General features: G+C 68.7%; 102 protein-coding genes and 3 pseudogenes (1 of these 105 running past the window's edge). 55 read left to right on the top strand and 50 right to left on the bottom strand.

All coding sequences use genetic code 11. The annotated features are described in order from the left end of the window. From KUTG_RS12535 to KUTG_RS12515, 5 genes are all read left to right on the top strand, one after another. A protein-coding gene (locus KUTG_RS12535) for a hypothetical protein (protein WP_157494505.1) crosses the window boundary here: on the top strand, window positions 1–337 show its final stretch. The gene continues 962 nt to the left of window position 1, outside the view; the window shows 337 of its 1,299 coding nt (coding positions 963–1,299); the start codon falls outside the window, past its left edge; it ends in the stop codon at window positions 335–337. Further along, entirely contained in the window at window positions 330–2,291 is a 1,962-nt protein-coding gene (locus tag KUTG_RS12530) for an AAA family ATPase (RefSeq protein WP_043716931.1), read from the top strand. The genes KUTG_RS12535 and KUTG_RS12530 overlap by 8 nt, the downstream gene beginning before the upstream one ends. 239 nt (window positions 2,292–2,530) lie before the next feature. Beyond that, on the top strand, window positions 2,531–2,851 hold the full coding sequence (locus KUTG_RS61130) for an FHA domain-containing protein (protein ID WP_198047129.1): 321 nt from the start codon (window positions 2,531–2,533) through the stop codon (window positions 2,849–2,851). A gap of 12 nt (window positions 2,852–2,863) precedes the next feature. Then, complete coding sequence (locus KUTG_RS12520) at window positions 2,864–4,033, top strand: hypothetical protein (protein ID WP_043716928.1); 1,170 nt, start codon at window positions 2,864–2,866, stop codon at window positions 4,031–4,033. Continuing rightward, complete coding sequence (locus KUTG_RS12515) at window positions 4,030–4,689, top strand: 4Fe-4S single cluster domain-containing protein (RefSeq protein ID WP_043716926.1); 660 nt, start codon at window positions 4,030–4,032, stop codon at window positions 4,687–4,689. Before KUTG_RS12520 ends, KUTG_RS12515 begins: the two co-directional genes overlap by 4 nt. A 33-nt stretch (window positions 4,690–4,722) precedes the next feature. Here the strand turns inward: KUTG_RS12515 and KUTG_RS12510 are convergent, their stop codons facing one another. Beyond that, a complete protein-coding gene (locus tag KUTG_RS12510) occupies window positions 4,723–4,929 on the bottom strand; it encodes a hypothetical protein (protein WP_043716924.1) in 207 nt (68 codons plus the stop codon). Continuing rightward, window positions 4,913–5,389 (bottom strand): LuxR family transcriptional regulator, encoded by a 477-nt coding sequence (locus tag KUTG_RS12505; protein WP_043716923.1) that lies wholly within the window; start codon window positions 5,387–5,389, stop codon window positions 4,913–4,915. The genes KUTG_RS12510 and KUTG_RS12505 overlap by 17 nt, the downstream gene beginning before the upstream one ends. 206 nt (window positions 5,390–5,595) lie before the next feature. Here KUTG_RS12505 and KUTG_RS12500 point away from each other — a divergent pair, with 206 nt between their 5' ends. The 13 genes from KUTG_RS12500 to KUTG_RS12445 all read left to right on the top strand — a co-directional run bounded on the left by KUTG_RS12500 (window position 5,596) and on the right by KUTG_RS12445 (window position 21,039). Continuing rightward, window positions 5,596–6,519, top strand: coding sequence for a hypothetical protein (locus KUTG_RS12500; protein ID WP_157494504.1), 924 nt, complete (start codon window positions 5,596–5,598; stop codon window positions 6,517–6,519). Between the two features lie 127 nt (window positions 6,520–6,646). Further along, entirely contained in the window at window positions 6,647–8,545 is a 1,899-nt protein-coding gene (locus KUTG_RS63455; protein ID WP_043716922.1) for a tetratricopeptide repeat protein, read from the top strand. Then, on the top strand, window positions 8,427–9,356 hold the full coding sequence (locus KUTG_RS12490) for a CHAT domain-containing protein (protein ID WP_232241450.1): 930 nt from the start codon (window positions 8,427–8,429) through the stop codon (window positions 9,354–9,356). The genes KUTG_RS63455 and KUTG_RS12490 overlap by 119 nt, the downstream gene beginning before the upstream one ends. A gap of 28 nt (window positions 9,357–9,384) precedes the next feature. Continuing rightward, window positions 9,385–10,842 (top strand): hypothetical protein, encoded by a 1,458-nt coding sequence (locus tag KUTG_RS12485; RefSeq protein WP_043716918.1) that lies wholly within the window; start codon window positions 9,385–9,387, stop codon window positions 10,840–10,842. Between the two features lie 55 nt (window positions 10,843–10,897). Then, entirely contained in the window at window positions 10,898–13,795 is a 2,898-nt protein-coding gene (locus KUTG_RS12480) for an ATP-binding protein (RefSeq protein ID WP_043716917.1), read from the top strand. A gap of 111 nt (window positions 13,796–13,906) precedes the next feature. Beyond that, window positions 13,907–16,267 carry a caspase family protein gene (locus KUTG_RS12475; RefSeq protein WP_043716916.1) on the top strand — a complete coding sequence of 787 codons (2,361 nt, stop codon included), beginning with the start codon at window positions 13,907–13,909 and terminating at the stop codon, window positions 16,265–16,267. 62 nt (window positions 16,268–16,329) lie between these two features. Next, window positions 16,330–16,560, top strand: coding sequence for a hypothetical protein (locus KUTG_RS12470; protein ID WP_043716915.1), 231 nt, complete (start codon window positions 16,330–16,332; stop codon window positions 16,558–16,560). A gap of 331 nt (window positions 16,561–16,891) precedes the next feature. After that, window positions 16,892–17,656, top strand: a complete 765-nt coding sequence (locus KUTG_RS63450; RefSeq protein ID WP_232241571.1) for a hypothetical protein — start codon at window positions 16,892–16,894, stop codon at window positions 17,654–17,656. 26 nt (window positions 17,657–17,682) lie between these two features. Further along, the gene (locus tag KUTG_RS12460) at window positions 17,683–17,937 is read left to right on the top strand and encodes an FIG domain-containing protein (RefSeq protein ID WP_369794456.1); all 255 of its coding nucleotides are present in this window, start codon (window positions 17,683–17,685) and stop codon (window positions 17,935–17,937) included. Between the two features lie 323 nt (window positions 17,938–18,260). After that, on the top strand, window positions 18,261–18,512 hold the full coding sequence (locus tag KUTG_RS66130) for a Chromate resistance protein ChrB (RefSeq protein ID WP_369794638.1): 252 nt from the start codon (window positions 18,261–18,263) through the stop codon (window positions 18,510–18,512). Between the two features lie 204 nt (window positions 18,513–18,716). Further along, window positions 18,717–19,307, top strand: a complete 591-nt coding sequence (locus tag KUTG_RS12450; protein WP_157494500.1) for a hypothetical protein — start codon at window positions 18,717–18,719, stop codon at window positions 19,305–19,307. A 9-nt stretch (window positions 19,308–19,316) separates the two neighbouring features. Further along, complete coding sequence (locus tag KUTG_RS58375) at window positions 19,317–19,676, top strand: hypothetical protein (RefSeq protein ID WP_157494499.1); 360 nt, start codon at window positions 19,317–19,319, stop codon at window positions 19,674–19,676. A gap of 277 nt (window positions 19,677–19,953) precedes the next feature. Further along, entirely contained in the window at window positions 19,954–21,039 is a 1,086-nt protein-coding gene (locus KUTG_RS12445) for an esterase/lipase family protein (RefSeq protein WP_052394388.1), read from the top strand. A gap of 180 nt (window positions 21,040–21,219) precedes the next feature. Here KUTG_RS12445 and KUTG_RS12440 read toward each other — a convergent pair whose 3' ends face one another. From KUTG_RS12440 to KUTG_RS12400, 9 genes are all read right to left on the bottom strand, one after another. Further along, the gene (locus KUTG_RS12440) at window positions 21,220–21,480 is read right to left on the bottom strand and encodes a hypothetical protein (protein WP_043716909.1); all 261 of its coding nucleotides are present in this window, start codon (window positions 21,478–21,480) and stop codon (window positions 21,220–21,222) included. Between the two features lie 271 nt (window positions 21,481–21,751). Continuing rightward, entirely contained in the window at window positions 21,752–22,948 is a 1,197-nt protein-coding gene (locus KUTG_RS12435; protein ID WP_043716908.1) for a DUF3322 domain-containing protein, read from the bottom strand. After that, window positions 22,948–26,340: an ATP-binding protein gene (locus KUTG_RS12430; protein ID WP_043716907.1), complete on the bottom strand. Its 3,393-nt coding sequence runs from the start codon at window positions 26,338–26,340 to the stop codon at window positions 22,948–22,950. Before KUTG_RS12430 ends, KUTG_RS12435 begins: the two co-directional genes overlap by 1 nt. Beyond that, window positions 26,340–26,939, bottom strand: a complete 600-nt coding sequence (locus tag KUTG_RS12425) for a DUF4194 domain-containing protein (RefSeq protein WP_198047128.1) — start codon at window positions 26,937–26,939, stop codon at window positions 26,340–26,342. Before KUTG_RS12425 ends, KUTG_RS12430 begins: the two co-directional genes overlap by 1 nt. A gap of 10 nt (window positions 26,940–26,949) precedes the next feature. Next, window positions 26,950–28,413 (bottom strand): DUF3375 domain-containing protein, encoded by a 1,464-nt coding sequence (locus KUTG_RS12420; RefSeq protein ID WP_043716904.1) that lies wholly within the window; start codon window positions 28,411–28,413, stop codon window positions 26,950–26,952. A 59-nt stretch (window positions 28,414–28,472) separates the two neighbouring features. After that, window positions 28,473–29,780: a helicase-associated domain-containing protein gene (locus KUTG_RS12415; RefSeq protein WP_043716902.1), complete on the bottom strand. Its 1,308-nt coding sequence runs from the start codon at window positions 29,778–29,780 to the stop codon at window positions 28,473–28,475. Next, window positions 29,781–30,098 carry a calcium-binding protein gene (locus KUTG_RS12410; RefSeq protein ID WP_043716899.1) on the bottom strand — a complete coding sequence of 106 codons (318 nt, stop codon included), beginning with the start codon at window positions 30,096–30,098 and terminating at the stop codon, window positions 29,781–29,783. A gap of 393 nt (window positions 30,099–30,491) precedes the next feature. Next, the gene (locus tag KUTG_RS65180) at window positions 30,492–30,617 is read right to left on the bottom strand and encodes a hypothetical protein (RefSeq protein WP_255360869.1); all 126 of its coding nucleotides are present in this window, start codon (window positions 30,615–30,617) and stop codon (window positions 30,492–30,494) included. A 304-nt stretch (window positions 30,618–30,921) separates the two neighbouring features. Further along, entirely contained in the window at window positions 30,922–32,250 is a 1,329-nt protein-coding gene (locus KUTG_RS12400; protein ID WP_157494498.1) for an IS701 family transposase, read from the bottom strand. A 210-nt stretch (window positions 32,251–32,460) separates the two neighbouring features. Here KUTG_RS12400 and KUTG_RS61125 point away from each other — a divergent pair, with 210 nt between their 5' ends. The 3 genes from KUTG_RS61125 (at window position 32,461) to tal (ending at window position 35,059) form a co-directional block, all read left to right on the top strand. After that, entirely contained in the window at window positions 32,461–32,904 is a 444-nt protein-coding gene (locus KUTG_RS61125; protein WP_198047127.1) for a hypothetical protein, read from the top strand. 119 nt (window positions 32,905–33,023) lie between these two features. After that, window positions 33,024–33,920, top strand: coding sequence for an acyl-CoA desaturase (locus KUTG_RS12385; RefSeq protein ID WP_043716890.1), 897 nt, complete (start codon window positions 33,024–33,026; stop codon window positions 33,918–33,920). A 14-nt stretch (window positions 33,921–33,934) separates the two neighbouring features. Continuing rightward, window positions 33,935–35,059, top strand: a complete 1,125-nt coding sequence (tal, locus tag KUTG_RS12380) for a transaldolase (RefSeq protein ID WP_043716889.1) — start codon at window positions 33,935–33,937, stop codon at window positions 35,057–35,059. A 222-nt stretch (window positions 35,060–35,281) separates the two neighbouring features. Here the strand turns inward: tal and KUTG_RS12375 are convergent, their stop codons facing one another. Together KUTG_RS12375 and KUTG_RS58370 are read right to left on the bottom strand one after the other, a co-directional pair. Beyond that, window positions 35,282–35,530, bottom strand: a complete 249-nt coding sequence (locus tag KUTG_RS12375; protein WP_043716886.1) for a LapA family protein — start codon at window positions 35,528–35,530, stop codon at window positions 35,282–35,284. A 413-nt stretch (window positions 35,531–35,943) separates the two neighbouring features. After that, window positions 35,944–36,090, bottom strand: a complete 147-nt coding sequence (locus KUTG_RS58370) for a DUF6307 family protein (protein ID WP_157494497.1) — start codon at window positions 36,088–36,090, stop codon at window positions 35,944–35,946. Between the two features lie 325 nt (window positions 36,091–36,415). Here KUTG_RS58370 and KUTG_RS12370 point away from each other — a divergent pair, with 325 nt between their 5' ends. Further along, on the top strand, window positions 36,416–36,895 hold the full coding sequence (locus tag KUTG_RS12370; protein WP_043716885.1) for a DUF5994 family protein: 480 nt from the start codon (window positions 36,416–36,418) through the stop codon (window positions 36,893–36,895). Between the two features lie 101 nt (window positions 36,896–36,996). Here the strand turns inward: KUTG_RS12370 and KUTG_RS12365 are convergent, their stop codons facing one another. Then, window positions 36,997–37,902 (bottom strand): phosphotransferase enzyme family protein, encoded by a 906-nt coding sequence (locus KUTG_RS12365; protein WP_232240775.1) that lies wholly within the window; start codon window positions 37,900–37,902, stop codon window positions 36,997–36,999. A 562-nt stretch (window positions 37,903–38,464) separates the two neighbouring features. On the opposite strand from KUTG_RS12365, the gene KUTG_RS12360 reads away from it, so the two are divergent. Together KUTG_RS12360 and shbA are read left to right on the top strand one after the other, a co-directional pair. Continuing rightward, window positions 38,465–39,010: an ANTAR domain-containing protein gene (locus tag KUTG_RS12360; RefSeq protein WP_198047126.1), complete on the top strand. Its 546-nt coding sequence runs from the start codon at window positions 38,465–38,467 to the stop codon at window positions 39,008–39,010. 645 nt (window positions 39,011–39,655) lie between these two features. Continuing rightward, complete coding sequence (gene shbA, locus KUTG_RS12355) at window positions 39,656–40,261, top strand: RNA polymerase sigma factor ShbA (protein ID WP_369794455.1); 606 nt, start codon at window positions 39,656–39,658, stop codon at window positions 40,259–40,261. 304 nt (window positions 40,262–40,565) lie between these two features. Here the strand turns inward: shbA and KUTG_RS12350 are convergent, their stop codons facing one another. Beyond that, window positions 40,566–41,414 (bottom strand): hypothetical protein, encoded by an 849-nt coding sequence (locus KUTG_RS12350; RefSeq protein ID WP_157494495.1) that lies wholly within the window; start codon window positions 41,412–41,414, stop codon window positions 40,566–40,568. 564 nt (window positions 41,415–41,978) lie between these two features. After that, window positions 41,979–44,591, bottom strand: coding sequence for a magnesium-translocating P-type ATPase (mgtA, locus tag KUTG_RS12345; protein ID WP_043716881.1), 2,613 nt, complete (start codon window positions 44,589–44,591; stop codon window positions 41,979–41,981). A gap of 500 nt (window positions 44,592–45,091) precedes the next feature. On the opposite strand from mgtA (KUTG_RS12345), the gene KUTG_RS65175 reads away from it, so the two are divergent. The 3 genes from KUTG_RS65175 (at window position 45,092) to KUTG_RS12335 (ending at window position 49,323) form a co-directional block, all read left to right on the top strand. Beyond that, window positions 45,092–45,217: a hypothetical protein gene (locus tag KUTG_RS65175; RefSeq protein WP_255360868.1), complete on the top strand. Its 126-nt coding sequence runs from the start codon at window positions 45,092–45,094 to the stop codon at window positions 45,215–45,217. Between the two features lie 168 nt (window positions 45,218–45,385). Further along, window positions 45,386–48,136 (top strand): phosphoketolase, encoded by a 2,751-nt coding sequence (locus KUTG_RS12340; RefSeq protein ID WP_084579242.1) that lies wholly within the window; start codon window positions 45,386–45,388, stop codon window positions 48,134–48,136. Then, entirely contained in the window at window positions 48,133–49,323 is a 1,191-nt protein-coding gene (locus KUTG_RS12335) for an acetate/propionate family kinase (RefSeq protein WP_043716879.1), read from the top strand. The genes KUTG_RS12340 and KUTG_RS12335 overlap by 4 nt, the downstream gene beginning before the upstream one ends. An 81-nt stretch (window positions 49,324–49,404) precedes the next feature. Here KUTG_RS12335 and KUTG_RS12330 read toward each other — a convergent pair whose 3' ends face one another. From KUTG_RS12330 to KUTG_RS12275, 12 genes and pseudogenes are all read right to left on the bottom strand, one after another. Next, window positions 49,405–50,166 carry a GAF and ANTAR domain-containing protein gene (locus KUTG_RS12330; protein ID WP_198047125.1) on the bottom strand — a complete coding sequence of 254 codons (762 nt, stop codon included), beginning with the start codon at window positions 50,164–50,166 and terminating at the stop codon, window positions 49,405–49,407. A gap of 28 nt (window positions 50,167–50,194) precedes the next feature. Then, window positions 50,195–50,929 carry an ANTAR domain-containing protein gene (locus KUTG_RS12325; protein ID WP_043716877.1) on the bottom strand — a complete coding sequence of 245 codons (735 nt, stop codon included), beginning with the start codon at window positions 50,927–50,929 and terminating at the stop codon, window positions 50,195–50,197. Between the two features lie 87 nt (window positions 50,930–51,016). Next, window positions 51,017–51,409, bottom strand: a complete 393-nt coding sequence (locus KUTG_RS53325; protein ID WP_052394385.1) for an STAS domain-containing protein — start codon at window positions 51,407–51,409, stop codon at window positions 51,017–51,019. 255 nt (window positions 51,410–51,664) lie between these two features. Beyond that, complete coding sequence (locus KUTG_RS12315; protein ID WP_043716874.1) at window positions 51,665–52,423, bottom strand: GAF and ANTAR domain-containing protein; 759 nt, start codon at window positions 52,421–52,423, stop codon at window positions 51,665–51,667. Between the two features lie 28 nt (window positions 52,424–52,451). Beyond that, on the bottom strand, window positions 52,452–53,156 hold the full coding sequence (locus KUTG_RS12310; RefSeq protein WP_043716872.1) for a GAF and ANTAR domain-containing protein: 705 nt from the start codon (window positions 53,154–53,156) through the stop codon (window positions 52,452–52,454). 422 nt (window positions 53,157–53,578) lie between these two features. Further along, complete coding sequence (locus tag KUTG_RS12305) at window positions 53,579–53,848, bottom strand: hypothetical protein (RefSeq protein ID WP_157494492.1); 270 nt, start codon at window positions 53,846–53,848, stop codon at window positions 53,579–53,581. 66 nt (window positions 53,849–53,914) lie between these two features. Then, window positions 53,915–54,634 carry a universal stress protein gene (locus KUTG_RS12300; RefSeq protein ID WP_043716868.1) on the bottom strand — a complete coding sequence of 240 codons (720 nt, stop codon included), beginning with the start codon at window positions 54,632–54,634 and terminating at the stop codon, window positions 53,915–53,917. Between the two features lie 256 nt (window positions 54,635–54,890). Then, window positions 54,891–55,565, bottom strand: coding sequence for a BON domain-containing protein (locus KUTG_RS12295; protein ID WP_043716867.1), 675 nt, complete (start codon window positions 55,563–55,565; stop codon window positions 54,891–54,893). Between the two features lie 64 nt (window positions 55,566–55,629). Continuing rightward, window positions 55,630–56,118, bottom strand: coding sequence for a GNAT family N-acetyltransferase (locus tag KUTG_RS12290; protein WP_043716863.1), 489 nt, complete (start codon window positions 56,116–56,118; stop codon window positions 55,630–55,632). Next, window positions 56,115–56,747, bottom strand: coding sequence for a CBS domain-containing protein (locus tag KUTG_RS12285; protein ID WP_043716862.1), 633 nt, complete (start codon window positions 56,745–56,747; stop codon window positions 56,115–56,117). The genes KUTG_RS12290 and KUTG_RS12285 overlap by 4 nt, the downstream gene beginning before the upstream one ends. 343 nt (window positions 56,748–57,090) lie before the next feature. After that, entirely contained in the window at window positions 57,091–57,954 is an 864-nt protein-coding gene (locus KUTG_RS12280; protein WP_052394383.1) for a slipin family protein, read from the bottom strand. A gap of 37 nt (window positions 57,955–57,991) precedes the next feature. Next, window positions 57,992–58,559: pseudogene (locus KUTG_RS12275) on the bottom strand (response regulator). Between the two features lie 792 nt (window positions 58,560–59,351). Here KUTG_RS12275 and KUTG_RS61120 point away from each other — a divergent pair. Beyond that, on the top strand, window positions 59,352–59,636 hold the full coding sequence (locus KUTG_RS61120) for a hypothetical protein (RefSeq protein ID WP_198047124.1): 285 nt from the start codon (window positions 59,352–59,354) through the stop codon (window positions 59,634–59,636). Here the strand turns inward: KUTG_RS61120 and KUTG_RS12260 are convergent. From KUTG_RS12260 to KUTG_RS12245, 4 genes are all read right to left on the bottom strand, one after another. Continuing rightward, window positions 59,610–61,097: a glycoside hydrolase family 130 protein gene (locus tag KUTG_RS12260; RefSeq protein ID WP_198047123.1), complete on the bottom strand. Its 1,488-nt coding sequence runs from the start codon at window positions 61,095–61,097 to the stop codon at window positions 59,610–59,612. The genes KUTG_RS61120 and KUTG_RS12260 overlap by 27 nt on opposite strands. Next, window positions 61,094–62,110, bottom strand: coding sequence for a hypothetical protein (locus KUTG_RS12255; RefSeq protein ID WP_052394382.1), 1,017 nt, complete (start codon window positions 62,108–62,110; stop codon window positions 61,094–61,096). Before KUTG_RS12255 ends, KUTG_RS12260 begins: the two co-directional genes overlap by 4 nt. Beyond that, complete coding sequence (locus KUTG_RS12250; protein ID WP_043716858.1) at window positions 62,107–63,249, bottom strand: glycosyltransferase; 1,143 nt, start codon at window positions 63,247–63,249, stop codon at window positions 62,107–62,109. Before KUTG_RS12250 ends, KUTG_RS12255 begins: the two co-directional genes overlap by 4 nt. An 85-nt stretch (window positions 63,250–63,334) precedes the next feature. Continuing rightward, a complete protein-coding gene (locus tag KUTG_RS12245; RefSeq protein ID WP_232240774.1) occupies window positions 63,335–64,537 on the bottom strand; it encodes an NAD(P)-dependent alcohol dehydrogenase in 1,203 nt (400 codons plus the stop codon). Window positions 64,538–64,992: 455 nt separating this feature from the next. On the opposite strand from KUTG_RS12245, the gene KUTG_RS12240 reads away from it, so the two are divergent. From KUTG_RS12240 to KUTG_RS63445, 3 genes are all read left to right on the top strand, one after another. Further along, window positions 64,993–66,141: a carboxylate-amine ligase gene (locus tag KUTG_RS12240; protein ID WP_043716857.1), complete on the top strand. Its 1,149-nt coding sequence runs from the start codon at window positions 64,993–64,995 to the stop codon at window positions 66,139–66,141. A 467-nt stretch (window positions 66,142–66,608) separates the two neighbouring features. Then, window positions 66,609–67,364, top strand: coding sequence for a YhjD/YihY/BrkB family envelope integrity protein (locus KUTG_RS12235; RefSeq protein WP_052394381.1), 756 nt, complete (start codon window positions 66,609–66,611; stop codon window positions 67,362–67,364). Beyond that, the gene (locus KUTG_RS63445; RefSeq protein ID WP_369794454.1) at window positions 67,349–67,603 is read left to right on the top strand and encodes a hypothetical protein; all 255 of its coding nucleotides are present in this window, start codon (window positions 67,349–67,351) and stop codon (window positions 67,601–67,603) included. The genes KUTG_RS12235 and KUTG_RS63445 overlap by 16 nt, the downstream gene beginning before the upstream one ends. 986 nt (window positions 67,604–68,589) lie before the next feature. Here KUTG_RS63445 and KUTG_RS12230 read toward each other — a convergent pair. Further along, on the bottom strand, window positions 68,590–69,705 hold the full coding sequence (locus tag KUTG_RS12230) for an AI-2E family transporter (RefSeq protein ID WP_043729107.1): 1,116 nt from the start codon (window positions 69,703–69,705) through the stop codon (window positions 68,590–68,592). A gap of 948 nt (window positions 69,706–70,653) precedes the next feature. On the opposite strand from KUTG_RS12230, the gene KUTG_RS12225 reads away from it, so the two are divergent. Further along, window positions 70,654–71,781, top strand: coding sequence for a serine hydrolase domain-containing protein (locus KUTG_RS12225; RefSeq protein WP_198047121.1), 1,128 nt, complete (start codon window positions 70,654–70,656; stop codon window positions 71,779–71,781). Window positions 71,782–72,414: 633 nt separating this feature from the next. Then, window positions 72,415–73,065, top strand: coding sequence for an integrase core domain-containing protein (locus KUTG_RS63440; RefSeq protein ID WP_232240773.1), 651 nt, complete (start codon window positions 72,415–72,417; stop codon window positions 73,063–73,065). 319 nt (window positions 73,066–73,384) lie between these two features. Here the strand turns inward: KUTG_RS63440 and KUTG_RS12215 are convergent, their stop codons facing one another. From KUTG_RS12215 to KUTG_RS12200, 4 genes are all read right to left on the bottom strand, one after another. Further along, window positions 73,385–75,139, bottom strand: coding sequence for a sensor histidine kinase (locus KUTG_RS12215; RefSeq protein ID WP_052394379.1), 1,755 nt, complete (start codon window positions 75,137–75,139; stop codon window positions 73,385–73,387). Between the two features lie 122 nt (window positions 75,140–75,261). Further along, window positions 75,262–75,993: a GAF domain-containing protein gene (locus KUTG_RS12210; RefSeq protein ID WP_157494490.1), complete on the bottom strand. Its 732-nt coding sequence runs from the start codon at window positions 75,991–75,993 to the stop codon at window positions 75,262–75,264. A gap of 607 nt (window positions 75,994–76,600) precedes the next feature. After that, window positions 76,601–77,374: a GAF and ANTAR domain-containing protein gene (locus KUTG_RS12205; RefSeq protein ID WP_232240772.1), complete on the bottom strand. Its 774-nt coding sequence runs from the start codon at window positions 77,372–77,374 to the stop codon at window positions 76,601–76,603. Window positions 77,375–77,426: 52 nt separating this feature from the next. Further along, a complete protein-coding gene (locus tag KUTG_RS12200) occupies window positions 77,427–78,128 on the bottom strand; it encodes an ANTAR domain-containing protein (protein ID WP_043716852.1) in 702 nt (233 codons plus the stop codon). A gap of 530 nt (window positions 78,129–78,658) precedes the next feature. Here KUTG_RS12200 and mgtA (KUTG_RS12195) point away from each other — a divergent pair. The 8 genes from mgtA (KUTG_RS12195) (at window position 78,659) to KUTG_RS12160 (ending at window position 85,047) form a co-directional block, all read left to right on the top strand. Next, complete coding sequence (mgtA, locus tag KUTG_RS12195; RefSeq protein ID WP_084579230.1) at window positions 78,659–81,382, top strand: magnesium-translocating P-type ATPase; 2,724 nt, start codon at window positions 78,659–78,661, stop codon at window positions 81,380–81,382. A 97-nt stretch (window positions 81,383–81,479) separates the two neighbouring features. Continuing rightward, window positions 81,480–81,638 (top strand): hypothetical protein, encoded by a 159-nt coding sequence (locus tag KUTG_RS61115; RefSeq protein WP_198047924.1) that lies wholly within the window; start codon window positions 81,480–81,482, stop codon window positions 81,636–81,638. A 931-nt stretch (window positions 81,639–82,569) separates the two neighbouring features. Further along, window positions 82,570–83,049 carry an Asp23/Gls24 family envelope stress response protein gene (locus KUTG_RS12185; RefSeq protein WP_043716851.1) on the top strand — a complete coding sequence of 160 codons (480 nt, stop codon included), beginning with the start codon at window positions 82,570–82,572 and terminating at the stop codon, window positions 83,047–83,049. A gap of 69 nt (window positions 83,050–83,118) precedes the next feature. Beyond that, the gene (locus tag KUTG_RS12180; RefSeq protein ID WP_232240771.1) at window positions 83,119–83,355 is read left to right on the top strand and encodes an Asp23/Gls24 family envelope stress response protein; all 237 of its coding nucleotides are present in this window, start codon (window positions 83,119–83,121) and stop codon (window positions 83,353–83,355) included. Continuing rightward, complete coding sequence (locus KUTG_RS12175) at window positions 83,352–83,540, top strand: hypothetical protein (protein WP_043716848.1); 189 nt, start codon at window positions 83,352–83,354, stop codon at window positions 83,538–83,540. Before KUTG_RS12180 ends, KUTG_RS12175 begins: the two co-directional genes overlap by 4 nt. A gap of 17 nt (window positions 83,541–83,557) precedes the next feature. Continuing rightward, the gene (locus KUTG_RS12170) at window positions 83,558–83,932 is read left to right on the top strand and encodes an Asp23/Gls24 family envelope stress response protein (RefSeq protein ID WP_043716847.1); all 375 of its coding nucleotides are present in this window, start codon (window positions 83,558–83,560) and stop codon (window positions 83,930–83,932) included. A gap of 228 nt (window positions 83,933–84,160) precedes the next feature. Then, a complete protein-coding gene (locus KUTG_RS56230) occupies window positions 84,161–84,484 on the top strand; it encodes a DUF6286 domain-containing protein (RefSeq protein WP_232241447.1) in 324 nt (107 codons plus the stop codon). After that, entirely contained in the window at window positions 84,472–85,047 is a 576-nt protein-coding gene (locus tag KUTG_RS12160) for a hypothetical protein (protein WP_043716846.1), read from the top strand. Before KUTG_RS56230 ends, KUTG_RS12160 begins: the two co-directional genes overlap by 13 nt. Window positions 85,048–85,182: 135 nt before the next feature. Here the strand turns inward: KUTG_RS12160 and KUTG_RS12155 are convergent, their stop codons facing one another. The 3 genes from KUTG_RS12155 to KUTG_RS12145 all read right to left on the bottom strand — a co-directional run bounded on the left by KUTG_RS12155 (window position 85,183) and on the right by KUTG_RS12145 (window position 87,163). Continuing rightward, on the bottom strand, window positions 85,183–86,259 hold the full coding sequence (locus KUTG_RS12155; protein ID WP_232240770.1) for an SPFH domain-containing protein: 1,077 nt from the start codon (window positions 86,257–86,259) through the stop codon (window positions 85,183–85,185). A 95-nt stretch (window positions 86,260–86,354) separates the two neighbouring features. Next, window positions 86,355–86,579, bottom strand: a complete 225-nt coding sequence (locus tag KUTG_RS12150) for a hypothetical protein (RefSeq protein WP_043716844.1) — start codon at window positions 86,577–86,579, stop codon at window positions 86,355–86,357. 269 nt (window positions 86,580–86,848) lie between these two features. After that, window positions 86,849–87,163 (bottom strand): hypothetical protein, encoded by a 315-nt coding sequence (locus KUTG_RS12145; RefSeq protein ID WP_157494489.1) that lies wholly within the window; start codon window positions 87,161–87,163, stop codon window positions 86,849–86,851. 325 nt (window positions 87,164–87,488) lie between these two features. On the opposite strand from KUTG_RS12145, the gene KUTG_RS12140 reads away from it, so the two are divergent. The 5 genes and pseudogenes from KUTG_RS12140 to KUTG_RS12125 all read left to right on the top strand — a co-directional run bounded on the left by KUTG_RS12140 (window position 87,489) and on the right by KUTG_RS12125 (window position 90,399). After that, the gene (locus KUTG_RS12140; RefSeq protein WP_052394376.1) at window positions 87,489–88,139 is read left to right on the top strand and encodes a hypothetical protein; all 651 of its coding nucleotides are present in this window, start codon (window positions 87,489–87,491) and stop codon (window positions 88,137–88,139) included. 158 nt (window positions 88,140–88,297) lie between these two features. Further along, window positions 88,298–88,474, top strand: a pseudogene (locus KUTG_RS63435) (RNA polymerase subunit sigma); the annotation flags it as partial. A gap of 129 nt (window positions 88,475–88,603) precedes the next feature. Then, entirely contained in the window at window positions 88,604–89,212 is a 609-nt protein-coding gene (locus KUTG_RS63430) for a helix-turn-helix domain-containing protein (protein ID WP_232240769.1), read from the top strand. Between the two features lie 18 nt (window positions 89,213–89,230). Further along, the gene (locus KUTG_RS61105) at window positions 89,231–89,620 is read left to right on the top strand and encodes a transposase (protein ID WP_232241446.1); all 390 of its coding nucleotides are present in this window, start codon (window positions 89,231–89,233) and stop codon (window positions 89,618–89,620) included. A gap of 521 nt (window positions 89,621–90,141) precedes the next feature. Further along, window positions 90,142–90,399 carry a hypothetical protein gene (locus KUTG_RS12125; RefSeq protein ID WP_157494488.1) on the top strand — a complete coding sequence of 86 codons (258 nt, stop codon included), beginning with the start codon at window positions 90,142–90,144 and terminating at the stop codon, window positions 90,397–90,399. A 124-nt stretch (window positions 90,400–90,523) separates the two neighbouring features. Here the strand turns inward: KUTG_RS12125 and KUTG_RS12120 are convergent, their stop codons facing one another. The 3 genes from KUTG_RS12120 to KUTG_RS66125 all read right to left on the bottom strand — a co-directional run bounded on the left by KUTG_RS12120 (window position 90,524) and on the right by KUTG_RS66125 (window position 92,807). Then, on the bottom strand, window positions 90,524–90,808 hold the full coding sequence (locus tag KUTG_RS12120; protein ID WP_043716836.1) for a hypothetical protein: 285 nt from the start codon (window positions 90,806–90,808) through the stop codon (window positions 90,524–90,526). Window positions 90,809–91,138: 330 nt separating this feature from the next. Beyond that, a complete protein-coding gene (locus KUTG_RS12115; protein ID WP_198047120.1) occupies window positions 91,139–91,882 on the bottom strand; it encodes a class I SAM-dependent methyltransferase in 744 nt (247 codons plus the stop codon). A gap of 724 nt (window positions 91,883–92,606) precedes the next feature. Continuing rightward, on the bottom strand, window positions 92,607–92,807 hold the full coding sequence (locus KUTG_RS66125; RefSeq protein WP_084579226.1) for an HNH endonuclease: 201 nt from the start codon (window positions 92,805–92,807) through the stop codon (window positions 92,607–92,609). A 33-nt stretch (window positions 92,808–92,840) separates the two neighbouring features. Between KUTG_RS66125 and KUTG_RS63425 the strand changes: the two genes are divergently transcribed. The 3 genes from KUTG_RS63425 (at window position 92,841) to KUTG_RS12100 (ending at window position 96,072) form a co-directional block, all read left to right on the top strand. Then, on the top strand, window positions 92,841–93,908 hold the full coding sequence (locus KUTG_RS63425; protein ID WP_043716834.1) for an integrase core domain-containing protein: 1,068 nt from the start codon (window positions 92,841–92,843) through the stop codon (window positions 93,906–93,908). A gap of 188 nt (window positions 93,909–94,096) precedes the next feature. Further along, complete coding sequence (locus KUTG_RS12105; RefSeq protein WP_084579224.1) at window positions 94,097–95,425, top strand: IS701 family transposase; 1,329 nt, start codon at window positions 94,097–94,099, stop codon at window positions 95,423–95,425. Next, on the top strand, window positions 95,422–96,072 hold the full coding sequence (locus KUTG_RS12100) for a tyrosine-type recombinase/integrase (protein ID WP_084579222.1): 651 nt from the start codon (window positions 95,422–95,424) through the stop codon (window positions 96,070–96,072). Before KUTG_RS12105 ends, KUTG_RS12100 begins: the two co-directional genes overlap by 4 nt. 640 nt (window positions 96,073–96,712) lie before the next feature. Here KUTG_RS12100 and KUTG_RS12095 read toward each other — a convergent pair. Together KUTG_RS12095 and KUTG_RS12090 are read right to left on the bottom strand one after the other, a co-directional pair. Next, window positions 96,713–97,870, bottom strand: coding sequence for a DEAD/DEAH box helicase (locus KUTG_RS12095; RefSeq protein ID WP_043716830.1), 1,158 nt, complete (start codon window positions 97,868–97,870; stop codon window positions 96,713–96,715). Continuing rightward, on the bottom strand, window positions 97,867–98,703 hold the full coding sequence (locus tag KUTG_RS12090) for a CBS domain-containing protein (protein WP_043716829.1): 837 nt from the start codon (window positions 98,701–98,703) through the stop codon (window positions 97,867–97,869). The genes KUTG_RS12095 and KUTG_RS12090 overlap by 4 nt, the downstream gene beginning before the upstream one ends. 312 nt (window positions 98,704–99,015) lie before the next feature. Here KUTG_RS12090 and KUTG_RS12085 point away from each other — a divergent pair, with 312 nt between their 5' ends. Continuing rightward, window positions 99,016–99,423, top strand: a complete 408-nt coding sequence (locus KUTG_RS12085; protein WP_157494487.1) for a hypothetical protein — start codon at window positions 99,016–99,018, stop codon at window positions 99,421–99,423. Between the two features lie 18 nt (window positions 99,424–99,441). Beyond that, a complete protein-coding gene (locus KUTG_RS58355) occupies window positions 99,442–99,609 on the top strand; it encodes a hypothetical protein (protein WP_157494486.1) in 168 nt (55 codons plus the stop codon). A 109-nt stretch (window positions 99,610–99,718) separates the two neighbouring features. Here KUTG_RS58355 and KUTG_RS12080 read toward each other — a convergent pair whose 3' ends face one another. Further along, complete coding sequence (locus KUTG_RS12080; protein WP_198047119.1) at window positions 99,719–101,848, bottom strand: tetratricopeptide repeat protein; 2,130 nt, start codon at window positions 101,846–101,848, stop codon at window positions 99,719–99,721. A 74-nt stretch (window positions 101,849–101,922) separates the two neighbouring features. Then, entirely contained in the window at window positions 101,923–105,978 is a 4,056-nt protein-coding gene (locus KUTG_RS12075) for a hypothetical protein (RefSeq protein ID WP_043716827.1), read from the bottom strand. 179 nt (window positions 105,979–106,157) lie between these two features. Here KUTG_RS12075 and KUTG_RS12070 point away from each other — a divergent pair, with 179 nt between their 5' ends. Both KUTG_RS12070 and KUTG_RS12065 read left to right on the top strand, forming a co-directional pair. Next, the gene (locus KUTG_RS12070; RefSeq protein ID WP_157494485.1) at window positions 106,158–107,360 is read left to right on the top strand and encodes a hypothetical protein; all 1,203 of its coding nucleotides are present in this window, start codon (window positions 106,158–106,160) and stop codon (window positions 107,358–107,360) included. 249 nt (window positions 107,361–107,609) lie between these two features. Then, window positions 107,610–110,837 carry an NACHT domain-containing protein gene (locus tag KUTG_RS12065; RefSeq protein ID WP_052394373.1) on the top strand — a complete coding sequence of 1,076 codons (3,228 nt, stop codon included), beginning with the start codon at window positions 107,610–107,612 and terminating at the stop codon, window positions 110,835–110,837. Between the two features lie 277 nt (window positions 110,838–111,114). Here KUTG_RS12065 and KUTG_RS12060 read toward each other — a convergent pair. Further along, window positions 111,115–112,203: pseudogene (locus KUTG_RS12060) on the bottom strand (tyrosine-type recombinase/integrase); the annotation flags it as partial. 79 nt (window positions 112,204–112,282) lie between these two features. Here KUTG_RS12060 and KUTG_RS12055 point away from each other — a divergent pair. Together KUTG_RS12055 and KUTG_RS12050 are read left to right on the top strand one after the other, a co-directional pair. Further along, window positions 112,283–112,606: a transposase gene (locus KUTG_RS12055; RefSeq protein WP_043716801.1), complete on the top strand. Its 324-nt coding sequence runs from the start codon at window positions 112,283–112,285 to the stop codon at window positions 112,604–112,606. Next, window positions 112,606–113,520 carry an IS3 family transposase gene (locus KUTG_RS12050; protein ID WP_043716826.1) on the top strand — a complete coding sequence of 305 codons (915 nt, stop codon included), beginning with the start codon at window positions 112,606–112,608 and terminating at the stop codon, window positions 113,518–113,520. Before KUTG_RS12055 ends, KUTG_RS12050 begins: the two co-directional genes overlap by 1 nt. 36 nt (window positions 113,521–113,556) lie before the next feature. Here KUTG_RS12050 and KUTG_RS58350 read toward each other — a convergent pair whose 3' ends face one another. Together KUTG_RS58350 and KUTG_RS12045 are read right to left on the bottom strand one after the other, a co-directional pair. Next, window positions 113,557–113,778, bottom strand: coding sequence for a hypothetical protein (locus KUTG_RS58350; RefSeq protein ID WP_157494484.1), 222 nt, complete (start codon window positions 113,776–113,778; stop codon window positions 113,557–113,559). Window positions 113,779–114,733: 955 nt separating this feature from the next. After that, window positions 114,734–115,343 (bottom strand): CHAT domain-containing protein (locus KUTG_RS12045; protein ID WP_198047118.1); only part of this gene is annotated, 610 nt, incomplete at its 5' end.

Below are 115,343 nucleotides of genomic sequence, written 5' to 3'. Positions count from 1 at the left end.
CTACACGGTCGAGGAGACCTACCCGGCCGGCCAGCGCATCGGGATGCGGGTCAGCCGTGAGGAGTGGAACAAGGAGCACACCGCCGACGTGTGGGTGGACGGCGACACGGTCAGGACGCAGTTGGTCCGGGCGGTCCGGGTGGACAACGACGAGGCCCGGCACCATGAGCTGCGTCGTTGCGAGCACATCGTCGAAGACGTCAAGCGGGCGGCCGGCAAGATCGGCGGCACGGTGAGGGTGGAGACGCGGATCGAACCCGCTGCGGTGCCCGACAACCTGCCGAACCACGTGCGGTCGGGCACCACGAAGAGGCGGACGAGGAGCCGCGATGTCTGAGCGCAGCGAGAACCTGTCGAACTTTCCCGGATTCGTCGACGAGATCATCGGCACACTGGGCGTGCAATCGCAGTATGTGTTGCACGGCAACATCCGTGACCAGTTCCTGGTGCAGACCGGCGACCAGCGGCTGGAGATCCTGCCGCTGCGCGAGGCCCTGTGGGCCGGGCTGCGGCGGCAGGGCTTCGAGGCGCTGGTGTGTTACGACCCGGTCGACGGCCTGTCGGTCCATCCGCCGGAGGACGGCCGGGCGAAACAGGTCGTCGAAGCCTTGCTGGGGCATGGCGTGATCGGGCGGCGGCCGTCGCTGGATCGGCTACGCGGACACTTGGCCAAGTTGGTCGGCGCGCGCGAGCAGCCGGAGATGGAAGCGGCGCGGCCGGACTCCGCAAAGTCGCCGGCCGACAACCCCATCGGGGGCGGCGGGCCGTCGACAAGGATCGCCGTTGTCGTCGAGCACGCGTCGAGAATGATCCTCGTGCCCGGTCAGCTCCAGGACAGTGAGCTCGAGTTCTTCCTGTTCTGCCACCGGCTCGCGCTGACGGCGACGCCCTCCAAGGCGGGCGATCCGCAGGCGCCGCTGCGGTACAACCCGATCATCTGGCTGGTCGACGGGGAGCGGGACCTGCCGGCCTGGCTGACCGCGGGCGTGGACCAGATGCGGACCATCGGCATCGGTCTGCCGGGCCTGGCCGAGCGGCTGGCCATGGCCCGGCGGCTGATCGGCAGCTTCGCGCCGCCGCCGGCGAGCGCGGTGCCCCCGACCAGGGAACCGGCCGAGGAGCTGGCCAACCGCACCGAAGGCATGACGCTCGAAGCGATGATGCGGATCACCCGACTCGCGCGGGAACGCCGGCTGAGCCAGGACGAGATCGCCGACGCGGTCCGGATCTACACCCTCGGCGTGGACACGAATCCGTGGCGCAAGGCCAGCGTGCGCGCGCAGATCACCAAGGGCGAGAAGGTGATCGGCGACCGGGTCCGTGGGCAGAACAGGGCCGTCGTCAAGACTCTCGACATTCTCAAGCGGGCCGCGCTCGGGTTGTCCGGCGCGCAGGCGACCACGGCCGGCTCGCGGCCGCGCGGCGTGCTGTTCTTCGCCGGCCCGACCGGCGTCGGCAAGACCGAGCTGGCCAAGCAGGTTGCCGAGCTGCTCTTCGGCGACGCCAAGGCGTACCTGCGCTTCGACATGAGCGAGTTCGCCGCCCAGCACGCCGCCGACCGGCTGGTCGGTGCCCCGCCGGGCTACGTGGGCTTCGAAGCCGGTGGCGAGCTGACCGGCGCGGTGCGGCGCAAGCCGTTCCAGGTCGTGCTGTTCGACGAGATCGAGAAGGCGCACCCGCAGGTGCTGGACAAGTTCCTGCAGATCCTGGAGGACGGCCGGCTCACCGACGGCCAGGGCGTGACCACGCACTTCTCCGAATGCGTGCTGATCTTCACGTCCAATCTCGGCATTGTCGAGACGGATCCGCAGACGAACGAACGGCGGCAACTCATCCTGCCGGGCCTGCCGTACGAGGAGCTGGAGGCCAGGGTGAAGGCGGCCATCCGCGACCACTTCAACTTCGAGATCGGCCGGCCGGAGCTGCTCAACCGCCTGGGCGACAACATCGTCGTGTTCGACTTCATCGACAAGGACACGACGGCGGGGGAGATCTTCGCGTCGCAGCTGGGCAACATCTCCGCGACCGTGAAGGCGGCGCTCGGGGTCACGCTGCAGATCGGCGGCGCGGCCCTGCTGGGGCTCAGCGACGCCTGCACGGAGAATCTGGAGCACGGCGGCCGCGGCATCGGCAACATGCTGGAGAGCAACCTGATCAACCCGTTGTCCCGCAAGCTGTTCGAGGAGGACGTCAGCCCGGGCGACACCGCCGTGGTGACCGGATTCCGGCCCGCCGAGGGCGCCACCGCGCCGGCGTTGGACATCAGGATCGACCGTGGTGGTGGCCGGTGACTCGGCAGTGCCAGCTGGGCGGTGAGCTCGTCGGCGATGACGTGCTGTTCTGCGATGAGGACCTGTGTCCGACGTTTGAGTTGGCGGCCCCGTCCGGCGCGCCAAGGGAAACGCCGGCGTCGAGCGGCGGAGAGGCCGTCGAGCGTCGGCCGTGGGGCACCGACGTTTGCTGGCGGTGCGGCACATCCTCGCCGGGCACGGGCGCCACGAACTGCGCCAATGTCTCGTGTGGACGGTCGTTGACGGCGCCCGCGGTGCACATCCGCTTCGCCGACGGCGAGGTGGCACTCGACCGTGACGATCGGACCGAACTCGGCCGGCTCGGCCCCCACAGCCGCGTCTTCGTCAGCCGCGGCACGGTGTCGCGCCGCCACGCCGTTGTGGTCGTCAACGACGGCAGGGTCACCGTGCAGGCCCTGCCCACGCCGAACGGCACGTTCGTGAACGGCGACGAGATGGCCGCCGAATCCCACCGGCCGCTCCGCGACGGCGACCGCCTGCGGTTCGGGTCCGACGTCGAGGGCGAGGTCGCGCTGTACGCCCTCCAGCCCCGCTCCTGATGGGACCTCGGTGTGAGCATTCCTGACGAAAACTTCTTCCGCCGCCGGGCGCGCACGCAGCCGCGTGACGCCACCGGACTGCCGGCGTCGCTGGTCGATCCGCGCACGCCGGCGACGGTGCTCATCGCCGAGGCGGAGGCCCGCGGGGCTGCGGACGGGCGCCGCCACGAGCGGGACAGTTGGTCCTTCGGCGGCCCGGCGGACGAGGTGTCCGAGCGGTTCGACCCGAGCTACGTCGTGGGGCTGCGCTGGCGTTGCGAGGCTGCGGTCGACTCGGTGATCGAACGGCACGAGATGACGGAGTCGCGGACCGAGCACCTGCGTCGGGTGAGCGCCGAGGCGAGCGGATTCATGACGGCCGCGAGGTCGATGATGAACCGGCTCGCGGTGCGCGCGCACGAGGGCCGCGAGCCGCTCGACGGCGAAGCGGAGCCGGCCCAGCCCGACGAGGTGGACGACGAAGACCCGGTGTGGGAAGGCGAAACCACCACTCTGGCGCTGCGCTGGCGGCTGCTCGTGCTCGCCGGCCTGTTCGTGGTTGCGGTCTTCCTGATCCACTACGCGATGTCCGGTCTGCTCGCGGGGCGGACCAGCGAGGTGCTTGTCCTGGCGGTCAGCGTGGCCGCCGCCGCGATCCTGGTCACCGCCCCGCACCTGGCGGCCCTGTTACTGCGTGCCCGCCAGGCCACCGGCACCGAGCGTCGGCTCGCCGCGGCCGCGCTCGCGCTCGCCGTGGCGTGGCTGGTGCTGGTAGCGATCCTGGCCTTCGTGTGCGGTGCGGTGCTGGACGACCGGAGTCTGCAACAGCTGCACCTGACGTCGACGACGGTCGTGCTGATGTTCGTCGGGCTGCTGGTCGTGGTGGGGGTGATGGCTTTCATGCTCGGGCTCGCCCGCCGGCACCCGTTCCAGGAGGCCTACGCCCGGCAGCGGCAGCGGCGGGACGATGCCGAGGCGCTGAGGCAGGAGATGCTCGACCGCATCAGTCCTGAGCACGCCGAGCCGCGCGAGGACGGCGCGGTGGCGATGGAGGCGCACGTGCGGGCGGTGCGCGCCAGTTACGCCGCCGCCGAGGAGGCGTACTTCGCGGCCCTGATCAGCGCGGTCGCCGATCCCTCGTTCACGGAGGCGGTGCAGCACCGGCGTGGCCTGCGCCGGCCGGCTGCGGGAGCCCAGTCGTGAGCGGCGAGACACTGCGGATCGCCCGGGCGCTCTATCCCGTCACGGCGTTGGGCCCGGGCCGCCGGCTGGGCATCTGGACACAGGGGTGCCCGCTGGCGTGCAAGGGCTGCATGTCAAGGGACACATGGGATCCGGCCGGCGGTGAGGCTTTCGCCGTCGAGGACCTGGTCGAGCTCTGCCGCGACGCCATGGCGCAGGGGGCCGACGGCCTGACGGTGAGCGGCGGGGAACCGCTGCAACAGCCGGAGCCGCTGGGCGCGCTGCTGGTCGGTGTGGACGAGGCGCGCAAGGCCGCGGACCACGACTTCGACGTCATGGTCTACACCGGATACACCGAGGCGGAGCTGGACGATGCCCGGCTCCGGGCCGTGGCGCACTGCGACGTGCTGGTGGTCGGCCGGTTCGACGTGAGCCGGCCGACGTCGCTCATCTGGCGCGGCTCGGCCAACCAGCGGCTGCTGCCGCTGTCCGAGCTCGGCCGCCGCCGCTACGCCGACTACGTCGACCACACTCCCGAACGGCCGCCGATGCAGTTGCTGGCCGAGGGTGAGCGGTTTCGGGTCATCGGCGTGCCGAGAGCGGGTTCGCTCGGCGAATTCGAACGCGGGCTCCGGGATCGTGGATTTCGGATCGTCGACACGACCTGGCGGCCTTGATCGGCCGAACCCGCCGTGGCCTGCCGAAACGGTTCAGGAATCGCCCGAATCGTCGCGCAGCTCATCGATTGCGGCACGCACCGAATTGTCGAAATCGGTCGCCGTCGTCCCGCAGTTCTTGGCGGTCTCCCGCTGACGGGAAAGCTCGTCGTGCAGCAGCCGGAACAACCGGCCGCGACGGTCGCCGCCGGCCGCGGTGGTCGGCTCGTCGTCCGACGTGTGCTCAGCGTTCGGCGTCACGGTCGTCCCCTTCGCTGCGGCGGACGGCGTGCCGGGCCGGCGCGTCCGGGAGCAGGCCGCAGTGGCGTGCCCTGATCACCGCGGTCAGTCGGTCGGAAGTCCCGAGACGACGGTAGACCCGTTCGAGGTGTTTGCCCACGGTGCGCGGCGACAGATCCAGCCGGTGGGCGATGGCCCGGGCGGTGAGACCGGCGCCGAGCAGGCCCAACACCTCGCGCTGCCGGTCGGTGAGCACCGGTCCGGCGCCGTCCGGCGGCCCGGTGGGCCGGTCGCGGGCCACGTCGCGCAGTAGCCGGTCGCGGGTGTCGGTGTCGAGGCCGGCCGCGGTGAACGCGAGGGCGCACAGCAGCACGGGGTCGCCGGCGCACACCGCCATCAGCCGGTCGACGGTGGCTCGCACGTCGGCCGCGGGCAGTCGGTCGAGCACCTCGCCGGCTGCTCCGAACGGGTTGGTGTGCATGGCGCCCCTCGCGGTCGATGCGCGCTTTACGTGGTCCTACCGGCCAATTTAGGCGCGCGTTATGGGCGGCGCTCGGCCGCTGTAGGTAATCAGAAATCGTTATTTTTGATTCAGCTAATATTCCGGCCCCGATCTGCGACGTAGGGTCCGGGTGTGTGGGGTCGGACGACGCCGAACGGATTTTCGAGTAACGCGGGAGCGCCACCATGGCCGAGGGAGACATCCGTCGCGGAAAGGCGGCCGGAGTACGGGAACTGGCAGTTCAGGGGGTGCTCGCGGATCACGTGCGTGCGGTCGGCGACGACGAGCGGCGGCGGCTGCGGGCGGAGGCCTACGAGATCATTCACCCGATCGTGTTCTGTCAGTTCACCCGGAAGAGAGAACTGAAGCGAGGGCACACCTGGTGCGCGACCTCCCTGCGCCGGCTGGAGCCGCGCTGCCTGGATCGGTTCCACGACGACATGGACGCCGTGCTCGACGACATCTTCCGCAACGCCAAGGTGCCGATCCACAACCTGGAGGGCTGGGTGAGCCGGCGCGTGCCGGTGGCCACCATCGAGGGCTACCGGCGTCGGCGTGGTCAGCGTGGCGCGCTCCAGCGGCCCCGCGTGCCGGGCTGGCTCGCCGCCGCGCTCGGCCGCGACGCCTGGCTGCTCACGCTGGCGGTCGCGGTGCTCGACTTCGTGGGCAACGACATTCCGGCCGTGCCCGGCACGTGGCCGGTCGACGCGTGGGCCCAGCGCCGCACGGCGATGCTCGGCGCCGACCACCACGGCGACATCTCCCACGACATCGAGACGGTGCTCGCCGCCATGCGCACCCGACCCCGGTGGCACGAGTCCTATGTGGAGCGACCGCTGGCCGGCAAGCAGCCGCCGGTCGTCGCCCTGACCTCCGAGTCCACCGAGGACGATCCGGCGTCCCCGACCAGCGCGGACGATGACCTTTGGTGGAGCTGGCCGCCCTGGCAGTGGACGCCATCGAGCGGCGGGTGGCCGCCGGAGAGGACCCGCGGTCGGTCGTCGTCGACGTCGTTCGGACGGTCTTCGACCGGCCGATCGCCACCGCGCCCGGCGTCGACGACCGGGTCGCCGCCTGTCTCGCCGACAGCGCGGAGATCGACCGCCTGACCGCCGCCGTGCTCGACATCGTCGCCCCCGGCGGGCACGGCGAGTGAGTTGCTAGTCCGCACAGCAGGTCTCTGACGGACGGTCCGTCAGAGACAGGTGCAGGGGTCGGCGGAACGAGGGGACACCGATGGCGGACGACGAGGTGGTCAGGCGATGCCACGCCGGGATCCAGCGGGCCAGGGAAGGCCACATCGACGATGCCGAGATGGATCGGTTCGTCGTCGACGTCACCGCGATGGACCCTGACGACCCGCAGCGTGCCGGACTCGCGGCCACGATGGTGCACGGGATGACGGTCACCGGCACAACGTTGTCGCCCACCGTGCTCGGCCGTCTGTCCGACCTGCTGCCGCTCGCCGGCGAGAACCCGCCGTTCATGGGGGACTGGCCGAAGGCGCGCACGGTGGGGCGGTTTCTCGGCGCCATGGCGGCCAGCACGTCCAACTCGCTGGCCAAGCAGACGGCCGGGGCTCGGGAGTTGGAGGCCCTGCGGCATGAGCTCCGGGACGTGCCGGAGATGCAGCAGGTCCTGGAAATGGCCACAAGCATGCTGGAGATGCTCGTCGGGGTGCGCAGCGAGCACGGCGCCGACCGGGGTCAGGCCATCGAGCGCTTCAAGGTGTCGCTCGCGTCGATGAGGCACGTGCCGGGCGTCGAGGAGATGGTCGCACTGCTGTCGGACATGTCGGCGATCACGTCCGGCTCGTTGGATGATCCAGGCTTTCTGGACAAGCTGGACAAGCTGGAAGAACGTAGCCGCCACCTTCCACCGCAGTACTCGAACCTCACCGAGGCCATCCGCGAGTGGCGGCAAGGCGTGACCCAGCTCATGGCCGCGTACGGAACCGATGTCGGTGCCGAGCACCCGATGACCGTGCCGGCGCCGCCCGGCCCGTCCGGCGATGTCCTACCGCATCTGCTCGCTTCCGCCTCGCTCATGCGCGGTGGCCAGGAGACCGACCTCGGCAAGATCGACACCGCGATCCAGCAGTGCCGTGAGGCGATCGAGCTGGGGGAGGACGACGAGGCATACGCCTTCGCGCTGACCTCGCTGGCGGTGTGCCTGCTGCGCCGGGCGGAGGTGGCGGGCGACAACAGCGGACTGGACGAGGCGGAGAAGGCGCTCGACCGGGCCGTCGCCGTCATGGGCGATCCGGGACATCCGCACTGGCAGTTCACCCATGACGTGCTCTCCGACCTTCAGCGCCGCCGGGGGAAACTCGCGGAGTCGGGCGAGGTCGGCATGGCCGCGCAACGGGGTTTCGCCTGGCAGGCTCTGCTGTCGCACGACGCCGCCGATGTCAGGACGGCGTTGGAGGAGGCCGCGGAGGGCGCGATCGACGTGGCCCGCAAGTACGCGATGGCGACCGACCTGGCCAACGTCGTACGGGCCCTGGACACCTGCCGCGGGCTGTTGTTGTTCGCACAGATGGGAATCCGCGACATCCCCGGACAGCTGACGGCCATCGGCCGTCAGGACCTCGCCGAGCGGTGGACTGCGGAGGACAACCAGTCGACCATGCTCCGTCGGGAGGCGCTCGCCGCCCTCGCCGTGAGCGGCTCGGCGGCCGGGCTGATGCTGGATCCGCCGAGCTTCGTCGAGATCCGAGCCGCGCTCCGCGAGGTCGACGCGGACGCGCTGGTGTATCTCGTCCCCGCGGGCGAACTGCGACCCGGTTGGCCGTCATCGCACCGGCCAGCGGCAATCCCGCCTTCATGGCCCTGCCGGCGCTCACCGTCGACAGCGAGGAGGTCGACGGCTACCTTACGGCCCTGTCCGGGCGGTCCAGCGAGATCCGCTCGACGTCGTCTGCGCCGACCCGTGAGACCGCGCCGGTCGCGGGGTCCGCGTTCGCCGACCGGTGAACAGCCTGTGCGACTGGGCCGGGCGCGCGGCGATCGGCCCCCTGGATGGAGAGCTACTTCGCCCGAACGAGGGGGGCGGGGAGGCCGGGTTTCGGCGCATCGTCCTCGTTCCGATGGGCGACCTCGCGCGGGTCCCGTGGCAGGCCGCCCGGCGCGGTGACGGCACGTACGCGGTGCAGCTCGCGTCGTTCAGCCATGCCGTGTCGGCCCGGCTGTTCTGCGAGAACGCGGCCAAGTCGCCGGTGGCCCTGTCGTCGACGGGACTGGTTGTCGGCGACCCCGACACCGAAGGGGCCGCGGCATCACTGCCGGCGGCCCGGGCCGAGGCGCACGCGATCCGCCGGACGTTCTACCGACCGGCGCGCTATGTCGGCCGGCGGCTGGACGGGAAACCCAGCCACTCCGGTCGGGGCACGGCCGCGCAGGTGCGCGCGTGGCTGACCGACCCGAGCTCGTTCGCCGGGACCATGCTGCACCTCGCGTGCCACGGCGTGTTCGACGACAAGGACAAGAACGTTCGCGCCGAACTGCTGCTGGCGCCGAACGAACCGGGAGCCGCCGATTCCGGCGCACTGGCCGCCGACGAGATCATCGCGCTGATGTCCGACGCCCCGCAGCGCCGCATCGGCCTGGTGGTCATGGCCGCGTGCCACACGAACCGCTCGATCCACGGCTACGACGAAGCTTACAGCCTGGGCACGGCGTTCCTGGCCGGCGGCGCGCGGTCGGTGCTGTCGACGCAGTGGGCCGTCCCCGACTCGGCGACGTCCTCGCTGATGTTCCTGTTCCACTACTTCCTGCGGGAACGGGGAATGCGGCCGCGCGAGGCCCTGCGCGAGGCGCAGATGTGGATGCTCGACCCGAATCGGCGGCACCCCGAGTGCATGCCCGAGGAACTCAGGGCCCAGTCGGCGGACGAGCGCAACGCCCAGGTCTTGTCATGGGCGGGGTTTGTCCACTATGGACAGTGAGCCCGACCGGGGCGTGAAAGGAAGGCAAGTGTCCACGTTCGACGAAGTAATCGCGCAGGCCCGGGCCGAGCTGGCCGACCTGGAAGGGCCGGCGCGGGCGGCGCCGCTCAGCAGGCTCGGATCGGCGCTGGCCCAGAAGTTCATGCGCGACGGGCCGGCCGCGCCCACCGGGCTGGCCGACCTCGGCGGTGCGATCGACGCGATCACGGAGTCGCACCGGTGGCTCCCGGAGGACGACGCCTCGCGCGGCTACCTCTCCTTCCTGGCCGGCCTGTTGGTGAACTGGCGGTTCACGCTGCTCGGCGAGGAACGCGATCGGGTCATCGCGGTCACCCGATTCGAGGAGGGCCTGGCCTCACCGATCCTGCCCAGGACGGCTGTGCCCATGGGCAAGGTGATGCTGGGCTTTCTGTACGTGATGAAGACGTTGATGGCACTGCGGGATCCGGCGGTCCTCGCGTCGCGCTTCGTGCACGGCGCGGCAGCGGCCATCGACGACAGCGACATCGAGCGCGGCGTGGTGCTGCTGCGCGAGGTGACGACCGGACCGTCCATGAACGACGACATCGCCCAGGCCGCCGCCGTGGCGTTGGAGCTGAGCGAGGCCCTGCGCACGATGCTGGGCACCGGCGCGAGCCGGATGAACATGTCGAACATGATGGCGGGGATCGGCAGGATCCAGGCGCTGCAGGAGAAACTGAGCACACAGATGAGGCCGGGGTACGGCATGAACTGGCTCAGCGACCTGTTCGACTTCAGCGATCCGGGCGGGATCGCGCGGGCGGCCCAGATCGATCGTCCGGTCGCCGTGGTCGAGCAGACCGACGTGGTCGTTGAGCCGGAAGTGGTGCCGCAACGCCGGATCGAGATCGCTCCGGAACAGCCCACCGCCGCCGGCCTTCGTGCGGACCTGCACGCGGCACTGCCGCTCACCCTGCCCGGCGCGCCGGTCTGGGAGAATGCGGCGGCGCTGCTGGCCCACGGCGAGGACGAACTCCCGGGCGATACGGTCGACAATCTGGTGGCGATGGCCAGCACGCTGGTCGAACTCGACGGATCGGAGCCGGCCGACGCCGCCGTCGACGGCCTCCTGCTCGCGGTCGCACTGCGTCTACGAGGCACCCTCGCCGAGGATCCGGTCGACCTGCGCGAGGCGCTGGACATGTTGCTGACGGCGGCGCGTACGGTGCCGCCCGATCACGCGGCCGCGTCCACGATCATGTCCACCCTGGGCGCATTCCTCGACCCGGAGCAGCCGCTCGGTGGCCTGGAGGGCGACGTCGCCGCGGGGTTCGCCGGCCGGATCGACGCCGTGCTCGCGTTGCATCTGGCGGACGGGGATCCCTTGACACGAGAAGGTTTGCACCTGCTCCGGTGCCTGTGCCGCGCGGCGTGGTCGATGGCCGAGCTGGCCCGCGCCGTCGACGCCGCGCCGGCGGAAATCCCTTGGCTGCCCGCTGTCCGCGCCGGACACAGGTCCGAATGAGGGATTCGCGCCGCTGTCCCCTAACGGCGGGCGGCCCGGGGTCGATGATGGGGGCATGGCCATTATCGGTCGTGGGGAACAGATCCGAGCCCTCACCGATCTTCTCGCCCGAACCGCGGACCGCACGCCGGCCGCCGTCATGCTCGACGGCGACGCCGGACTGGGCAAGACGGCAGTGGTGCGCGAGTTCGCGCGGATCGCCAGGGACAGCGGCGCATTCGTGCTGATGGGCAGCTGTATCGAGCTGATCGGTGGGGCGATTCCCTACGGCCCGTTGGTCGAGGCGCTGCGCCAACTGGTCCGGGAGAAGGGATCGGCCGGCGCCCGCCAACTGGCCGGTCCCGCGTGGACGGAGCTCGCCGGGCTCATCGCGGACTTCACCGTCGGCGCGCAGCCGGCCATGGCCGAGGGCAGCCAGCTGCGGGTTTTCGGCGCGGTGTCGCGACTCCTGAGCCACATCGGCGAACAGCAGCCGTTCGTGCTGATCTTCGAGGACGTGCACTGGGCGGACGACTCGACGCTGGATCTGATCGCCCACCTCGTGCAGCAGACGGTCGATCAGCGGGTGATGTTGCTGTGCAGCTACCGTTCCGGGCTGGAGCTGCGGCACCCGCTGCGCCTGAGACTGGCGGATCCGCAGTTCGTCCGGCGCGTGCACCGATTCACCCTGCGCCCCTTCAACCGGCAGGAGCTGCGGTCCTTCCTGTGCGCGCTGACCGACAGCGACGTCAGTATGGCCGAGGTGGATCGCTACTTCGACCTGTCGGAGGGAAATCCGTACTTCACCGAGCAGTTGGTGCTCGCGGACAACCACACCGGCCGGACGCCGCCGGTGCCACGGTCGATCGACGACCTGATGTCGACGCGGCTCGCGGAGCTGAGTGCCGACGCGGACAAAGTGGTGCGGATCGCCGCCGTCGTGGGGCGGCGGGTCAGCGACGCGCTGTTGTCGCGGGTGGTCGGTCTTGACGAACCCGCGATGGACGCCGCGTTGGGGGAGTGTCTGGCGAAGCGAATTCTCGTCGAGGATCCCGATGAGGAGACCTACACGTTCCACCACGCGCTGCTTCGCGAGACCGCCTACCGCACCGTGCCGAAGCGCGCCCGCCGGAACCTGCACGCCGCGTTGGCCGCGGTGCTGGAGGAGGGCGTGGCCGCGAATCGCCGGCTGTTGCCGGAATTGGCGTACCACTGGTACGCCGCCGAGCGGTTTCCCGAGGCGCTGCGCACATCGATCGCCGCGGGCGAACTCGCGGTGCGGATGAGGGCGTTCCGGGAGGCGCTCGCGCAGTTCCGGCGGACGCTGGACCTGTGGGACCAGCTGCCCGACGCCGAGGCGATCTCGGGGGCGCGCCGGGTGGACGTGCTGCGGATGGCGGCCGACGCTGCGCGGTGGGCCGGACACGTCCGGCAGGCGTTGGCGTGGTCGGAGGAGGCCATCGACGCGGTTGGCGCAGCGGAGCCGGCGGTGATCGGCGAGCTGTACGAACGCCTTGGCAGCTATCAGTGGGAGGCCGGCGCGATGGTGGACTCCGTGGAGTCGTACCGCCGGGCGCGGCGGATGCTCGGCGACGGCCCGCCGGGAGCGGTCGGCTCGCGGGTCTACGCCGCGCTGGCCACGGCGGAGATCAAGAGCGGCCGGTACAGCGACGCCCTGCCCCTGGCGAGGACGGCGATCGAGCAGGCGGAGCGGGCAGGCGCCCTGCCGGAGCTGGCGCGTGCCCGCAACAGCGAAGGTCTGGCGCTGGTCCACCTCGGCGACTACGACGCCGGTGTCGAGGGCCTGCGCGCCGCGCTCGCGATCGCGCGGGAGGCGGATCATCTGGAGGACATGCTGCGCACCTACGCGGCGCTGGGCGTGGGCCTGGAACGGGCGAACCGCCTGACCGAGGCGGTCGACGTCTTCCTTGAAGGACTGGGCAAGGCCGACGAGCTCGGCCTTGCCGACAACCGCAATGCCGCCCTGCTGGCCAACAATGCCGCCGCGCTGCTGTTCGCCGTCGGCCGGTGGGACGAGGCGGACGCGTTGCTGGAGGGCATTCCCGGGCGGCGGCCCTCGTCGGACGAAGTCTTCCAGCGCCTCACCAAGGCCGAGCTGGACGTCGCCCACGGCCGGCATGACGACGCGGCCACGCTGCTCGCCGGCCTGCGCGACTATCCCGAGAACCAGCCGCGTTTCGTCGGGCCGCTGCACCGCTGCCTCGCCGAGCTGGCCGTCGCGCGGGGCGACGCCGCCGACGCGTTGGCCAGGGTTCGGTCGGGCATCGAAGCCGTGACGCGGGGCGAAGACCGTCAGGAGATGGCACAGTTGTGCGCGCTCGGCCTGCGGATCGTCGCGGACCAGATCACCAGCGGTGCACGGGACGGCGTCGACTGGTTCGCGGCGGCGGTTGCCCTTGCGGCGCCTGTGCGGTCCGTTGAAGCCGGCGAGGACGAGGTCACGGACGTGCTCGTCATGCTGTGCGAGAGCGAGCAAGCGAGATCTCTCGGCGCCGACACCGCGGCGGCCTGGGGCGAGATCGAGAAGGCCTGGCAGTCGCTGCAGCGGCCCCACCCGCGGGCATATGCGTTGGTGCGTCAGGCTTTGGCGACAGCGCGGGAAGGAGATCGCGCCAGTGCCGCGACCCTGGCCGGCGCAGCCGAGTCGATCGTGGTCGAGCTCGGCGCCGAGCCGCTGCGCGCTCTGCTCGTTCGGGAGACGGGACGGCTTCGTCTGCCGCGCAAGTCGTCCCCTCCCAAGGAGAAGCACCCCCACGGCCTGACATCGGCGCAATGGAACGTGCTGGCTGGGCTCGCGAGGGGCCTGAGGGCGGAGGACATCGCCCGTGAGCTCGTGATCGCGAAATCCACGGTGAACGTGCACCTGCACAACGCTTACCGCAAGCTCGGCGTTACCAGCGCCGTGCAGGCGGCGGCCAAGGCCCGTGAGATGGGCCTGCCGGAACAGGAATAGCAGCCTCCCGCGGTGTCGGCAATACGTCCATGTACGTAAGGAGAGCCCCGTGACAGCCTCACATTCTCGGGCCTAGCCTCGAACGGAACTGCTCTGGTGATGGAGGGGGCTATGGCGCGCAAGGCATTGCTCATCGGCTCGCAGACCGGGGAGCTCGGCGGTGTCGGCAACGACGTGACCGCCATGGAGGCCGCGCTCGGCCTCTGGGGGTTCGCCACCGTGCGGTGTGAGAGCGAGAACGCCAGCCGGGCGGGCATTCTCGACGCGTACGAACGCCTGATCGCGGGGGCGGGCGCCGGCGACGCGATCGTCCTGTACTACAGCGGACACGGCGGCTACGCGCTCAGGCCTGACGACCGGCCGGCCGAGCGGGACATCCAGTTCCTCGTCCCGACCGACTACGAACTGAGCTCGGACGGGGATTTCCGCGCCGTCATCGACGCCGAGCTCTCGGTGCTGCTGGCCCGGCTGACCCTGCGGACCCGCAATGTGGTCGTGGTGCTCGACTGCTGCCACGCCGGGCACATGTCCCGTGATCCCGGAGTGTCGGTGCGGTCGATGTCGAGGCCGGTCGCCCACGAGGTCGTCCGCGAGCACGTCGAGATGCTGGCACGCACCGGGTTGCGGCTGGATCTGTGGCAGGCGCCGAGCAATCCGGACGCGGTGCGGATCGTCGCCTGCGCGCCGGAACAGGTGGCCTACGAGGCGGACAACACGGACGGCGTGCGGATGGGTGTGCTCACCGACGCGCTGACACGGACCCTGGTCGAACTCCACCGGAGCGGCCTGGAACTGTCGTGGGCGACGGTGATCGACCGGGTTCGGCAGTTGGTCGTCGACGCCCAGCCCGGCCAGCGTCCCGATGCCGAGGGACCCGCGCGCCGACTGGTCTTCGCCACCGTCGAGAGCGATGCCGCGGGCACGCTGCCGGTGTTCCCGGACGAGAGTGATCGGGTCCGGATCGGCGGCGCGCGGCTGTTCGGGGTCCGTGTCGACGACGAACTGCTTGTCGTGCCGCTGGATTCGGTCGGCCCGGCCGATGCCGCCGCGTTGGGCACGGTGCTCGTGGACAAGGTCGGCACGGAGTCGGCCTGGGGCCGGTTGACGAGCCGCTCAGGGACGACCGCGCTGCCGCTCGGCGCTCGGGCGTGCCTGACGCGCACCGCCCTGCCGCCGCTACCCGTCCATGTCGACGTGAACGACGGGCGGTTCACGGGAATCGTGCGGGCCCTCAACGACATACCCCAGCTCACGATCGTCGACGGCGCACCGGTCAAGGTCGTGGCCGACGCCGAGGGCGGTGTCACGATCGAGGACGACATCGGGCCAATGGGCCGGCCTCGGCCCGCTGCGACCGAGGGGCCCAGCATCGTGGCCGACCTCAGGCGCATGGCCCAGGCGCATCAGCTCCGCCGCTTCACCGAGTTGCCCGGACTGGGGTTGACGACGCCCGTCACGATCGCCTTCGCCCGGGTCGTCGACGGGCAGCGGCAGCCGTTGCCGCGTTCGGGCGCGGTCCTGTACCCGGGCGACAAGATCTGTGTCGATGTCGGCAACGCCGGGCCGGACGACGTGTACGTTTCCCTGCTCGACATCGGGGTGTCCGCGCGGACCACGGTGCTCGACCCGTCGTCGCCGAGCGGCGTCCTGATCGAGGGCGGGGCGAACCATGTCTTCGGCGCCGACAAGTACACCAGGACGCTGCCGGGAATGGAGCTCAGCTGGCCGGCCGCCGTGGTCGGCAAACGGCCGCGTACCGAGACCATTGTGGTGTTGCTCAGCGAGGAGCCGGTCGACGTGACGGTGTTGGAACAGGACGGCGTTCGAAGCACCAGGCAACTGATGTCCCCGCTGGAGCGCCGACTGGTCGACCTCGCCGCGGCCGGCCGGCGGGAGGCGGCGCCCGTCGCGATCACGCGGCCGTCTCGGTTCTCCGTGCAGCAACTGGAATTCGAGCTGGTTCCCACCGCACCGCCGCCCGCCTCGACGGCACGATTCCATGTGGACGATCGCCCCGCGGCCAGTGTGATTCTGTTGCGGCCACGGTCGTCCGAACCGGCGAAGGTCCAGGTTCGGCTGTGCGACCTGGCACTGCGGCACGATCGGCGCGGCGGCGGCTTCAGGCTGGACACGATGGCGGTCACCGGTGGCGAGGTCGGTCACGCGCGCACCGAACGTCTGTCGTCGCCCGGCAGCGACCTGGTTGTGTTCGCCGGCGAGGTGCGGGACCGGCTGGACATCGCTGTGTGGCTCTCGCGGGACGGCGGCGAACCTCCGCTCGCCGACCTCCTCGCCGGTCACACGGACGCGGCGCCCATCGACCGCGCGGGCCGGGAACTCGCCCGCGTCTGCCACGACACCGTCGGCCTGTTCCGGTCCGTTCTCCTGGACTCCGAGGACTTCGGCATAGGCCGTTCGACGGCGGTCAAGGCCGGCGGCGTCGCCTTCCGGCTCCTGATAGACGAGGCGTGAGGCATCGCGGTCCGTCAGGGAACTACGAACGGACTTTCACGTCGTCGGAAAGGGACAGTGGCATGAGCGACAAGCAGTTGACTGTGGACGGACGGTCGTGGGGCGTCGAGGACGCCCAGGCCGCCGAGGTGAACCGGGCCGTTCAGCAGGCGATGACCGACGGCGTGGTGGTGGCCCTGCCGGTGCTGAAGGAGGACGGCAGCCCCGTCACCCTGTACCTCAACGGCAAGCTCGCCACCACCGCCGTGTTCGACAACGGCGCCGGCGGACGCCCGACCGAGATCCCCGGCTGACGGCCACGGGGTTTCCGCTCCCCAATTGGTGGCTTTCGGAACTCGTACTTCGCGCGGCTCTCCGAGACAGGTCTTGACGGCGAGATCGAACCCCGGCTCGCGTTCGAGATCAGCCGCGGGTGCTGGTGGGGCGAGAAACACCACTGCGCCTTCTGCGGGCTCAACGGCGAGAGCACGGCCTTCCGGCGCACGTCCCGACCGGACGTGCACCGCGACATCCTGGACCTGGTGACCGAGCTCCAGGTGCTGCGCTCGCGGGCAAGCCACATCCCCGGGTCGCCGACATCGGCGCCGGCAACGCCCACCTGACCGTCGACCTCGTCGCCCGGGGATGCGTCATCGACGCCGTCGAGCCGAACGAGGCCATGCGCGAGATCCGCATCCGCCGCACCGCCGACACCGACTCACCTGGCACGTCGGCGTCGGCGAGGACACCGGCCTGCCGGCCGACCGCTACGACCTGGTCACCTTCGGCTCGTCCTTCGCCACCACCGACCGACCGGCCGCGCTGCGGGAGACTGCCCGCATCCCTGCGCCGGCCGGGCTGGTTCGCCTGCGTGTGGAACCACCGCGACCTCACCGACCCGTTGCAGCAGCGGGTCGAAGAGCTGATCAAGGGAGGATCCCGGACTACGGCTACGGCGTGCGCCGGGAGGACCAAGCGCCGGTCATCGAGGCCAGCGGCCTGTTCGAGCGTCCCGAGGTGTTACGGGAGCCGGTGCTGCACCGCGTGGCGGTCGACGACTGGCTGGCGGCGCGGCGGTCACACGGCATCCTGGAGCGACAGGCCGGCGACCAGTTCGACGCCATCCTCGCCGACATCGACCGGCTCGTCCTCGACCTGGGCGTCGACGAGCTGGAGATCCCGTACGTCACGGTGGGCTGGCTGGCCGCCGTCCGGGGAGGCGAGCCGGTTGACCGCGCTGCTGCCGGACGCCTCCATGGCCCTCGCGCGGGCTGGGCACCGTGTTGTCGACCTGGCGGCTGCCGTGGATCGGCACGGATCCTGCCCGCACCGTCGTTGTCAGCCGTTCGCGCCCGCCGGCGCTCCTGCCCGCGTTCTTGGCGCGATGGGCAGCCGCAGTCCTGCCGATAGGTTCAGCCAAGGCGAAGACTGCGGCCGTGCTGACCGGGGCGGCGACGGCGTACGTGCACGCGGGCGGCCACTACGAGTGGGACTCCGCCGCGCCAGTGGCGGTCGCCGCGGCCAGCGGCCTGAGTGTCCGTCGCATCCACAACCTTCCACTGCGGTACAACCAGCGCGATCCCGTCCTGCCGGACCTCGCGATCTGCCGCCCCCGGGAGGCGGCTTCGCTCTGGCGGGTGCTCGACGAGTTGGCCGAGTCCGCGAACGGCGACCCGGTGCGCACCGACTAGCTGTACTGCCAGGAGAGGTTGCGAACGGGTGGACACGTGAGGCACACCGCGTTGCGACGCGGGTCGTAGGCCAGCCCATCGGGATAGTCACGAGTTGGGGCGTGGTTGATCACCCCGCGGGTGTCCTCGTTCAGCGTGACGACCTGGTTGGCACCGGTGGCGAGGGCGTACGCGGCGCAGCGCCGGCACCACGAGCACGCCCGGCACCTGCGACAGATCCGAGATCGTGCGCAGCGCCTTGTTTTCCTGCACGTCGATCTCCACGACCTCGCTGGCGCCCAGGTGCGCGACGAACAGCAACCCGCACTGGGCGTCCAGGCTGACTGTCCTACCGGATCCGCGCGAGCCCCTCCACGCCCCGGATCACCATCTGGCGCAAGCACAAGCGGCTCGGTGTCGCTCAGACCTCCGACCGCCTCGCCGCCTTGCCTGCCGATGCTCAGACCCGCCACCACCTGGATGGGATCGCCGACGAGGTCATCGACGCTGACGGCACCGCCTCGATCTGGCTGGCCCAGCCCGGCAGCCTCGCCACCGAGCGCGATCTGGCGGCATCGACGGCCGCCGCGATGTGAGCGTTGTCAGGTGCTCAGGGGCGATGGCCCGCTTGGTCGGTGACCTGGCCCGCGACCACGCGACGCCCAGCTGCCGACGAGCGGCCTCCAGTCACGGCTGAGCCTGGTTTGACGACGACGGCCGGTGGGAAATCACCGCAGGTGCGGAAAATTCTGCTCATTCCGGTATGCCTACTGCTCGCGGGTTGCTCCAGCCAGACGGTGATGCGTCCGATCGGAGCGCAACCCGTCGGTGTGGAAGGCCGGCACGCCGCGGAACTGGACGTGGTCGGCGGCGCGAGCTCGGTGCTCGTGCGCTCGGCGGACCTGGGGACCGCGCTGTACCGGGCTCAGGACCCGGCCCAGGTCGAGGTGCAGGGCGACGTGATGCGGGTGTCGGTGCGGCCGGGCGGGCCGGGGAACGTGGTCATCGACTTGAACTCCGCCGTGTCGTGGCGGATCGCGCTGGACGGCGGAGCCACCGAGGAGAACGTCGATCTGTCCGGCGGCCGGCTCTCCGAACTCGACCTGGGCGCCGGAGCCGGCCGGATCACCGCCGTGCTGCCACCGCCGCGGGGCACCGTGCCGGTGCGGATGACTGGTGGCGCGTCCAGCTTCGAGGTCCGGCTGCCCAGTCAGGTCCAGGCGCGGGTGCTGTTCGCCGGCGGCGCCGGAGAGGCCACCATCGACGGCGCGGTACACACCGGCATCGCGGGCTCCACGGCGCTGACCACACCGGGCTGGAGCACCGCCGCCAACCGGTACTCGGTCGAGAACGCGGCCGGCGTCTCGTCGTTCACCCTGGCCCGGGCCTGACCCGAGGTGATGTGCCAACTCGGGGATAGCCATCGGACGCCGTCGCGGCGGTTCGGCGACCGTGCTGAAAGTGCCATCAACCATCCGGCCGAGGTCAGCGTGATGCGCGAGGGTGTCGTGCGCCGTCTCGACAGCGCTGACGGGTTCGTTGTGGCCAATGGCGGCGGCCGGATGGGCACGGCGTACGCGAATGCGTTGAAGAAGCGGCAGGGCACGGTGCAACAGATGCTCGGTTGGGTACCAGGCGTGGGACCTGCTTGGCGAACCGGTCGAGCGGATCATTCCGAGTCCACCCCGCTGGCGGTGACAGTCGACCTGGTCGTCCGTGAAGGAAGCGGTTTACCTTTCATTCTTCGTACGTTTGAGTGAAAATCGCTCGTGGGACCCGGGAATGCGTTCACGACACGGGTTGAGTCACCTAGGCGCCCCACGTCGGTCAGCGCCCGCTCCATCGACGCGGATGAGTGGCTGGAGAATCCCACGGACGTGCGGCCGCGCGGTCAGCACCTGGCCCAGGCTTGAATTGTCGATCACCTAAGTGCGTCTGGGCGGCGAGGGCGTCGGCCGGTACTGTGGGACTCCCCGGTGCCGGAGGTGAGGGCCCATCGCCGCCGACGACGAGCCGATCGATGAGCTGACGACGGCCGTGCGGCTGCTGTTCGACGCGGCCAGCGGCGTCGTGGGCCTGGTCTCCCGCACTCATCGAGCTATCGCCGCGCCCGTGTTGCCGGCCATCTCGGGCTTCGTCTACGGCTGCGTCGACGCCGGTGTCACTATCGCCGGCGCAGTGGCCGATCTGGCGCTCACTGCCACCGGAGTCGGCCGGCACTACCACCCACTACAGGCCACCGTCGTCGGCCGGCGCGCCGCCGCCGCGCTCAACGGAGCCGTCGGCGACAGCCTCACCGGTCGATACGCCGCACTAGCGACGCCGATGCGGCTGCGCCACCAGGGCGCGGACCTGCCGACGACCGCCCTCGCCGATCGCTATCCCCACCCGTCACGCCACGTCATCGTGATGATCCATGGCTTGGTGGAGAACGAGGAATGGTGGCAGCACGGAGACGCCGCCGACCGGACCGACTTCGGTCGGCGCCTCACCGAAGACCTCGGCGCGTCCGTGCTGTACGTGCGCTACAACAGCGGTCGGTCGGTCACCGAGAACGGACAGGAACTTGCGGCACTGCTCGCCGACGTCACCGCCGACTGGCCGGTCCCGGTCGAACGACTCTCCCTGATCGGTCACTCGATGGGCGGCCTGGTCGCCCGCAGCGCCGTCCGCCACGCAGTTGCCGGACGGTTGGCCTGGCTGCCGGCTCTCGGCGAGGTCGTCTGCCTCGGCACGCCGCACCAGGGATCCGACGTCGAACGCGCGGCCGAGCTCGTCGGACGCGCACTGGGCTGGTTCTCCGAGTCCGCGCCACTCGCGGCGCTGTTCACCCTGCGCAGCACCGGCATCAAGGACCTGCGCCACGGCCTTCCCGCCGACTCGCACCCGGCGCCGTCCGGACGCCAGCTGTTCGTCGCCGCCACCCTCGCCCTGGATCCCGGCAGCTGGCGCGGTCGACTGTTCGGCGATCTGCTCGTCACGCCGGCGAGCGCGACCGATCCCACCCAGGAGGCCGACCGCCACACCTTCGGCGGCATCAGCCACTCGGCCCTGTTACGCCATCCCCGCGTGTACGCCGAACTCCGCCGTTGGTTGAGCGATCCAACCCATGCCCTGCAATAGAAATCGCCCCGCCGTCGCGTCAGTCGCCGCGGTGCGCGCCGACCTGCGCCGGTAACCCCTGGAGGGGTTCTCGGTTGCCAGGCGCAGGACGAGGCGGCGGATCGAGGCGACCGTGCGCGGACGCCCGGGCCTACGGTGCTTGCTTGCACGGGCGTGGCGGCGTTTCACCAGGTCCCGATGTCATCGCAGCACTGTGTCCGGGCTGACGAACAGCCGGAGTCGGTGCAACGTTGTGCGGGCCAGGGGCACGAGCAGGGCAGCGAGCAATGCCCTGTCCTCAGGGCGCAGTTGTAGGCGCCGATTGCCGAGTTGTCTGTGCAAGACCGTGAGTTGATGGCGTAACGCAAGGATCTCGATGCCCTTCTCGCAGTCGGTCTTGCGCGACAGTCGTAGCACGGCGAAGGCTTGGATGACGGTGAGGTGGGCGAAGCGGATCAGCACGAGCCGCGATCATGCTGGACGGTGACCAGGCATCAGGCCGATGCCTGGTCACCTGCGCGGATGTAGTTCTCGGCGCGCACAGGGCGATACTGGGATCGAACCAGTGACCTCTTCGGTGTGAACCAAGGACGACATAGTGCGCCGACCTGCGGAAATGTCATTTCTACAGGTCGGCGCGGGTCTGTTCAGAGCCGTTGAATGCGGTTCAGGGCCGTTGAGCGCGCCAGTCTGCTCCCCGCGCTGCTCCCCGACCGCGATTCTCACGCGCCGACTATGGCCGCTTGGGACTGTCCTGCATCGTGGAGCCGTGCGCTGCCGCGGCGTGTTCGACGGCGGCGTAGGAGACGCGTTCCTGTTCGAGGCGCACCGCACGGCCGAGGGCGTCTTCGACCAAGTCGTTGTAGAGCGCGGCTTCGTTGGGCAGCAGTGCCTCCAGGTAGCCGCTGACCGGGCTGGGCTCGTCGACCCAGTGGCTTTCGTGCGCGAGGAGCGTGGCCCGGTCCATGAGCATGGACCGGCAGTGGCCGAAAGTCTGGCGCACCCGGTTGAGGATCGCGAAGCCGTGGGTGTCGATGTCGCCCCAGTAGACGAGGTTCTTGCCGGCCAGCCACCGCAATGGTTCCAGCCGGGAGGCGGCGTAGCCCTCGCCGAAGATCACGACAGCGTCCGCCACGGGCGGGAAGGCCAGGTAGCTGACCTCGTTCTCGACGACGAACACGGTGCGCGCCGTGGGCGGCCGGTCGGCCAGTTCGGGCACTCTGACGGCGAGTTCGCTGAAGCCGTCGCCGTCCGACAGCCGACGGAACCGGACATACGCGGGTTTGGCGCGAAACTGGTACCGCCCGGCGAAGTCAGACGGTGGCCTGGTGCGGTCGACCCGGTGCTCCGGGAGTTGCCGGTCCAGCAACGCGGCCAGGATCGTGCGATGGCGCTCGATGAACTTGGTGTCGACGCCGGGCACGTCGACCTGCCGCAGATACATGTCGGGACGGGCGTGCGCGTCGATCCACAGCACGGTGTTGACCAGTCGGGTCCAGCCGCCCTGGTGGCCGAGCACCTCCATCGGCTTGACGACCATCCAGTCGGCGATCGCCGGTGCCCGTCGCCGGGTCGTGTCCAGCAGGCCCATGAAGGTTCGAACCTCGGCGTGGACGCCAAGCGCGGCCCACAACTGCTCGTAGGAGTCGACCCAGGCCCGAGCGGGTAGCTCGTTCGCGCCCAGGACACGGCCGCCGACCGTGCGCGTCTCGACCCGGAGATGCCGGGCCCTGCGCCACTGGTCGATCCAGGCTCGCGCCTCGTCGAAGCGCGCGGCGGTGTCCTGTGCGCTCGGCCCGCGCAGGCCGACTGCCAGCGGCTCCCACGGGGCACCCGACGCGAGCCGGGACAGCAACTCGCCCCGGTCCCAACGTCGCCGCAGCCTGCTCACGACGTCACCGGGCACGGTCCAGGCGGAGGCTGCCGCCATCAGTCACCCCGTGCCGACGTGGACCCGAGGGCGTGCGCGAGCTGGCGGCGGTGGTACTCCTCAATGGTCAGGGTCTGCACCCGTGAGCAGTCACCGGTCTGGTTGTCCACGAATCCGACCGCCGCGACATAGGGCTCGATGACGTGGATCTTCTGCAACGGCGTGACGATGAGCAGTTGCAGGCCGAGGCGCCGGAACAGGTCGAGCGCGAACCGCGTCGACTCGTCCGAGCCCCGGCCGAATGCCTCGTCGATCACCACGAACCGGAACGTCTTCGACTTCGGCGCGCCCCAGTCGAGCTTGAACTGGTAGGCCAGCGACGCGGCCAGGATCGTATAGGCCAGCTTCTCCTTCTGGCCGCCCGACTTGCCGCCGGAATCGGTGTAGTTCTCGTGCTCGGTGTCGTCGGCCCGCCACCGCTCGGACGCGGCGAAGGTGAACCAGTTGCGCACGTCGGTGACCCGGCGGGTCCACAGCCGGTCGGGCTCGGTCTGGCCCTCCCGCCCCCGAAACCGCTCGATGAGCGCCTTGACCTGGAGGAACTTCTGCTCGGAGTACTGGTCCGACTCGTCGCCGTGCAGGGACCCGCTGGTGCAGTCCCGCAGTTCCCTGCGGAAGTCGCGGATCTCGACGCTGACCGTGGGATGCGGTTCGAGCCGGATGAACCGGCCCGGGTTGTAGTCGATGTCCACCAGCGAGTCGTTGATGGTCTCGATCCGCCGCTTGATCAGGTCGGCCTGCTTCGTCAGCTGGGAGTGGAACCCGGCGATGTCGCGGATGGTGTTGGTGTTGAGGTAGGTCTTGAACTCGGATTCGAACCGGGGCAGGTCGTCCAAGGCGATCCGGCCGTGCAGGGCCCGGTACTCACCCGCGGACTGCACGGAGTTGTCGAAGTCCTCGGTCTCCAGCGGATACGCCTTGCGGAAGTCGCTCATCTTTCCGGTCACCCGGTTCGCGACCTTGTTCTGCCGTCCGGTGAGTCGATCGATCTCCGTGGTGATGTCCTCGTTCACGTCGACGCGGCAGGCGTCGCAGTCCTCCGGGGTGGCCAGGCTTCTGGCTGCGACTCGCTTGTCCACCATGGGAAAAAACGCCCGTGCGGACTCGCACGCGGGCTCGTCCAAGGTGCTCCGTGTGTCGCGCAGTTGCCTCTCGGCGTCTTCGCACTGGCCGCTGAGCTTCCCGAGCCGCGTTTGCGCCGCACTCTGGGCGGTTTCCGCCTTCTTGATCTGTGCGCCGACGGCCGCCAGCTCCTGGGTGAGCCGTTTCAACTCGTCCGACTGCTGTTCGAGGCCGCACTTCTCGCCGTCGAGCTCGGCGATGCGGTTCACCGAGGACTGCCAGTCGACCTCGGTGAAGGAGCCGAACTCGGCCAGCAAGGTGAGCGTGGTGGCGAGCCGGCGCCGGTCCTCGAGGTCCTTGCCGACCCCGGCCGCCAGCACGGCCAGCTCACGCAACCGGAGTTGCAGCCGGTTGGCCTGGTCGAGCAGCGTGTCCATCTTGGCCTGGTTGTCCCAGCCGAGCACGTAGTGACGGCGGTCGTCGATGCGACGGGCGTCGTCCTTCTCGTGTCGGCCGCGAGCGCCTTTGATCTGCCCGGCCTTGGTGATCGCCTTCGGGGCGCGCCGGAACTCGAGCATGGTGTCCACGCACTCGTAGTCGGCGCGGTGGGCCAGTTCGCGGTCCAGCCAGTCCGAGAACGGCGACTCCTTGATCTCCAGCTTGGTGCGCAGGGACCGCTCGGTCAGCGGGGAGGGCGCGGTCGGGCCCTGACGTCGGGGCACCCGGTAGTAGACGAGTTTGACGCCGAGGTGGCGGTCGTTGATCCAGTCGGACACCGCGTCGTAGTGCTCGCTGTCCACCAACATGGACAGGCCGAAGCCGTGCAGCAGCCGCTCGGCCGCGCCTTCCCACTCCGCGCAGTCGGCGCGCACCTGGATGAGCTCGCCGGTGAACGGGAGCGCGGCCGGGTCGACGTTCAGCTCCGCACACAGCGTGTCCCGCACGTCCAGACTGCGTTTGGGGATGTTGCTGCGCCGCTCGCGCAGGCTGAGCAGCTCCGCGTTCAGCTCCCTGGCCTCACCGTCGAGTTCCCGCTGCTCGACCGTGAGATCGGTGAGCTGGTTCTGGAGCTCGGCCTGCGCCTGGTCCAGGGAGCCTGCCAGCTCCGCGATGTCGCGCTGCCGGGCGGTGAACTGGGCGGGCTCGGTCACGGCGGGCAACGCCGCCGACGCCAGCAACTCGTGGTAACGGGCGTGCCGTGCCTGCCGGCGGTCGCGTTCCTGCTCCTCGGTCGCGATGTCGGCTTCGAGTTGGGCGATGCGGTCGCCACCGGAGCCCGCGCGTCGCACGGTGAGGTCCGTTTCCTTACGGCGCAACCGATCGAGTTCGCCTTTCGTCGAGTCCAGTTCGGTCTGATGTGCGCCGATCTCGATGGTGAGCGCGGCGACCCGGGCGTCGAGCAACGTCGCCTTCCGGTCGGCGCAGTAGAACCGCAGTGCGTCGCGTTCGGCCTTGGCCGCCCCGATCCGCCGGTCGAACTCGTCGTATGCGTCGCAGTCGGCGAGCAGCGGTTCGAGCTGGGTGAGCTGGGTACGGGCCTTGAGCACCGCCTCGTGCGCTCGGGTCAGGTCCTCGAAGTGGCGGACCAGCCGGTCGGTCCAGTCGGCGGCGTCGAACGGCTCCAGCATGTGCGAGCGGACGAAGTCGTTGAGGTTGCCGACCGACTTCATCGACACCGTCTGGTGGAACAGCTCCATGGCCTGCTCGGAGTCGATGCCCAGCCGCCGGCAGAAGTCCTTGCTGTAGGCGGGAAAATGATCGTGGACGCGGACGTCCTGCTTACGAAGCCTGCGCTTGAGCGCCGCGATGTCCCCGCCGAACTCGGTGAAGTCGCCCGCGATGGTGAGGCCGCGCTCCGCGGTAACGAAGAAGCGGTCGGGCTGGCCGACGGAGGCGTCGCGGAACCAGAACACCTGCGCCAGTGTCACCGTCGAGTCGTAGCCGCGATTGACGAAGACGCCAAGGACAACCGAGAACGCACGCCGGTCCCGCAGTCCGACCGGTCGGGAGGCGCCGGTCGCCTCGTTGCGCTCGGCCTTGTAGTAGCCCAGGACGTAGGACCGCAGGTGTCGCTCCTTCGCCTCGGCGCCGGCCGCCTTGTTGTAGGAGATGCGGTGGGCGGGCAGCAGCAGCGTGGTGATCGCGTCCACGATGGTGGACTTGCCGGAGCCGATGTCGCCCGTCAGCAGGCTGTTGCGGCCCTCGGGGTGGAATGTCCACACCCGCTGGTCGAAGGTGCCCCAGTTGTACACCTCCAAGCGGTCCAGGCGATAGCCGGCGAGGTCGGCCCCCTCGGCGTCGAGACCAGGCACAGTGGACGGACCCGCCATCAGTCCTCGCCCTCCCCGTCGAGCAGTGCGGTGTAGTCGGCGAGCCGCTGGTCGAACTCGGACAGCCACTGGCCGTCGACGAACGACTTGAGTATGCGGCGCACCTCGTACGCGGCATCCTGCCCGATGATCCGCCGCAGGAACCCGAGCTCGACGATCTTGGTGAGGTGGGTGTCGATCTGATCGACCAGCCGCGCCTCGTTGCTGCTCTCGGGCAGGAACATGCGCACCATCTCGACCAGCTGCTCCCGGGTGAGGACCAGTCGCGTCTCCGCGCCGGAGGCGTCGAACTCCGCCAGCTTCTTGCGCAGCAGCGCCAACACCAGGCTCACGTGGAAGGACAGGGCACGTCGTGGGATCAGCCGCGGCAGCGGCCCGTCCTCCTCGTTGTCCAACTTCGACCGCAGGAAGGCGTAGCCCTCGGCCTCGTCGATCACGACAGTCAGCCCCATGACCCCGACGTAGTCACGCACCTGGGCCTGTAGCGGCAGCAGATGGCGCCACACCTTCTCGTGGCTGTCCGCGTAGACCACCCCCTTCATCAGGTGAGTGACGACCAGCGGCAGGTCGAGTTCGTCCCGGCGTATCGACGTGGTCACGCCGCTCATGTTAAGGAGTCCCACCGACAAGACCGCGGCCGGCGACCCGCGTGAAGGTCACCCGGGGGATGGTGGCGACCCGGGCCGCACCGGTCTCGTCGACCCATTCCACCTGCTCGCGCGCGGTCTCGTCGAAGACGACCTGGAACGCCGGGTCACCCAGCGAGAGGTAACCGACCAGCTCGGCCATGCCCTGCTCCAGCGGCCGACGCCCCAGCACCTCGCCCAGCCCGACCTGGGCACGTTCCCGCAGCTCGCCGCGCACGATCCCGGACAGGCGCTCACGGTCCACGTAGACCTGTTCGAACAGCGGCGAGGCGTCGAGGTCCTCGTCGGCCGCGGTGATGTCCGCGCTGTTCAGGGGAACCTTCACCTTGGGCGTGTAGAGCGGCCGCTCCATGGGCAGCGCCACGGTCGGCGCCGTGCCGTCGAGGTCGCAGGTGATCGTCGGCGTCGGGTGTTCACGCAGTTTGAGCGCGGAGGACTCGATGCTGTGCAGAATGTCCATCACCCGGCGGTTCTCCAGCCACACCTGGTCGTCGAGGAATCGCCTCAGTTGTTCCGACAGCAGCCGCACCGTCGCCTGGGTGCGTTCGGCCGCGTCGAGCCAGTCGTGGTGGACATGGCGCATGCGGGGGTCGGGCTCGCCCACGGCCTCCAGAGACTGCACCTTCGCGAGCAGCTCGGCGAGCTCCAGCTGGCGCTCGTGGGAGAGGAGGAAGTCGTAGAACGCCTGGAAGCTGCGGCCCTGGTCGGAGTCGGCGATGGTGGTGCGGTTGCCGACCACCTCGTCGAGGAGCTGGCCCTTGCTGCCCTGCCAGCCGGCTATGCGCTCGCGAAGCGCCCGGTCCAGGCCGCGGAAGTTGGCCTCGACCTCGCGGAAGTCGGCCAGCAGTTCGCGGGCGGTCGCGGCGAACTGCTGGTAGCGATCCCGCTGGGCCGAGGTGTCGAGGACGGCGAAATCGCCGCCCGCGACCCGGTTGATCTCCGCGTCGATCTCGGACCGTCGCCGGCGCAGTTCGGCCAGTCGCGTGTCCGGGTCGGTCTCGGCCCCGTACGCCATCTGCCGCAGCAGCTCGAAGATCGTGTTCAGGCGCGACTCGGTGCCGACGAACGATCGTTCTCGGAGCGAATCCACCCAGGTCAGGGCCTTCTCCACGGCCACGGTCGCGTCGAAGTGCACCTCGTCGGAGCCGGCCGGGTAGTACTTACGCAGCCAGCCGTTCGCCGGCGCCGCCCAGTCGTCGAGGTAGGCCTTCGCTGTCTTGGGGAACGTGCCGTCTCCGAGCCGCTCGTTGAGGGCGTACAGCTCGTCGTCCAGCCGGCCGATCAGCTCGGTGGCCGAGATCGACCGGACGTTGTCGTCGACGAACACCTTGCCGAGAAACCCGAGCACGAGCGGCGCGTTGTCGGCCCGCAACAGCCGCCACGCCGCGTCATTGCGCCGAAGCTGGTCGAGGCCCTCGAAATCCATCAATGGCGCTGGCTTTCCGTCGATGTGGGGTCGGGTCGTGTCGAGCCTGTCGTTCGAGTCTAGGACGGCAGCACGTAGCCGAGCCGGAGCAGGGCTTTGCGGAATTCCGGCTCCTGGCCGGCCGCGATGGCCAGGTGCCGGTCACCGATCGGGCGACACAGCGGGCGGAGACCGCGGTCGTGGGCGATGAGTGCGGCCAGCGCCGGATCGGCGCACTCGATCACGCGCGGGTGACCGAGGTCGGTGAGCTGCGTGGCACGACGGCGGACGTCGGCGACCAGGGTGGTCAGCGGGCTGGGCAGGTCGTGTTCGGCCCGCTGGGTCAGGAAAGCGGTGAACTCGGCGAGGACGCGGCCGGCACCGATGGCGGTGAGCAGGGTGGTGGCGGACACGGTCCAGACCCGGTCGGCGGTCTGCTCGGCGTAGGCGGACAGCACCAGCCGGTCGGCCGCGGCCAGTTCGCCGGTAGCGACCACGTCGAGATTAGGCAGCACCTTCAGCGGCAATGGCCCGGCTGGGGCTGGGACGGCGGGGTGGTAGGTGTCGCTCAGCCCGAGGGCGTAGGCGCCCAGCGCGTTGAGCCGGATCGCCTGCAGGCCGTCATAGCGGCTGAGCGCGTCCAGGTCGTCGCTGCCCCAGTTGTCGCGGAAGTCGTCGCGGGCGCCGTCGGGGTGGACGAAGTCGAGATCGATCAGACCGAGGGTGCCGGCGTACTCGAACAGCACGGCGAGGGTGTACCGGCCTTCCAGGAGCGTCCAGTCGTGGAAGCCGTCATAGCCGAGGCTGCCGTACTGCGGGTCTTGGAGGTAGAGCTTCCACAAGGCCCTATCGGTGCGGACGATGGTGGGGCTCATGTTGCCGCGCCGCATGGTCGTGAACAGGGTGTCGATCTCGATCCACTCGTCGAGTGGGCAGGCGGCCAATGCCTTGGCGACCATCTGGCGGCGCGGTTTGGCGGCGGTGAGCACGTTGCGGATGCTCTGGCCCTTGATCTGGTCTATCCGGCTGAACTCGTCGATCACCGCATGGGTGAGCCAGCGTTGCCACAGCTCGCGGATGGTCTCGGCCGGTGGTGTGCCGAGTGCGGCTCGGCCTTTCGGGGTCAACTGAAGGCGGGCGCCGTCGAGCTTGCCGAGTCCGCTGGCCTGGAGCAGCAGCGGCCAGGCGAACGCGACGATGGGTTCGTCGGGGTAGAAGTCGCCGTGCGCGAGATGCGTGGTGACGGTGCGGATGGTCGCCGCCGACGGGCGCTGGGTTTTCTCGCTGCACCTCAACTGGCCGGCAGCGCACAGTTCGAGCACGGTGCGGAGGTTGGCGAACGCCTCCTGCTCGGTGGGCCACTCGTGGGTCTTGTCGCGGTCCGGCATTCACATGCCCCGCAGCCAGTGTCGGTAGGCGTCGATCCACTGCACGCCGTCCGGCGGAGGTGTAGGCAGCGGCAGATCCAGGACCGGGACGCGCTGCTTCGCCCGGTCGCGTGTGCAGACGGCGGTGATCTGGTCGTCCACACCCAGATCGACGCCGGTGACGGTGACGTCCACTCCCAGCACCGCGGTCCGGAACGGCACGGCGAGGTTGTCCTCCAGCATGGTGTAGAAGCCGGTGACGCACTCACTGTCGTTGTAGCAGTCCACGGTCGCCTCGGCGATCAGGGCATCGATCGTCGCCCGTTTCGATCGGCTCATCTGGCCAGTTTTCCATCTGAGTGATGGAGCGCTACGGGCCGGGTGACACCCACATGGTCGTGACCACCACCTGCGTCGCAGCACGCGCCGAAGCTGCGGTGATTGCACATTGTTACCCGGTATGCCTCCGGCCGTACACCTCAGCCATGAAACCGCACGCTCGTCGGCAGAAGAGCGCGTTTGCGGAGCACTCAACCCGGGCGACTCGGCTCCTCGCAGAAGTCCTAAGTGCTCACCTGAGCCGCAGCCGCCACGCAGGTCCGTTCAGGGCCGTTGACCTGCAGTTTGGTGCAGTTGAGGTCTGTTGAGCTCGGTTGGAAGAGCCCATAGGTGTGAACCAAGGACGCCATCCTCTGTAAGCCGGATCCAGAATCTCGTGGCAGGGCGGGACGGTCAGGAGGGCAGCCAGTGGAACCAGTAGACCGCCTGCCCGCCGACGACGACCAGGCGGTCGTTGTCAAGCCGGGCGCAGTCGACCAGGTCGCTGTCCAGTCGGGGTTCGGCCAGGCTGCGATGCACAGCCGGGGCAGCTCCCAGGAGAGGCCAGCGATGACGTGCTACGCGGTGCGTCCATCGAGGACGACTCGCAGCGGCGAATACGCCCCGCACCACAACGGTCGACGGCCGCACCGGGCTCGCGGGCGTCGGCCGCCCCGACCGATGCACCCGGTGGCGAACCTCAACTCCCAGCGGATCAAGCGGCAGCGGCTTCTCGGGGGCCTGATCAACGAGTACGAACGGGCCGCGTAAAACTATCTGGTCAGCACCGGTGACACACTTTTTGAACCCCACAGGCGTACTCGTGTTTCGCGGTTCTGGGTGGTCATGTTCCGGCTGCTGCCCAGGCTGCGAGGACCGCCTGGGTTTCTTGCGGGGTGACCAGGTCAGGGCGTGGGTTACGAAATCTCGCGGCGATGATCACCCGACGGAGCTTGATGACCATGTCGTCGTAGGACGGTTCGGTCTTCGTCGTGTACCACCGAGCCCGGGACCGATGAATAGCGGTGTCTTCAGGGGCATGTCCGTGCAGGGCGTACCAGACGGTGACCACGCTCAGGCAGGTCAGCCCGAAGGGCACGGTCCGTTCGACGGCGCGGCGGAGCCGGTTGCGGGCCTGGCCGACTCCGATGACTTGGCGGGCGTCGGCGAAGGCTTGCTCGATGCCCCACCGGGATGCGTAGCGGGCCACCAGGTCTTCGGCCGCTGATGTCAGGTCGGTGGTGACCAACGGAAGTCCGTAGCCGCGCTCGTCACGGTCGCTGGTGCGCGGTTTGTCGTCGCGGACCAGGACAACGCGCACGGTGCGAGTGTGAAACGACCCGTACCACAGGCAGATCACCTCGGCGACGTGCACGGTGTCAGTGCGCCCGTAGCGGCGGACTCGCGTGGTGCGCCACGTCGCGGTAGCCGCGAGATCGGATGGGGTTCCCAGCCGGGGACCTTTGGTGCGTGGCCGTCCCATCTTGCCGTTGTGGGGCGGGGCCAGCTCGTGTAGCACCGAGGTCACCTTCAACCGGGAGGTCCAGGTGATCTGGGGGGCCAGGCCACGCAGGTGCTCACCGACGTAGGCTGCGTCGCCGACCACGTGCACGGTGCGATCGGGGTGGCGGGCGGCGATGAGTTCGGCCATTTCCCGTGCGTAGGCGAGCTTTCCGGTGCGGCGGGGCCGCCATAATCGGGCCAGCACTGGTAGGCAGACCGGGCGGGACAGGAACGGGAGTTGCACGATGATTCCGGCGATGACCCAGCAGTTGCCGAACCCGATCGGCTTGGGGCCTTTCGCGGCGCCGTCGTGGTGCCAGGCCACGCCGAACACCTTCATTCCCGAGCGTTTGAACAGGGTGTCATCGACCGCGATGGTGATCGGTGATCCCGCGGGCAGCAGCCGGGCCACGATTAGATCGGCCAGGGCCAACCCGACCTGGTCGGTGCTCCAGCGGGCGGCGGCGAAGAACCGGTGCGCCCGACTGTGATGCCAGAGGCGTTCCAGCCCGGCGCCCAGCAGCATCCCGCAGACGGTTCGTCGGCGGGTCTGGGCGATCAACCCGAGGGCAAGGCCCTGGAACGTCGAGAATGTTGGTGCGGTGAAACAGGGCCGGAAGACCGCCAGCAGATCGGCCAGCGAGCCCGGTATGGTGCCATCGGGAAGCATCGACGGATCACTCTCACGAGGGTGGTGCAGACACCGTCGATGCTTCCCCCGTTACCCCTAAAGATCCACAACCCCGACCGTCAGCGTGTTCCTCGCAGAGCGATCACCAGTCAAGATCATCAAAAAGTGCGAAACACGAGGGCGTAGAGCGAGGATCTCGACGTCCTTCTCGCAGTGGCTCATTGGCAGTAGCCGCAGCACGGCGAAGGCGTGGGCGACGGCGAGATAGGCGAAGCGGATCAGCACGAGCCGTTCTCCGCGCTGGACGTCCTCACCGCCGAGAACCTCCGCACCGAGCTGATGTCCCTGTGGCACCAGGAGATATTACCCACCAAGGGAATCTGCATCGTCACCCACAACATCGAGGAGGCCGTCCAGCCCGCCGACCGCGTCCTGGTCCTCGGCGCCAACCCCGGCCACATCCGCTCCGAGGTCACTGTCGACCCCGCCCGCTCGCGCGACCGCAAAGCTGCGCGGCAGCCGAACGATTGGCATGCGCCACCTCCGCGATATCGACTACTCGCGGTCATTCCTGGTGTAGCGGATCCGGGTCGACGCCAAGACCATCGTCACGTGTCTGTTCTCACTCTACGGAACCTGTCGAATGCTGCCCGCAGGGACGCGTGCCGGTTTACCCCCGCCTTTTGCGGGTAGGTTGGGAGTGAGAGTTCGCAGCGATCGCCCTGGACCCGGCGGCCGTGACACCAACCGGCCCCGGAGGTCTTCTCGTGAACGTTCCTGTCCGTGCACGCACTGTCGTCGAGCCGGAACCGATGTTCGCCGGCGAGCAGTCCACTTCCAGGATGGTGTTGGTGGGGGTGTTCACGGCGGTGCCGATGGTGGCCCTGGCGGCTACCGTCCCCGCCGTGTGGGGCTGGGGCCTCAGCTGGCTCGACATCGGCCTCGCCGCCTTCTTCTACTGCCTGACCTGTCTGGGTGTGACCATCGGGTTCCACCGGTACCTCACCCACGGCGCGTTCAAGGCCAATCGGATGCTGCGGATCGCGTTGGCGGCCGCGGGCAGCGCGGCCATGCAGGGACCCGTTGTCACCTGGGTCGCCGACCACCGCCGCCACCACGCCTACGCCGACCGCGACGGGGATCCGCATTCGCCGTGGCGGTACGGCAGTTCCGCCACCGCCCTGGTGCGCGGATTCTGGCACGCGCATATGGGATGGCTGTTCGAACGGGACCTGACCAATGCCGCCCGCTTCGCCCCGGATCTGCTCGCGGACCGAGACATCCGGCGCGTCGATCGCTTGTTCCCGGTGCTCACCGCGGGAACACTGCTCGTTCCCGCCCTTGTCGGCGGGCTCGCCACCATGAGCTGGTGGGGCGCGCTGACCGCGTTCTTCTGGGCCGGTCTGGTGCGTGTCGCGGTGCTGCATCACGTCACGTGGTCGGTGAACTCGATCTGCCACATGATCGGTGACCGGCCGTTCACCGCGCGGGACCGCTCGGCGAACTTCTGGCCGCTGGCCATCGCCTCCATGGGCGAGTCGTGGCACAACTCCCACCACGCCGACCCCACCTGCGCGCGTCACGGCGTGCGGCGCGGGCAGATCGACATCTCGGCCCGGATCATCTGGGTCTTCGAGAAGGTCGGCTGGGCGACCAAGGTCCGCTGGCCCAGGCCGCAGCGCGTCGCCCGCAACCTGCGCCACGCCTGAAATCCGGCGGCGTCGTGAACACCGAACGGCCGCACTTCCCGCTCGCCGAGCTGTCCGCGGCCGGTGTCTCGGTCTGGCTCGACGACCTGTCCCGTGAGCTGCTCGCGGGCGGCGAGTTGGCGTCGCTCGTCGCCGACCGCCACGTCGTCGGCGTCACCACGAACCCCGCCGTTTTCGCCTCGGCACTGTCCAAAGGGGGCCGGTACGACGAGCAGTTGCGCGGGCTGGCACGGTCGGGAACTGAACTCGACGAGGCCGTTTTCGCCATCACCACCACGGATGCCCGAACCGGTTGCGAGGTGCTCCGACCGGTCCACGACCGCACCGACGGTGTCGACGGTCGGGTGTCGATCGAGGTCGATCCCCGCCTGGCCAGGGACACCGACGCCACCGTCTACCAGACACACGCGCTGTGGGACGAGGTCGGGCAGCCGAACCTGATGGTGAAGATCCCGGCCACCGCTGAGGGATTGCCGGCCATCACGGCGACGACCGCCCAGGGCATCAGCGTCAACGTCACCCTGATCTTCTCGCTGGAGCGCTACCGCCAGGTGATCAACGCCTTCGCCACCGGCCTGGAACAGGCCTGGCGCTCCGGGCGCGACCTGTCGGCTGTCCACTCGGTCGCGTCGTTCTTCGTCTCCCGCGTCGACACCGAGGTCGACCGCAGGCTGGACGCGATCGGCGGCGAAGACGCCTTTGCTCTGAAGGGAAAGGCGGCGGTGGCGAATGCTCGCCTGGCGCACCAGATCCACGAGGATTTCCTCGCGGGCTCACGCTGGCAGCGGCTGGCCGCCGCGGGTGCGCGTCCGCAACGGCCACTGTGGGCGTCCACCGGCGTCACGGACCCGTCCTGTCCCGACACCATGTATGTCACGGAACTTGTGGTGCAGGGAACCGTGAACACCATGAGCGGCAACACCTTGTCCGCCTTCGCCGAGCACGGTGCCGTCACCGGGGACACCGTGCACGGCTCCTACGAGGCCGCCAGGGAGTACTTCGAGACGTTGCGGCACCTCGGTGTCAGCTACCAGGACGTCACCGAAACCCTTGAGCGTGAGGGCATGGCCAAGTTCGAGGCGAGCTGGGACGACCTCAGCCGAGCGGTGTCCCTGCAACTGCTCGCCGACGTGAGTTGAATCCGCCGTCCGTGGAAGATGCGCCGAACAGCGCAGTTTGATCTCAAACCCTCGGCTGACCCAGCGTTCACGGCGGCGGGATGGCGGCCGTCGCGTCGGCTCGGACCGACCGGCCCCATGGTCACCATCGCGCCGGAGCTGTGCTGGGCCAGCTGGACCAAGGCGTGCGTGCAGTCGACAGCGGAGATGCCGGCACGGTGTCCAGCTCAGCGCGGTCGGATGTCAGCGGCGGTGTCCGCGGACGAGATGGCGCAGTTGGGTGATACGCGCGGTGCCCAGCACCAGCGTGAGCAGGATCCCGCCGACCGCGGCGATCAGCAGCATCAGAGCGAGGGAGGTGCTTGTGGACATCCACAGGAAGGAAACCTCGACACCACCGGTGTTCTGCACCATGAACACGATCAGCGCTATCGCGATGACGGCAGCGGCGCAGACACCCACCCAGGCGGCTCCGGTGCGAGTGCGGGGCACTGGTCGCCTCCCGGTCGGCTGTCCGACTTCCCCATGAGAGACGTCCTCCGACGGCGCGGGCAGGTGAGATTCCGGCGCTTGCTCGGCTACGGCAACGGTGCGATCACGATGGGCGAAGAGCATGACGGTACCTCGGTTCCGGGTGTGGCCGGGCGGGCTGGCACCTCGAAACGGGGGATGTCGTCGTGTCCGGATACTTGACAGTCTACGCCTGGCGGGTGGCCTTGGCCTCGGAATCGGCCGGCGAAATCGCCTTGACGACCGGGACGTGACACTCGGCCGGCGGACGTGGCGCGGGACCCGGCCGCGGCCGGATCATGCGCACGTCGCCGTGCCCGACCGAGGCCGAGATCAGCCGGGCGGAGGTGTCGATCTGGCTCCGCTACCGTGGTAGGTGACCCTTGGCTCGCCGGCTATCGCACGTCTTCCTTGATGTGGTCGAGCGCGTCGAGCACCTTGGCGGCCAGGTCTGAGAGCATCTTTCCCTCGCCGGGGTTGACCTTCTCGGCCAGCAGGGCCTGTTCCACGGTCGTGCGCCGTTGATCGTAGGTCTGGCTCATGAGACTTCCTCTGGACTGCTCACGCCCTCGGATCCTGGCCTGGTGACTTCCTGGCCGGACTATTCGATGTCGATACGGCGTCATCCGCGATGCTACGCCCGTCGACACCCACGCGTGGAAGTGCGCGAGGTGGAAGGCGGCGTAGTGTAGGTGGTGGCGTAGTGTAGGTGGTACCGAGAGCACCTCGCGCGTCGGCAGTCACGCCGGCGCCGTCCTCGGGACATCACACCACGGTCGCCAAGCGATCGAGTACAGGAGCACCGACATGTTGTCGGGCCCACACGTTCACGTCAGCCCCGCGCCGGTACGGCCGCGGCCGCTTCGGTTGAGTCTCAAACCCCAAGCGCCGACCACCGGCCACGTCGACGGCGGCTGGTGGCCCCGGTCCCGGGATCTGGCCACGGAACTGCCCGCGCTGGCCGCGGCGCTGGACGTCCGGCTGGGACCGGTGCATCGGATGGCGTTCGCCATGACCTCCTGGGGCCCGACGCCGCGTTGTGTCGAGGTCGATGGTCGGCGCGTCCGGTTGGACGGATTCCACTTCCAGGACAAGGACGTTGTGCACGTGCGTGGGCTGGACGGGCGGCGCCTCAGCCTGCTGGTGATCCCGCCGGAGGCGTCCGAGGCCGCCGGCCATGACGCGGTGATGGCCGCTGGTCGACGCGACAACGCCGATAGCCCGGCGACGATCCTGGCCGCGTCCGGTGTCCTGGCCGGCAATCCGATCCCTGACCCTCGTGTGGCTGCCGACGATGCCGAGGACCGCTGGGAGGGCGACGGGGGTCGCGTTGGCCGGCGGAGCTAGCGTGCCGCCGGCGGTGGTGCGGCGGTGGCTGTGATCATCCACAGGTCAGCCCCGTCGCGCGCCCCGGGTCACGTCACGACCGCCGCAGATCTTGAACGTGGCTACTGATAAGGGGTCCACCGGGCGGTGGTGTGGGCTGCGCGAAGGGATCGCAGCCGTAGACGTAGCTCCGCGCCGACCGCCGGATTCAGATAGGCGATGGGCAGCCCGACCGCGGCGAGCTTGAGTTCCCGAAGCTCGCGCAGGACCGGGAACCCCGGCCACGTGGTGATGTCGACGCCGTACGCGTCGACAAGCTGACGATGGACGTCCACCGCGCGTCCGAAGCGCAGCTGGCTGACCGCGAGCGGCACCAAGTCCCATTCCCGGGGCCCGACACACACCGTGTCCAGGTCGCACAGCACCGGTCCGGCCGGTGTCGTGATCATGTTGCCCAGGTGCGCGTCGCCGTGGATCACCCCGGCCGGCAGCGGATAGTCCAACGCGGCCAGCGCGGATTCGACCGCCTCGCAGCGCCGCCACAGGAAGTCGACGTCACCCCGGTCCCACCCATGCGTGGCGGTGATCCTGCTGCGCAGCTCGGCGATCGGGTTCCAGCTCGGGAGGCCGAGACCGGCGGTCCGAAGGTTGTGCAGGCGAGTGAGCAGGTCGCCGAGCTGAACGGCGGTCGGTGTCGCGCCGGTGTCGACGACCTCCTTCCAGAAGCTCACCGCATGCCGATCGAGGTGCACCGGGTTCGATATGCCCAGCAACGGTCTTACCGCCGGTATTCCGTGGGCGGCCAGCATCCGTCCGGCGGACACGGCGGTGTGGGCTCTATGCGCCAGCCCTTCGATCAGCGTGACGCGGACCATGACCCGGTGTCTAACCAGCCGGAACACCGCGTTGTTGACCAGACGGACCAATGCGGCGCCGGCGGGGTCCAACCCGACCTGCCGGCACGCCTGGGTCAGCACCGCCCACGGCGCACGCGGGTCGGACCCTGAGTCCACCGGATAAGTGCTCAACCTGGCTCCCTTTGCTCAGACGTGGGTCGCAGGAGTGGTTCGCCCGCGGCCATGCCGCGTGGAGGCATTCGAGCACCGTGTGTTCGTGATCGGGGATGCCTCCGGAATCGCGCAGGGTCCTGGCGCGGCATGAAGCACGCTGAGAGCGGCGTACTCGACGGACCGTACGGCGCGTCCGGACCCCGATCTACCGCCACTCGGGCACGGCATGGTCCGCACCGGTCGGTGACGACTGACCGGCTGATCCCTGAGGGCAATAGTCCTGGAGCCAATGGAGCACGCCAGGTTCGGAATGCCACCGGCTAACGTGAGGTGCGACGAGCAGTCCGCGTCGACAGCGGACCGCGGGATGGCGAATGTGAGCAGCGACCGCGCCGACCGGGTGGTGGCGGCCATCAACGACCTCGCTCGGGCCGAGGGAACGCCGGTCTCGGTCCGTCACGTGTGCCAGGCCTGTGCCAATGCGCTGCACGCCAGCGGTGTCGCACTGTACGTGATCGGGGATCTCGGACTGGGCGAACCGGTCCACGCCACCAACCCGGTCAGCGAACGTGTCGCCGAGTTGCAGGTCACCCTGGGCGAAGGCCCTGCCGTGCGGGCACTTGCCGACGTTCATCCGGTGGCGGCGCCCGATCTGTCCAACCGCCAGGCCCAACGCGACTGGCCGATCTTCGCAGCGCAGGTGTGGTCCATGGGCATTCGCGCGACGTTCGCGTACCCGCTGGCAATGGGCGCGATCGCGGTGGGCACTCTGGAGATTCATCGGGTTGTCCCGGGTGGATTGTCGGCCGCCGAGCGCATCGACGCGCTGCTGTACGCCGACGTGGCGATGCACCTGATACTCGACCGAGTGCACGACGTCCCCACCCGGGCGGAGCACGAACTGTTCGCCAGCGAGTTCGGGATGCGGTGGGCCGGGGTTCACCAGGCCGCTGGCATGGTTTCGGTGCAACTGGACACCGACCTCGTCACGGCCTTCCTGCGGCTGCGCGCCTATGCTTTCAGCACAGGTCGTCGCCTGTCGGCGGTCGCCGATGACGTGGTCGACCGCAAGCTGCGGTTCGTGCCGGACCCCACCGGCGACGCCGGACCCGAGACCTATCCGTGAAGACTCATTTCGGCGACGGTCTCGAAGACGACGCCGCTCCCGCACGGAGGTGCCGGCGCTCTGGGGGCGCCATGACCGCCCTGACCATCGACCGTCGAGCCGTTGTGCGCCGCCATCGAGCACGGCGACGGTTGACACCCAGTGCGTGCGCGCTGGTGTCCTGTGTTCCCCCAATGTGTGGAAAACCCGAACATTCTCGACTACGGGACCGTTCACGTCGTGGCATCTGGTCTAGGCTCGCTATGTTGTCGTCGACGGCGACCGGTCCGACCGGCTCTGCGGGAGCAGTAGCGGCCACCGGTGCTCGACGCACCACTCTGCCCTGGCCCCCGGCAGCCTTGTCCATCAACCATGACGGCCAGGCTGCGGATCCAACCACCGCCGCAGGGGCTCACTGAACAGACAGCCCGCTCAGGGGTTGCGGTCGTCTCGGCCGGCGACACCTGGGCCACGGCCGGCAGGTAGCGCTCCACGATGCCCTGGAGGCTCAGGCCGATGTCCGCATCCCCGCATGTCAACCGCCCTGGCAACGAACCCGACAGCTGGCTGCAGCGGACGTCAGCCGCTCTCCTCGATTGTTCGGAACCGCTCGATGTCAAGGCCGCTCTGGCGCTGGTCGGCGAGGCGGCGGCCAGGCATCGCTGCGTGCGCACAGCCGGACCACGGACGCCGAGGCCGCCGTACAGTCCGCAGGACGAACGGTTCAGCGAGTTGGTCAACGCGGCCGTCGACCGCGATCCTGTCGCGACGCAACGGGTGTTGGAGACGGTCCGACCGTTCCTGCTGCGGTACTGCCGAGCTCGACTCGGTCGGGTCGATCGGTCGTTCGCATCGGCCGACGATGTGGTTCAAGAGGTGTGCCTCTCGCTGGTCTCGGCCCTGCCCGCATATCAGGAGCGGGGGCAGCCGTTCCTGGCGTTCGTGTACGGCATCGCCAAGCACAAGGTCGCGGACGCGCACCGGGCGGCGGCCCACGACCGGTCGCTGCCGCTGGCCGAGGTGCCGGACCGGCCGGAGACCGCGGCCGGCCCTGAGCAGCAGGTGCTGCAGGCAGAGCTGAAAGTCCTCCTCGACGGGCTGCTCGCGACGCTGACGGACAAGCAACGCGAGATCGTGGTGTTGCGGGTCGTGGCCGGACTGTCGTCGGAGCAGACGGCCGATGCGGTCGGATCCACTCCGGGAGCGGTCCGGGTGGCCCAGCACCGGGCGCTGGCCAGGTTGCGCAAGCTTGCGACGCCACGGGAACCGTAACGCCGTGCGCGGGCCGGCGAGTGGCGCACCCGCGACGCCGGTCAGGCGACCCTGCGGCACTTGTCGACCACCAATGAATCGGGGGCCGGTCAGGCCTGCCGTCACGTGAGTCCACTGCGGATCGCCACGGCTCCGGGCGATGAACATGAGGACACCTACGCTTGTTCTGACGTTTCCGGACAGCTCGCTCCCCGGGAACACGTGGTGAATGCCCCACAGGTGCCCTGTGGGGCATTCACGCAAAGCCTGGCCGTCTCACACGATTGGCTGGTCAAGGACCCTCGCGGAATCGATGAACGGTTGGTCAGCCGGTGCAGTTGGGCACCGCGGGGACGCTGCCGACGCAGTTGTTCGGGGTGTTGGCGGTGATCGGGGTGTTCGTGGTGGTCATGGTGCCGCCCTGGCGGTAGACGCCGCCGGCGGTCAGTAGCGCATGGTTGGTGTTGATGGCGGTTTGGGTGAGGGTGGTCGCGGTGGAGTTGACCGCGGCGATGCCGCCGCCCTGCGCGCTGGTGTTGCCGGTGATGAACAACGGGCTGCCGGAGACGCCGGTGGTGGTCAGTGTGCCGCGCGTGCCGTTGTAGATTCCGCCGCCGTTGAGCAGTGCGCTGTTGTCGGCTACCGGGCTTCGGGTGAACGTGGCGGCGGGCGCGGTGCCGGAGGGGGTGTCGGCGTTGGCCAGACCGCCGCCGTTGAGGGTGGCGGTGTTGCCGGTCAGGCTGCTGTTGGTGAGGGTGACCGCGCCGTGGTTGAGGATCGCGCCGCCGTCGCCGACGGCGCTGCCGTTGGTGAGCGCGACGGATGTGGTGAGGGTGAGGCTGCCGGTGCTGCTGACCTCGGCGATGCGGAAGGGCAGCAGTGAGGTGCGGGTGATGGTGGCGGGGCCGATCATTTCGATGGGGGTGGTGATGACCGGCAATCCGTCGGTGAGGCCGCCGTGGGCGGAGGTCAGATTGTAGGTGCAGCCGCCCGCCAGCACGAGGGTGTCCGCGGCCGAGGTGGTGTTGGCGAGATTGACCGCCGCGACGAGAGCGTTTTCGCTGCAGGCCACCGGGATGGTGATCGCCTGAGCCGTGGCGGCGAGGGTGGCCATGCCGCCGGCCACGAGGGTGGCCCCGAACAAGGCCCGGACAATAACGCGCATACGTCTCATGACGCCTTCATTTCTTGGGATATAAAGGAGTATCCGCGTGGCGCGAGAGTGCGCGGACAGCGCGGCGTGAAAGCGAGAATTCTTGCCTCGTCATCCATGCCCGCGATCGTCGCGGATACATGACTCCACCGAGGTCTTGGGCGTCAAACGCACCCTACCGCGTCTCGACGGTCGCGAGTACCCCAGGCCCCCAGATGGCCCCATCTCGAGCGGTGTTCGCCTAATACGTTGAAAGTGCTCCGGTTCAGTGAGTGGTTGGGCGATGCGGATAGGCGTCGAGGGGGCTCTTTCCGTGCGGTTGTTCGTGCCGTTCCCGCTGATCGGAGAGTCTTTCTCAACAGGGATCCCCGATCGCGAGCAAGATCATATGCGGCGGGGGAGCGGGGATGGGCGCAGAGATGTTTGTCGGTATTCACCCGCGGTGGCCCGTTGTTCTACGGCGCCGCTCTCCATTCGGGTGACCAGCGGTTCCCGTCGGTTGATCACGCGTTCGCGCGGCAGGCCGATGGCGTCGCCACCGTCGATGAGCAGCGCCGGCCGGCGTGCGATGGAGGACAGGTACGGCTACCGTGTCGCAGTGCTGAAGTAGGCGGCGCGGCGTCCAATCCAGCGGTACATGCCGAAGGGCCGCCGCACGGACGGGGTCTTCGCCGCAGCGCGGTAGAAGACCCGTTTGCCGATCTCGATCAGCACCAGGTAGCCGAGGACCATGCCGGCAAGCGCGGCGAAGAACCCGCCGGGCAGTGGTTGGAAGCCCAGTGTGTTGGCCAGCGGCGTGGCGGGAAGGACAGCGCCGACGGCGACCACGCCCAGTGCGGCGAGCGTCAGCGGCAGGCTGGGATGGCTGCGGAAGAACGGGATGCGGCGAGTCCGGATCGCGAAGATCACCAGTGTCTGGGTGGCCAGCGACTCGACGAACCACCCGGAGCGGAACTGCTCCGGTCCGGAGTGGAACACCCACAGCATCACGCCGAAGGTGGCGAAGTCGAACACCGAGCTCAACGGCCCGAAAAAGATCATGAAGCGGCGGATGAACCCGATGTCCCAGTGCGACGGGCGACGCAACTGCTCGGGGTCGACGGTGTCGGTGGGGATCGCGAGCTGGCTGGTGTCGTAGAGCAGGTTGTTGAGCAGGATCTGGGAGGGCAGCATCGGCAGGAAGGACAGGAACAGCGACGCGCCCGCGGCGGAGAACATGTTGCCGAAGTTGCTGGAGGTGCCCATCAGCACGTATTTGATGGTGTTGGCGAAGATCCGTCGCCCTTCGACGACGCCGTCGGCGAGGACGTCGAGGTCCTTGTCCAGCAGGATCACGTCGGCGGCGTCCTTGGCGACGTCGGTGGCCGAGTCGACCGAGATGCCGACGTCGGCGGCGTGCAGGGCGAGGGCGTCATTGACGCCGTCTCCGAGGAACGCGACGCCTCCTCCGCTGGCCCGTTGGGCGCGCACGATGCGGGCTTTGTGCTCGGGGCTGACTCGGGCGAACACCGTCGTGCCCGCGATGGCCGCGGCGAGGTGGGAGTCGTCCATAGCGTCGAGGTCGGCGCCGGTCAGCGCACCACCCTCGATCAGTCCCAGATCGCGGCCGACCTTGACCGCGACGGCGGGATTGTCTCCGGTGACGACCTTCACCGCGATGCCGAGCTCGGCCAGCCGGCGCAGCGCCTTGGCCGCGTCCTGTTTGGGAGGGTCCAGGAAAACCAGTAGGCCCACCAGGTGCAAGTCACGTTCGTCGGCCGGTTCCGGTGGACGCGTGCCGGTGGCGGGACGGATGGCAACAGCGACGACGCGGTTACCCGCGGCGAACTCCGCCGCCAGCGCGTGACGTGTGGCCGCCGGGACGTCGACGCAGCGGTCCAGCACGCTCTCCGGTGCTCCCTTGGTAACCAACGTCAACTCACCGGCCGGGTCGCGGACCAGGGTGGAGACCATGCGGCGCTCGTGATCGAACGGCAACACGGCAACCCGCGCGTAGTCGGCGACCGCGGCCTGTCCGCTCGCGGCGGCCGGGGACTGCCACAACGCCTGATCGAGCGGGTTGCCGCCGACGACATTCTCGGTGCACAACAGACCCCAGCGCAGCACCATGTCAGCCGCATCGTCCTTGACGGGGACGGCGCGCATGTAGGCGATGCGGCCCTGGGTGAGGGTGCCGGTCTTGTCGGTGAACAGCACATCCACATCGCCGAGGTCCTCGATGCACACCAACCGTTTGACCAGCACTTTGAGCCGGCTCATTCGGCGCGACCCGGCCGCGAGACTGGTGGACACCACGGCGGGCAACAGCTGCGGGGTGATGCCGACCGCGATGGCCAGCGAGAACAGCAGCGCGTCGATGATCGGCTTGTGCAGCACCACGTTGATCATGAAGATCGATGTGGTGAGCGAGCCCGCGACGTACACCAACAGCATCGAGAACCGGCGCAGGCCAACCTGGAACGTGGTGTCGAGTTGGTGGGTGCTCAGTCCGGCGGCGATCTTGCCGAACTCGGTGTGTGCCCCCGTGGCCACCACGAGCCCGCGCGCGCCGCCGGCGTGCACCACAGTGCCCATCAGCGCGCATCCGGACAGCTCCGCCAGCGGCGTTCCCGGCGGCACGGCTGCGGTGTTCTTGTCCGCGGGCAACGATTCTCCGGTCAGGATCGACTCATCGCACTGCAGACCGGTCACCGCGATCAGGCGGAGGTCGGCAGGCACGACGTCACCAAGTCGCAGTCCGATCACATCGCCGGGCACGAGCGCGGTGACATCCACGGTGGCCGACCGTCCATCCCGGATCGCCTGTGTTTGATGGCGGATCTGGGAGTGCAGTGCCTCGGCGGCCTTCTCGGCGCGATATTCGTTGACGAAACCCAGGCCGACCGACACCGTGACGATCACGCCGATGATGATCGCGTCGCTGCGCTCGCCGACGAGGTAGGACGCGACGGCCGCTGCGAGCAGCAGTCCCAGCAACGGAGAGCGCAGTTGGTGCCAGAGCACCGGCGCCAGCCGAGCTCGGTGCGAGGACACCGCGTTCGGCCCCCACCGCGCCTGCCGACGCGCGACCTCGGTCTCTGACAATCCCGATTCCGCGGTCACCCCGTGAGCGCGCAACAGGTCCGCGGCGGAGCACGAGGCCGCGGACACGAGCCCGGTCGCGATGGTGATCGGCTGTTGCGCCGCGGACGCCGTCATCGTTTCGGGTTCACTCCACTATTTCGATTTCGCCGTGGTGACACGGGCCGGCCGCTGCGGACGCTCCAGCGCGCGTAGGCGGCATCGACGGCGTGGCGAAGTGTCCTCCAGGACGCAAGCGCCCTCGCTCGTGTGCGGCCGTACGGGGTACGGGTATCGGTGATGCCTCCCGGCTCAGCGTGGCGAACGTCCGCGCCGCCGGGGGCCCGAGCGGTGTCCAGCCGCCAGGACCAGGCATCTGTGGGCATGCTCAGTCCGGCGGGACATCTGTCAGCCTAGACTCGATTACGTGCTTTGAACCCGGCTCGAGCCGGAAATCTCCTGTCGCGCCGAAGCAACGCCTCGGTGGTAGGCTCACCAACACGCCTCGTTCGACGGCACCGGGCTCGACGCACGGTGTCGACCCCGGCCCCGCACGCGCTACGGCCCAGACCATGCTGAGGTCACGACGGCGGTCTCCCCTTCTCGCTGGCACACCGGTGCCGGACATGAGGCCAGCCATGCTCTTTCTCGTCCTCGTCGTCGTAGTCATTCTCTTGTTGTTGGTTGCCGCCAGTCTGCGCATGGTCCAGCAGTACGAGCAGGGCATCGTGTTCCTCGCCCGCGGTGAAAACGTTGGCACGTAAGAATGTCGATGACGGTGCCACCGGCTCCGGTAGCCGACTGACCGAAGGGTCCGGGAGGTGTCCGAGCCGGGCCGCCGTCCGCACCACCGATCGAGGGACCACCGCCGATGGCCGGCACTCCTTGCCGGGCCGAGGAGTCGGCGCTGGCGGAGCAGCAGGCTCGGCAGGATGAGGCCGGCGCAAGTCGAGAGCGAAACCTACGACGTGACAGTGCATCGGCGCATGGTCGGCGAGTGGCCGCCGAGGGCTCTGGTCCACCTGTCGGTGGACGCCGACCGGCTCGCCATCGGCCGGCACGGGCACTCGTGGCACGAGGAGAAACTGCTCGGTTCGGTGAGCGCGTACTGCGTGCGGCACGCGCGGTGCCCGGTCGTGATCATCCCGTCCCGACAGCCCGCTGAGCAGGGCCGCCGGCGTGTCGAATCCGCGACCGGCTGGCGGTCCGTCCGATTTGGACAGAGCAAGGACGGTCGTCCACCCCCGATCAGGAAGGCTTGGACAGTGGACCGCACGACGACGATGAGTGCACTGGCGTCCTCCGCGCCCACCTACGCCGAACGCGACCTCGAACTGGACCTGCGGTGGTGGGCGGCGGCGAACTACCTGACCGTCGCTCAGATCTATCTGAAGGCCAATCCGCTGCTGCGCGAACCGCTTTCTGTCGACGACATCAAGCCACGGCTGCTCGGGCACTGGGGCACCAGCCCTGGCCTTTCGATGATCTACACCTTGCTCAACCGGCTCATCCGCGACACCGGGACGGACTGCGTCTACATCACCGGCCCCGGCCATGGCGGTCCCGCGCTGCTGGCCAACGCCTACCTCGAAGGCACCTACAGCGAGATCTATCCGGACGTCCCCCTCGGCCTGGACGGACTCACCGCGCTGATACGGCAGTTCTCGACGCCCGGCGGCGTGCCCAGCCACGTGAGCGTGCAGACACCGGGCAGCATCCACGAGGGCGGCGAACTCGGCTACGCGCTCGCCCATGCCGCTGGCGCCGCCTTCGACCACCCCGACCTGCTGGTGGCGTGCGTGGTCGGCGACGGTGAGGCCGAAACCGGGCCACTGGCGGCATCCTGGAAGATCCCCGCGTTCCTCAACGCTCGCCGCGACGGCGCGGTGCTGCCGATCCTGCATCTCAACGGCTACAAGATCTCGGGGCCAACCGTGCTCGGCCGCGCCGCGGACGCCGATGTCATCGGCCTGCTCGAGGCACAGGGCTGGGCCCCGGTCGTCGTGGCCGGCGACAACCCGGCGGCCGTGTTCGCCGACCTGCACGACCAACTGGTCGCGGCGCACGCCCGGATCCGTGAGATCCAGTCCCAGGCCCGTATCGCGGGCACGAGAGCACCTGCGCCTGCACGCTGGCCGGCGATCATCCTGCGTACCCCGAAAGGCTGGACCGGTCCGGATGTCGTTGACGGCGTCCAGATCGAGGGCACCTTCCGCGCCCACCAGGTCCCCCTGTCCGGAGTGCGGGAGAACCCCGAGCACCTGCGGAGGCTGGAGCAGTGGCTGCGCTCCTACGCACCGCACACCCTGTTCGACGACGCCGGTCGCCTCGTCCCGGAGCTGGCAGCGCTCGCGCCTGACGGGGACAAGCGCATGTCGGCGACCCCCTATGCCAACGGCGGCCGACTGCTTCGACCGCTGGACATCCCCCCGCTGGCGGCCTACGCGCTGACCGTGCCGACGCCCGGCGTCGAGCGACACGAGAACACCCGACCGCTCGGCGAACTGCTGCGCGACATCTACCGCAACACCATCCGGGAATCCGACGGCGGCGGTGACTTCCGGCTGTTCTGCCCCGACGAGACGGCCAGCAACCGACTGGCCGCCGTCTTCGAGGTCACCGACCGCTGCCTGCAGGCGCCCGTCCTGCCCACCGACGACCACCTCTCACCCGAGGGCCGGGTGATGGAGGTGCTCTCCGAGCACCTGTGCCAGGGCTGGCTGGAGGGCTATCTGCTCTCCGGCCGACACGGCCTGTTCGCCACCTACGAGGCGTTCGCGATGGTGTCCGCGTCCATGCTGATCCAGCACACCAAATGGCTTCAGCACGCCGCCAAGCTGTCGTGGCGGGCGCCGGTGGCTTCGCTCAACGTGCTGCTCACCTCGACCTGCTGGCGCAACGACCACAACGGCTTCTCCCACCAGGGGCCGGGTTTGATCGACACCGCGATTCCGCTGGCCCCCGGCGTGGTGCGGATCTGGCTGCCGCCGGACGCCAACACCACGATCTCGATCGCCGAGCACTGCCTGCGCAGCCGCGACCACGTCAACCTGATCGTGGTCGACAAGCAACCGCACCTGCAGTACCTGACCATGGCGGAGGCCGACGCGCACTGTGCCGCCGGCGCCTCGGTGTGGGACTGGGCCGGCACGGACCACGACGGCGACGAGCCCGACATCGTGCTGGCCGCCGCCGGTGACGTGCCTACCCTGGAGACGTTGGCCGCGGCCAGGCTGCTGCGCGAGCATCTGCCGTACCTGCGGGTCCGAGTGGTCAACGTGGTCGATCTGATGGGCCTGCTGCCACCGGACGACCATCCGCACGGTTTCACCGACGAGAAGTTCGACGAGCTGTTCACCACCGACACCGACGTCGTGTTCGCCTTCCACGGCTACCCGCGCGCGGTGCACGAACTGTTGCACGGCCGCACCAACCCGGGCCGGTTCCACGTGCGGGGCTTCACCGAGCAGGGCACCACCACCACACCTTTCGACATGGTGGTGCTCAACCGGATGAGCCGCTACCACCTCGTCATCGAGGCTCTGCGCCGTACCCGTCGCGTTCCGCAGAACGGCTCGAAGCTCGCCGAGCACTGCCTGACCATGCTGGAGCGCCACCACAGCCACATCCGTGAGCACTTCGAGGACATGCCCGAAATCCAGGACTGGATCTGGACACGATGACCGACACCGATACGGCCGCCGCGGTGGTGCTGACGGTCAACCCGGGCTCCTCAAGCCTGAAGGCCGTGCTGCGCGACCCGGCTCCGTCGGTGACCGTCGAGGTGGAGCGGCTGGGTACCGACCGCGCCTGCTGGACCGAGTCGATCGCCGGCCACGCGCCCACCTCGATGCCGTTCGCCGGTGACCTGCCCGCCGCGATCGCCCAACTCGCCGAACTGGTGACTCGCCGGGACGTCCGGCCCGATGCGGTGGCGCACCGGGTCGTGCACGGCGGCCCGTCGTTCGACCGCGCCACGGTCATCACCGACGCCGTGCGCCAGGAGCTCTCCGGATTGGTGGCGTGGGCGCCGTTGCATCTGCCCGGTGACCTTGCCAGCATCGACGCCGCCCGCGCCGCGTGGCCCGACGTGGTGCACGTCGCCTGCTTCGACACCGCCTTCCACCACACCCAGCCCGACGAGGCCCGCCGCCTGCCGCTGCCCACATGGGTCGATCAACTCGGGCTGCGTCGCTACGGATTCCACGGCCTTTCCGTGCAATCGATCCTCGACGCCGTGCCCGACATCGGCGACGCGACGGTGGCGCACCTGGGCAGTGGCTGCTCCGTGACCGCGGTCCACGACGGGCGGTCGACGCACAACAGCATGTCGCTGACCCCCACGGGCGGCGTCATGTCAGGCACCCGCAGCGGCGACCTGGATCCCGAGATCCCCCTGCTGCTGCTCGATCAGCCCGACGCCACCGCCGACACCGTGCGCGATCTGCTCGACCACCACTCCGGATTGGCCGGTCTCGCGGACGGCGTGCACGACGTGCGTGACCTGCTCGCCGCCCGTGACCATGATCCGGTCGCCGACCTCGCGCTGCGGGTGTTCACCCGGGATGTCGCCATGGCCATCGCCGCCGCGGCCGCCACGGTGCCCCGCTGGGACACCCTCGTGTTCACCGGTGGCATCGGTGAACACGCCCCTGCCGTGTCCGGCGACATCTGCCGCCGCCTGACGGGCCTGCGCCTGGCTGGCCCACGACTGGCGTCTGGAACCGAGCCGTGCGCCGGTATGCGCGAGCTGGCGGCGACCGGCCTGCGAGTCATGGTCGTGCCAGCCGACGAAGCCGCCGTCATGGACCGTGAGACCCGAGCGCTGCTCGCGGCCGTGTCGGACGAGCCTCGGTCGCTCTGGTGTTGACCGAGCGGGGATCACGACGGGTGAACGACGATGAAGTCGGCGGCGGCGCCGGCCAGGTCTGGTTCGTCGCCACCGAACGGCCTACATCTTGGACCGGTTGGTGAGGGCTGGTGTGCCGAGCAGGTCGTGGGTTCCGGTGGTGCCGGCGACGACCGCGCGGGCGACCTCGCTCAGCTTCAGGTTGCGGCTGCGGGCATAGCCCCGCAGTGCGGCGAACGCGCCGCCCATGTCGATGCCGAGGCGTTCCGCGATCAGCCCCTTGGCCTGCTCGATGACGATCCGACTGTTGAGGGCGGTCTGCAGTTGCTCGGTGACGATCTCCTGGTTGCGGATCGCGCGTTCCTGTAGCAGCCCGACAGTGGCCACGTCGGCCAGCGCCGTGGCCGTTCGCAGAGCCTTGTCGGTCAACTCACCGGCGTTGGTGCGGAACAGGTTGAGCGCGCCGATGACCTCGCCGCGCAGCCGCATCGGAAGTGCGTCCACCGCGGCGAACCCGCCGTCGACGGCCGCCGCGGCGAACCGCGGCCACCGCCCGCCCGCGACGGCCAGGTCCGGATGGCTGACCCGGGTGCCGGTCCGGAAGGCGTCCAGACACGGGCCTTGGTCGCTCTGCAACTGGAACAGCTCCAGCAGCCGGACCTGTTCGTCGGAGTTGGCGATCAGCCGCAGTCGGCCGTTCTGGTCGGCCAGCAGCAGCCCGGCCGCGTCGACGTCCAGCAGTTCGACGCACCGGTCCACCAGCAGGTGCATGAAGTCGATCACGTCGAAGTCGTCGGTCAGGGTGTCCGCGAGTTCGACGAAGGTTTCCAGGAGACGGTCGTCGTCTATCGGTCTCACCTCCATCGGTTCGCTCAGCGTAGTGCCGTTGTGGTCACGTCGTGTCTTCCGTCGGTTCGAAGCGCAGCCTGCGGGCGACCACGTCGGCGGCCAGCTCCGCCAGCGGCCGCTGACCGGCGAACGCCCGCGCCCGCAGCCGGGCGAAAGCCTCCTCCATCCCCACGCCGAGCTGACCGGAGATCATCCCGGTGGCCTGGTGCACCTGCGGATCGTGCAGCGGCAGGCCGTCGGCGCGATCGGCCGAGCCGGCACGCCGGTCGGCCTGCTCATCCAACAGCAGTCTCAGCGCGAGTCCCGCCAACGCCAGCGCGTCGGTCAGCTTCGCCGGCTCCAACGACCCGGCCTGTGCTCGATGCAGTGCCAGCACTCCAGCCCGGATCGCACCGACACACAACGGAAACGCGAACAGCGCGTGGGCGCCGGCGTCGACCGCCAGCGGCGTGAACAACGGCCAGCGGAGCTGCGTGCCCGGGGCGTCGAGATCAGTGACGAGCACCGGACCGCCGCCGCGTTCCGCGTCCACGCACGGCCCCTCGCCGACGGTGAGCTGCAACTCCGCCAGGCCCGCGCCCAACGCGTCGGTGGCATACCGTGTTTCGGGCCAACCGGAACCAGGATCCACCGTCAGGGTGGCCCCGCTGACGTCAAGCCTGTCGACGGCGGTCTCACACAGCAGGCCGATCGACACCGGCTCCCCGAGAGCGGCCGCGTGGTCGGCGACCCACGAACCCGCCCGCGCGAGCGGGTTGGCACCACCGTGGCCTGACATGGCAATCGCCTGGCTTTCGGACCAGTGGCGGTGACACACCTGAGCCGTCGACACCCGAGGCCCGGGGTTCATCGCCATCACTTCCGGTCAGCGGCAGTCGGCCAGGGCGCAGCTGACCGAGGGCAGCACGTGGAACACGTCGAGGAGGCCGGAGAGCTCCATCGGGCGTAGGACGGCACGACACTGGACGGCGAGGCACAGGCGCACCTGGCAGGCACGGGCCACCTCCCGCGCTTCCACCAGCATCTGCAACCCGCCACAGGAGAAGAAACTCACGCCGTTCAGGTCGACCACCACGGCGGTCGTGGCCCCCATGACCGCGCGCATCAGTTCGACCTTCACCGGGGAGATGGTCATCATGTCCACCGCACCGGCGACACGCACCACCGACACGTCACCGACGCGTCCGACATCGACGATGATCGCGGGCAGGCCGGACCGTGCCCAGGCGGGGATGGGGAGTAGCTGATCGACGGACATGGCGGGTGCTCCTCTTGTCGCTGCCGACACGAGGAACATCCCTGTAGTTGGCGAATGCCGACGACCGAGCCCCGTGTGGCAGGGTCTCGACCGAACTCCAACATTATTCCCACGGCGACCCGTCCACAACCGCTGATCGACGGATCTGGCAGGACGCCCTGTTCGAGTGACTGGTCCTCACCAGCTCAGGTCGACCGCAAGGGACACGGCGCCAACAAGTCCATTCGGGACTGTCGGCGCCGGGCGCGGCGCCGGTCACCGCTGCGCTCGCCGGGCCGGGCGCTCACCGCCTGCCATGATCGCGGTGAGGTCGGCGGTTCCGTTGGCCACGGTGAAGGCCAACGCGGACAGACGAAGGTTGTGCGAGCGGGCGTAACCGCGGAGCGCGGTGAAGGCGTGGTCCATGTCCACGCCGGCGTGCGCGGACAGCACGCCCTTGGCCTGCTCGATGACCACGCGGGAGTTCAGCGCGGTCTGGAGTTGTTCGACCAGGACCGTATTGTCGTCGATGGCCCGTTGTTGCAGCATGCCGATCGTGGCCACGTCAGCAAGGGCCTGACCGAGCTGCACGCTGGCCGGGTCCACGCCGTTCGGCTCGGCCTTGAACAGGTTCAACGCCCCGATCACATTGCGGCGCAACCGCATCGGCACCGCGTGCGTCGCGACGAACCCCGCGGCGACGGCGGCCGGGGCGAACCGGGGCCAGCGAGCCTCGTCGGCGGCCAGATTCGCGCTGTAGACGGGCAGACCGGTGCGGACACAGTCCAGGCACGGCCCATCGTCGGTCTGCACTGCGAACAGCTCGACCAACCTGGCCTGCTCGGAGGAGGCCGCGGCCATCCGCAGCGCCCCTCGGTGATCGGACAGCACGACGCCGGCCGCGGCGACATCGAGCAACTCGACGCACCGCTCGACGAGCATGCTCAGGAACTCCAGCATGTCGAAGTCATCGACCAGGGTGTCCGCCAGTTCGACGAACACCCGTGCCAGCCGCTGTTCGTGATGGTCGTTCACCCGTGCTCCCTTCGCATCGCGTTGCTGTTCAGTTCTCGGTGTCCAGTAGCAGGCTGCGGTCGACGATCCGCCGGGCCACCACCGCGACGGCCAGTTCGTGGACGTAGGCATAGGCCCGGATCCGCAGCAGCGCCGCCTGCACGCTGATGCCCAGCTGGTAGCTGACCACACCGGTGGCCTGATGGACCTCGGCGTGGATGTCGGAGATCCAGCCCACGTCGTCGGGAGCGCGCCCGGCGACCTCGGCCAGCAGCGCTTCGAATGCCATCTCGGCCAGCAGCAGCCCGCAGGCGACGTGGTCGGGGCTGAGGGGGCCGGGCGTGGTGCGGTGGCAGTCCAGCGAGCCCAGGGCGATGGCCCCCAGGGTCAGTGGGAACGCGAACAGGGCGGCGGCGCCGATGTGCTGGGCGTCGGGGCAGAAGGCCGGCCAGCGGGCGCGGGCCGCGGCCAGGTCGGGCACCAGCACCGGGGCGCCGGAGGTGACCGCGGTCAGCCCCGGGCCTTCGCCGACGGTCAACTGGAGGTCTTCCAGTCGAGCGGCGACGGGGTCGCTGGCATGCACCAGGCGCTGTTGGGCCTGCGCGGTGCCGGCCCGGCTGACCAGCGTCACGCCGGCCCCGTCGACCTGGAGTTCCAGCACCGCCACCGAGCAGATCCGGGTCAACGCGCCGATGCTGTGGTCGCCGTTGACCGCGAGCAGCGCGTGCAGCCGCTGCCGATGGTTCTCGATCACGACACCGCCAGTCCGGCCGCGGTGAAAGGTTGCCGGCGCTCACAGCGTCCACCGACCCGTCTCGTCACTGGCCGCTGTCGGCGAAGGCCAGGAGATCCGGCGGCAGGGTGACCGTGGGCGGCCGGCGCACCGTCGATCTCAACGTACCCAGGTATCCGCAGGTCGGAGCCTCATTCGTGGTCGGTTGCCGCTGTACGGCCGCCGCCGGGGGCAACGCCGTGGCGCTCATCTGCACCTCCTGATCACACCGGGGCGAGCCACCAGTGGTCTGGGGTGGTCGGATGACACGATGTCGTAGGCGACGCGGCCACACGCCGCGTCTGTCACCAACACTCCCACAGTGGTGCCTGAGCGGGAACGAGCCGGGCCGAACGCCACTCAATCTTCATCACAGTGGACCCGTTGGAATGAGGAGCGGCGGCTCAGCCATCCAGGACCGCGGCCGCCGCCTGGGCCGAAACGCCGTAGCACGCGGCGCAGAGGATCTCGCCGGTTGCGGTGTGGGTCGCGACGAGCACGCTGTGGCCCGAGCGGTCGCACGCCGCGCAACGGACGACCACCGGGAACAGCAGGCTGTGCAGCGTCGATCCGTGCAGTGGCGGATAGGAGAACAGCACCGGCAGGTCGTCGATGCCGACGCCATCGGGTCCCGGGACCGGTGACCGCTGCGACGGGACTTGACTGACGATCATGACCGCTCCTCCGACGTCCACCGGCGCCACCAGGGGCTGGAGCAGCATCAACCAACCCGGTCGACGTTACGGCATTCCGCCCGGTCCGGCGACGCGTGCTCGCCGGGTGGCCGGGTGCACGACGAGGACCGGGCACGGGGCGTGGTGCAACGCCGTCTTCGTGACGACGCCCGGATTCGACGGCCGACCGGCGGATTGACCCCGACCGAGCACGATCAGGTCGGAACCGTCGCTGTTGGCGATCACCTCGTGGGGCAGAGTCCGCACCGTGGTCACCGTGGTCCGCAGCCGCAGGGTCGCGATCCGCACCTTCTCGGCGAACACGCAGTCGTCCATGGCGGTGGGCGGCTCCGCGTGCACGACCTCCATCCGCGAGTGATGGGAGGTCGCCATGGCGGCCGCGTGTGCCACGACGGTCTCGTCGTCCACGCCGCCGCTGACCATCGCGGTGACGCACCGGTTCTCGCCGCGTTGGGCTGTGCCCCGGCCACGTACGACAAGCACGTCGCAGTGCGCCGCCGCAACCGTGGGCAGCACCGCCTCGCCGAGACCCAGCAGCCGATGCCGGTGACCCCGGCAGCCCATCACCACCAGGTCGCTGGTCGCACTCGCGTCCGCCAACGTCGACACCGGGTCGTCGGTCGCTGGGTGTAGCACCCGCAGCCGGGCGCCGCGCAGCCGTGCGTGTTCCGTTCCCCAGGACAGCGCGCGGTCGCCCCAGTACGAGCCGTCGGTGCCGACGGTGACACGTTCCGGCGCCGTGCCGGCGCGGACCTGACTTGTCATGGCTGGCTCATCTCCTCGTGTCTGGTTGCCGCATTCGCCGTGTGGCAGGCGCGATCATTTTCCCTCGGCCCAGCAACGATCGCCGGCCTGGTCACCCGTCAGCAGATCATCCTCGCCAGGCAGGAATGTCTGGACGAGCTGGAGCGGCGGGACCGCCCCGGCTTCGCGCGTCGGCCGGCCAGCGCCGCCCGTGCCGGCAGCGATCCCCGCCCGTACCTCAGTCCCGGTGGCTGACGTGCGATGGTCGGCCCTGCCGTCAGCGAGCGACGCTCAACTCGTTGGTGACGTTGGTGACTCCCGGCGTGAACCAGGCCGCGTGCTCGGCCTGCCGCCGTTCGGCGAGCGAGGACACGGAGCCGGTCAATCTGATCTTGCTGCCGGTGACGTCGATGTGGATGCGTCGCGCGTTCACCTGTGCGTCGCGCACCAGGGCCGCGGTGATCCGGGTCTTGGCGTCCGGCCCAGAGACCTCGACGGTCGGCTTGAGAGTGATCATGTTGTGCACGCCGGTCACGCCGGGCAGCGCGGTCACGGCCTGCTGGGCGGCCTCACGCTGGTACTGCCAGGTCACCACGCCGGACAAGGTGATCACGTGATCGTGCACGCTGGTCTGTACGGAGCCGCGCGGCAGGATCACGGTCAGATGGTCGAACACGGTCGCTGCCTCGCGGGCGAGGTCGCTGTCGTCGGGCATGTCCGAGGTGTGCCGCACCACCATCTCGTCGGCCACGGCCACGACGCCGTGTACCCGCATCGCCGCGTGCAGTGCGGCCTCGTGCTCGGGATAGGAACGCACGTCACCCGACAGCGTCACGGCGCCGTCGGTGATCGCCACGTCGATCCGGTCGGCGTCAACGCTCGCGGTCCACGCGAGCTCGTCCATGATCGCGGTCTTGAGCTGGCTGTCGTTCTGTAGCTGGGTGAACGTCATGTCCCCATCCTGTTCTCGATGCCGGGCCTATCCCGGAGGCCTGCGCCTCCCCGGCACGGACCGTTCACGCGTCGGCGGCCCACGCGGCGTCCAGTTCAACGACGACATGGTTCACCGAGCCGGCTCGCGTGACGGTGCTGGGCCGGCCGCAGTCGCGCAGCACCCGCAGCATCGCGGTGTTCTCGACGAGCACCTCTGCCGTGAATCGCCGCAGCCCGGCCGCTTGCGCCAAGGACACCAGGTCCCGCAACAGAATCGTGCCGATGCCCTGGGTCTGCGCGCGGTGCGCCACGACAACGGCGATGTCTGCCGAGACCGAGTTCGAGGCCACCTCGTAGCTGGCCACGCCGACGAGTCGGTCGTCGACGAACGCGCCGATGGCCGCCCGGCGCGCGACGTCGCTGACCAGTCGGTCGACGAACTGTGGCAGGCGGGCGGGCCGAAGTGTGAAGAATCGGAGGTAGGTGTCGCGCTCGGAGAGGTCGTCGTGCAGTTCGCGCACGGCGGGGCCGTCCGCCGTGCGCAGTTGGCGGACCATCGGGACGGGGTTCATCGGGACGGCTCGTGCCGGCGGGCGCTGACCTCGACCGAGCCGACGCCGGCGACCGCCTCGGCGATGACCCTGGCGACGTGACGGTCGGTCGCGTCATCCAGGCCGTCGACGATGGTGACGGCGCCGTCGTGCACCGACACGGTCCAGTGGTCACGGCCACGGTAGGCGGCCAGATGGGACCGCACGGCCGCCGCGATCGACATGTCGTCCCTGGCGACCAGTTTCAGCAGGTCGTGCCGGGTGAGTACGCCGATGACGCCCATGGCGTCCACGACGGGGACGCTGCGGACCTGGGCGGCGAGCATCGTCCGGGCGACGTCGCGGACGTCGGTGTCCGGCGTGACACTGACGGCGGGCTTGGTCATCACCTGGTCGACGGTGGCAGCGGGCTTGCTCGCCGGGGGATCGACCAAGGGCTCCGCTTCCCGCCAGATGCGGCTGCGGCCGTCCGGCAGGATGCGGTCGCCCACCAGGTCGGTCTCGGTGACCATGCCGAGCAGCCGTCCGTTGCCGTCGACCACGGGCGCGCCGGTGAACCCGTTGGCCGACAGTATTTTCGCCGCCTCCCGCACCGACCGCTCGGGGTGCAGAGTCACCGCGGGGCTGCTCATCACGTCCTGTGCTCTCACGTCAGTTCCTCACAGCCCTGCCGTCGCGGGCATCGTCCTGGTTCCCGGGCCGGGTGACCGTCTGGCGCGGTGCGGACCCGGCGCGGCCATGTCCGTGTTCGGTCAGTTCTGTTCATCGACGGTTGTCGCATCGGGGCTCCGGACGCCCATGTCACGAGTCGCGCGCATCCCACACCTCCTGATCACACCGGAAACGGGCCATCAGGGTCTCGGATGGTCGGACACCTCACCGTCGCACAGTTCGGCGAGGCACGAAAGTGCCTGGCGAACCGGATATTCGGGTGGTCATCGGCCCGTACCGCCCGGCCGCGGTCGGCCGGACGGATCCCGTCGTCGGCAGGGTTTACTGGACCGAACCCGGGGTGGGCACGGCCCGGTCGTACTCCCCGGCGCCGTTGGCGATGCGCGGCGTGGGCGCCGTCGTCTGCCCGGCCTGGCTCGCGGCCGCGGTCTCGCGGGCGAGGAACGAGCCGAGCTCGCCGATGGTGCTCATCAGCGGGGCGGGGAACACGACGGTGGTGTTCTTGTCCACGCCGATCTCGACCAGGCTCTGCAGGTTGCGCAGTTGCAGCGCGAGTGGGTGGGCGACCATGACGTCGCTGGCCTCGCCGAGCGCGGCGGCCGCGAGCAACTCGCCCTCGGCGTTGATGATCTTGGCGCGCTTCTCCCGCTCGGCCTCGGCCTGGCGGGCCATCGCGCGCTTCATGGTGTCGGGCAGCTGGATGTCCTTGAGCTCAACCAGGGTGACCTCGACGCCCCAGTCCAGGGTGGCGACGTCGAGGATCTTGCGGATGTCGAGGTTGATCTTGTCGGTCTCCGACAGCGTCTGGTCCAGGGTGTGCTGGCCGACGACCTTGCGCAGGGTGGTCTGGGCGATCTGGTCGATGGCCGCGTCGACGTTCTCGATCGCCACGACGGACTTCACCGGGTCGACGACCCGGAAGTAGGCGACGGCGGAGACGTCGACGCTGACGTTGTCGCGGGTGATGATGCCCTGGGACTGGATCGGCATCGTGATGATCCGCAGCGCCACCCGGCGCAGCACGTCGACGAACGGGATGATCACGCGCAGGCCCGGTTCGCGGGTGCCCTGCACCCGGCCGAAGCGGAACAACACGCCCCGCTCGTACTGTTTGATGATCTTCAGCGCGGTCGCCAGCAAGATCAGCGCGACGACGACGACAAGGACGATGATGACAACGTTCATGGTGTGCCTCGTTGTGGTGTAGGAGAAATCAGGACGGTCAGTCGCGTCGCCGGCGGGTGGCGCAGACCGCCGCCTCGGTGCGGTGGGCGAAGCCCAGCTTGTGCGGGACCGACGAGACGTCGTTCTTCACCGTCTTCCCGGCCAGGTGCAGCTGCCCGGCGATCAGCTCCAGGATGCGGCGTTCCTGCGGCTCAGCGACGCGTAGCGCGGGTCCTGCGCGCCGCCACGACGTCGCAGCCGGGCGAGCACGGTGGCCGCGACTCCCGGGGCCAGCAGCGACTCGCCGCCGGCGACCGCGCGCACAGTGCCGGTCAGCTCGGTGCCCGTCACCTGCTTGAGCAGATGGCCCGCCGCGCCGGCCATCAGACAGGTCGGTGGCGGCTCGATAGACGACCGGATCTCCGACAGACGCTCACACCGTGTCCGTCGGGCAACCGCACGTCGAGGATCGCCACATCTGGACGCGGCTTGGGGATCCGCGCCAGCGCCTGGGCCGCGGTCGCCGCCTCGCCGACGACGAGGATGTCCGGCTCGGTGTCGAGCAACGGCAAGATACCGCGTCGAACCACCTCGTGGTCGGCGAACAGGAACACGGAGATGACCATCGGCTGACCTCCGTCCGGCCGCAGCCGACGCGGCGTCGCTGGGTTCGACTGTACGCCTGCGGAGCCGGCGGCGCGCGGTTTCACTTTTCTTTTCCGGCAAGGTGATTGGCCTCTCGACACAAGCCGGGCGCTTCGGCCCGAGTCAGGCTCGGACCGGGCATCGAAGGCGTCGCCCCACCGCGTCGCCCGTTCGACCAAACTGGCCAGTCCACTGTGACGCGACAGGCCGGCCGGGACGCCGCGGCCGTCATCCCTGACGAGCAGGCGCAGCCGGCTGCCGGCGCTGTCCACGTCCACTTCGACCCAGACGGCACACGCGGCAGATCGCCGCGCAGGCTCGGCCAGTCGCTGATGGTCCTCGCGGGCGCGGGCGAACTCGATGGCCAGCGCGGCGTTTTCGACGACACTGCTGTCCTGTGCATGTCGGCCCGGGTGAACGGCTGTGCGTCTCGATGCCGGGCCGGCATGAGCACGCCGAACCGGTACCTGCCGATGGCCATCGGCACCGGCATTGCCGAGCCCACTCGCCGGTTTGTTCGGCGCGCGCACCCAACCAGCGGGCTGAATTCCCGCCCAGGTCGTCGATGAGCGGGGGCGTGTCGGTCGCCGTCACCTGTCGCACAGCGGTCGCGGAGCGTGGAATCGTTGTGCCCAGAGGGATTCCGCCGTGGTCACCGTCGACACCGCCCACCACGAGGTCGGACGTTCACCACGCGGACAGACGATCGCGGCGACAACTGCCCGCGCCACCGCACGAGCCTGGCGTGCCACCAGTGCGAGTGCGGTCGGCGCATGCTCGTCGCCGAGCAGCACCGACATGGGCGGCCGGCCCGGCGGGACACCGAACGACTGCGGGCGTTCGACGAAGTCACACAGGTTCAGCGGCGCCGGCATGGCGTCGCCGACGAGCTCCCTGGCGGAGCTCGAGATCCGGTGCAGCACATCGGGAAGGCTCGGGTCGCTGGCGACACCAGCGACGGCGTCGAGCAGTCGGCGTGTCCTGCTCCGCGGCTCTCGGGCCTGAAGTCACGCTGTCACTTCGATTTCGGTTCAGGCGCGGCGCATCCGATCGAGTAGTTCCGGCAGTGCGACGGTGGCCACCGCGATCGTCGCGTCGCTGGCGCCGTAGGGAATGACCACGGTGTCGCGGTGCAGCAGTCCGCCGCAGGAGTAGACGACATTGGGCACGTAGCCGTCGCGTTCGGTGGCGTCCGCGCTCAGCAGTGGTTCCGGCAGTGCGGCGAGCACCCGCTCGGGATTGTCGAGGTCGAGCAGCATGGCGCCGATGGAGTAGACCCGCATCGGGCCGACGCCGTGGGTGAGCACCAGCCAGCCGTGCTCGGTCTCGATCGGCGAGCCGCAGTTGCCCACCTGCACCAGTTCCCAGTCCCGGGCCGGGGCCTGCAGTGTGTGCGGGTCCTGCCAGGTCTGGATGTTCTGGGAGGTCACGATGCTGGTGCTCTCGGCGTCGCCACGGGACAGCGCGACGAACCGGCCGCCGACACGACGCGGAAACAGCGCCATGCCCTTGTTCCGGGCGGCCGTCCCCGTCATCTGCGAGACGTTGAAGGTGCGGAAGTCCTTTGTGTGTAACAGTTGTGGTGTCACCTCGTCACCGTCGAACGCCGTGTAGGTGGCGTAGTAGGCTGCTGTGCCGTCGTCGTGGACGAACCGGGTGAACCGCGCGTCCTCCATGCCCTGGCACTCGGCAGGACCCGTCGGCCACAGCACGCGTTCGCTCAGCGAACGGTCGTCGGGAAACTCCGTGACGTAGTTGTTGGCGGCGATCCACCGGATCTGCTCGATCGTCCGGTACGCGCTGGGCCGTGACACCAGCCGCGGGTGCAGTTCGTCGAGCACGTCGTCGAGTTCGGCCGTGGTGAACCGCTCCGGCAGGCGACGACGCAGCACGACGCGTATCTCGTCGTCGTGGCCGAAGTCGAGGAGCTTGCCGTCGAACAGTGCCCGCTCGTAGGCGGGGGGACGGGACCGACCGACGGTGAGGAAACGGCGAGGCGGGTCGATGCGTGGTTGACCGTCCGCGCCGATCACGCCGGTGCGGAAACCGATCGAGGACAGGTGGCCCTCGCCGATGCCCCGCACACTCAGCACGAACCGCAGCTCGCCGTCGGCCAGGCCGGACTGATCGGGGTGGGCGACCATCGACGGGTTGCACAGCGCGGCGGCCTCCACCGCGTACTCGTGGGTGAAGTACGCGCCGATCAGTTGCCGGCGTTGCGCTGACACGTCCAGCCGCTTGTCGAGGCGGTGACTGACGATGTCGAAGTGCTCGGCGAAAGTTTCCGCCAGGCGTGGATGGCGCCCGGCGAACAGCCGCGTGGTCCGCAGCAGCGTCTCGGTCACGGTCTGCTCGTCCATGGCCAGCACGCGCCGGATCACGACGGCGGACCGGCTGTCGTGCTCGGGTCGTTCCTCACCCGGGATGAACAGTTTCGTGATCACCCGGCGGGGATCGGGCAGCAGCCGCAGCGGCGTGCGGACGGCCAGGGCGGGGTCGAGGCCCGGTGAAGTGGTCAACGGATCTCCTTGGCGAACTGTCGATGGTGCTGAAGGGTGGAGATCAGCGCGAGCGTCGACTCCGCGCCCTGGTTCTCGTTGCGGCCGACCCGGTGCAGCCCGTCGTAGCCGCCACCGGTGCGCGGATCGTGCAACGGGATGCCGGCGTCGTTGTCGCCGAGGAACCAGTCGCCGGCCAGTCGGCACCCATCGGCCCACAGCTCGTCGCCGGTGACGGCGAACGCCCTGGCGCAGGCGTCGGCGATGGCGGCGACCTCGATGGGTTGCTGGTCGAACGCCGGGCGCTGCTCGCCGAGCTGCCAGCCCCCGACCGGGACGGGTGACAGGTGACCGCCACGGGTCTCCGCGGTCAGCAACCAGTCGAGCAGCCGCAGGCCGCGGGCAAGGATCTCCTTGTCGGCACAGGCGTTGCCGGCGGCGATGAGCACCTCGGGCAGCAGCGCGTTCGCGTAGTACAGCCGGTGTTCGGGCCAGGGCCATTCGGCGTCCGGACGCGGACCGCCGATCACGGCGGCGGCGTCCGCCAGCAGCGCGACGGCCAGTCCGTGCGTGGGGCGGTCCACCAGGACCTCTGCGGCGCCGAGCGCGGCGAAGGCCATCGACCGTACCGACGGCGGGCGGTGCGCGGCGCTCGCCTCGAAGCGGGCCAGCGCGGTCTGGCGGACCCACGGAGCGGGGCCGCGGGCCACAGCGGTGCCCAGGGCCCACAGGGCACGGCCCCACCAGTCGCCCAGGCCCGGCTCGTCCTGCCAGCGCCGGTCGTATCCCAGCCGGTTGTGGAAGCGTCCGTCGTCCTCCTGCGCGTGTACGACGAAGGCGAGATAGCGCTCGAGCAGGCGGACCATGGCGTCGGTTGGCTCTGGCTCACGGCACAGCACCACCAGCCCGCGTGCGACGTCGTCGAGGCAGTAGCCGTGCCCACGACGAGGGATGGGGCCGATGGCGTGTTCGTTCAATCCGGTGTCGTCGCTGAGGCGGTAGAGGTGCGCGTAGCTCAGCTCGAAGCCGGTCACACCGGCAGGTCGGTACGGGACGCGACCAGGCTGTCCGCCAGTTCCCGGTACCGTGCGGCCACTGCGGGCCAGCGCAGACTCGGGGCCAGGCTCGATGCCTTGGCCTCCATGCCGGCCGCCAGGCCGGGCTCGGTCAGCACCCGCAGCAGCGCGGCCGTGATCGCCTTCGGGTCCCGGTGCGGGACGAGTAGACCGGCGCCGCCGGAGAGCAGTTCGACCGCGTGCGGGAACCGGGTGGCTACCACCGGGCGCCGTGCCGCGACGGCCTCGATGAGCACCCCGGAGGTGACCTGCTCCGGCGAGTCGTACGGCAGGAGCACGACGTCGGCCTGCCGGACCAGCTCGGCCAGCGCCGCGTCGTCGCGGTAGACGGCGTCGAACTCCACCAGGTCCGCCACGCCGGCCACGCCGGCCTGGGCGATCAGGCTCGACCGGTACGCCTCGCCCTCGTGCAGCAGCACCTGCGGATGGGTCTGGCCCGCCACCAGGTAGCGCGGCGGCGGGGTGAGTCCGCGGAGCCCGGCGATCGCCGGGATCGCCCATTCGATGCCCTTGCCCCGGCCCAGCAGACCCCAGGTCAGGATCATCGGTCGGCCGCCGGCCTGCCCGGACGTGCCGCCGGTGTGCTTGGCGGCGACCGCGCCGTGCGGGATGACGACGAGATTGGCGGGCTCCGGCACGGTGTAGCCGTCCAGCAGCCGGTGCGCGGCGGTGTCCGACATCGTCACGACCGCGTCCGCGTGGGCGATGACCTCGTTGAGCACCCGCCGCTGGTTGCGGGTGGGCGCGCCCAGCACGGTGTGCAGCACCACGATGGCCGGGACGCGGAGCCCGGCGAGCACCTCGATCACGTCCTCGCCGTCGGGGCCGCCGTAGATGCCGTACTCGTGCTGGACGATGGCGACATCGGTGCGGTTCAGCGCCGCGGCGGCCGCGTTCGTGCCGCCGGGCGTCCCGTTCACCAGGTGGTGCACGACCTCGGGCCGGTCGGACGGGGACGGGTCGTGGACCACGCGCACGACGTCATTCGAGCCGTTCGACCACGGTGTGGTCAGATGCCGACGCAGCGCGGAGCTGAACGTGGCCAGGCCGCACTGTGTCGGCGGATAGGTGCTGAGGAAACCATAGCTTCGGGTCATGGATGACCGGCCTTCCAGAATGGGGCGCGGCGTTGATGGCCGCACGCGGGTGGAACCTGGATCCACGCGATCCAGCACGGGCTGGTCAGGATGCGAGCACGATGACGACGACTTTTCCGCGGGCGTGTCCTCCTTCGATGTGGTGCAGCGCCGCCGGCGTCTCGGCCAACGGGTAGGTCCGGTCGATGACCGGAGTGAGCTTGCCGTCCTCGATGAGGGCCTTGAGCACGAGCAGGTCCCGGTGGTTCGGGGCGCAGAGGTACCGGCGCAGCGTCTGCCGCGTGAATGGCGACAGCACGAGCGGCGTGATGAGGCGGGTCATCAGCCTGATTCCGCGCGCCCCGGTGCCGCTGTTGAGCACGAGAGTGCCGTTGGGCGTCAGTGCACGTCGGCAGTCCGCCAGGGTGTGGTTCTCGACGTTGTCGAGGATGAGGTCGTAGCGCTGGGGGCCGCGGGTGAAGTCCAGTTCGGTGTAGTCGACCACCCGGTCGGCGCCGAGCAGTCGGACGATGTCGCGGTTCGCGCTGCCACAGACGCCGGTGACGTCTGCGCCGAGCGCCTTGGCGATCTGCACGGCGAACGTGCCCACCCCGCCGGACGCGCCGTTGATCAGAACATTCTGCCCTGGTCGCAGCCTGCCGACGTCGCGCAGGCCGCGCAGGGCCGCGACACCGGAGGTGGGCACCGCCGCCGCTTCCTCGAACGTCAGGTTCGCCGGCTTCGGCGCCAGCTGGTCCTCGCTGGCGCGCGCGTACTCCGCGCAGGCGCCATGGCACGCCCCGAATACCTCGTCGCCCACTTCGAATTTCTCAACGGCGTCGCCGACGGCCTCGACGCGCCCCGCGACGTCGATTCCTGGCACGCCGTACTTGGGCTTGAGCAAGCCGCTGGCCATTCGCATCGGCAGCGGCGCGCCGCGCACGCCGAAGCAGTCGCCGATGTGCAACGCGGCTGCGTGCACGCGCACCAGCACTTCTTTGCCACCGACGACGGGCCTGTCGACGTCCCTGACGTGCAGTGCGTCGGGCGGTCCGTATCGGTCGGAGATGGCCGCCATCATCTTCGGTGCGGTGACGGCGTGCTCCGTGTCCGTGTGCGCGGCAGGGGGAGTCGGTTGCGGGCCTGCGGGCATGGGGCACCTTTCCTTTCGTCGGATGAACAATCCGTCACCGGAGCGCCAGACCCGTTGCAGACCGCGTCGCCGCGTGTTGTGAGAACCGGACCGCGACGCGCCGTCGCCGAAGCGCGCACTGCGTCCGACCGGAGGCCGTTGACCCGTCAGCGCCAAGCCCGGTCATGAGGAAGCCGACTCGCGGCCGCCACCCGCAGGAGTGTGGCCCTCACGCCACCAGGGGCCCGAGCGACACCCTCACCTTACGCCTTGTCGGCAACCCCGTCGGCCGCCAACCGCCGCCGATGGTCGTTCACGTCCACAATGGACCGTCCGGATCAACGGAAACGGCACCTCGCAGTCCATAGCGGACAGTGCGGAACGCGGCCCCGCCTCGGCGGCGGCGCTGAACCCCGCGATTGCGGCTACACTCGGGCCAGGTGTCGTTCGGACCCCGCGACAGCCGTCCCTGATGGCAGGCCTGTACGCAGTGATCGCCGCACTCGCCGAGGTCGGCCGATTTTCGCGTTCCCGTGAGAGCACGAGACCCAACACCCGTTCGCCCTGATTCGGCGGGACTCGCGCCACGCCGGCTCCGCATCGGAGCTCGCCCGAGGGAGGGGAGCGGCACGATGGCCGCAGCAGTCGAACTGCCGTTCACGATCGGCGTCGAGGAGGAGTTCCTCCTGGTGGACGCGGCAACCGGACGCGTCCTGCCCGCGGCACCTGACATGCTGCGTCTGCTCGACGGCGAGCCGGCCGTCGAGGCCGAGTTCATGCGGTACCAGATCGAGACGGCGACCGCCGTCTGCGCGGGGCTCGGTCAGGTTCGCGCCGACCTGGGCCGGCTGCGCGCCCTGCTGGCCGTCGCGGCCGATCGTGTCGGCTGCCTGCCCGTAGCCAGCGGTGTGATGCCGTTCGCCGGACGGACCGGGTCGTCAGCGGTCACGGACCGGCCACGCTACCGGGCACTCGCGGCGCGGTTCCCGGAACTCGTCGGCAGTGCCGGGACGTGTGGCTGTCACGTCCACATCGGCCTGCCCTCCCGTGAACTCGGCATCCAGGCGTTGTCCCGTCTGCGACCGTGGCTGCCGCAGCTGCTGGCGATCAGCGCCAACTCGCCGTATGCGCTCGGCCGGGACACCGGATGGGCGAGTTGGCGGCATCCCCTGTGGTCGCGATGGCCGACTGCGCGACCGCCGGAGATCTGGGCCGACGCCGACCAGTACGACGCGTCGGTGCGGACGCTCGTGGCCGGCGGCGCGGCCATCGACCCGCGCGGCGTACACCTGTATGCCCGCCTGTCGCCGAGATATCCGACGGTGGAGATCCGGATCACCGATGTGTGTCTGTCGGTGGACGAGGCCGTGCTGCTCGCCGGCCTGGTCCGGGCGATGGTGGCGACGGCCGTCGAAGAGTTCAGCGATGGGCGGCCGGCGCCGCCCGTGCGTACGGAGATGATCACCGCCGCATTGACCGCTGCTGCCCGGCACGGACTTGACGGCCCAGGTGTCGACGTGGTCGCCGGCGACGCCGTGCCACAGCGTGACCTGTTCGAGCGCTTCCTGGCGCACTTGCGGCCGGGCCTGGCGGTGACGGGCGACGGTGACGAGGTGGGCCGGCTTGCCATCGGCGTCGCCGTCGCGGGCACGGGTGCGGACCGGCAGCGTGCACTGTGGGCAGGCTCGGCGACTCCCGGGGAGTTCGTGCGGGCGCTCGCCGCCGCCACAGTGGAACGGATTTCGCCGGAACTGTTGGCAGACGGGGACATTCGGTCATGAGGTGAGGTATCCTCGATATGGTAGGACATCCGCAACGCCACGCGGTTCGTGTCATAAAAGGATTGCAAGGTGATCGCGGCGGTCATGCGGCTTTCCTTCTCCCGCCGTTGCCGATACACGCTGAGCAACTCGCGCTGCCGCTGTCCCGCGATCTTCACGCGTTGTTTCCTCACCTGGCTGAACTCTGACCACGAACTCGCCGCACTTTCCGGGAACGCATCGTGGTGTCGAGTGTCGCCGACCTCCGGATCGGCACCGAGGTCGTCGATGGAGGTCGATCACCCTGCGTGCCACCGTCCGATGCCGCAATGAAACTACGGGAGGGGCTCGCTGCGTCGGTGGACATCGACGTGGCCGCCCAGCGGTCTCTTGCTGGGAGGCGGTGGTAACGGCAGTCGCCATCTGAAGGTAGGAGCGGGCGCTTGCCGGGTATCCCGCCGGGAGATCGAGCGGAGCGGGGTGGCGGATTGGTTGCGGTTCGGATCGACGAGTTCCAGCAGCGGCATCACTGGGCGGGCTTCGCGCTTGCGGTCTGCTACAAGTTCGTCGACGACCAGGGTTACTATTTGGCCGCGTTGCTGACGTACTACGGATTCCTGTCGCTGTTCCCGCTCCTGCTGCTCCTGGTGACCATGCTTGGCTTCGTCATGCAGAACGACGACGCGCTGCAGCAGCAGGTGTTGCACTCGGCGCTGGTGGATTTCCCGGTGCTCGGACAGCAGCTCGTGTCGAACGTGCATTCTGTGCAGGGCAACGTCTTCGCTGTGGCGTTCGGCTCGGCCGCCGCGCTGTACGGCGCGTTGGGAGTGGCCGGTGCGGGCCAGGCCGTGCTGAACAAGATCTGGGCCGTGCCGCGGGTGCGCCGGCCCGGACTGCTGGGTTTCTATGTCCGGGGGCTGCTGCTGTTGGCCACGTTCGGCCTCGGTGTGCTGCTCACGACCGGGTTGACCGGGGTGACCACGGTCGCCTCGGACCTGGGCTCGAACGACGTGATCGTCGCCCTGTTGGCCAATCTCGGCGCGCTCGTGGTCAATGTGCTGCTGTTCCTGCTGGCGTTCCGTGTCCTGACGGCACGAGACATCACGCCGGGGCAGTTGCTGCCCGGGGTGATCGTGTCGACCGTGCTCTGGCAGGGCTTCAGATCGGCGGCACCTACCTGCTGGAACACGAGCTGCGGGGGAGTAGCGCGATCTACGGTGCGTTCGGGTTGGTCATCGGGCTGATGATCTGGCTCTATCTCGGGGCGACGGTCGCTGTGCTCGGCGCCGAGATCAACGCTGTGCGTGTGCTGCGGATGTGGCCGCGCAGCCTGCTGGCCCCCTTTGTCGGCGACGCGCCGCTGACGCCGGCCGACCGGCAGGCGTATGCCGCATACGCCCGCACGGAGCAGATGGTCAAACAGGCACGCATCCGTGTGCGATTCCCGCGGAGAGGACGGCAGAAGCATCAGCGGGATAGCTGAGTGTGGCGCCTGGTGACAGCGGACAGCTGGTGGTCGGCCGCTGCTGGCCGCGGCACGGTCAGCCGCTGGCCGTCGGGGGTCCGCTTACGGCCGCGATCTCCGAGCGGACTTCGACGTGGTCGCTGAACTCGACGCCGCCGACGTCGGTTGTGGCGCAACCTGCACGTCGCGGGCGGTATTTGCGCTGGTTGGACAACGGTGGCTGCCTGTTCCACGGTTGGCACCGTTTCGGCGCGCGGGGTGGCGCGGATCGTGACGTTGCGGGTGGCGTGGTCGTAGTAGATCTTCATGCCGCAGGCTTCGTATGAAGCAGGTTCGCGCCGCGCTTCCAACCACGGGGCGGCAGCACATGACGCCGGGTGCCTGCGGTGGCGCGTGACGTTGCAACGACGGGCCGACAGGTACTCGTCCCAGCCCGGCGGCCACTCACCTAGTCGTTCGACACCAGACACGATCCGCGGTCCGTCACACCCACCGGGCGTGGCACCGTGCTCGTCAGCTGATCATCTACCGAGGAGTCCTCCTGTTCCACACACCCGTATATCCCCGCACCGAGACAGCACCGGTCTCACCGGTGCTGTTCAGCCACCCCGCCGCGCAACCCGCCGTTGGTGACGTGTCCGATGCTGATCTGCGCCGCGCCCGCCAGGTCCACTTCTCCGCACCGGCGGCCACCGTGGTGGCGCGGTGCCCCTGAACGAGCGTCAACACACGGCCGCCCCGACGGTCGTGTGCTCGGTGAGGTGCGCGATACCCGCCCGCAACGCCGCCGATACGGCGGTATCGCATGGCCACGATCACCGCGAACCTGGCCGTGCTCACGACGCGTTGATGACGGCCGCTCAACGCGGCAACGCCGACAGCCCGGCACGGCTACCAGCCGTAGCGGGCGTTCCGGACCCCGACGCCTCTGCGGAGCCACTCGGGGCGCGATGATTGGTGCACAACGGCCCGCCGCGGCGGGCCGTTCGCCACGTCGGCTCCGGTCATGCGCGGTCGAGGCGTGGGTAGAGAACCTCGTTGGCCAGCAACAACACCGCGGCGGCGACGGGTATCGCGATGAGGGCGCCAACCACGCCGAGCAGCGCCCCGCCCAGCAGCACCGCCACCACGGTGACCAGCGCGGGGACCTTCACCGCGCTGCCGATGATCTTCGGCACCAGCAGGTAGTCCTCGGCGAACCGGTAGGCCAGCACGAAGCCGATGGTCGCGAGGAAGGCAGGCAGGGACACGGTCAGCGCGACCAGACTGACCACGGCGCCGCCGATGACCGACCCGACCACCGGGATCAGGTCCAGCACGGCGACGGCGATGGCCAGCAGCACCGCGTAGGGCACGCCGAAGATCAGCAGCCAGACCAGGGTGAGCACCCCGGCGATGACCGAGATCAGCAGGTTGCCCAACACATAGCCGCCGACCTTCGCGCAGATCTCGTCGCCGATCAGGATCGCGCGCGGCCGCCGCGAGTTCGGCACCAGGCGGTAGAGCGCGACCCGGATGCGGGGCAGGTCGGCGACGAAGTACACGGTCAGCACGACCAGGATGCCGAGGTTGGTCAGCGCCCCGAACACGGCGACGCCGGCGTTGAGCAGGCCGGCGCCGCCGCTGACCGAGTTCTCGATCGCCTGTTGCAGGTGGAGGCGTTCGTTGAGTTGGCCGAGCCAGGAGTTGTGGTCCTGGGCTTGGCGCAGGTAGTCGGGTACCTTCGCGACCAGTTGGGCGGCCTGCGTGACGACCACAGGGATCGTGGCGGTGAGAAATCCGCCGACCGCGCCGACCACCGCCACGAACACGGTGGTGACCGCGAGCCAGCGGGGCAGCCGACGGTTCACCAGCCAGGACACCAGTGGTTCCAGCCCGATCGCGATGAACAGCGCCAGTCCGATGAGGATCAGCACGTCCCGCAGACCTACCACCACCAGCACCAGGCCGTAGGTGACGGCGACACCTGCGGCGGCGGACATCCCGATCAGGAACGGCGACCTGCGGTCGAACCGCTGGCCCATCGCGCCCAGCGGATGGTCCGACTCGCTGATCTGGGCCGCTTCGGCTTCCGCTTGGGCCACCGGGCCCTCTGACTCGTCGTCGTGAGGTTGACCGATCAGGTCGTGATGACCGTCAGCGGCGGAATCCGGAGATGATGCGGGCATCGCGGGTCTCGGCTTCTCTGCACGCGGCACAATCCGAGCACCGCTCTGGAGCAGTGGATTGCTCAGCGACAGCCGTCTCAAACTCTCCGCTGACCCGGGGCTCACGGGGATCGAGATGGGGTCATCGGGTTGGCTTGGACCCGGCCGGCTTCCGCACACCGTGGTGCCGCGCGGCCGTGCTGAATCAGCTCGAGGTCACGGTGAGGAGGTGCGCGTCGAGTTGAAGGCGGCCGGCCGGTCAGGTGCCTTGCTGCTGTGGTGCTCGATGAGCGTCTCCCGTCTCGGCGGTCAGGCCGTCTGTCAGCGGCCAGCCGGAATTCCCCGCGGACGGCCAGCCACGGACGGCCAGTTCGATCCCCACTGGCGGCCAGTTGCACGGTCAGTGATCGCTGCAGGTTCGTCGGCCGGCGCGGCCGTGCGGGTCATGCCGCGACGTCGGCACGGCGCGTTGAACGGCGTGGCGCGGTGGCACGGGGATCCGTCAGTTGCCAAGTCGTGGGACCACCGTGTTGCCAGCGATAGGACCACCTTGCAGCTCGGCGTCGTTGTTAGAACACGTTCTCGATAACGGTGCCCGCGCGTCAGCCTCCTCCTGCCGCGAATGCCCTCTTCTGTCGAGAGGTGATCGTTGCTACGACTGTGCCGGATGCCTCTGCCCCTCCCACTGCGACTGCCTATGCGATCGCCCGACAGCACAGCGGCTCGCGCACGCGTGCGTCTTCTCGGTACCGCGGAGGCCGCAACCTCCGGCTCAACGCCACGGCACGCATCCTGCTCTTCGGCCACAGGACGTAAGCCTCTTCCGATGGCCGGTCCGACCTGCTGCAATCAGTCGTTGGCCAGGTTGTTCGAGGCTGGATTGCCTGCATCCGGGTCCGCATGGCGGAAGGGGCGGGCGTCATGGGCAAACATGCGTGCACTGCGGTCATTGGCCTGCTGCTTGTCGCCACGGCCGCCTGCGCGGGTCCGCCGGACCACGCCTCCGACCCGACAACAGACCCTGATCGGGTCTGCGACACGGACGGCTGCATCTCCGTCAGCAAACTTGCCCAGAGCATCGACGACATCCTGCGGAACAAGGTCGTCGGGTACGTCGCCCTGGTGGGCAAGGACACTCAGGCCCGGGCCTTCGGTCAGGCCCGCACCGCGACCGACCCGCCGGCACTGGCGATGGGCGCCACCATCTCGGTCAACACGGCCAGCGTCGGCAAGATGTTCACCACCGTCGCGGTGCTCCAGACCCTGGCTCGACACCATCTGTCGCTCGACAGCGGGATCGCGCCCTACCTACCAGCCGACTGGACGCAAGGCCCCGGTATCGACACCGTCACCTTCCGGGAACTGCTGACCCACCGTGCCGGGTTCCGCCACGACAGCGGCGCGGTGTTCACCGACGACCAGGCCGCCCGCGAGCAGGTACGGATCGGCATCACGGCAGCGGACAAGCCGGCGGCCGACTACAACAACATCAACTTCACCATCTTCCGCGATGTCCTGCCCATCCTCGACGGCGTCGCCGATCCCGGACCACGGCAACGCACCCAAGCGGCCGATGCCTACTTCATGGACTACCTGCAACGTCACGTGTTCGGTCCGGTCGGAGTCACCGACGCCAAGTGCGCGGAGGTCGCCGACGCCGCGCTGTTCTACCCGCCGCCCAAGGACAGCGCCGGTGTTCACGGCCAGCAGCTGCCAGTCGGGCCGTCGGCCTGCGCGGCGGGTGGCTGGGTTATCTCACCGGCCAGCATGATGCGCGTTCTCAAGGGCCTGCTGGACACGAACGCCCTGCTGACCACCGAACAGAAGCAACTCATGAACGACAGCTGCCTCGGCTGGGACTGCTCGGTCAGCAGCCAGACGGGGTTCCGCGCGAAGGAAGGAGACTTCGGGGATCCGCCGGCGGTCATGATGATCTCCTTCGCCGTGGTCAAGGGCAGCGCCCCACTGGTCCTGGTCACCAACTCAGGTCCGGGACAAGACCTGCAGTCGGTGCTGATGAACGCGATGACCAGCGCTGCCGTCCGTTGATGTCAGGCCGAAAATCGACGCCGACCACTCGCAGTCGCCTCAGCCGACAAACGTCCTGTCGTGCCGCCGAGCGGTCGTTCAGGAACGTTGCGGCAGCCCGACGAACCGCGTAATAACCCGTCCTGTGGGGCTCGAAAATGCGACTTCGCCGTCTACCTGGGCGTTCCGGCTGTCAGCTGTCCGCCTGCAACGATCACGTGGTGCTGTTGTCACTGCTCTACCAGCTCGTGCGTTGCCTGCTGGGCGTCCCGGTCCTGATGTTGCGCCGTGATCTGTCCAAGGACGCGGAGCTGTTGGTGCTACGCCACGAGAACGCGGTGCTACACCGTCAGGTCGCCAGGGTTCGTTACAGCCCAGCTGACCGGTTGTGGCTGGCTGCGTTGTCCCGACTTCTGCCGTGCCGACGCTGGAAGGAGATCTTCTCCGTCACTCCAGCGACGCTGCTGGCCTGGCATCGTCGGTTGGTCGCCAGGAAGTGGGACTACAGCAGCCGGCGCCGCGCAGGACGCCCGCCGACAGCGGCGGCGATCAAGAACCTCGTGATCCGCATGGCGACCGACAATCCTCAGTGGGGGGCACCGGCGTATCCAAGGCGAGCTGGTTCGGCTGGGACATCGGATCGGCGCGTCCACCGTGTGGGAGATCCTGAACGCCGCGGGCATCGACCCGGCACCTCGCCGGTCGGGGCCGACCTGGAAGCACTTCCTTTCCGTGCAGGCCAAGGGCATCGTGGCGGTGGACTTCGTGCATGTCGATACGGTGTTCCTGAAACGGATCTATGCGTTGATCGTTGTCGAGCACGGTACTCGCCGGGCGCATCTGGCCGGCATCACCGCCAACCCGACCGGTGCCTGGACCGTGCAAGCCGCCCGCAACCTGCTCGTGGAATTCGGTGAGCGTGTCGACACGCTGACGTTCGTGCTGCGGGATCGGGACTCTCGGTTCACTCGTGCGTTCGACGCGGTGTTCGTCGCTGACGGTATTCGGATCCTCGCCAGCCCTCCTCAAGCGCCTCGTGCGAACGCGATTTGTGAGCGAATGATCGGAAGTCTCCGTCGCGAGCTGCTCGATCGGCTGCTGATCGTCAACGAGCAACACCTGCGCCGTGTCCTCACCGTGTACTTGCGGCACTTCAACACCGCACGCCCGCACCGAAGTCTCCAACAGCTTGCGCCAGCCCAAGCGGAGACCCGACCCCCGACACCGATCGATCTCGCCGACCATCGCGTCCGACGTCGACCCATCCTTGGCGGATTGACAAGCGAGTATGAGATCGTCGCGTGATCAAACCGGCCGTCGCGGACCGGCAGATCAAGGGCAGAATCGAGTAACCGAGCCCCACAACCACCACGTTACCCTCGTCTCGCTCGCCCACGCTTTCCTGACCCTGCAACGCCTGAACCCAAAGGCCCTCGTGCCGGCCTGACGCTCTACGGAGTCCTCCGAGCGCTACAGGACTTACTCGCGTGTTGGACCGGCACGTGCGCCACCTGTCAACGACCGTTACCGAACCGAAGATCGACTTAACGAAGTACTACTAGCCGGACGCCGAAGGACGCGGCAGGACGGCGATTCCGCTCCCGGCACAGTGATCGCCGTGCTGTCAGTCCGGTGACGAGGACCTTGTCGGCCATGTCCAACGCACGGTTGTGCCGCCCTGGTCGTTCGGGATGACGGTGCACTCACCGCCCAGCTCGCGGGCCTCGTTCCCAAGGTGACGCATGCTCTCGTCGACTGCGTTCTGGTCCAGTCCGGTGCCGTTGTCGCTCACCTCGACGACAAGCAGGTGATCAGTGGCCTCGACGGTGACCATGACCTCGGTGGCATCGCTGTGCCAGGAAGTGAGCAGTACTCGCAGCACCGCGATGGCGTGATCGGCCACCACGAGTGACACGCGGGTGTCCACCAGTCCGGAGATCCGCACCGTCGGCTGCACCGCCGTCGCGTCGACGCCCCCCACTATCACGTCAAGCAGACGCCGGCGCAGGCTCACCTCGACGGTGTCCGCAGGGGCCTGCAGATCGAAGATGGACGTGCGGATTTCCCGGATCATGTCGTCGATCTCGCCGATGCCGGCCTTCAGCCGGCGCCGGTGCTCGGGGTCGCTGACCGCCGAGGCGATGCCCTGCAGCCGCAGTCCGGTTCCGAACAGCCGCTGGATGACGTGGTCGTGCAGGTCCCGGCCGATCCGGTCATGGTCGATGACCAGTTCCAGCTGCCTGCTCCTGGTCTGCTCGCCGGCCAGCTGCAACGCCAGCGACGCCTGGCTGCCGAATGAGGCCAGCAGCGGCAGCTGGCCGGTGACGAAGGGCTGTCGGCCTTTGCCGCGCAGGAGCAGCAGCACGCCGTGGATGTGCTCACCCGAGCGCATGGCGGCCGCCATCGAGTGCTGGAAGCCGACGAGCAGGTCGGTCAATCCGCTGTCCGCCCTGGTGCGGGCCAGGTCGGTCTCAATCACGGGTGCGCCGCCGGCGATGACGTCGGCGATCAGCGGATCGTCGCTGGGGATCTCCCGGCCGTCCGCCGACGCGTCGATGCCGCCGACCCAGGCGTGCACCACGCGCCGGTCGCGGCGGCCCGGCGGGGTCAGCAGGACCAGCGCGGCGTCGGCGTCGGCAAGGTCCACCGCCCGGACGGCGACCAGCTTCAGGGCCTCACCCTGGTCCATGCCCGACATCAGGTCGGTGGTGACCTCGGTGACCGCCTCCAGCCACCGCTGGCGCTGGGTGGCCTGTTCGAACAGGCGGGCGTTGTCCACCGCGATGCCGGCCGCGGCCGCGAGCGCCTCGACGACGACCTCGTCGTCGGCGCTGAACTGGCGGCCGCCGCGTTTGTCGGTGAGGTAGAGGTTGCCGTAGACCTCGTCGCGGATGCGCACCGGTACGCCGAGGAAGGTCCGCATCGGGGGGTGGTGCTGCGGAAACCCGACCGAGGTCGGGTGGTCGGACAGGTCGGCGAGCCGCAACGGTTCGGGATCGGCGATGAGCGTGCCCAGCAGGCCGTGGCCGGTCGGCAGCGGCCCCATCGCGGTGCGGGTGGCCTCGTCGAGGCCGACGGTGACGAAACTGGACAGCGTGCCGTCGGGACCGAGCACACCGAGCGCGCCGTACTCCGCGTCGACCAGCTCGGTCGCGGCCAGCGCGATCCGGTGCAGCGTGGGGTCGAGTGCCAGCCCGGCGGACACGGTCATCACCGCGTTCACCAGCCCCTGGATCTGGTTCTTGGCGCCGAGGAGTTCGGTGACGTGCGCGGACAGCTCCGTGATCAGCTCACTGAGCCGCAGCCGCGACAGGTCGCCGGGATGCTGACCGCCCGGACCGTTCCACGGATGTTGCCTGTCCTGCCCGGCGATAGGCACCGCGCACCTCCTTCACAGGTTTCGCGTGCTGTTCGCGGCGGTGCGATCTCCGTCGCGAACGGCACGCGTGGAGCCGGACCACGCCGTACGTGTGTCCGCCGACGGTGGTGTAGCGGCGGCGCTTACGGCTTCTCGATGACGACGCCGTCCGCATCCGAGCCGAGCATGACCAACTGCAGTTGCCGAACGGCCCGGCTGAGCGTGCCGACCGTGTGCCGAACCGATGTCATGGCGTCAGCGGGAGCGCGGACGTGCAGCTGGACGCCCACGCCGTAGAGCGCGTTGATGATCGCATCGGCGAGGTCGTCTGCCACATCGCCGGGCTGGTCGTGGTGGCGAGGTTCCCGGATCACCGCCACCAGGCGCACCGCGTCGCCGGCGATGGCGGCGATCGTGGTCGCGGTATCCCTGTCCTGGTCGGTGAACCCGGTGTGGTCGTGCTGCGCGGCCAGACCGACACGGCCGATGACGGCCGCGCCCGCTCGGATGGGAACCTCGACGAACAGGCACATCCCGGTGGTCTCCGGTGGCGCTGTCGGCCGGCGCGCGGCGGTGGGGGACGCCCCTCGTCCAGTTGGCGCTGCGTCGATCACGGCCGCGTCGGCCTGCCGGGGAATCCGGTGGGTGTCACCGATGTGGCTGGTGTCGAACGCCAGTGCGGGTGGGCTGGTCACGGTGAGCACGCAGAAGTCGGCCCGGGTCAGGTGGCAGCACGACGCGGCGAGTGCACGCAGCAGGTCGGGCAGGATGAACTCGTCGGCCGGCAGTTCCGTTGTCCGAATCCTGTGGGCGCGGACACCGGTGGACGAGTCCACCCCGTCGCAGGGGCGGTGGAACAGAACTGGGACGGTCATGGGTATGGACCTCCAGAACGTGCGGGCACGCCGCGCAGGCCTCGGCCCGGCTGTCGCGGCGGACGACCGGAACCCGATGGTGGCGGACTCCTCGATGAGCCCCGGTGCTGAGGCGGCAAACCGCGACGTGGCCGTCATGACTGATGGACGGACCCTGCCAGGGGCCGGGGCAGAACCGCTTCCCGGCAGACCGGTCGCGCGGCTTCCCAAGAGGCGCGGTTGGACCGGTCGTCGACGGTCGCGGCACCTCCGAGCGTAGTCCCGGTCGGACCCGAGAAGTCGGCCGCGCAAGGAGAATTCTCGCGCATTTTCGCACTTCGGGGACGCCCCACCGGCGGTCGCCGACAAGTAGCCACGCAGCGTGACGGTCCGGCTCGGCTGCGGCGAACGGACCCGGTGTCGTGGTTTCGCCGCTAGGCACGATGGCTGGGGACGACCAGGCTGCGGGACAGGCCGGCCGCAATGCCCTGTTCCGCGGACCCGTGCCGCCGTTCGGCGTGGCGCTGGGCGCGCGCCTGACGTTGGATCCGGACTCTCGCGGCTCGTGTTCATGGCCGAGTGGCAGGGGCGGGCTGGCGAGCCCCTCTCGGTTACCGCCGTCGACCGGTTACTGCCGCCGACGGTCTGGTTCGACGACGGGGCGGCCGTGCGGGGTGACCGGCAGGATGGCGTTGAGGTCGGCCGTTCCCTCGGCGACGGTTCGGGCCAGCTCGGACAGCCGCAGGTTGTGCGAGCGGGCATGGGAGCGCAATGCGCTGAAGGCCCGGTCCATGTCCACGCCGCCGTGGGAGGACAGCACACCCTTGGCCTGCTCGATCACCACGCGGGAGTTCAGCGCGGTCTGCAGCTGCTCGATCAGCAGCGTGCTGTTGCCGACGGCTCGTTGCTGGAGTATCCCGATGGTGGCCACGTCGGCCAGCGCCTGGCCCAGACTCACCCGCGCCTCGTCCACCACGTCGGGACCGGTGTGCAGCAGGTTGAGTGACCCGATCACGTTGTGGCGCAACCGCATCGGCACGGCGGACGCGGCGTGGAACCCGGCTTCGAGCGCGACCGGAACGAATCGGGGCCATCGAGCGGCCTCGGCGGCCAGGTCCGCGCTGAGCACCGGCTCGCCGGTGTGCACGCAGTCCAGGCAGGGCCCGTCGTCGGCTTGCACCGCCAGCACCTCGACCAGTCGCGCCTGCTCGGAGGATGCGGCAGCCATCCGCAGGCCGCCCTTCTGATCCGCCAGGACCACCCCCGCCGCGGTGACGTCGAGCAGTTCCACGCATCGTTGGACGAGCGTGCTCAGAAACTCCAACAGGTCGAAGTCGTCGACCAGGGTGTCGGCGAGTTCGACGAGCACTCGTGCCAGTCGCTGCTCGTGCTGGTCGTTCACCGCTGCTCCCATCCGGTGCTGCGCGTGCCGACCCGGCTCGTCCGTGATCGGCTCATTCGTCCGCGTCCAATGTCAGCCGGCGGTCCACGATCCGGCCGGCCACTACGGCCAGCGGCAGCTCGTGGGCGTAGGCGAAGGCGCGGATTCGCATCAGTGCCTCACGCATGTTGATGCCCTGCTGGTGCATCACGATCCCGGACGCCTGGTGGACCTCGACGTGGATGTCGGAGATCCAGCCCAGATCGTCGGGGGCGTGGTCGGTGACAGCGGCCAGGACCGCCTCGAAGGCCAGCTCGGCCAGCACCAGCCCGTTGGACACCTGCTGGTGGCTCAACGAGCCGGCCGACATGCGGTAACAGTCCAGGGAGCCCAGGCCGATCGTGCCCAACTGCAACGGGAAGGAGAACACCGCTGCCACGCCCGCCGTCCGGGCGCCGGAAGTGAACGCCGGCCATCGGGTCCCCGCGACGGCGAGGTCGGGTACCAGCACCGGTGCGCCGGTGATGACCGACTCCCGCCCCGGGCCCTCACCCAGGGTGAACTGGAGGTCCTCCAGCTGGGCGGCCACCGCGTCGGTGGCGCGCGCCAACTGCTGCCGCGCGTCAAGGGCACCGGGCTGGTCGAGCAAGGTCACACCGACGCCGGTGACCGCCAACTCCGACACCGCAAGCGCACAGATCCGCGCCAACGCCGGGGACGCCCTGTTGCCGTCACCTGCCAGCAACGCGCGCAGACGGAGCCGATGGTCCTGCATTGCGGGCCCTTCTGTCGGGCGGCGGCGCACCACCACCACCACCACTTGTCCACCCTCCCACACACGTGATTGGCGCGGCACGCCTGCACGGCACCGGCCTGGTGCTCGACATGGCCCTGCGGCCAATCGGCGCCCAGCAGTCGATCGCGGAGATCGAGCGTCACCGGATCAGCGGCGGTGTCCTGGTGTCCGTGCTCCGCCAACCGCCCGATCCGTCATCCTGGTCGGGTATTCCGTTGCTGCAGCAAGGAGTTGACCGGTCGCGACGGGACGGTCATGTGCACGCGCTCGGGTGCCCGGCCGGGGCACAAGGGCCCTGCGTCCGAGGGGAAAAGCCCCTGTCGGCCCGCGCCCGGCCAACGGCACCGTGGAAGACAGCGTCCCTGGCCACGGCGAGCAGCACAGACTCTGTGGCGCGTGACGCCGGCCAAGCGCGTCCCCGTTGGCTGAGGAGTCGACGAGATCCGATCGTGAACGACGGGTCGTGAGACGGAGAAGCACGTGGCAAGACACGATCTCGGCGTGGGCCGATGGTGACCGTCCCGCCGCCGGTGAAGCCGGCGCAAGCCCCCGCCGGAGCCGAGGCCGCGGCTGGCCGGTCGGTCGCCGATGTGCTGCGCGAGTTCGCGGTGCACGCCGAGACCGGCCTGTCGGAGTCGGAAGTCGCCCGCCGGCAGGCCCGGTACGGTCCCAACGCCGTCTCCTCGCACCGGGCCCGACTGTTGCCGGTGCTGTGGCATCAGGTTCGGTCTCCGCTGCTCGGGCTGCTGGTGGCCGCGGCGGTCGCGTCCTACCTGGTCGGCGAGCGCAGTGACGCGGTCATCATCGGGGTGATTGTCGCCGTCTCGGTCGGGCTCGGGTTCGTCAACGAGTACCGGGCCGAGAAGGCGGCCGAGGCGTTGCACTCCCAGATCCGGCACACGGTGGCGGTTCTGCGCGAAGGACGTCAGACCATGGTGGACGTCACCACGCTCGTGCCGGGCGACGTGGTCCAGTTGCGGCTCGGTGACATCGTCCCGGCCGACATCCGGCTGGTCGAGGTCGCCGGTCTGGAGTGCGACGAGTCGGTTCTGACCGGTGAGTCGCTGCCGGTCGGCAAGGACACCGCCGCCGTGCCGGCGGGAACGCCCCTGGCGGAGCTGACCGGGTGTGCGCTGATGGGCACGGTGGTGCACGGGGGCAGTGCTGTCGGGGTCGTGGTGGCCGTCGGCGCCCGTACGCAGTTCGGCAGGATCGCGGCGGGGCTGGGCGCCCACCAGCTCGACACCGAGTTCCAGGTCGGGCTGAGGAAGTTCTCGATGCTGCTGGTGTACGTCGCGGGTGGGCTGACGGTGACGATCTTCGGCATCAACGTGGTGCTGCACAAGCCGGTGATCGACGCGCTGCTGTTCTCCCTGGCGATCGCGGTCGGTATCACCCCGCAGCTGCTGCCCGCCGTCGTGTCCACCAGTCTCGCGGCGGGATCGCGTCGGATGAGCCGGCTCAAGGTGCTGGTGAAGCGGCTGGTGTGCATCGAGGACCTCGGCGACGTGGATGTGCTGTTCACCGACAAGACCGGAACCCTCACCGTGGGCCGGATCGACTACATGCGGGCGGTTCCCGCCGGCGCGGACGGTCCTGGTCCGGTGCTGCGGTGGGGCCTGCTGTGCACCCAGGACGTCGGCGGCGGGAATCCGCTCGACCAGGCGCTGTGGCGGTCGCCGGCCGTGGTGGGGATGCGGGCCGAGCTGGACGGCTACACGCGGCTGGCGGTGCTGCCCTTCGACCATGAGCGGCGGATGGTCTCCGTGCTCGTCCGTGACACCGCGGGCGCGTACACCATGATCACCAAGGGCGCCCCCGAGACCGTCCTCGACCGCTGCGTCGGCATTCCCGATGGGGCGCGTACGGCGCTGGAGGCGGAATTCGCCGCCGGGAACCGGGTGGTCGCCGTCGCGACCCGTCCCATGACGGGCGCCGGCCCGCCGACGGTGGCCGACGAGCACGGTCTGAGCCTGGCCGGGCTGTTGGTCTTCCTGGACCCACCCAAGCACGATGCCGCCGCGGCGCTGCAACGGCTGGCGAAGCTCGGTATCGCGGTCAAGGTCGTCACCGGCGACAACCCGGTCGTGGCCGTCAAGGTGTGCCACGACCTCGGGCTGAGCGGGGGCGACGCGCTCAGCGGCGCCGACCTCGACGCGCTCGACGACGACGCGCTCGCCGAGGCGATCACCCGCACCACGGTGTTCGCCCGGGTCACGCCCGAGCACAAGGCCCGCATCGTGCACGTCCAGCGGCACAGCGGCGGCGGGGTCGCGTTCCTCGGCGACGGCGTCAACGACGCGCTCGCGCTGCACGCCGCCGACGTCGGCATCTCGGTCGACTCGGCCACCGACGTCGCCAAGGACGCCGCCGACGTGATCCTGCTGGACAAGGACCTCGACGTGCTCGCCGACGGCGTCGCCGAAGGCCGGCGGATCTTCGCCAACACCATCAAATACGTGCTGATGGGCACCTCCAGCAACTTCGGCAACATGGCCTCGGCGGCCGGGGCGTCGCTGTTCCTGGCCTTCCTGCCGATGCTGCCCTCGCAGATCCTGCTCAACAACCTGCTCTACGACACCAGCCAGCTGGCGATCCCGACCGACAACGTCGACGAGCAGCAGCTGCGCCGGCCCTCGCACTGGGACATCGGGTTCATCCGCCGGTTCATGGTCTCCTTCGGCCCGGTCAGCTCACTGTTCGACTTCGGCACCTTCGCGGTCATGCTCTGGGTGTTCAACGCCGGCCCGGAGCAGTTCCGCTCCGGCTGGTTCGTCGAGTCGCTGGCCACCCAGACGCTGGTGATCTTCGCGATCCGCACCCGCCGGATCCCGTTCTTCCGCAGCCATCCGAGCCTGCCGCTGACCCTGGCCGCCCTCGGCGTCGTCACCGTCGGCGCGCTGCTGCCGGCGACGCCACTGGCCCACGTCCTCGGGTTCCAGCCGCTGCCGGGCGCGTTCTTCGCCGCGCTGGCCGGGATGGTGCTGTGCTATCTCGGGCTGATCGAGTTGGGCAAACGGATCTTCTACGGGGCCGTGGACACCGCCGGTCCCGTCCCGCGACGGCCCTACGGCCGGCACCGCCGCCTACGCCTGCGTGCCGCCCGCTTCAGCACGATCGAGGAATCCTCGACTTCTCGCCGCCGTGATGGCCGCAGGCGAGCACCGTGGGCCGCCTTGTCGACACGACCGCGCGAGACCGCCGGCCACGGAGATCTGAAAGGACGACGATGAGCATCTGCTTCTCACGTGACGAGTTGTACGGACAACGTGATCCCGCAAGCGCAGGACCGGACGCGGGAAGTGGCCCCACCCGGTGTGGAGGTCGGCCGTGCTGATCCTGGTCGTCGTACTCCTGATGCTGTGGCTGGTCACCGCGGTCATCGGCTTCGCGTTCAAGGGTCTCGTCTGGCTGGCGATCATCGGCATCGTGCTGTTCGTCGGCACCGCCGTCATCGGATTCGTCCGTCGCAACGCCCACCGGGACTGATTTCCCGCGCCGAACGGACCCCGCCGACCCGGCCGTCACCGAGGCGACCGAGTTCGTCGGCCCCGGCTGTCCACGCGAGCGGGCGAGCCAGTCCCAGAACCACATCCGTGGCCCGCGCTCGTCGTGATGCCTGGTGCGCCACCACTCGGGTGGCGGAGTAGTCCGATGTGGGGAATCTCGACCCTTGTCCCTGCCGTGCGGCGGTTGGACGGCCGCCAAGTGGTCTACGCTCACGCTGCCGCGATTGCCGACAATCGGCCCCCACTGCGCCGCGGATGGCGCAGCGCGACCGGTTCTCGACACGTGGCTCTGCCCCGGCCCCCGGCAGCCCCGTCGAACAGTCATGACGGTCATGCTGCGGATCTCGTCACGGCCGCAGGGGCTCAACGAAGAGTCTGCCATCACTGGGGTTCCGGCTGTGCTGTGCCGTGACACCGGGGGCCAGGGCCGGCACGACCCGAGGGGGTGCAGTCGGCCGGCGTCGCCACGGGCTTGCCCGTTGCGAACTCCGGACCGGTACGGCCGTCTCCGCACACCCCGTCGGGGGACCGTGCCGCCGGCGCATCGGCGGCGCGTAGGCGTGCGGGCACGATCGACCGGTTCCCGCGAGTGCTGTTCCCGATGGGAGCCGACCCGTCGGGAACAGCACGTGGATCCCGGTATGGCCCTGTGCCGCCAAGAGCTGACCCGTTGGCGGCGACTGACACCGGCCCAAGGTCCGGCGCCCCGGCCGACGCACAAGATTTGCCCGGCCGGCGGTGGCCGAGCGGCGTAACATGGGCACTGTCAGTACCGCTGGCCCAGCCCCTGGCAGCCCCGGACGCAACAGGGCCGGGCGTGGGAGCAGCACCTCGCCACTCACATGGGTCCATTGACGTCACCGAACACGCGACCGCCCGCCTTCGGCGGCGTGCGGGACAGGCGAAGGAGCATGACGGAAACGACCGCATCCACGATCAGCAGCAGCGACAAGACGCGGGGCGAACTCGCCCATCGCGAGGACACCGCGACGGTGCCCGGCTGCCACGGTCACACGACCATTCCCGACATCGTCGTGCAGAAGATCGCCGGCCTGGCCACCCGCGAGATCAGCGGCGTGTACGCACTCGGCGGCGGCGCCTCACGCGCGTTCGGCGCACTGCGGGTACGCATCCCGGGCGCCAGCGCGAGCAGTGGACAGGGCGTCGACGTCGAGGTGGGGGAGCACCAGGCCGCCGCCGACCTGAGCATCGTCGTCGAGTACGGCGTGGCGATCGGCGAACTGTCCAAGGCGGTGCGCCGCAACGTCACCACGGCCATCGAGCGGATGACCGGTCTCGAGGTCGTCGAGGTCAACATCCACGTCAACGACGTGCACATCCCGGAAGTGGGCGAGCAGGCCGTTCCCACGGAGTCGGCCCGCGTGCTGTGATCACGCCGGGCCACCGGCGCCGACCTGATCGCCGACACCATAGCGGCCGCGGTGCGGGCGTGCCCGGCCGTGGCCGGACTGCACGGCGGCCGCTACGGCGAGGTCGCCACCTATCTCTCCGGGCATGCCGTCGTCGGCGTCCGCGTCACCGACCGGGACGTCGATGTGCACGTGGTCGGGCGCTATCCCGCGTCGATCGCCGCGATCGCCGAGCAGGTGCGCACAGCGGTGGGAACGGCGGTCGCCGACCGGCCGGTGTCGGTGACCGTCGAAGACCTTGCCGTGCCGGAGTCGAGGCAGCCATGAGCAACACCACGATCGGCATCCTGGTGGGATTGGCGTTGGGCTTCGCCTGGGCGTTCGGCGGGTTCGTCGCGTTGCGCATCGTGCTCGTCGCCGGCGCCGTCGGCCTCGCCGTCGGGCGGTGGCTCGACGGACACCACGACTTCGAAGCCCTCCGTGATTCCCGCCGGGGCCGGGGGCCCCGCTGAACGAAGGCGTTGAGACGATGACCGTTCACCCGCCGCAGGTCGCGGAGCGGGGTCGGACGACGGTGGCCCCGCTGGCGCTGGAGCGCGTCGCCGCCCACGCCTCCACGGACATCGCTGACGTCGGCGGCAGTGCCCGTCGCCTGGCCGGACTGGCGCTGGGCGCCGAGAAGGGCGAGCAGGCGATACGGGTTCGCGCCGTCGTCGACCGGGATCTCGTCGACCTGGTGGTGCACTTGTCGGTCGGTTACTCGATTCCGGTGGCCGCGACCGCCGACGCCGTGCGCGCACATCTCGTCGACCGGATCGGCGAACTGACCGGAATGGCGGTCGGGCGCGTCGACATCGTCGTGACCGCCCTGCACATTCCGCACGAGAACCGCGTGCTGCGATGAAGTACCGACCACGTCGCACCATCCCGGCGGTCGTCGTCGCGACGCTGTTGCTCGCGGCGTGCGTTCTCGTCGCGGTGTCGGCCGTCCAACTGCTGATCGGGCACATACCCCTCATCCCGGTCGATCGGCTCGCCGCTGCCGGACATCGGCTGAACTGGCACGACGTCGTCGTCATCGTGGCAGGGGCTGTCCCGGCAGCGCTGGGACTGGTGGCTGTTGGCCGGCGCCGTGCTGCCCGGAGCACCGATAGTCCTGCCTCTCAGGGACCATCCGGACGCCGGAGAGCGAGTGGCCGGCGGCGTGACCCGGCGAAGCCTGCGCAAGATCCTGTTGCACAGCGCCGAATCGACCGACGGCGTAGCCTCGGCGCGGGTCAGGTTGCGCCGCCGTGCCATCACGGTGAAGGTGCGTAGTCATCGCTTGGATCTGGCGGGCATCGACAGCCGCGTGCGGGAGACGGTCAGCCAGCGCCTCGATTCGATCGAGCTCGCCGAGCGGCCGGCATTGCGCGTTCGCGTGACACAGGTGGGGAAGCGGCGATGGGCAGCCTGAATCGACCGGCACGCCTCAACCGCACGCTGCTGGCGTTGTTGGGCGTGGTCCTACTGGCCGGCGGCGCCTTCGTGGCGCTCACTGGCTTCGCGGTCATTCCTGTGCTCGATCCCGGTTCGCCCGTGTTGCCGACCACCGAGATCGGCACCTCGTGGTTGCCGTACGCCGTCGTGATCGCCGTCGTCGTCGGCCTGGCCTGCTTGCTCTGGCTCGTCGTGCAGTCGACGCATAGGCCGCGCACCGGCATCTGGCGGCTACCGCCGGCCGATCCGGCCGGCGGCGAGACGACCATCGACGCCGACGTGGCGGTCGTTCCGCTGGAACACGACATCCGTTCCTACCCCGGCGCGCACAGCGTCGTGGCCAGCCTCGCCGGCGACGCGGCCAACCCCGTGCTGGAGCTGCGCATCGGTCTTGAGCCCGACGCCGACCTGGCCGAGATCCGTCGGCGGATCGAAACGCACGCCATGCCCCGGCTGTGCGTGGCGCTGGCCCTTCCCGAGCTGCCCGCCAGGATCCGGTTCCACCTCGACGCCACCCGCAGCCGTGTCCGTGCTCGCTGAGCCGCTCAATCGGGTCCCGCCCGCCGGGGGCGGGTCCCGAGCCGCCCCCGGCCGAGGTCGATCTCGTCCGGTCGCCGGGGCAACTCCCGATCACCGAGGCGCCGCAACGATCCCCAGCACCCAGGTGGCGGAGAACTAGGCCGTGGTCACGTGTTCGCGGGTGGAGTTGGGTGTGACGGATATGGAAGGTCCGGCCGCGGCCGCCGACGAACCGGAGGCCGCGGTGATCCCGGCCCTGACCGATTCCAGTATCGCCATGCCCTGCCCGACGAGTCCGGCTGCCACGTCGCCGAGGCCGTCGGCCCCGTTGAGGATCGTGACCTTCGCGCCGCTGAGCCCGAGGGCCGCTTCGCGCACGATCTGTGGCAGCTGCTCGATGATGAGGCGGTCCAGTGCCACCCGGTTGTTGGACGCGGCCGCGGCGGCCTGGATCTCCATCGCCTGCGCCTCTGCGCTGGCAAGCACCCTGACCTTCGCCGCTTCGGCTTCGGCGGGTTTCACGATCTCGGCGACGAGTTGCTGCTGGCGAAGCTCCGCCTCCCGCTGCGCGAGCTCGGTGCGCGCGTTGATCACGTCACGCTGGGCGGTGGCCTGGGCGAGCGGACCCGCCTGCGCCGCCTCGGCCTGCGCCCGGTCGACCTCGGCCTTGTAGGTCGCCTGCACGACGGCCGTCTGGCGGGCGTACTCGGCCTGCTTGCGTTGTGACGCCTGTTGGGCCTCCGCCGCGGCTTGGTCGGCGGCGGCTTGCGCGATCTGCGCCTCACGTTGGATCGCCGCGTTGTGCGGGGCCGCCATCGCCGCGATATAGCCGAGTTTCATGTCGTCGATCGACTGGATCTGCAGCGAGTCGATCGTCAGACCGATCTTCGCCATCTCCGCCGCCGAGCCGTCGAGCACCTCGTTGGCGAGTTTCTGGCGCTCGGTCACGATCTCCTCGACCGTCATCGAGCCGACGATCGAGCGCAGGTGTCCGGCGAAGATCCGGCCGGTCAGCACGGCCATCTGGGCCTGGTCGGACAGGAAACGCTGACCCGCGTTGACGATGCTCTCGGCGTCGTTGCCCACCTTGAACGCGATCACCGCGCGCACGTTCAGCGCGATGGCCTGCTTGGTCACACAGGTTTCCGACACCTCGGCCTCGGCCATGCTCAAGGTCAGGAAGCGCACCTTGCGGAAGAACGGCATCACGAACGCGCCGTGGCCGGTCACCACCCGGAACGGGGTCTCGCCGGTGCCGCCGTGCTTGCCTCCCGAGATCAACATCGCCTCGTCCGGCGCTGGCACCCGATATCCGAACATCGTGACTCCTAGCCGTAGAAAGGATCGACCCAGGCGACGACGTCGACCGCCCGGTGTCCACGGGACTCGACGACGAGCACGGGCTCCCCTTTCGCGATCGGCGATTCCGAGTACGCCAGGTACGTTTCCGTCCCGCCGCGGATCCTGATCAGCACCTCTCCCGGCCCTTCAGCCCCTCGAGTGCCCGTGAGCAGGACACCGACTCGCCCCTGCGGGGACAACTCGATCTCCATCGACAGGCCACCCCTCTCCTTCCGGGCCGCCGGTCGGCAGGCACACCGAGTTCGAGGGACAACGCGGATGTGGTGCTCGGCGGTGCTCACCCGTGGTGGCCGGCGGGGCCTGGCGTGACCCGGTGGTACCGCTGTCCGCTCAGACTGGTCCGCGCCGGACGACGAGTGCCAGAGCACTTCGGCCTGTCCTGCGCTCGTCTCGATGTCACGGCACGTTCCCGGCGGCATCCGCTCATCATGCCGTTCCGACGCGGTCGCAACGCGGGCGATCACACTGGATCCATCGCCTGGCGGGCAGGTTCAGCCCCGAGAACCGCCGCCACGGTCGGAACCGGCCCCGCTGCCGTCGACACGCCGTAACACGCCGCGCAGACGACCTCGCCGCTCGTCGCGTTGCTCGCGACCAGCACGCTGTTGCCCAGGTGCTCGCAGGCCGCGCACCGGACGACCGCCGGGAACATGAGGCTGTGCAACGTCCAACCGTGCAGTGGCGGGTAGGAGTACAGCAACGGCAGGGCGTCAATGCCGACGGACTCGGGTTCTCGGATGAGTGGCCGCTGCGACGGCGCCTGACTGACGACCATGACCGCTCCTCGGACGTACGCCGGGGCCGCCAGGGGCTGGAGCAGCGCCAACTATCACCGCCAACGTTAGACCATCCCGTCCCCGTGCGGCGATGCGAGACCGCCGCACGGGACACCGACGAGGACCGGGGTGGATTCACGGCGGACGAGCGCACCTGCCCGACGACGTCCACAATGGACCATTTGGCGGGTGACTCGCGCACTTGCCATCAGGGGCTAAACTTGACGGTAGCCGCGTCTGTGCGACCGCGCATCGTGGCACGCCCGAGCCCCCGGCGGATCCCCTTACTCCCGAGCGAGAGCGGTTGCCGTGTGGGTTCGCGCGTTGGTTCGGATCGGCTGGGCGGCGTTGGCCCTCGTGTTGGTCACTTTCGGTGTCGTCGGCGTGCAGGTGACACCGGTCGGCCTGCTGGTCTTCTGGGGCCTGCTGGGTCCGGCCGCCGGCATCGCCGTGTGGAAGACCACGCTCGTCCTTCCCGCGGTCCAGCGATTGGTCGGGCCACGCAGGCCGGACGTGTGGAGCGGGACGGCCGTCGCGTTGGCCTTCATCGTGCTGTGTCTGGCGGTCGCCGGCATGGCCACCGTGGCGGACGCCCTGACGGTCACGATCCTGCTGGGCGCGGTTCTGGCGGTCTCAGGGTGGTTCGGGTGGCGGTTGTGGCGTGGCACGTACGCGGAGCGGCCGGGCGACGACGTGGTGGAGCTGACGTCGTTCAGGCCACCGACGATGCTGCGCACCCTGCCGACCGGGCGGGACCACGACCTGTCCACCGAGGAACTGTGCCTGGTCTGGCGGTGTAGCTACGTCCAGCTGCAACGGGCGGCCGACGAGCCCGCGCGCCAGCGGATCATCCGAGCCAGGCAGGAATGCCTCGACGAGCTGGAGCGACGGGACCGCGCCGGCTTCGCACGGTGGCTGGCCAGTGGCGCCCGTGCGGGCAGCAATCCGCGCCGGTACCTGAGTCCCGGTGGATGACGTGCTGACGACACGGCCGGGTACCGGCAGCGTGCGCTGGCGACAGGGGCGGCCGGTGGTGATGTGGTTCCGCCAAAGTGTGGAAACCTGAACGTTCTTGTGCGAGGGATCGCTCCGCATCCCTGTTCCGCAGCCGACTCGATGACGACAACGGGCGGCTGTCCGCTGAGCAGGGAGGAACCCGCGATCAGCTCAGCGAGTTGGTCGATGCCGCTGTCCACCGTGATCCGATTGCCACGCAACGGGTTCTGGCGATGACAAGGCCGATCGTGCTGCGGTACTGCCGCGCTCGCATCGGTCGGCTGGACCGGTCGTTCGTCTCGGCCGACGACGTGTGGGGTTCCAGAAGTCGGCCCACGCCTCCGGCCTGCAGTGACAGGCATGGACCGGCGGGCACGGCATGATCGTGAGCTGTGTCGTTGCGCCTGTTCTATCTGATCTTCGTCCGGTTGTCCGGTTGGTTGGTGTTGCTCGGCCGCTCGTCAGCGTCGAAGGATGTCGAGTTGCTTGTCCTGCGTCACGAGGTGGCGGTGTTACGCAGAGCCAACCCGAAGCCTCGGTTGGACTGGGCTGATCGGGCTGTGTTCGCCGCGTTGACCCGACTGTTGCCGAAGGTGCTGCGTGAGTTTCGGTTGGTCACGCCGAGCACGATCCTGCGCTGGCACCGCCGCCTGGTGGCGAAGAAGTGGACCTACCCGCACCGAGTCGGGCGCCCGCCCATCGATGACGCCATTGCAGTGCTCATCGAGCGGATGGCCACGGAGAACAAGACCTGGGGGTACAAGCGAATCCAGGGCGAGTTACTCAAGCTCGGCCATCGCGTGGGAGCCTCGACCATCCGCCGTGTCCTCACGCGGCTACGAATCCCTCCAGCGCCAGCCCGGCACACCGACACACCATGGCGACAGTTCCTCCGCACGCAAGCATCGACGATGCTGGCCTGCGACTTTTTTCATGTGGACTGCGCGGTCACGCTCAAGCGTGTCTACGTGTTCTTCGTGCTGGAGGTCGGCAGCCGGTCTGTGCGCATCCTCGGCACGACCACGCACCCGGACGGACCATGGATCACTTAGCAGGCCCGCAACTTGCTGATGGATCTCGGTGATCGTGTCACGGAGTTCAAGTTCCTCGTTCGCGACCGGGCTGGCCAGTTCACAGTGTCGTTTGATGCTGCCCTGGCCGACGCGGGCATCGATGTCGTGAGGATTCCTCCTCGCTGTCCGAGGGCGAACTGTTTCGCCGAGCGATTTGTGCTCACCGCCAGAACCGAGCTCACCGACCGGATGCTGATCTTCAGCGAGCGACACTTGCAGATCGTGCTGGCTGAGTATGTCCGGCATTACAACGGTCGGAGGCCGCACCGCGCCCGGCAGCTTCGCCCTCCGCGACCGGACCATCCCATCGCAGACCTCCGGCACAAACGAGTCACGCGCCGACCGATCCTCGGTGGCCTGATCAACGACTACGAACGCGCAGCCTGAAAGCGCAGGTCAGCGCACATGGCCGAGTTCTGGAACCCCACAGGTGGGGCTGGGCCGATCTCGTCTGACGCAGGAGGACGCGACGTTGCGCACGGTGCTGGATTCGATCGCCTCCGTGGGGGCGCAGATCATCGCAGGCTACCGGCAGATCATCGCACGGGTGCACGCACGCGCAGATCCTCGGCACCACCATCACTCCGGTGGAGGGCAGCGCGCGCTACGAGGTGAGCATGGAGCGGGCGCGTCAGACCATCAACACGTGGATCCGGACCGGCGGCGCGTTCGACGGAGTGGGCGACTTCGCGACGGCGGCCACGGATCCGTTGTGGCTGCGGCCTTCGTACGACGGTGGCGATCACCTGCGCCCGCAACGCCAGTTACCAGGCGATGAGCGACGGGGTCAACCTGAGGCTCGTTCGGTGACCCATCCGGTTTAGTTCCCGTGCGCCGACGGCACGAATCGGCTTGCACGCACTGCGTGACCTCCTCACGGCCCCAACAATGGCCGTGAGGAGGTCATCATGCGCATTGCACGACTCGGTTTGCTGGCACCGATTTTCGTCGCGATCGCGACGATCACCGGTACCGTCCCGGCGGTCGCGGCACCGACTCAGCACGTAGCCCCAGCTGAATCCCGCAAGGTGGGAGACTATCTCTTACGCTCCTGGTGTCTGGCCGCGGGCCAGGAGGGCGTGACGAAGGGGGAGTGGCAGACCTTCGGCTGCTCGTTCGAACGGGCCGGTCTCGACGTGTGGTGGGGGCTGTGGGTTTCGCCCTGACGGCCAGCAGTGCACCGGCGATCGTGCCGACCGCGCCGACGATCTCGCGGCGAACGTGCTCGGGGGTCTGATCAACGAGTACGAGCGGGTCGCGTAAAGCTACTGGTCAGCACCGGTGACGGACTTATGGAACCCTACAGGTCGATGCCGCCGAGTCCTTGCCCGGCACCGATCCGGACCGCTGCGGGTTCACCATCGCCCTGCACACCGCCCGCGACAGGTCATCCAGGCTGCCGGGATCATCCTCGACGGCGCCGAACGAGTCGGGGCCATCGCACGCCGCCTCCTGGCCGAGCTCCTCCCGCCCACGTGTGAGCACCCGCAAGGTCAAGTCGCCGATCTCCCGGTACAGTGAACGCCGCCACGACGGCAGGCCCGACCGAAGCCACACCGTCACCAGCCTCAACATCAGCGTCCTCGAACCCCCGGATCCCCAGCCCGCGCTGCCCACCGCTTCCCGGGACTACCGGCATACCGCCCCCCCGCCGAGCGCCGCAGACACCTGATCCTGACCCTGCTCCACGAAGATCCCACCCGCCTCCTGGCAACCCCGCGACATCGCGGCGCACTTCGGCGACATCACCCTAGACACCATGTACAGGCAGCTCTCCCGATGGGCCGACAGCGGACTCATTCACAAGATCGGCCCCGGCCTCTACACCGCCACGGCATGGTCGCCAACTCTCTTGCAAGGGCACGGAGATCGTTAACTACCCGGCCTTGGGTCAAGGTCAGAACGCTACTTGCGTGCGTATCCGAAGTAGGTGACCTGCGGTGAGGCCTTCCGCTCCAGCACGAAGTGAACCAGTTCGCCCGCCTGCTCATCGGTGATCCGTCCGCGGCGGCGGCCGCGAACTGCCTTGACGAGTTCCGGCAGGGTCTTTGGTTTGAACCCGCAGATGTCCTCGTTGCGCAGCCCGTGCTCGGCCAGCGCGGCGATCACCGTGGCCGGCGGCCGCAGCCGTTCCGCCGCATACCGTCCGGGCGGCATGATGCGGGTCATTGGAATCCCTTGGAAGGCGCCGAGGTAGATCAGGCGGCCACGCAGCGTGCGGTTGACCGTGTCGTAGATGAGCACCCCGCCTGGTCTTAGCACCCTGGCAGCCTGCGCCAGCACCTCGTCGAGCCGGTCGGTCACCTCCAACGTGTCGGCGATGTAGACCAGATCGAACTGTTCGTCGTCATACGGGAGCCGTTCCGGCTCTGCGGTGTTGTGCTGGATGTCGAGCTCGCTGCGCTTGCTCTCCTCCCGCGCCATTTCGGTGGCCGCGGCGGAGGGATCGACGGCGGTGATGGCAAGCCCCATCCGAGCCAGTCCGCGTGCTAGGTCACCACGGCCGCTCCCCACCACGACAGCGCTGCCGGCCGCTGGCTTGATCGCCAGCTTCTTCAGGACTTGGTCGACGTACTCAAGGCGTACTTCGAGAAAGGCGACCGCGCGGAGCTGGCGGCCATCGATCGCGTCGGCGGACCGCGTGTTCAACTCAAGCCGCGGAGTATTGGCCATTAGTCTCGGTTCCCCTGCTCTGTCCGATCACCAGCAGCGAGCCCGCCGTGACGGCAGGGATGGTAGCGGCGATCAAGAATGGTCTCTTCGTCATCGAGCTGACCTCCACTTGCACATCATTAGAAGACATTTAGTGCAGGGGCGTATCGTTGTTCACGCCTGTCGCTCTGCGGTCAGGTCGTCCAGGTCCGGTCGCAACAAGCCTTGATCACAAGCTTCGGCGCCCTTCGGTCGGACTACCACTGACTACAGTCCGCTGTCGGCAATCACGCTGCCCGAAACAAGTTCGATGAGCCGCACAATCTGCTCTACTCGCATCGCTTCGATCCTGCAAGGTTGAAGCGAGACAAAGTGTCACCCGTGGCGCCATATGGCCACATAATTGTTTGTGCTTACAATTGATAGTTTTCTGGATTGTCGCGACAGTTTGCCGGCTCTCACGAGAAAACGCTGGTGGTGCACCTGGAAACCGCCGATGAGTAGGCGCGAACGTGCCCGAACTGCGGGATGGCTGCGGTGCGGGTGAAGGAATGGGTCACCGCCATCCCCGGTCCTGTCGGGTGGCCCGGAGGAATCTCACCCCCGGGCTCCCACAGAGTGAAGTGGGCCGCCGGCGAGGTGCTCCTGGCTGGAGTCCTTTTCCGTCAGCCTCTTCCCGAACCGGACAGGCAAGTTGTCCCCGCATCCGGCTCTCCGGTGATCACTGTCGGATGGGCTTGGTGGCCCGCCCGGCGTGGATGTCCTCGTGACAGCAACGGCATATCACCAAGGTCTTGCGCCGCCGCATAGCCATCAGGCGCATCCACGCAGGTTTCTCCCGGCGGCCGGGCTTGGTGAGATCGGCGAGTTTGCGGACGTGTGGGGTTCCAGAAGTCGGCCCACGTCCAACCTGCGACGACAGGCACGATCAACAGACACGGCATGATCGCCAGCCATGGCGCTGCGTCTGCTCTATCTGATCTTCCTTCGGCTTGTGGGCCTGCTGGTGCTACTCGGCCGCTCGTCAGCTTCGAAGGACGTCGAGTTGCTGGTGCTCCGCCACGAAGTCACCGTGCTGCGCAGAAGCACCCCGAAACCGCGCATGGACTGGGCAGACCGGGCCGTGTTCGCCGCATTGATCCGCCTGTTGCCCAAGGGGCTACGCCTACACCGATTGGTCACCCCGGGCACGATCCTGCGCTGGCACCGGCGCCTGGTGGCCGCGAAGTGGACCTATCCACACCAGGTCGGCCGCCCGCCCGTCGACGAGGCGATCGCCGGCCTGATCGAACGGATGGCCACCGAGAACCGCAGTTGGGGCTACACGAGGATCCAGGGCGAGCTGCTCAAGCTCGGACACCGGGTCGGTGCCTCAACCATCCGACGGATCCTGAAACGAGCACGCATACCTCCAGCGACGGACCGGCACACCGACACGACCTGGCGCCAGTTCCTGCGCACGCAGGCATCGACGACGCTGGCGTGCGACTTCTTTCACGTCGACTGCGCGCTCACCCTGAAGCGGATCTACGTGTTCTTCGTGCTGGAGGTCGGCACCCGCTACGTCCACGTCCTCGGCATGACGACCAATCCGGACGGCGGGTGGACCACGCAGCAGGTCCGCAACCTCGTGATGGATCTCGATGATCGAGCCGATGAGTTCAGGTTTCTTGTCCGCGACCGGGCTGGCCAGTTCGCGGCCTCGTTCGACGCTGTTCTGGTTGACGTTGGCATCACGCCGGTGAAGATCCCTTCGCGTTGTTCGCGGGCGAACTGCTATGCGGAACGGTTCGTGCTCACCGTCAGAAGCGAGGTCACCGATCGCATGTTGATCCTGGGCCAGCGGCATCTGGACGCCGTGCTCGCCGAGTACGTCCGGCACTACAACGGTCGACGCCCACACCGTTCCCGCGAGCTCCGCCCACCTAACCCGAACTACCCGGTGTCGGACCTCAACTTCCGGCGGATCAAGCGACAGCGGCTCCTCGGAGGTTTGATCAACGAGTACGAACGAGCCGCGTAAAACTGCTGGTCAGCTCCGGTGAGCTACTTTTGGAACCCCACAGGATGACTCGTGTTTCGCACTTTTTGATGATCTTGACTGGTGATCGCTCTGCGAGGAACACGCCGGTGGCCGAGGTTGTGGATCTTCGAGGGTAACGGGGGAAGCGTCGACGGTGTCTGCACCACCCTCGTGAGAGTGATCCGTCGATGCTTCCCGATGGCACCATACCGGGCTCGCTGGCCGATCTGCTGGCGGTCTTCCGGTCCTGTTTCACCACACCAACATTCTCAACGTTCCAGGGCCTTGCCCTCGGGTTGATCGCCCAGACCCGCAGACGAACCATCTGCGGGATGCTGCTGGGCGCCTGCCTGGAACGCCTCTGGCATCACAGTCGAGCGCACCGGTTCTTCGCCGCCGCCCGCTGGAGCACCGACCAGATCGGGTTGGCCCTGGCTGATCTGATCATCACCCGGCTACTACCCGCCGGTGCGCCGATCACCATCGCGGTCGATGACACCCTGTTCAAACGCTCGGGAATGAAGGTGTTCGGCGTGGCCTGGCACCACGACGGCGCCGCGAAAGGCCCCAAGCCGATCGGGTTCGGCAACTGCTGGGTCATCGCCGGAATCATCGTGCAGCTTCCGTTCCTGTCCCGCCCGGTGTGCCTACCAGTGCTGGCACGATTATGGCGGCCCCGCCGCACCGGAAAGCTCGCCTACGCACGGGAAATGGCCGAGCTCATCGCCACCCGCCACCCCGATCGCACCGTGCACGTGGTCGGCGACGCCGCCTACGTCGGTGAGCACCTACGTGGCCTGGCCACCCAGATCACCTGGACGTCCCGGCTGAAGGTCACCTCGGTGCTGCACGAGCTCGCCCCACCCCACGCCGGCAAGATGGGACGGCCACGCACGAAAGGTGCCCGGTTGGGCACCCCGACTGATCTGGCGGCTGCCGCGACGTGGCGTACCACCCGAGTCCGCCGTTACGGGCGCACCGACACCGTGCACATCGCCGAGGTGATCTGCCTGTGGTACGGGTCCTTCCACACTCGCACCGTGCGCGTTGTCCTGGTCCGCGATGACAAGCCGCGCACCAGCGACCGTGACGAGCGCGGCTACGGACTTCCGTTGGTCACCACCGATCTCGAAACAGCGGCTGAAGATCTGGTGGCCCGTTACGCGTCCCGGTGGGGGATCGAGCAGGCATTCGCCGACGCCCGCCAGGTCATCGGCGTCGGCGAGGCCCGCAACCGGCTACGCCGCGCCGTCGAGCGCACGGTGCCCTTCGGGCTGACCTGCCTGAGCGTGGTCACCGTCTGGTACGCCCTGCACGGACATGCCCCCGAAGTCACCGCCATCCATCGGTCCCGGGCTCGTTGGTACACAACGAAGACCGAACCGTCTTACGACGACATGGTCATCAAGCTCCGTCGGGTGATCATCGCCGCGAGATTTCGCAACCCACGCCCTGACCTGGTCACCCCGCAAGAAACCCAGGCGGTCCTCGCAGCCTGGGCAGCAGCCGGAACATGACCACCCAGAACCGCGAAACACGAGGGATGACCCCGGACAACGGGCTGATGACGATCACCGACGCCTACACCGGGCTGCGGTGGGGCGAGATCGCCGGGTTGCAGTGGATCCGCACCTACCTCGACGACGACACGCCGCATATCGACGTCGACCCGAAGTTCGGCGCGCTGCACGAGGTGCGGGGACGGCTGGAACTCGGGCCGCCGAAGACCCCGGCCAGTGCCCGCACGGTGTACCTGCCGCCGTTCCTGGTCGAGGAGCTGCGGGCGCACCGGGACCGCAACCCCGACGCTCAGTTCGTGTTCACCGGGGTCAACGGCGGGCTGCATCGGCGGTCGAACTTCCGTCGCCGAGTGTGGCTGCCCGCGCTGGCGGGGGATGAGCAGAAGGGGTGGTCACCGCTGAACGAGGAGATGCACTTTCATGACCTGCGTCACACGCACGAGACGTGGTTGATCGAGGACCACGTGCCCCGCATCATGCGGCTGGTGCGGCTCGGGCACAAGCGCAAAGACGTCGACGACATCTACTCGCACATCACCGACCAGATGATCGAGGAAACGGTTCAGGCCCTCCAGCAGCGGTGGGAGCAGGATGGCGGGTGGACCTGGCAGGAAAGTCCCGCTGTGGAGCCAAAAGCGGCATGACCTCTTCGGATTGGGGCTTGTGGTCAGCAGGCCGTGCTCCCCATTTGCTCCCCACAATCAGAAACGGCCCGCCGATGAAGATCATCGACAGGCCGCTGACCAGGCAAAACATACTGTGGGCGATACTGGGATCGAACCAGTGACCTCTTCGGTGTGAACCAAGGACGCCATAGTGCGCCGACCTGCGGAAACGTGACTTTCGCAGGTCGGCGCGGGCCCGTTTAGAGCCGTTGAATGTCGTTCAGGGCCGTTCAGCGCGCATGTTTGCTCCCCATTTGCTCCCCGCGTTGCTCCCCGGCTGACGGACGACGCTTCCAGTCGGCTCTGATCTGTACGCCGCACCTGTGGTGCCGCGGCACGCGGACCTGTCTCGGGCGAGCCGTCCGCGCGTATTGGCAGCCCACGCATGGCCTGTATGGACGCGGTTTTCGGCACGCACACAGTCCGCCGGTGCGGGTCCCGGTGTCGCGTTCGGCTTGCTTGACCCACTCGCGCACGGCGGTGTCGGTCAGGTCGAAGTTGCGTGCGATCTGCCCGATGGAGCGGTCACCGCGTTGGCACAGCTCGTCAAAACGGGTCAAGCCCAGGTTCGCCCACCAAGGGATAGAGCTGGGGCCCGCCTGCGTACTCCCAGGTTGTGTCAGTCTGTTGTCTCTGTGGAATGGAGTGCGTGGACCGCGATGTCCGGTCGCGCTTCCACGACCAGCGACAACTCCGAGGGCACCTGTCGCCGACGGTTCGGCGTGGGCCACAGCACCACGGTTATCCGTGTAGGCCACAGATCTGCCGGTTCACATAGGACAGTGGTGGCGACAATCAGGCCACCTGGCGCCAGCTCGCGTAGGGCCGAGCGCCGATCCTCACCGGGGGTCATTGCGTCGATGACTGCGGATGGCGTCTTACCTAGGCTGGCGAGGTGGTCGGCGATGTACCGCACGTCGGCTCTGGCGTACGCCATGATCACACACCGGCCACCGTTTTCCGTGGCCTGCCGCGCGAGCTTGTCCACCGCGACGAGCCGGCTGTCGACCGTTCGCATGGCCTCCATGCGGTCCAGCACCGCCCAGGCACGCTCGGCGAGTTCGCTCTCGGTTGGATCCGAGGCCAACGCAAGCAACATGGCGTGGAGCGCCGGGACGCTGTCGCCATGCGGCGCGGACGGGTGGCCGCGGCGGGCGGCACTGTCCTGTAGCACGCGAATTGCGTCGCCGCGCACCGTGCGCTCCTCGGGCGTCAGCTTGTAGGGCACGTCCGTCACGGCCATGTGCCCCTCGTTCACGAGCTGTTCGTGCGTCGTCGTCCATACGATCGGCCAGCCTTCGAACGCTGAATCCAGCTGGGCCCTGGATGCCAGGAGGAGCAGGCGCTGTGCGCGAGCAGGCAGCCACTCGACCCGGTCGAGCAGACCCGACGGTACGTCGTCGAGCACAACCAGTGCATAATCCAGGTCTGTCAGCACCCGACTGCTCGGTCCGCGCAGCAGGCGCTGGAAGGTCGTCACAACCACGCCGGTCGGATGCTTAGGACGTTCCTCGAGGACCTCCAGTGCGGCTTGTGCGGAGTCGAGCATCAGCACCGGGGCGCCTTCCTCGCGCAACAGCAGTGCCCATTGCTGTGCCATGGCCACCGATCCGCAAAGCACCAGGGCGACTGAGTCGGACGCCACCTCGCTCAGCCTGATCACGACAGGATGCCGTATCCCCGAGCCGGCGGGTGCGACGACCGCGCCGCGGGGCGGGCACGAGGGGTCGCGCAGGCGCGCCAGGATCTCGTACTGGTGGGGAAAGAGCGTGGTCACCGAGCACCGTCCCTGATCATGATCTTGCGACGCAGCCAACCCGCCACCTCGACGAGGTGCCGAAGTTCTGCATCCGACACCTCGTCGCGGAAGTGGAACACCTTGTTCCTGACTTTGTGCACCTGGGACAGCGTGTTGTTCACCAAGTCTCGGTTCCGTCCGAAAGCTAGGCGGAAGTACGCGCCGAAGCTGTGGCCGTGCAGCAGCACCGACAGCAACTGCGTCAGGGTCAGGTCCTCCAAGCGCATACTGGCGCTGTCGGGGTTCGACGGAACACAAGAGGCTATCGCTCCCGCTAGTTGCTCGTCGGTGCAGCACGAGCGCATGAGATCGCGGATCGCGAGTTCGATGTCACGCAACAACACGAACGGTCGAGTCCGCTGCCACAAGAACCGGCTCACGTCAGCGGTCGTGACAACGGCGAGCAGCCGGTCCTCGTCACCCACCAGCACAGCGTGGTTGATCTCCAGGTGGGGCAGTATGCCGCTCACATCTTCGGAAACGCGGACGAAGTGCAACTCCTCCACCAGGTCTTCCACCGGCGCCTGCAGCACTTGGGCCTGTCCCGGCAGGTGACGCATGCCCTGGGCGAACGAGCGGTAGGTGAACGTGCCGATCACCTGTCCACTCGTCGTCGTCACTGGGAGCTGGTCGAAGTTGTTCTCGCGCATCAGTTTCAGTGCGTCGGCGACTGTCGTGCCAACCTTCACCGTCAGCACGTCCTGGTCGTCCGGCACGAGCTGGCCTACACGGAAGAATCCCGGCGACCCGAAGAGCGCTGCGGCGCCACCGCGTATGTTCACCACAAACGACTCCACCGACTTGATCCGCACCTTCCGTGAGGCAACTCGACCAAGGTTAGCGGGACTCCGATGCGAGTACGTCGGAGCCCTCCGCGAGATCTGGCCAGGTATGACGGCCACAGGCTCCTTCGGCCCCGGTCCTAGGCGGAGCCGCCAACGAGCACCGCTATGCATCCTGAATTGCAGCGACGAGTTCGAGCCCCACAGCAGTGCCAGCAGGGTGTGAGGCCGCGCGGTTCGGTCAGCGCTCACCACGCAGGGTTCGCCGGAGCCGTTGACGATGCTCCAAACTTGTGCGACTGTTCTCCAAATGTCGCACAGTCCGACAACTTTGGAGTGCTCGTGGGGTACGAGGACGAAGTGGCGAGCGTGGTGGCCGCCCGACGAGACGAGCTTGAAGCCGATCTCGAGGCAGCCAAACGCGTCGCCGAAAGCTTGCGCGCGCAGCTTGCCGAAGCCGACCGCAGGGTTCAGACCTTTGAGGCGCTCCTAGCGTTCGACGCCAACGCCGTTCGACCACCGGCTGAGCTGTCGGTGGGGCACGTGACCTTGCATGCAGCCATGCAAATGGTCCTTGCTGACGCGCCGAACCGGATGATGCGCCCGGCCGACCTGGCCGCAGCCATCCACGCGCGCGGCCTTTACCGGATGCGGGATGGCAGGGCGGTCGAGACCCAACAGATTCACGCTCGCGTCGGCAACTACGAGAACCTGTTCGCGCGTGAAGGTACGTTCATCAAGCTCAAGTGATCACCGGAAGGTGACGCCGTGGAAGCCTTTGAGTCGTTCGTCGCCCTGACCACGAAGGCGGACACCGAGGACGGCCGGCTCGTCGTGTCCGAGATGATCAAGTTCCCCGTCACCCGCCAGACAGTTGAGACCTCGGTTATCAGTTCTTGGATGTTGCTTACTCGTACCCCCGGGGAGAGCCGCTGATCTTTGGCGTTGCCGAGCTGTCTGCGGCCGGCCCGGTCGAGCGCAGCTGCTCGCCGCGGCAGCGCCGGAGGTGAAGGCACGCTACGCCACCGCAGGACAACGGCTGAGCTCACGGCCCGGGTTGTTCGCCACACTTCTGCGCAGGGAGATCCACGACCTTGTCGGTGTTCCCGAACCCGAGGTGCCCGCCCGGCTGCCGGGCCTCGTGACGCCGCGCTTGATCCCCCGATGATGATCTGACCCGCCACCGATGCTGTGCGGCGGTGTCTCGGTGCCGGGTGGCCGCCAGGTGGTCGCCCACCCGGCTGGCGAGGTCGGCGAGGACGTCGTGCGCACGCGCGAGCTCCTTGTCGGCGCCGAGAGAGGACAGCACCGTCAACGAATGCGTCAGCAGCCATCGCGCCTGATCGAACTGTCCATCATGGATGTGCACAGTGGATAGGGCCATGTCCGCTCGTGCGGTGTTGTAGCGGTCCGCCAACGACTCGAACGCTGATCGGGCCAGGGCCAGATGCGTTCGGGCCGATAAGGTGCGACCGATGTTCAGGTCAACCCGCGCCAGGTTGACCCGCGTCAGCGCCTCGCCTCGTCGCTGTCCCAGCTCGACCTGTGCGGCGAGAGCCTGTTCGAAATACGCACAGGCATCGTCCCATTGCTCCTCCGCGAGGAACACCAGGCCGATGCTGTTGAGAGCGGTTGCCTCGCCGACCCGATCGCCGTGCTCCCGGTGCAGTGCCAGCGCACGCAAGAACAGTCCCCGTGCCTCGGCCAGCCGGCCGAGCCCGTGCAGGCCGAGGCCGAGATGGTTGAGCAACAACGTTTCCGCGAGGAAATTCTGATCTTCGCGGGCGGCGCGCAGGCCGATCTCGTGGCTCTCCAACCACTCCGCGTAGTGCTTGCGATACAGGAACACGCCCCACAAGGCGTCGACTAGCCGATAGCACAACGCGTGGCCGGCACTGCGTCGCACCACGGCCAGGTGGTGAGGAAGATGCGTCTCGGCCCAGTCGAGCGCTGTTTCGGCCCCAGAGAACGCCGGAGTGCCCGGCACATCGCCAACGAAGTCGTCCAGCCTGCGCCGAGTCGGCATCACCGCGCGGTCCGCGATCAGCGCGGCGGCCAGGTACCACTCGCCCATCCGGAGCGTGGCGGCGTCAGTCGTGTCTACGCCGTCGGCCGCGGCGGCCTTCTCCCTGGCGTACTGCCGAATGAGGTCGTGCATCCGATAGCGGTCGACATCCAGCTCCTCCACGAGGTGGAGATCGACCAGCGCCTGCAGCTCCTTACCGGCCTCTTCGTGGTCTGTGGCGATCGCCCTGGCGGCGACGGCGCAGGCGAAGTCGGCGCCCGGATACTCGCCCACAAGCCGGAACGCTCGCGCCGCAGATGGGGACAACCGCTGGTACGAAAGGTTGAGCGCGGTGCGCACCGAGAGCTCATCGGCCTGGAACACGTCCAGCGACCGGCCGTGCGCCAGCAGCCGGGCCACCTCGCCGGCTCCGCTCCACCGCCGGCAGGCCAGCTGGGCTAAGGCGAGTCGCAACGCGAGTGGAAGACCACCGCAGGCGTGCACGAGCGGCTCGACGTCGGCCGGGGTCGCGCTGATGCCGTGCCCACCGAGCACGTCCAGCACGAGCTCCCGCGCCGATTCCTCGGGGAGCAGGCCCAGATCCAGCGCGTGGGCGCCGCGGGCCACCAAGCCAGGCAGGCGCTGTCTCGTCGTGAGTATGACAAGCGCGTCGGGCGGGCCGGGCAGCAACGGCACCACCTCGTTCGCCGCCGCCACGTTGTCGAGCATGATCAACAGTCGCCGGTCAGTCGTCAGCGACCGGAACAGGGCGGCCAGCTCCACGATGTCCACCGGCTGCACGCGCGCCGGAACGCCCAACGCGCGCAGGAACATCCCGAGCATGTGGTCCGCGGAAACCCCGCCATCACCCGCGTACGCCTGGAGATCGCCGAACAGCTGACCATCCGGGTACCGCGTTCGCACCCCGTGCAACCAGGTCAGTGCCAGCGCGGTCTTGCCAACGCCCGCGGGGCCGCTGAGCACGATCATCCCCGCCGAGGCGGACATCCGGTCGAGCGCCGCGAGCTCGGCCTCCCGGCCGGTGAAAAAGGCCGGGGCGGCGGGCAGTTGCTTCGGGACCGCCGGGAGACCGCTCGACGGCGAATGCAGATGGATCCCACCGGCGATGTGCTGGGCCTGCACCACCGCTCCTGCGGTGCCGACGTCCACGCGGTTGACCACGGTTGCTTGTTCACCCGGCGAGCTCATCGTGACCCCCTTCGGCCGAGGCGAGGGACACGTCCCTATTCCAGGGGCACCTCGCGCAGTCCGGTCCATCTTGCGGGCGCGCCCCGCTGCCGGCGATGCAGCCGAACGTGTTTTTCCACCGCGGGCAGCGCGCGCTCGCGGTGCCGGCTGAGCCCGGCATGGCGCTTCAGGTCCGCGGGCACCTCGTCCTCGTGGCGCCGCTTCGTGCTGATCTCAACGAACCGGTGGAACAACTGCCACGGACCGTCCCGCAGCCGCCCCAGGACATTGGCCCAGACCTCGTACGACGCACCGCCGACGAGCACACTGACCACCTGCCACCACCGGTACACGAGCCTGGATACGGCATGGCTGTCGTATCCCTGCGCGGAGTCGGCGCCGGTCCGCTCGACCACCGCGACGAACAGATCCGCCGCGGCCGCGGAGTCCAGCGCCACCAACGACTCGATGAGCCCGCGGACCCGCACCAGGTCGTCGACGTCGGTCAGCTCGGCGATCTGACCGCGGATGCGCAGCACCGCCTGTTTCCGCTGGTCCGCCGTGTCCAGCTGGCTCAGCCGTGCGGTGAGCGTGATCGCGCATCGCCGGCAGTCGCGCTCGATCGCCCGCCAGTGCTTGGCCAGCGCGTTTCCCTGCTGCGTCGGCTGGTCCGTGGCGCCCGCGGCGTGGGCTACGGTCCGCACCCGCACCAGCGCGTCGTCTAGTGCCTGCCGGTCCTCGTACGTCCACGGCACCGCGTCCCGCCGGTCGAGCACGGCTTGCAGCAGCTTGAGCAGCAGGGCGATGAGCTTGTGGTCCTTGACGACCCAGAGGCGGTCCACCAGCATCGCCGCCGGCGGAACGAGCCCGAGCCGGTGGGTGACCAGGAAGATCCGCAGCTTCAGCGCGGAGCTCACCAGATTCCGATCGGCCCGGCGGGCCAGCGCCGCGTCGACGATCCCGTCCAGCCGGTCGATGTGCGAGTCGAGCACGTCCAGCGCGCGGGGATCGATCGACCGAAGATCGTCGTCGCGGGCCGGGTGCAGGTCGTTGTCCACCATCTGCGCGAGCCAGTGGACGTCGGCGAGCACGAGGCAGTCGTCGAGGAGCTCATGCAGGAACCGGAGGTCCCGCTGGCTCGTGCGCCGGCAACGACGATCGACGACCACGTCGGGCGCACCCGGGTCATCGCCGGCCGCCCGGGCCTGTCGGCGGCGCTTCAGTGCCCGCCAGGCGATCCGGTGTCCGCCGGCCGCCGCCTGCACGGTCAACGCGCTCATGCGCTTGTTGTCGAACCAGAACCCCTCGTCACTCATCGAAGGGCGGTTGCGCGGCCACGCCAGGCGCACCAGTTCGGCCACGAGGGTGTCGGGAACGCTGTCGTGGTCAAGGGCGCTGCGGACGAACCTCGCGGCCAGCCCGGCCCGCTCGTTGATCTCCGCGTCCGCGAACACTCGCAACGCGGCGGCCGCCCAGCCGCGGACTTCGTCGGCGCCGTCGCGAAGCAGCAGTCGGCGAAGCACGACCTTCGCCGTGATCTCCACCGACCCCTGGTCGAGGTCGTCCACGACGCCGTCCAACAGCCTGGTCGCCTCGGCCTCGGTCAAATCGGAGGCACACTCGCCTATCGCGAGTAATGTGACGCGCTGCCGGGAATTCAACGCTCCCTTGCCGATGGTCGATCGCACCATCGCGAGCAGCGCCTCCCGACTCGCGAGGTCATCGGTCCGCCAGCGGTGCGCCAGCAGTACGGCCAGCGCCTGGTCGACCTCCACCCAGTCCCGGCTCCCCGCCCCACTGGCTTTGCCCTTCGGGCGCAGCCGATCGATCTTCAGCTGGAACTCCCAGACCGCGGCGGGACGGTCGGCGACGAACCGCGCGGCCAGGCGCAGGCATCTGGCCATGACGGCTGGGCGTGCGGCGCGGGCCGCGCGTGCACAGAAATGCGTCAACCGGTTCCAGGTCCGGTCCGGATGGGTCGCGGCCAGGGACTCCAGCAGGCGGCCGACCGGATTGTTGTTCAAGACGATCTCAGCCCAGGGCCTGGTGCTCAGGGACGACCACAGGCAGTCCGCCGAACCACACGGTTTCTCCGCGCAGCCGGTCGGATCCGCGCAGGTTCCGTCGACAAACTCCGCGACGGTGGCCGGCATCCTGTTGACGAGCCGCAGCAGCACGTCGACGAGTGCCTTGCGCACCTCGGGCTCGCCCCGGCCCCACAGCACTCGCAGTTCCTCGGCCAGCCGAGGGGAACGCCCGTCGAAGACGGCGTGCCTGGTCGCGGGCAACGCGCTGAGATATTGGATGGCGAGTTCCTTGGCGCACGTGCGCAAGGTGTCCCGCACGACGGCGCGTACATCGGCGTCCGGGTCCCACAGCCGGGCGTAGACCCGCAGTCCCAAGGAAAGCAGCGCGGACTCCTGCTGCCGGAGAAGTCGCCGCAGATGGCCGCCGATCCCGTCCGGCGCTCGACTCCGGCCGATCTGCACGAGCGCCTGCTCGGCCACCGCGATCCGGTACGCGTCGTCGGGATTGTCCGTCAGCAGGTCCAACAGTCCGTCGATCCCGCCGGTCGGCATGCCCGAGAGAAGCCGGCCCGCCGCGTGTTCGAAAACCACCTGGTGGAAGAACGCCACGGGAGCGTCCTGGCCGCCCCGGACGAACACGCCACGGCTGCGCAGCAGTCGCACGGCGCGGGGCGTGTCCTTGCGACGGGCACCGCCGCGAAGTCGGATGGACGCCAGCTCGCGTGGCAGCGCTTCGGGTCGGCCTTCGACGAGCATGTGCTCCGCGACACCTTCGGCCACCGGACCGCAGTCCGCCGCCGCCTCGGATCCCGCCGCCTCGCCGGACATGCCCAACCGGTCGTCCCGCGGCACCCGATGCTCCCAGAACCGGTCCATCAGCTCGTCGGCGTCGACCTCGATATCCGGCTCGTTGTCCACCGCCACTTCGAACAGCATGCCCAGTGTCAGCGGCCGTTCGCAGACCTCCTTCAGCGGAAGCCCGTCGACTACGGCCTGCAACACCTTGTCGTAGATGTGTCGGTGGTCGATCTCGGCGTGGCCGCGGTAGTACGCCGAGCTCAGCGCGGCGACGGCGTCCCGCAGTTCGCGGTGGTCGTAGTCGCCCAGGTCCCATCTCCGGCGGCTCGGAGCGGTCCAGACGTCGTCCAGCGCCGACATCTCTGAGGTGCGGCAGGACATCACGACCGGAACCTGCCGCCGAGCCGCCGCTGAGATCACCACGTCGAGAACGTCGCGATCGGCGACCTCATGCAGGAGAAGGTCGACCGAGTCGAGCAGCAGGACCCGGCGCACGCGGTGGGGCGAGGCCAGCGCGTCGTCCAGCACCTCCGGTGTCAGGCTGCCGTGTTCGGTCATGAGGTCGACTGCCCGAAGCATGATCGGTCTTCGCTGTGCCCCCGCGAGCTGCCTCTGCAGGCTCCAGAGCAGGCTCGTCTTGCCTGTTCCGGCCTCGCCTGCGACGCAGCCTGACGTTCCGGCGAGTACGTCGCGCAGCAAGGGCTGTTCTGGGGTACGCGGCACGTACAGGTCGCGCAACGGCTTGGCACGGCCGCCGCGGCTGGTCACCTCGCGCACCGCCCGGTTGTTCAGCCGCTCGACCAGGACCTGCGCATTCTGTTCTCGCGGTCGCAGTCCGGCCGGCGCGTTCGGCGACAGCAACCGGTTGAGCACCGCCATGTCGCCTGGGGTGACTTCGGCGGCGATCGCCAGCGCTCTGACCACCGACGGGTGGCATTTGGTGGCCCCGATGCGGTAGCGGCGCCAGGTCGATCTAGAGATCGACCCGTCGGACGGCCCCCACCCCGGCGCGGGCGGCAGTTTCTCGGCGTGCTTCTCCAGTACGAGCAGCACCTTGGCCGACACCTGCTCCAGGCCCATGTTCCTGGTCGACTTCAGATGAACGAGCATCCGGTCCACCGCGACGGCGACGGAGTCGGCGTCCGTGAGCAGGTGCGTCTGGGGGCGGTGCACCATCTGCGGCAACGCCATCGACACCTCGGCTTCCCGTGCGACCGGATCACGCCATGGTGCACGCGGGTGCACATCGTTCGCCAGCGCCGTGGCCTCGCCGCAGGTCAGGGCCATGGCCGGCCGGTGCGGGAAAGCCGATGGCGCACGAACATTCTCGTCACCGGCTGACCATCGGAACGTGGCGCTATGCCACTCCGCCGACACCTCGCCGGGCCCGCCGGCGACGCCGCGGCCGGATGCTCCAGTCAGCGCCGCGGCCGCCCGCCGCGGCGCGCTGCCCGCCGGAGCCCTAGGTGACGGCGGACGACCAGTTGCGGCCAATGCAGGAGCTCAACGGCGTGCACCGTGGGCTCATCGTCCTGCACACGGCCGTGACGGCGAACCGCCTGCTGCCGATCTACGAGGCGCTGGCGTACTGCAACCCGCACGTGCGGTGGCACTTCACCGTCGGCCCGGACCACTACAACGGGGGAGTGGCGGAGTCGCTGGCAGCGCGCGGGATCGAGATCATCAACTGGAAGACGCTGCTCAACGGCCTGCAGCCGAACTTCGGCGTCGCGCTCGCGGCGGCGTTCGGCGGCCTGGAAACGCTCACGATCCCCGTGGTCAAGCTGACGCACGGGGCGCTGAACGACAAGACGACGCCCCGCGGACTCGGCCTGGGAGCCGAAACGCCGCGCCAGCAGTACGGGCTGGGCGGGGAGTCGCTCCAACGCCACGGTCGTGAGATCGCGACCAGGCTGGTCGTCGCGCACGAAGACCAGCTAGCGCCCTTCGCACGGGAGCAGAACCGCTGGCTGGACACGGTGCGAGTGATGGGTGACCCGCTCGTCGACCAGATCGACGCGCATCTGCATCTGCGCGACTACTACCGCAAGCTGCTTGGGGTCGAGCCGGGGATGAAGCTCGTCGTGGTGACGTCGACCGCGGGACCCCAGTCGCTGTGGCGAAATCGACCGGAAGTGCTGGACCGTCTGGTGCGCGAACTGCCGCCCGACCGCTACCGCATCATCGTGATCATGCACCCCCACCTCGACTACGCCTGGCGCGCGCAGCTGGACGCGACGCTCGGGCGGCTCTACGCGGCCGGCGTGCGCAAGGTGCCGGCCGACCAGGACTGGGCGGTTGCGCTCATCGCGGCCGACTGGGTCATCGGTGACCATGGTTCGGTGCTGCACTACGCCACCCGCACCCCGGCCACGCTGCTGACCGCGGGTTTTGCCTCCGGCGAAGTCGAGCCAGGCAGCGCCAGGGCGCTCCTCGGGCGTGTGGTGCCCGAACTGGCCGACGATCGGCCTCTCGAACCCCAGCTACTCGCCGCTGCGGCCCCGGAAGTCGTCGGCCGCTACGCCGACGCCGGGCGACAGCTGAGCTCGTGTCCAGGTGAGTTCGCCGCCAACCTGCGGCGCGAGCTGCATCATTTGCTCCACGCGCCGGAACCTGATGTGCTCGCACGCATGCCCGAGCTCGTCGTGCCGACGCTGATTGACCGGTAGGGTTCGCGAACGTCGCTCGTGACCTGCACGGACATAGCGCGGTCGCCGTGCCCTGGGCCAGCACGGGTTGCCAAGGTTGACACACGCCTGTCGCGGATCCGTAGGTACTATGTCCGTCACGATGTCGGCAGTGCTCTCCGCGTGGCTGGGACTAGGCGCGGTGCCCGGGCGGCTCCGGCGCCGATCGTTGATACATATCGCTAGTCCGGACCGACTGTAAGTACGGTGCGGCACTGGTGGAGGCGGCGTATGGCTCGGGGGATCACCTATCGCGACGCGGTCCGGATACTCGGCCAGCACGACCACCCCGTCCTCGCCGCGCTTGACAGCCTGACCGGGGGCCTGTTGCTGGCCGCGTCGGCCGCCGGGTTCGGATTCGCGGTGAACCTGTTCGATCCCAAGGCCGAACTCGCCCGGCTGAGCAGGTCACTCGTTACCGGGTTGTCAGATCGACTCAGCCGGCTCAGCCGGTTCGATCGAACCGAGAGGCTGGCCGCGGCCCATGCCGTGATTGTGTACGCGGCCTACTTCGAGGTGTTGGCGACCGTGGCGCTGCCAGTCGCGCCGAAGAGCATATTGCCGGCGTACCTGAGCGACTCGCCGTTCCCGCCTGCCGGTCGCCGGGGCGACCCGAACAGGCTTCGGCGACTAGCCTCATCGCTGCTGACCACCGAACTGCCCATGCCCTCGCCCTGGCTGGCCTACGAGGACGCGCTGCAGCTCTCAATCGACTTCTATGCCGCCTTGTCCAACCGAGTCGCCGAGTTGGTGCACAGCTCCGACCAGTGGCAACACCTCGACGACTGCAGGCGTGCGTCGAGCGACGAGGAGATCTTGGCGCGGGTGCCGGTGCAGGCCGGTCGCCGGTATGAGGAACTGTTCCGGCAACTGGCCATCGACTGCCCTGAGGTGGCCTTGTGGATCAACCTGGTCGATCATCAGGCCACCCGCCACCAGCTGCGTGCCGTCAGCACCGGCTTGGCCGAGATTGAAACGATGCTGGTCGAACTCACGCGGCACGAACCAGCCCTGGGGCCGCACGCGCTGGCCCGCCACTACCGAGACGTGTTGGATCGGCCGATCCTAGCCGCGGCGGACGTGCCAAGCGGGTTGAGCATCCCGTCGCTCGCCGCCGCCTACGTCAACCCCCGGTTCCGGGTGGCGCTGGTGCGCGAGTCCGACACGATCTCCGACGAGAATTGGTGGACCGCCACAGCCGTCCGCGACGATCTGCCGGGCTTTCTGCTGGGTCATTTCACCTCGCCTCGGGCCACGAGGGCACCGCTGCTTGTCCTGGGACAACCCGGTTCGGGCAAGTCGTTACTCACGCAGGTGCTCGCGGCGCGCCTGTCGTCGCCCGCGTATCTGGTGGTTCGCGTCGTGCTCCGCGACGCCCGCGCCGAGGCCGACCTGCAGACCCAAATCGAGTCCGCGGCCCGGGGTGCCACGGGTGAGGGCCTCTCCTGGCCGGAGCTGGCGCGCACGGCGGAGAACGCGTTACCCGTCGTGCTGTTGGATGGCTTCGACGAGTTGCTCCAGGCGACCGGTGCGAGCCAGTCGGACTACCTGGAGAAGGTCGCCCTGTTCCAGGAGCGGGAGGCTGCTCAGGGGCGGCCGGTCGCGGTGCTGGTGACGAGTCGCACCGCCGTCGCGGACCGGGCGCGGCCCGTGGAAGGCACCGTCGCGGTACGGTTGGAGCCTTTCCAGGACCAGGAGGTCGCCCTGTGGCTGGATGTCTGGAATTCGGCGAATCACGACTACTTCGTCGATCGGCAACTGTTGCCGCTGTCGATCGAATCGCTCGTGGCTCATCGGGAACTGGTCGGCCAGCCTCTGCTGCTGCTCATGCTGGCGTTGTACGACGCTGAGGAGAACGCGCTTCGCCACGAGAGCGCCACGATCGGGCAGACCGAGCTGTACGAGCGGTTGCTGACCCGGTTCGCGCGCCGCGAAGTGCTCAAGACCGGCACGGAGCTGGACCCGGCCGCCTTCGCCGAGGCCGTCGATCAGGAGTTGCTGCGGCTTGCGGTCGTGGCGTTCTCGATGTTCAACAGGTCCCGGCAGTGGGTGACCGAGACGGAAATCAACCAGGACCTGACCGCTCTGCTTGGTGCCCCGGTGGGACCAGCCGGCCTGCGCGCTGCTCTCACGCCAGCGCAGATCACGCTGGGCAGATTTTTCTTCGTGCACGAGGCTAAGGCGGTCCAGGACGACAATCAACTCAGGACATACGAGTTCCTGCACGCGACGTTCGGTGAGTACCTGGTCGCGCGGCTCGTCGGCCGGGAGTTGTTCGATCTGGTGGACGCGTTGGCGTTGTCGAATGCCCGGCGGCGTCGGCACTCGATCGACGACTCGTTCCTGTACGCCTTGTTGTCGTACGCTCCGCTGACGATGCGAGCGTCGACAGTTTCGTTCCTGGCCGACCAGTTGCGGGAGGCAAGCTCCGTCGAACGGACTTTGTTGCAGGACGTGCTACTCGGTTTGTGCGGCCAGGCGCTGATGCCGAGGCGAAGCACGCTGTTCGCGGACTATGAACCTCATCCCGTCTTGGTGCCAGGCCGCCACGCGGCTTATTCGGTGAATCTCGTCGTGCTCTACGTGCTCGCGGCCGCCGAGCTCGATCTGGTGAAACTGTTTCCGGATGGGGCCGACACGGTCGCCGAATGGCAGCGCCTCACGATGCTGTGGCGGTCACAACTGCCGGTGGAGGGCTGGAAGGAACTCCTCCGCATGTTCACCGTTGACCGAGGACAGACCGGTGATGTCAGAACGGTGACTTTGAGGCGGCGTCGAGCCACCGAGATGGGGAAGCTGCACCGCGCAGCGTGGGAGCCTGATCTCCTCTGGTCGTGTGACATTAGCTTCGACAGGGTGGATCCCGCAATCGACAACTGGTTGACCTGGGTGCAGGGCGCTTACACCTATGTGCGGAAACAGGGTCGATTTCAGGGCATCCTGGATGACGAAATCCTCATCTATACGCTGGACGCACTGTCCCCGGACCTGGAGGACGGGGTGTTCACTTTCCACATCCGAGGATCGGCCGGAAAGCCGGTTTCGGCTGCTGGCGCGCTGATAACGCTGTGGCGTAAGCTCAGTGAGCCGGACAGACATGACGACCTGTCCGATGCCTTCGACACCTGCTTGCACGTCGCGGTGCACGGAATTTCGCCGTTGCACGTCGTGATGCGGCATAGATACCGATCGATCGTCCTCGCCTTGCTGACAGCCCATCGCCATCGGCTTCCGGCGGACTGGCTCGCCGACGCGCTTCCGCGCATTCGGCAGATCGCCAACGAGGAATCCGGCCAAGACGACCAGGGGCTAGTGAAGATGGCTGAAGCACTGCTCGATTCGGCACAAAGCGGATCCAGTAGCGGTACGCCCCTTGGTGAGCAGGGAAACGGCGAGTTTGGCAGTATTGAAAACGATCAGGAGAGCGGATGGGTACGCGACGCTGGTGGCGTTGAGTAGAATGCTCGCACCGGCACCGAAGTATTGCACACTCGCATACCGATCGACCTGACCACGGTGCTCCCTACCGGGCGATACGTGACCCGCTGCTACACCGAATGAACCGAGTCTTCTGACCCTGTAGATGCCGTGAAATGCATCCGTACAGGTCATCAACAGGCATCGGCGCTTGATCGGTCGCGGGCCACTCTGCCACGGCGGTGACGAGGACGGCACGTCCGGAGTGATCACCTGCGACTGGCGGCCGTCAGTCATGTCGTGTGACGGCGGTGGGGAGCTATCCCGAGAACACGACCCGACAGGGCCGTGACGCTGGAGTGCCCTCGCATGGGGTGCGTACGAGGTCGGCTGGGCGGTCAAACGCTGGGGGAGGTGTGCTTGCTGAGGAGAGTGCGTCGAGGCGGGTGCGAGCCCGCCAGCTGGTGTCGAACTCGGTCGTTGCGTTGCCGACGGCGGTGTCCCAGCGGCGCTGGAGGCGCTCCAGGACCCGGTGTTCGACCTCGCTGGCGACGTGGGAGTAGGTCTGTTGGACCTTGTCTTTGAGGACGTGGCCGAGACGGAGGCATTGGGCGATCTCTGGGACGTTGTCGGCGATCATCCAGGTCTTGTTGCTGTGGCGTAGCCCGCGGAAGGTCAGGTCGGGCTTTGCCGGGCGCAGGCGCATGCCGTCGGTGGTTGCCTGGGTGGTGCCGTCCGCGGCGGGTCGCATCGCGCGGCGGGAGAAGTTGCTGCGCCTGTGGAGTTCGCCGTCTGGGCTGGTGAACACGTGCCGGTGGTCGTGCGATTCCAGGTGTGCCCGCAGCAGGCGGACCAGGAACGGTGGCAGCGTGATGGTGCGCGCCGATTCAGCGGTCTTGGGCGGGCCCAGCCACAGCCGACCGGCGCAGGACTCGTGCAGGGCACCGATCACAGGGTCGACGTCGATGTGGCCGGTGTCGTCGTCGAACAAGTGCAAGTTCGGCCGTTGTAGTCCGGTCAACTCGCCCCAGCGTGCGCCGCTCCACGCCGCGGTCACTACCAGCACCGCGCCACCTGGTCCGTAGTGCGCGGCGATCTGGTCGGCCAGGCGCAGCACTTCGTCTGGCTCGGCCCAGACTTGCTCGCGGCGACGTTCTGTTTGGCGGCGGCGTCCTCGTCGGCGCGGACGGATCGGGTTGGCCGCGATCAGCTTCTCGTCAACGGCGTCAGTGATCAGCATCGACAACAGTTTCATGATGCCGGCGACGGTGTCTGGCGCTCGGGGGATGGCGCGTAGGTGTTTGGCCCAGCCCTGGACTTGCAGGTTGGTGATGTCGGCGAGTGCTGTGGTGCCCCAGCGGGGTTGGATGTGGTTGCGCAGCATGCTGCGGTAGTTGTCTTCGGTGCGAGTGTCGACGTCTGAGGTTCACCCCGGGTAGTGGACACCGAGTTAGCAGGACCAGCAGTCCTGCTGGAAGGATGTCCTCATGCCTCCTCGCAAGCGCCGGTCCTACACGGCCGAGTACAAGGTCGAGGCTGCCCACCGCGTGATCGATTCCGGCCGCACGATCAGCGAGGTCGCCCGCGAGCTGGGAATCGACGCGGGCATGCTCAGCGTCTGGGTCAAAGACGAACGACGCCGGATCACCGCCGCCGAGGCCACCGGGGACATACCCCTGGAGGCGGCCGAGCGGGCCGAGCTGCAGCGCCTGCGCCGACACGTGTCCGAGCTGGAGAAGGACAACGCGTTCCTGTCAAAAGCCTCGGCGTACTTTGCCGCGATGCAGAAGAACCAGCACGGTTCGCTCTGATGGCCAAGTACGCCGGCCCCGACGACCTCGCTGAGACCGCCGGCTCCACCTCACCGAAGCGCATGCGGTTCTCGGTGCTGCGTATGGCACGGCTGCTGGGCGTGTCGACGTCGGGCTACTACGCGCACGCCAAACGTGTCGCGGCGACGGTGTTGCCGCCGCGACAGCAGCGCCGCGCGGACCTCGAGGTGAAGATCACCCAGGCGCACAAGGACTCGCACGGCACCTACGGGTCGCCGCGGATCACCGCCGAGCTCCGCGACCAGGGCGAGGTGGTCACGGCGAAGACCGTCGCCAAGATCATGGCCTCGATCGGGCTGGAGGGCATCAGCCCGCGCACGTTCAAGGTCAAGACGACGGTGGTCGATTCGACGGCGTCGTTCCCGCCCGATCTGGTCGAGCGAGGGTTCGACCAGGGGCGGGTGGACGCGGTGTGGTTCACCGATATCACGTATCTGACCTGTGGCGAGGGCGAGATGTTCCTGTGCGCGATCCGGGACGGGCACTCTCGGAAAGTGTTGGGCCACAGCATCTCTGACCATATCGGCGCCGAGATGGTCACCGACGCGATCGACGCCGCGGTGGCCGCCCGCAGCGGCAGGTGCCATGGCACAGTTCTGCATTCCGACCGTGGCGGGGAGTTCACGGCGCATTTGACGGCGCAGGCGTGTTTCCGGCATGGGCTGCGTCGGTCGATGGGCGCGACCGGGATCTGCTGGGACAACAGCCCAGCGGAGTCGTTCTGGTCGACGTTCAAACACGAGCAATACTACCGGCACGTGTACGCCACTAAGGCGGAACTCGTTGCTGCGGTTGACAAGTGGGTTCGTTTCTACAACAGTGTGAGGCGACACTCCGCGATCGGGATGGTCAGTCCCGATGTCTACGAGCGGTCACTGCCAGCGGTTGCGTGAACTGTGTAAGCCCATGTCCACCGTTCGGGGTGAACCTCAGTCCAGCGCGTCGAGCCAGTCGACGATCCATTCGTCGAGTGTGATCTGGCCGGCGGCGGGGTCGATCCAGGTTCCGCGCCGCTGGTCGGTTTCCATGTTGTCGGCGTGGTCTTGGGCCGCGCGTTTGCTGGGGAATCCGTTGATGGAGCCGGTCGTGTTGTCTGGGCGCCGGTAGCGTACGCGCCACGTGTTGGCCCCTGACTGTTCAATCCATGCCACAGTTTTCTCCTGGCGTGTCGTCGGGTGGAGGTAAGCGGAATGCCTCGGAGGCTTGGACGTGGCGTCGGGGCGTCGAGCCGGTTGGAGAACCGAGGTGACATCGACTTGCACATCGTTGTGGCAAGTGTCAGCAGAGCCGGATCCACTTGTCAACCGTGGCGACTAGATTCATTGTCGTATGGACATGTCGATAGGAGTGTTTGTGGATAAATGTCGACCAGAACGACGACCGTAGGACTGTTGTCTAGCAAATTTGGCTGCGCCCACCGTCGCCGCATCTCCTGGTGGACACGGTCAAGGATGGCCAGTTTCAACAAGATTGAGCCACTCGTTGACAGATAAGTGCGTTTTTGAAGCTTTCAAAACGGAGTCGACGTCGACGTCTCTCAGAAGTCCTAAGTGCTCACGCGAGCCTCGCGTCCGGCAGCACGTCCGTTCAAGGCCGTTGACCTGCGGTTCGGTGCAGTTGAGGTCCGTTGAGCGCAGTTGGAAGAGCCCATAGGTGTGAACCAAGGACGCCACAATGCGCCGACCTGCAGAAATGTGACTTCCGCAGGTCGGCGCGGATCCGTTCAGGGTCGTTGTACGCAGTTGGGGACCGTTCAGCGCACGTGTTTGCTCCCCATTTGCTCCCCGCCGTGCTCCCCGGCCGCGTCAAGGTATTGGGGAGCCGCTGATCTGTGAGGCTGTGGCGCTACACACCACCCGACGCTGTTTCGTGGGCGTCGCACATGGGTGCCGACGTGCGTGGATGGAGTTATTGGCGCGCAGAGGGTCGCGTCGAGCTACTGGTTAGCTCCGGTGACGGACTTATGGAACCCACAGGCAAGGCATGACTTCGCCGCGACAGCGTCGCCCGGTTCGATAAGCGGGTGCATGCACTCAGGGTGGCGACCACAACATTGGACGGCCGTGGTGTTCGATCGGGGGGCAGAACTGACCTTGGCGGACGTGCTCACGCGCCCATGTGGAGATGAGCGGCCCAGGTGGCTGGCGAATCACTGTAGCGGGCGCGCAGATCCAGCACGGTGCGGTGTACGGCCGATGCGGGCGTCTGGGCCGGATCGGACAGGTACCGGTAGAATGTCCGGGCCGCGCGCGCGGCTACGGCGTCGGGGATCCGCCACAATGTCCCGACCACATGGGCGAAACCGGCCAGTTGGAAGGCGGCCGTGAGATGGATCGCCTCGTCGGCCAGTTCGGCGGTGGTCAAGGTCGTCTCGCAAGCGGAGAGATAGGCCAGCCACGCCTGCTCGATGTGAAGAGCGGCGATCTCGGTCACGGTGACCCGGGTCGGGCCCGCACGTAGGCGGCTGCTCGACGGATCGTCCGAATCGGACACCGCGTGCAGGGCGGCGTGCAGTTCGGACGCTTCGGCCAGCGTCGAGAGCAGACTCTCCCGGTTAATGGCGCTGGCGTCCAACGGGGTGACACTCTGCCCCTTGGCCAAGGCTTTCGCCTCGGCGGTGGCCAGCGGCAGGGCCCGCCGTGTGCCGTCCTCGTCGCTGGAGAAGAGCACTACCGGCTTGCCGCCGGGATTCGTGCGCTGTCGTCGTCGAGCGGCG

It is taken from the genome of Kutzneria sp. 744 (genome assembly GCF_000568255.1).
GTDB lineage: Bacteria > Actinomycetota > Actinomycetes > Mycobacteriales > Pseudonocardiaceae > Kutzneria.
The sequence above is the reverse complement of the archived record's forward strand: the minus strand, read 5'-3'. Positions and strand labels throughout refer to the sequence as shown.

Coding starts and splice junctions, on each gene's coding strand:
- KUTG_RS12530 (WP_043716931.1), top strand. CDS start 330: ATGTCTGAGCGCAGCGAGAACCTGTCGAACTTTCCCGGATTCGTCGAC.
- KUTG_RS12505 (WP_043716923.1), bottom strand. CDS start 5,389: ATGCACACCAACCCGTTCGGAGCAGCCGGCGAGGTGCTCGACCGACTG.
- KUTG_RS12500 (WP_157494504.1), top strand. CDS start 5,596: ATGGCCGAGGGAGACATCCGTCGCGGAAAGGCGGCCGGAGTACGGGAA.
- KUTG_RS63455 (WP_043716922.1), top strand. CDS start 6,647: ATGGCGGACGACGAGGTGGTCAGGCGATGCCACGCCGGGATCCAGCGG.
- KUTG_RS12480 (WP_043716917.1), top strand. CDS start 10,898: ATGGCCATTATCGGTCGTGGGGAACAGATCCGAGCCCTCACCGATCTT.
- KUTG_RS12475 (WP_043716916.1), top strand. CDS start 13,907: ATGGCGCGCAAGGCATTGCTCATCGGCTCGCAGACCGGGGAGCTCGGC.
- KUTG_RS12470 (WP_043716915.1), top strand. CDS start 16,330: ATGAGCGACAAGCAGTTGACTGTGGACGGACGGTCGTGGGGCGTCGAG.
- KUTG_RS63450 (WP_232241571.1), top strand. CDS start 16,892: ATGCGTCATCGACGCCGTCGAGCCGAACGAGGCCATGCGCGAGATCCG.
- KUTG_RS12450 (WP_157494500.1), top strand. CDS start 18,717: ATGCGTCCGATCGGAGCGCAACCCGTCGGTGTGGAAGGCCGGCACGCC.
- KUTG_RS58375 (WP_157494499.1), top strand. CDS start 19,317: ATGTGCCAACTCGGGGATAGCCATCGGACGCCGTCGCGGCGGTTCGGC.
- KUTG_RS12435 (WP_043716908.1), bottom strand. CDS start 22,948: ATGGCGGCAGCCTCCGCCTGGACCGTGCCCGGTGACGTCGTGAGCAGG.
- KUTG_RS12430 (WP_043716907.1), bottom strand. CDS start 26,340: ATGGCGGGTCCGTCCACTGTGCCTGGTCTCGACGCCGAGGGGGCCGAC.
- KUTG_RS12420 (WP_043716904.1), bottom strand. CDS start 28,413: ATGGATTTCGAGGGCCTCGACCAGCTTCGGCGCAATGACGCGGCGTGG.
- KUTG_RS12415 (WP_043716902.1), bottom strand. CDS start 29,780: ATGCCGGACCGCGACAAGACCCACGAGTGGCCCACCGAGCAGGAGGCG.
- KUTG_RS12410 (WP_043716899.1), bottom strand. CDS start 30,098: ATGAGCCGATCGAAACGGGCGACGATCGATGCCCTGATCGCCGAGGCG.
- KUTG_RS12400 (WP_157494498.1), bottom strand. CDS start 32,250: ATGCTTCCCGATGGCACCATACCGGGCTCGCTGGCCGATCTGCTGGCG.
- KUTG_RS12385 (WP_043716890.1), top strand. CDS start 33,024: ATGTTCGCCGGCGAGCAGTCCACTTCCAGGATGGTGTTGGTGGGGGTG.
- KUTG_RS58370 (WP_157494497.1), bottom strand. CDS start 36,090: ATGAGCCAGACCTACGATCAACGGCGCACGACCGTGGAACAGGCCCTG.
- KUTG_RS12350 (WP_157494495.1), bottom strand. CDS start 41,414: ATGAGACGTATGCGCGTTATTGTCCGGGCCTTGTTCGGGGCCACCCTC.
- mgtA (WP_043716881.1), bottom strand. CDS start 44,591: ATGACGGCGTCCGCGGCGCAACAGCCGATCACCATCGCGACCGGGCTC.
- KUTG_RS65175 (WP_255360868.1), top strand. CDS start 45,092: ATGCTCTTTCTCGTCCTCGTCGTCGTAGTCATTCTCTTGTTGTTGGTT.
- KUTG_RS12340 (WP_084579242.1), top strand. CDS start 45,386: ATGAGGCCGGCGCAAGTCGAGAGCGAAACCTACGACGTGACAGTGCAT.
- KUTG_RS12335 (WP_043716879.1), top strand. CDS start 48,133: ATGACCGACACCGATACGGCCGCCGCGGTGGTGCTGACGGTCAACCCG.
- KUTG_RS12330 (WP_198047125.1), bottom strand. CDS start 50,166: ATGGAGGTGAGACCGATAGACGACGACCGTCTCCTGGAAACCTTCGTC.
- KUTG_RS12325 (WP_043716877.1), bottom strand. CDS start 50,929: ATGTCAGGCCACGGTGGTGCCAACCCGCTCGCGCGGGCGGGTTCGTGG.
- KUTG_RS53325 (WP_052394385.1), bottom strand. CDS start 51,409: ATGTCCGTCGATCAGCTACTCCCCATCCCCGCCTGGGCACGGTCCGGC.
- KUTG_RS12305 (WP_157494492.1), bottom strand. CDS start 53,848: ATGATCGTCAGTCAAGTCCCGTCGCAGCGGTCACCGGTCCCGGGACCC.
- KUTG_RS12300 (WP_043716868.1), bottom strand. CDS start 54,634: ATGACAAGTCAGGTCCGCGCCGGCACGGCGCCGGAACGTGTCACCGTC.
- KUTG_RS12295 (WP_043716867.1), bottom strand. CDS start 55,565: ATGACGTTCACCCAGCTACAGAACGACAGCCAGCTCAAGACCGCGATC.
- KUTG_RS12290 (WP_043716863.1), bottom strand. CDS start 56,118: ATGAACCCCGTCCCGATGGTCCGCCAACTGCGCACGGCGGACGGCCCC.
- KUTG_RS12280 (WP_052394383.1), bottom strand. CDS start 57,954: ATGAACGTTGTCATCATCGTCCTTGTCGTCGTCGTCGCGCTGATCTTG.
- KUTG_RS61120 (WP_198047124.1), top strand. CDS start 59,352: ATGCTCGTCGCCGAGCAGCACCGACATGGGCGGCCGGCCCGGCGGGAC.
- KUTG_RS12250 (WP_043716858.1), bottom strand. CDS start 63,249: ATGACCCGAAGCTATGGTTTCCTCAGCACCTATCCGCCGACACAGTGC.
- KUTG_RS12240 (WP_043716857.1), top strand. CDS start 64,993: ATGGCCGCAGCAGTCGAACTGCCGTTCACGATCGGCGTCGAGGAGGAG.
- KUTG_RS12225 (WP_198047121.1), top strand. CDS start 70,654: ATGGGCAAACATGCGTGCACTGCGGTCATTGGCCTGCTGCTTGTCGCC.
- KUTG_RS12210 (WP_157494490.1), bottom strand. CDS start 75,993: ATGACCGTCCCAGTTCTGTTCCACCGCCCCTGCGACGGGGTGGACTCG.
- KUTG_RS12200 (WP_043716852.1), bottom strand. CDS start 78,128: ATGCAGGACCATCGGCTCCGTCTGCGCGCGTTGCTGGCAGGTGACGGC.
- mgtA (WP_084579230.1), top strand. CDS start 78,659: ATGGTGACCGTCCCGCCGCCGGTGAAGCCGGCGCAAGCCCCCGCCGGA.
- KUTG_RS12185 (WP_043716851.1), top strand. CDS start 82,570: ATGACGGAAACGACCGCATCCACGATCAGCAGCAGCGACAAGACGCGG.
- KUTG_RS12175 (WP_043716848.1), top strand. CDS start 83,352: ATGAGCAACACCACGATCGGCATCCTGGTGGGATTGGCGTTGGGCTTC.
- KUTG_RS12170 (WP_043716847.1), top strand. CDS start 83,558: ATGACCGTTCACCCGCCGCAGGTCGCGGAGCGGGGTCGGACGACGGTG.
- KUTG_RS12160 (WP_043716846.1), top strand. CDS start 84,472: ATGGGCAGCCTGAATCGACCGGCACGCCTCAACCGCACGCTGCTGGCG.
- KUTG_RS12150 (WP_043716844.1), bottom strand. CDS start 86,579: ATGGAGATCGAGTTGTCCCCGCAGGGGCGAGTCGGTGTCCTGCTCACG.
- KUTG_RS12145 (WP_157494489.1), bottom strand. CDS start 87,163: ATGGTCGTCAGTCAGGCGCCGTCGCAGCGGCCACTCATCCGAGAACCC.
- KUTG_RS61105 (WP_232241446.1), top strand. CDS start 89,231: ATGGATCTCGGTGATCGTGTCACGGAGTTCAAGTTCCTCGTTCGCGAC.
- KUTG_RS12125 (WP_157494488.1), top strand. CDS start 90,142: ATGCGCATTGCACGACTCGGTTTGCTGGCACCGATTTTCGTCGCGATC.
- KUTG_RS12120 (WP_043716836.1), bottom strand. CDS start 90,808: ATGTTGAGGCTGGTGACGGTGTGGCTTCGGTCGGGCCTGCCGTCGTGG.
- KUTG_RS63425 (WP_043716834.1), top strand. CDS start 92,841: ATGGCGCTGCGTCTGCTCTATCTGATCTTCCTTCGGCTTGTGGGCCTG.
- KUTG_RS12105 (WP_084579224.1), top strand. CDS start 94,097: ATGCTTCCCGATGGCACCATACCGGGCTCGCTGGCCGATCTGCTGGCG.
- KUTG_RS12100 (WP_084579222.1), top strand. CDS start 95,422: ATGACCACCCAGAACCGCGAAACACGAGGGATGACCCCGGACAACGGG.
- KUTG_RS12075 (WP_043716827.1), bottom strand. CDS start 105,978: ATGGCCCTGACCTGCGGCGAGGCCACGGCGCTGGCGAACGATGTGCAC.
- KUTG_RS12065 (WP_052394373.1), top strand. CDS start 107,610: ATGGCTCGGGGGATCACCTATCGCGACGCGGTCCGGATACTCGGCCAG.
- KUTG_RS12055 (WP_043716801.1), top strand. CDS start 112,283: ATGCCTCCTCGCAAGCGCCGGTCCTACACGGCCGAGTACAAGGTCGAG.
- KUTG_RS12050 (WP_043716826.1), top strand. CDS start 112,606: ATGGCCAAGTACGCCGGCCCCGACGACCTCGCTGAGACCGCCGGCTCC.